The organism is Saccharicrinis sp. GN24d3 (assembly GCF_052400645.1).
Lineage (GTDB): Bacteria > Bacteroidota > Bacteroidia > Bacteroidales > Marinilabiliaceae > Saccharicrinis.
Genome location: NZ_JBQTGI010000009.1, coordinates 173015 through 268478 on the forward strand (window position 1 = coordinate 173015; position 95464 = coordinate 268478).

75 protein-coding genes and 1 pseudogene (1 of these 76 only partly in view) are annotated in these 95464 nt (G+C 40.2%); 43 read left to right on the forward strand and 33 right to left on the reverse strand.

What is annotated here, in order from left to right; genetic code table 11:
• The 5 genes in view from ACT29I_RS12440 to ACT29I_RS12460 are tightly spaced (at most 60 nt apart) and all read left to right on the forward strand, a layout consistent with a single transcriptional unit that may run on beyond the window.
• Positions 1–37: the 3' portion of a hypothetical protein gene (locus tag ACT29I_RS12440; protein ID WP_430932001.1), read on the forward strand. Its footprint begins 338 nt before the window's first position; only the last 37 of its 375 coding nucleotides appear in the window; its start codon lies beyond the left edge, outside the window; it ends in the stop codon at positions 35–37.
• A gap of 60 nt (positions 38–97) precedes the next feature.
• Entirely contained in the window at positions 98–514 is a 417-nt protein-coding gene (locus tag ACT29I_RS12445) for a DUF4345 family protein (protein ID WP_444793584.1), read from the forward strand.
• The gene (locus tag ACT29I_RS12450; protein ID WP_444793585.1) at positions 504–1937 is read left to right on the forward strand and encodes a patatin-like phospholipase family protein; all 1434 of its coding nucleotides are present in this window, start codon (positions 504–506) and stop codon (positions 1935–1937) included. Before ACT29I_RS12445 ends, ACT29I_RS12450 begins: the two co-directional genes overlap by 11 nt.
• Positions 1927–3663, forward strand: coding sequence for a metallophosphoesterase family protein (locus ACT29I_RS12455; RefSeq protein ID WP_444793586.1), 1737 nt, complete (start codon positions 1927–1929; stop codon positions 3661–3663). Before ACT29I_RS12450 ends, ACT29I_RS12455 begins: the two co-directional genes overlap by 11 nt.
• Positions 3660–6035, forward strand: a complete 2376-nt coding sequence (locus ACT29I_RS12460; protein ID WP_444793587.1) for a GMC family oxidoreductase N-terminal domain-containing protein — start codon at positions 3660–3662, stop codon at positions 6033–6035. The genes ACT29I_RS12455 and ACT29I_RS12460 overlap by 4 nt, the downstream gene beginning before the upstream one ends.
• 64 nt (positions 6036–6099) lie before the next feature.
• On the opposite strand, the gene ACT29I_RS12465 is transcribed toward ACT29I_RS12460, so the two are convergent.
• Together ACT29I_RS12465 and ACT29I_RS12470 are read right to left on the reverse strand one after the other, a co-directional pair.
• Positions 6100–6885, reverse strand: coding sequence for a GNAT family N-acetyltransferase (locus ACT29I_RS12465; RefSeq protein ID WP_444793588.1), 786 nt, complete (start codon positions 6883–6885; stop codon positions 6100–6102).
• 158 nt (positions 6886–7043) lie between these two features.
• The gene (locus tag ACT29I_RS12470; RefSeq protein ID WP_430932008.1) at positions 7044–7199 is read right to left on the reverse strand and encodes a hypothetical protein; all 156 of its coding nucleotides are present in this window, start codon (positions 7197–7199) and stop codon (positions 7044–7046) included.
• A 363-nt stretch (positions 7200–7562) separates the two neighbouring features.
• Between ACT29I_RS12470 and ACT29I_RS12475 the strand changes: the two genes are divergently transcribed.
• Positions 7563–8456 carry a hypothetical protein gene (locus ACT29I_RS12475; protein WP_430932009.1) on the forward strand — a complete coding sequence of 298 codons (894 nt, stop codon included), beginning with the start codon at positions 7563–7565 and terminating at the stop codon, positions 8454–8456.
• Between the two features lie 163 nt (positions 8457–8619).
• Here ACT29I_RS12475 and mgtE read toward each other — a convergent pair whose 3' ends face one another.
• A complete protein-coding gene (gene mgtE, locus ACT29I_RS12480) occupies positions 8620–9984 on the reverse strand; it encodes a magnesium transporter (RefSeq protein WP_430932010.1) in 1365 nt (454 codons plus the stop codon).
• Positions 9985–10009: 25 nt separating this feature from the next.
• The gene (gene rsmA, locus ACT29I_RS12485; RefSeq protein ID WP_430932011.1) at positions 10010–10795 is read right to left on the reverse strand and encodes a 16S rRNA (adenine(1518)-N(6)/adenine(1519)-N(6))-dimethyltransferase RsmA; all 786 of its coding nucleotides are present in this window, start codon (positions 10793–10795) and stop codon (positions 10010–10012) included.
• Between the two features lie 192 nt (positions 10796–10987).
• Between rsmA and ACT29I_RS12490 the strand changes: the two genes are divergently transcribed.
• The 4 genes from ACT29I_RS12490 to ACT29I_RS12505 all read left to right on the forward strand — a co-directional run bounded on the left by ACT29I_RS12490 (position 10988) and on the right by ACT29I_RS12505 (position 15394).
• Positions 10988–11974, forward strand: a complete 987-nt coding sequence (locus tag ACT29I_RS12490; RefSeq protein ID WP_430932012.1) for a lysylphosphatidylglycerol synthase transmembrane domain-containing protein — start codon at positions 10988–10990, stop codon at positions 11972–11974.
• Positions 11971–12930 carry a lysylphosphatidylglycerol synthase domain-containing protein gene (locus tag ACT29I_RS12495; protein ID WP_430932013.1) on the forward strand — a complete coding sequence of 320 codons (960 nt, stop codon included), beginning with the start codon at positions 11971–11973 and terminating at the stop codon, positions 12928–12930. The genes ACT29I_RS12490 and ACT29I_RS12495 overlap by 4 nt, the downstream gene beginning before the upstream one ends.
• Positions 12931–13108: 178 nt before the next feature.
• Positions 13109–14203: an SPOR domain-containing protein gene (locus ACT29I_RS12500; RefSeq protein ID WP_430932014.1), complete on the forward strand. Its 1095-nt coding sequence runs from the start codon at positions 13109–13111 to the stop codon at positions 14201–14203.
• A 153-nt stretch (positions 14204–14356) separates the two neighbouring features.
• Positions 14357–15394: a glycosyltransferase gene (locus ACT29I_RS12505; RefSeq protein WP_444793589.1), complete on the forward strand. Its 1038-nt coding sequence runs from the start codon at positions 14357–14359 to the stop codon at positions 15392–15394.
• 63 nt (positions 15395–15457) lie between these two features.
• Here ACT29I_RS12505 and ACT29I_RS12510 read toward each other — a convergent pair whose 3' ends face one another.
• The 6 genes from ACT29I_RS12510 to ACT29I_RS12535 all read right to left on the reverse strand — a co-directional run bounded on the left by ACT29I_RS12510 (position 15458) and on the right by ACT29I_RS12535 (position 22297).
• Positions 15458–16750: a DNA recombination protein RmuC gene (locus ACT29I_RS12510; RefSeq protein ID WP_444793590.1), complete on the reverse strand. Its 1293-nt coding sequence runs from the start codon at positions 16748–16750 to the stop codon at positions 15458–15460.
• A 406-nt stretch (positions 16751–17156) separates the two neighbouring features.
• Positions 17157–18233, reverse strand: coding sequence for a 3-oxoacyl-ACP synthase III family protein (locus ACT29I_RS12515; RefSeq protein ID WP_430932017.1), 1077 nt, complete (start codon positions 18231–18233; stop codon positions 17157–17159).
• A 98-nt stretch (positions 18234–18331) separates the two neighbouring features.
• Complete coding sequence (locus tag ACT29I_RS12520; RefSeq protein ID WP_430932018.1) at positions 18332–19084, reverse strand: UDP-2,3-diacylglucosamine diphosphatase; 753 nt, start codon at positions 19082–19084, stop codon at positions 18332–18334.
• 103 nt (positions 19085–19187) lie between these two features.
• The gene (locus ACT29I_RS12525) at positions 19188–20363 is read right to left on the reverse strand and encodes a redoxin domain-containing protein (RefSeq protein ID WP_430932020.1); all 1176 of its coding nucleotides are present in this window, start codon (positions 20361–20363) and stop codon (positions 19188–19190) included.
• 54 nt (positions 20364–20417) lie between these two features.
• Positions 20418–21575 (reverse strand): TlpA family protein disulfide reductase, encoded by a 1158-nt coding sequence (locus ACT29I_RS12530; RefSeq protein WP_444793591.1) that lies wholly within the window; start codon positions 21573–21575, stop codon positions 20418–20420.
• Positions 21575–22297: an RDD family protein gene (locus tag ACT29I_RS12535; protein ID WP_444793592.1), complete on the reverse strand. Its 723-nt coding sequence runs from the start codon at positions 22295–22297 to the stop codon at positions 21575–21577. The genes ACT29I_RS12530 and ACT29I_RS12535 overlap by 1 nt, the downstream gene beginning before the upstream one ends.
• Positions 22298–22407: 110 nt before the next feature.
• Between ACT29I_RS12535 and ACT29I_RS12540 the strand changes: the two genes are divergently transcribed.
• Genes ACT29I_RS12540 through ACT29I_RS12565 form a run of 6 tightly spaced genes read left to right on the forward strand, consistent with a single transcriptional unit; the run spans position 22408 to position 28590 of the window.
• Complete coding sequence (locus ACT29I_RS12540) at positions 22408–23403, forward strand: stage II sporulation protein M (RefSeq protein ID WP_430932023.1); 996 nt, start codon at positions 22408–22410, stop codon at positions 23401–23403.
• Positions 23404–23409: 6 nt separating this feature from the next.
• Entirely contained in the window at positions 23410–24282 is an 873-nt protein-coding gene (locus ACT29I_RS12545) for a hypothetical protein (RefSeq protein ID WP_430932024.1), read from the forward strand.
• Positions 24275–25009 carry a DUF4129 domain-containing protein gene (locus ACT29I_RS12550; RefSeq protein WP_430932025.1) on the forward strand — a complete coding sequence of 245 codons (735 nt, stop codon included), beginning with the start codon at positions 24275–24277 and terminating at the stop codon, positions 25007–25009. The genes ACT29I_RS12545 and ACT29I_RS12550 overlap by 8 nt, the downstream gene beginning before the upstream one ends.
• A 2-nt stretch (positions 25010–25011) precedes the next feature.
• Positions 25012–26217: a DUF4350 domain-containing protein gene (locus tag ACT29I_RS12555; RefSeq protein ID WP_430932026.1), complete on the forward strand. Its 1206-nt coding sequence runs from the start codon at positions 25012–25014 to the stop codon at positions 26215–26217.
• Between the two features lie 11 nt (positions 26218–26228).
• Positions 26229–27209, forward strand: a complete 981-nt coding sequence (locus ACT29I_RS12560; protein WP_430932027.1) for an AAA family ATPase — start codon at positions 26229–26231, stop codon at positions 27207–27209.
• 40 nt (positions 27210–27249) lie between these two features.
• Entirely contained in the window at positions 27250–28590 is a 1341-nt protein-coding gene (locus ACT29I_RS12565; protein WP_430932028.1) for a DUF58 domain-containing protein, read from the forward strand.
• Between the two features lie 305 nt (positions 28591–28895).
• Here ACT29I_RS12565 and ACT29I_RS12570 read toward each other — a convergent pair whose 3' ends face one another.
• From ACT29I_RS12570 to priA, 8 genes are all read right to left on the reverse strand, one after another.
• A complete protein-coding gene (locus tag ACT29I_RS12570) occupies positions 28896–30026 on the reverse strand; it encodes an AAA family ATPase (protein WP_430932029.1) in 1131 nt (376 codons plus the stop codon).
• Positions 30027–30237: 211 nt separating this feature from the next.
• The gene (locus ACT29I_RS12575; protein WP_430932030.1) at positions 30238–31809 is read right to left on the reverse strand and encodes a lytic transglycosylase domain-containing protein; all 1572 of its coding nucleotides are present in this window, start codon (positions 31807–31809) and stop codon (positions 30238–30240) included.
• Positions 31810–31846: 37 nt separating this feature from the next.
• On the reverse strand, positions 31847–32521 hold the full coding sequence (locus ACT29I_RS12580; RefSeq protein WP_430932031.1) for a DUF5683 domain-containing protein: 675 nt from the start codon (positions 32519–32521) through the stop codon (positions 31847–31849).
• Between the two features lie 39 nt (positions 32522–32560).
• Positions 32561–33442, reverse strand: coding sequence for a ParB/RepB/Spo0J family partition protein (locus ACT29I_RS12585; RefSeq protein WP_430932032.1), 882 nt, complete (start codon positions 33440–33442; stop codon positions 32561–32563).
• Between the two features lie 130 nt (positions 33443–33572).
• Entirely contained in the window at positions 33573–34373 is an 801-nt protein-coding gene (locus ACT29I_RS12590) for a ParA family protein (protein WP_430932033.1), read from the reverse strand.
• Positions 34374–34599: 226 nt separating this feature from the next.
• Positions 34600–35601 carry a bifunctional heptose 7-phosphate kinase/heptose 1-phosphate adenyltransferase gene (locus ACT29I_RS12595; RefSeq protein WP_444793593.1) on the reverse strand — a complete coding sequence of 334 codons (1002 nt, stop codon included), beginning with the start codon at positions 35599–35601 and terminating at the stop codon, positions 34600–34602.
• Positions 35602–35648: 47 nt separating this feature from the next.
• Positions 35649–36686 (reverse strand): NAD(P)/FAD-dependent oxidoreductase, encoded by a 1038-nt coding sequence (locus ACT29I_RS12600; RefSeq protein ID WP_444793594.1) that lies wholly within the window; start codon positions 36684–36686, stop codon positions 35649–35651.
• A gap of 159 nt (positions 36687–36845) precedes the next feature.
• Positions 36846–39314, reverse strand: a complete 2469-nt coding sequence (gene priA / locus ACT29I_RS12605; protein WP_444793595.1) for a replication restart helicase PriA — start codon at positions 39312–39314, stop codon at positions 36846–36848.
• Between the two features lie 390 nt (positions 39315–39704).
• Here priA and ACT29I_RS12610 point away from each other — a divergent pair, with 390 nt between their 5' ends.
• The 6 genes from ACT29I_RS12610 (at position 39705) to pfkA (ending at position 45021) form a co-directional block, all read left to right on the forward strand.
• Complete coding sequence (locus tag ACT29I_RS12610) at positions 39705–40598, forward strand: DMT family transporter (RefSeq protein ID WP_444793596.1); 894 nt, start codon at positions 39705–39707, stop codon at positions 40596–40598.
• A complete protein-coding gene (locus ACT29I_RS12615) occupies positions 40588–41076 on the forward strand; it encodes a YkgJ family cysteine cluster protein (RefSeq protein WP_444793597.1) in 489 nt (162 codons plus the stop codon). The genes ACT29I_RS12610 and ACT29I_RS12615 overlap by 11 nt, the downstream gene beginning before the upstream one ends.
• Before the next feature lie 61 nt (positions 41077–41137).
• Positions 41138–42163: a type IX secretion system protein PorQ gene (gene porQ, locus ACT29I_RS12620; protein ID WP_444793598.1), complete on the forward strand. Its 1026-nt coding sequence runs from the start codon at positions 41138–41140 to the stop codon at positions 42161–42163.
• A 188-nt stretch (positions 42164–42351) separates the two neighbouring features.
• Positions 42352–43059, forward strand: coding sequence for a (d)CMP kinase (cmk, locus tag ACT29I_RS12625; RefSeq protein ID WP_430932040.1), 708 nt, complete (start codon positions 42352–42354; stop codon positions 43057–43059).
• Between the two features lie 90 nt (positions 43060–43149).
• Positions 43150–44031, forward strand: coding sequence for a 4-hydroxy-3-methylbut-2-enyl diphosphate reductase (locus ACT29I_RS12630; RefSeq protein ID WP_444793599.1), 882 nt, complete (start codon positions 43150–43152; stop codon positions 44029–44031).
• Between the two features lie 6 nt (positions 44032–44037).
• A complete protein-coding gene (gene pfkA / locus ACT29I_RS12635) occupies positions 44038–45021 on the forward strand; it encodes a 6-phosphofructokinase (protein ID WP_430932042.1) in 984 nt (327 codons plus the stop codon).
• A gap of 141 nt (positions 45022–45162) precedes the next feature.
• On the opposite strand, the gene ACT29I_RS12640 is transcribed toward pfkA, so the two are convergent.
• A complete protein-coding gene (locus tag ACT29I_RS12640) occupies positions 45163–46416 on the reverse strand; it encodes an ABC transporter permease (RefSeq protein ID WP_430932043.1) in 1254 nt (417 codons plus the stop codon).
• A gap of 213 nt (positions 46417–46629) precedes the next feature.
• Here ACT29I_RS12640 and purH point away from each other — a divergent pair, with 213 nt between their 5' ends.
• The 9 genes from purH (at position 46630) to ACT29I_RS12685 (ending at position 57559) form a co-directional block, all read left to right on the forward strand.
• Positions 46630–48219 carry a bifunctional phosphoribosylaminoimidazolecarboxamide formyltransferase/IMP cyclohydrolase gene (gene purH, locus ACT29I_RS12645; protein WP_430932044.1) on the forward strand — a complete coding sequence of 530 codons (1590 nt, stop codon included), beginning with the start codon at positions 46630–46632 and terminating at the stop codon, positions 48217–48219.
• Positions 48220–48234: 15 nt separating this feature from the next.
• On the forward strand, positions 48235–49257 hold the full coding sequence (locus ACT29I_RS12650) for a rod shape-determining protein (RefSeq protein WP_430932045.1): 1023 nt from the start codon (positions 48235–48237) through the stop codon (positions 49255–49257).
• 199 nt (positions 49258–49456) lie between these two features.
• A complete protein-coding gene (gene mreC, locus ACT29I_RS12655) occupies positions 49457–50284 on the forward strand; it encodes a rod shape-determining protein MreC (RefSeq protein ID WP_430932046.1) in 828 nt (275 codons plus the stop codon).
• On the forward strand, positions 50281–50799 hold the full coding sequence (gene mreD, locus ACT29I_RS12660; protein WP_430932047.1) for a rod shape-determining protein MreD: 519 nt from the start codon (positions 50281–50283) through the stop codon (positions 50797–50799). Before mreC ends, mreD begins: the two co-directional genes overlap by 4 nt.
• Positions 50800–50811: 12 nt before the next feature.
• Entirely contained in the window at positions 50812–52656 is a 1845-nt protein-coding gene (mrdA, locus tag ACT29I_RS12665) for a penicillin-binding protein 2 (protein ID WP_430932048.1), read from the forward strand.
• The gene (gene rodA, locus ACT29I_RS12670; RefSeq protein ID WP_430932049.1) at positions 52643–54061 is read left to right on the forward strand and encodes a rod shape-determining protein RodA; all 1419 of its coding nucleotides are present in this window, start codon (positions 52643–52645) and stop codon (positions 54059–54061) included. Before mrdA ends, rodA begins: the two co-directional genes overlap by 14 nt.
• 388 nt (positions 54062–54449) lie before the next feature.
• A complete protein-coding gene (locus ACT29I_RS12675) occupies positions 54450–55757 on the forward strand; it encodes a KamA family radical SAM protein (RefSeq protein WP_444793600.1) in 1308 nt (435 codons plus the stop codon).
• A 107-nt stretch (positions 55758–55864) separates the two neighbouring features.
• Positions 55865–56545 (forward strand): phosphatase PAP2 family protein, encoded by a 681-nt coding sequence (locus ACT29I_RS12680; protein WP_444793601.1) that lies wholly within the window; start codon positions 55865–55867, stop codon positions 56543–56545.
• Positions 56546–56611: 66 nt separating this feature from the next.
• Positions 56612–57559, forward strand: a complete 948-nt coding sequence (locus ACT29I_RS12685; RefSeq protein WP_444793602.1) for a lysylphosphatidylglycerol synthase transmembrane domain-containing protein — start codon at positions 56612–56614, stop codon at positions 57557–57559.
• Positions 57560–57643: 84 nt separating this feature from the next.
• Here ACT29I_RS12685 and ACT29I_RS12690 read toward each other — a convergent pair whose 3' ends face one another.
• The 5 genes from ACT29I_RS12690 to metH all read right to left on the reverse strand — a co-directional run bounded on the left by ACT29I_RS12690 (position 57644) and on the right by metH (position 66094).
• The gene (locus ACT29I_RS12690; RefSeq protein WP_430935839.1) at positions 57644–59056 is read right to left on the reverse strand and encodes an LPP20 family lipoprotein; all 1413 of its coding nucleotides are present in this window, start codon (positions 59054–59056) and stop codon (positions 57644–57646) included.
• Between the two features lie 11 nt (positions 59057–59067).
• Positions 59068–59535 carry a regulatory protein RecX gene (locus ACT29I_RS12695; RefSeq protein ID WP_430935837.1) on the reverse strand — a complete coding sequence of 156 codons (468 nt, stop codon included), beginning with the start codon at positions 59533–59535 and terminating at the stop codon, positions 59068–59070.
• Positions 59535–60905 carry an NAD-dependent succinate-semialdehyde dehydrogenase gene (locus tag ACT29I_RS12700; RefSeq protein ID WP_444793603.1) on the reverse strand — a complete coding sequence of 457 codons (1371 nt, stop codon included), beginning with the start codon at positions 60903–60905 and terminating at the stop codon, positions 59535–59537. The genes ACT29I_RS12695 and ACT29I_RS12700 overlap by 1 nt, the downstream gene beginning before the upstream one ends.
• A gap of 392 nt (positions 60906–61297) precedes the next feature.
• The gene (gene metF / locus ACT29I_RS12705) at positions 61298–62251 is read right to left on the reverse strand and encodes a methylenetetrahydrofolate reductase [NAD(P)H] (RefSeq protein ID WP_430935833.1); all 954 of its coding nucleotides are present in this window, start codon (positions 62249–62251) and stop codon (positions 61298–61300) included.
• Between the two features lie 105 nt (positions 62252–62356).
• Positions 62357–66094 carry a methionine synthase gene (gene metH, locus ACT29I_RS12710; protein ID WP_444793604.1) on the reverse strand — a complete coding sequence of 1246 codons (3738 nt, stop codon included), beginning with the start codon at positions 66092–66094 and terminating at the stop codon, positions 62357–62359.
• A 502-nt stretch (positions 66095–66596) separates the two neighbouring features.
• On the opposite strand from metH, the gene ACT29I_RS12715 reads away from it, so the two are divergent.
• The 4 genes from ACT29I_RS12715 (at position 66597) to ACT29I_RS12730 (ending at position 74496) form a co-directional block, all read left to right on the forward strand.
• A complete protein-coding gene (locus ACT29I_RS12715) occupies positions 66597–68069 on the forward strand; it encodes a hypothetical protein (protein ID WP_430935829.1) in 1473 nt (490 codons plus the stop codon).
• 47 nt (positions 68070–68116) lie between these two features.
• A complete protein-coding gene (locus ACT29I_RS12720; RefSeq protein WP_444793605.1) occupies positions 68117–69625 on the forward strand; it encodes an MBOAT family O-acyltransferase in 1509 nt (502 codons plus the stop codon).
• Between the two features lie 309 nt (positions 69626–69934).
• Positions 69935–73729, forward strand: coding sequence for a sensor histidine kinase (locus tag ACT29I_RS12725; RefSeq protein WP_444793606.1), 3795 nt, complete (start codon positions 69935–69937; stop codon positions 73727–73729).
• 62 nt (positions 73730–73791) lie between these two features.
• A complete protein-coding gene (locus ACT29I_RS12730; RefSeq protein WP_430935823.1) occupies positions 73792–74496 on the forward strand; it encodes a zinc metallopeptidase in 705 nt (234 codons plus the stop codon).
• A 263-nt stretch (positions 74497–74759) separates the two neighbouring features.
• Here ACT29I_RS12730 and ACT29I_RS12735 read toward each other — a convergent pair whose 3' ends face one another.
• The 6 genes from ACT29I_RS12735 to ACT29I_RS12760 form a co-directional block, all read right to left on the reverse strand.
• Positions 74760–74960, reverse strand: coding sequence for a hypothetical protein (locus ACT29I_RS12735; protein ID WP_430935821.1), 201 nt, complete (start codon positions 74958–74960; stop codon positions 74760–74762).
• Between the two features lie 417 nt (positions 74961–75377).
• Positions 75378–75950 carry an FMN-binding protein gene (locus ACT29I_RS12740; RefSeq protein ID WP_430935819.1) on the reverse strand — a complete coding sequence of 191 codons (573 nt, stop codon included), beginning with the start codon at positions 75948–75950 and terminating at the stop codon, positions 75378–75380.
• Positions 75951–76033: 83 nt separating this feature from the next.
• Positions 76034–77227, reverse strand: a complete 1194-nt coding sequence (locus ACT29I_RS12745; RefSeq protein ID WP_444793607.1) for a hypothetical protein — start codon at positions 77225–77227, stop codon at positions 76034–76036.
• A gap of 336 nt (positions 77228–77563) precedes the next feature.
• On the reverse strand, positions 77564–78853 hold the full coding sequence (locus ACT29I_RS12750) for a nucleotide sugar dehydrogenase (protein ID WP_444793608.1): 1290 nt from the start codon (positions 78851–78853) through the stop codon (positions 77564–77566).
• A gap of 141 nt (positions 78854–78994) precedes the next feature.
• The gene (locus ACT29I_RS12755) at positions 78995–80662 is read right to left on the reverse strand and encodes a hypothetical protein (RefSeq protein ID WP_444793609.1); all 1668 of its coding nucleotides are present in this window, start codon (positions 80660–80662) and stop codon (positions 78995–78997) included.
• A 3-nt stretch (positions 80663–80665) separates the two neighbouring features.
• Complete coding sequence (locus tag ACT29I_RS12760) at positions 80666–81607, reverse strand: glycosyltransferase (RefSeq protein ID WP_430935811.1); 942 nt, start codon at positions 81605–81607, stop codon at positions 80666–80668.
• A 332-nt stretch (positions 81608–81939) separates the two neighbouring features.
• On the opposite strand from ACT29I_RS12760, the gene ACT29I_RS12765 reads away from it, so the two are divergent.
• On the forward strand, positions 81940–82947 hold the full coding sequence (locus tag ACT29I_RS12765) for a DUF4097 family beta strand repeat-containing protein (RefSeq protein WP_430935809.1): 1008 nt from the start codon (positions 81940–81942) through the stop codon (positions 82945–82947).
• Positions 82948–83102: 155 nt separating this feature from the next.
• On the opposite strand, the gene ACT29I_RS12770 is transcribed toward ACT29I_RS12765, so the two are convergent.
• The gene (locus tag ACT29I_RS12770; protein ID WP_430935807.1) at positions 83103–83921 is read right to left on the reverse strand and encodes a prohibitin family protein; all 819 of its coding nucleotides are present in this window, start codon (positions 83919–83921) and stop codon (positions 83103–83105) included.
• A gap of 145 nt (positions 83922–84066) precedes the next feature.
• On the opposite strand from ACT29I_RS12770, the gene ACT29I_RS12775 reads away from it, so the two are divergent.
• Positions 84067–84936, forward strand: a complete 870-nt coding sequence (locus tag ACT29I_RS12775; RefSeq protein WP_430935805.1) for a DMT family transporter — start codon at positions 84067–84069, stop codon at positions 84934–84936.
• A gap of 771 nt (positions 84937–85707) precedes the next feature.
• Here ACT29I_RS12775 and ACT29I_RS12780 read toward each other — a convergent pair.
• A complete protein-coding gene (locus ACT29I_RS12780; protein ID WP_444793610.1) occupies positions 85708–87144 on the reverse strand; it encodes an MATE family efflux transporter in 1437 nt (478 codons plus the stop codon).
• 692 nt (positions 87145–87836) lie between these two features.
• Here ACT29I_RS12780 and ACT29I_RS12785 point away from each other — a divergent pair.
• Positions 87837–88220 carry a hypothetical protein gene (locus ACT29I_RS12785; RefSeq protein WP_444793611.1) on the forward strand — a complete coding sequence of 128 codons (384 nt, stop codon included), beginning with the start codon at positions 87837–87839 and terminating at the stop codon, positions 88218–88220.
• 156 nt (positions 88221–88376) lie between these two features.
• On the opposite strand, the gene ACT29I_RS12790 is transcribed toward ACT29I_RS12785, so the two are convergent.
• The gene (locus tag ACT29I_RS12790; RefSeq protein ID WP_444793612.1) at positions 88377–89093 is read right to left on the reverse strand and encodes a DUF6261 family protein; all 717 of its coding nucleotides are present in this window, start codon (positions 89091–89093) and stop codon (positions 88377–88379) included.
• Between the two features lie 563 nt (positions 89094–89656).
• Here ACT29I_RS12790 and ACT29I_RS12795 point away from each other — a divergent pair.
• From ACT29I_RS12795 to ACT29I_RS12815, 5 genes and pseudogenes are all read left to right on the forward strand, one after another.
• Positions 89657–90721, forward strand: coding sequence for a toll/interleukin-1 receptor domain-containing protein (locus tag ACT29I_RS12795; protein ID WP_444793613.1), 1065 nt, complete (start codon positions 89657–89659; stop codon positions 90719–90721).
• 88 nt (positions 90722–90809) lie between these two features.
• Complete coding sequence (locus ACT29I_RS12800) at positions 90810–91820, forward strand: hypothetical protein (RefSeq protein ID WP_430935795.1); 1011 nt, start codon at positions 90810–90812, stop codon at positions 91818–91820.
• Positions 91821–91864: 44 nt separating this feature from the next.
• A complete protein-coding gene (locus ACT29I_RS12805) occupies positions 91865–92275 on the forward strand; it encodes a hypothetical protein (protein ID WP_444793614.1) in 411 nt (136 codons plus the stop codon).
• Positions 92276–92486: 211 nt separating this feature from the next.
• Positions 92487–95000 (forward strand): acyl-CoA dehydratase activase, encoded by a 2514-nt coding sequence (locus ACT29I_RS12810; RefSeq protein ID WP_444793615.1) that lies wholly within the window; start codon positions 92487–92489, stop codon positions 94998–95000.
• A gap of 111 nt (positions 95001–95111) precedes the next feature.
• A pseudogene (locus ACT29I_RS12815) lies at positions 95112–95464 on the forward strand (hypothetical protein); the annotation flags it as partial.

Genomic DNA, 95464 nt, shown 5'->3' on the forward strand with positions numbered 1-95464 from the left:
ACTCTTTTTATATTATTTAAAAGAGTTGGAGAATTAGCAACATGAAATTTGCAACCTCCCTTGAATAAGTGATTAAGGTTTGATAAATAACAGGTACATGAAAATATTGAGCTACTCCTTTTATTATCCCTACGTGGTACTCCTGCTTATTGCGGGATTTTGGGGTGCTTTTATCAATCCTTACTTTGACTTTAACCTTCTGTTTGATCTGGATCCCCAAACTCTTGCAGACTATGGATACATAAATTTATTCAGTCAATATCGTTTTTTACGGGCACTGGAGTTTGGGTTTGGTCTATTCTCCATACTCTATACAAGAATGATATTTACTAAGAAATCATTTAACATTCTGTTCCTTGTGATTATGGGCTCAGGAATTTTGGCAAGAGTAATGTCATGGATAGTAGAAGGGACGCCAAACGGTTTAATGCAGTTTTTTATGTTTCATGAGTTAACCGGTTGGATATTGATTTTTATTTATACGTTTAAAATAAGATATAAAAATGCTGATTAAAAGTAACGCGCAGGAAAACAAAAAGTCACTCATATTGGCTGGTGGAGGTATGCGTTTGGCTTATCAAGCCGGCGTTCTTATCGCGTTGGATGAGCAAGGAGTTTCGTTTAATCATGTGGATGGCACATCAGGGGGGATTTTTAATGCGGGCATGCTGGCGTCAGGACGCAACCCACACGAGATTGCAGAGCGATGGCGTAAGCTGAAGATGAAAAATTTTATGTCGATGCGACCGTTGAAGAATTATTTTAAACCCTTAAATATGATGGGTTATGCCGACGCGGATGGAATCAGAAATAAAATATTCCCTGCCCTGGGTATCAACATTGAAAAAATCAATGGTTTTAACCAAGGCGATATCACCTTTAATGTATGTAACTTCTCTGAAAAAACCATTGAGGCCATTCCAAATAATCAAGCTTGGGAGGATCATTTAGTGGCCGGTGTTTCGCTGCCCATAGTGATGCCGGGAATACAAATTAAAGAACAATGGTACTCTGATGCGGTGTGGATCAAAGATGCCAATTTAATGGAAGCAGTGAACCGGGGTGCAGACGAACTATGGCTGGTCTGGGCTATTGGCAATACGGAAACATACTTGCCCGGAGCACTTAACCAATATGTGCATATGATTGAAATGAGCGCCAATGGCGGTTTGTTGGAAGAGTACGCCAGAATAGATATGATCAATAAACAGATAGAACAAGGTCATTCTGAATCCGGGCAGAAAACGCCCGTAAAGCTTTTTGTTATTAAACCGGAATTCCCGCTACCGCTCGATCCGGATCTGTTTTTTAATAAAATTGATGCCCGTTCGCTGATCAACATGGGCTATGTGGATGCAAAAACCAGTTTGAAGTCTTTACCATCCGATGGACTGCCGATGGATAAGGACGCTACTAAAATGAAGAATCCGGGAGTTAGGTTGAATATGCGCAATCAATTTCATGGTACCATTTCAAACAATAAAGATGAAAGTAAAGTCAGCTTTTATACATACATGGTCCTGTCCGCTCAAAACGATGGAGACATCCTAAAAATATATTCAAGCGTAAGTTTTGAGGTTTTGGGCAAGGAGGTGCCTTGCTTTAATCATTTGGTAAAAAGCGTAAAAGTAGAAGGTGAAAAATTATTGGAACTTACGTGTTCCTTTGTCCACAAAAATGACAAATACATGTTGACCGCAAGCTGGAAACTGGGTTCGGTTGTTGATTGGCTACTAGGGTTGGAATTTAAGTATGTTGATGTTTCAATTGCAAAAGCAGATGAAAACGAAGATAGAATGGAAGGCAGGTTATATCAGGACATAAAGGAAAGAGCAGATTCCTGGTATAGCACAAATATCCGAAGGCAGGACGGAAAATCGGGAGGTATCGGATTAAAATATCGCATGGGATTAAAACTGATGAACTATGAAATTTGAAAGAAAACCAATGGTGGGGTGGTTTGATGTGGCCCAACTTATGAGTACCGGCGTAAAAGCCGTGGTGTCTGTAGTTTTTGGAAGCTATTCCGACAAAAGGGAGATGCAGGCCTTTGCCAGGCAGGACCAACCCTTTGATTTGTCTGATAAGGAAGAGCTTTGGATCGATTATATTTCCGATTTAGGCGACGGATTCAACCCTACTTATACCATGGCCCACCTGATGGCTCAAGATGAAATACAAGTAAATAATAAGAATTTACCTCGTGGCGATATTCTGGTGATGGGGGGTGACGAAGTTTATCCTACACCCGAAATCCATGAATATAAAAACAGGCTTCAAGGTCCGTACAATGCTGCATTCCCATGGATCGATGAGGAAAAACAGGCCAAAGAATTGAAGCCAAAACTTTTTGTCATCCCCGGCAACCACGATTGGTACGACGGGTTAACCAATTTTATGCGTTTGTTCTGTCAAGGGCGCGCACTGGGCAACTGGCTTACCCAACAAAAAAGAAGCTATTTTGCACTTCAACTACCGCACCGGTACTGGCTATTAGGTATCGATATTCAATTGATGGGCGATATTGACGAACCCCAACTGAGTTACTTTAAAGAGGTGGCCGGAAGGTGTTTTCAATCAGGAGATAAAATAATTCTGTGCACGGCACAACCAACCTGGGTCTATGGCTCTACATCCGGTAAATTTGATGATGAAGAGAGGTTGAACTTCTTTATCGAAAGCCTTCGGAAAGAAGGTGAAAAACAAAACGCCCATTTTCATATCGAAGTTATATTGACCGGGGATTTGCATCACTATTCAAGATATGAGAAAAAGGATGTAGACGGAAAAATATCCCAGTTGATTACAGCTGGTGGTGGCGGGGCGTTTATGCATCCTACCCATTTCTTAAAGGACAAGTTTAGTTTCCCCAATGAATCAAAAGCCGAACTGAAATGTACATTTCCCAGTTTTAAACAATCAAAGAATCTTTCATGGCGGAACCTGTTATTCCCTTTCTACAACTGGAGTTTTTGTCTGTTTTTAGCTGCTATTCATATTTTAACTTCGTGGATTATTCAGAGTAACAATGTTAGTTCAACAGGCACTACTTTTATGGAAACCGTAGCTGAGCTTGCATTTTCTATCAGTAATATCGACAATTATTTGAGTATTATATGGAAAACCGTACAGCATAGTCCTTCAGTATTTTTATTAAATGCGGTATTATTCCTTGGAATACTCTTTTTTACTGATGTTTCACTAGGTTTAAAAAAGTGGAACCTACTTCTAGGAGGTTTTTTTCATGCCACAGCGCAAATTACCAATCTTTATTGCTGGATTTGGGTGTTTTCAATATGGAACCTTAATATTCTTCATCTGGATATAAACCAAAGTTACCAGGCTTTATTGTTTGGAGTGGAAATGATGTTTTTAGGTGGATTAAGCGTGGGTATTATCTTTGGCATTTATCTTTCTTTCAGTATTCTTGTCTTAAAGAATCATGCCAATGAGGGATCATCCTCATACCGGCACGAAGGATTCAAAAATTTCCTGAGAATACATCTTGCCAAAGACAAACTCACCATTTATCCAATAGGCCTTAAGAATATTGTTACCAATTGGAAAAATGTAGGTACCGTAGAAAAACCAAAATTCGAGGGTGATGAAATCCAATACAATTTATTAGAAGACAAACCAATAGAAATAAACTTTAGGCCATGAACAGATTATCGAAACCCATCACAGAATTAAAATCGGAATACGAAGTAATAGTAATAGGTTCCGGTTATGGCGGCAGTATAGCTGCTTCAAGAATGTCGCGATTGAACAAAAAAGTATGTCTGCTGGAAAAAGGAAAAGAATTTCTTCCCGGAGAATTTCCGGATAAACTGTTGGAAGCAGGCAAAGAAATGCAGATAAACAAGGGTAAGACAGATATTGGCGACAATAATGGTTTGTACGAGTTTGTCATCGGTAAAGATATCAGCGTATTTAAAGGATGCGGACTTGGAGGTACCTCGCTGGTGAATGCCAACGTTTCTATCGAGGCGGAAGAGCGCGTGTTTGATGATTCCCTGTGGCCCATCGCCATACGAAACAATATGGATACATTGAAGGAAGGCATTGCCGTGGCTTGGGATATGTTAAAGCCTGTTCCTTATCCCGAAGGAAAAAACGGTTATCCTGTTTTGGCCAAAACCGAAGGGATGCGTAAATCGGCAGCAGCTATGCAAGAGAACTTCCGATTACTGGACATCAATGTAACCTTCGAAAACAAAGTAAACCATGTTGGAATAAAACAATGCAAATGCATCAATTGTGGCGATTGCGTTACGGGTTGTAATCATGGGGCAAAGAACACGACAGCCATGAATTACCTGCCGGATGCGGTAAATCATGGAGCACAAATTTTTACAGAAATCGGGGTTTCCCACATCGAACGGAACGAAAACAAATGGCTGGTTTATTGCAATCTGTATAACACAGGACGAGAGAAGTTTGATGCGCCTCCTTTGGTAATTTCAGCTGATAGCGTTTTTGTTTGTGCAGGATCTTTGGGTAGTACCGAAATATTATTTAGGTCAGCCGAAAAAGGGCTGGATGTTTCGGATATGCTGGGCAAGCGTTTTAGCGGTAATGGTGATGTGTTGGGATTCGGATATAATAACGATGTTAAAATTAATGGGATTGGCCTGGGTGAAAAAACGGGCAACAATAAACCTGAGTGTAACGAGGGCGGCGATAAAAAGATTTTCAAGGTTGGCCCATGCATTACCAGTGTCATAGATATACGAAACAAAGAAGAATTGGAAGAAGGCATGACCTTGGAAGAAGGTACCGTTCCTGCACCCATCAAATCCATTATGATTCCGGCACTTACCAGTTTGTCGCGACTTGTCGGGCGAGATACGGACAGGGGATTTACGGACTATATAAAGGAAAAATGGCGTGAGTTTCTTAGTTGGATTGGGGGTGCCTATAGAGGAGCCATTAACCATACGCAAGTTTATCTGGTAATGACGCATGATAGCGGGGATGGGGAAATGGAATTGAAAAACGACCATCTGAAAATCAATTGGAAGGGTGTTGGTAAAGATGAGATATTTAAAAAGGTAAGTAATAAATTAAAAGAAGCGACTAAGGCGCTGGGCGGAAATTATATTAAAAACCCAAGCTGGACCAAGCTGATGAATTACGACCTGGTTACCGTTCATCCGTTAGGGGGGTGCATCATGGGCGATGATGCTTCATCGGGCGTTGTAGATCACAAGGGACAGGTATTTAAGGGGAAATCGGGCAATACCCTGCATCCCGGTCTGTTTGTGATGGATGGGGCAATACTTCCCCGGCCGGTTGGCACTAATCCGTTATTGACGATTAGCGGCATGGCAGAACGAAATTGTAAGTTGATTGCACATGATATGAACAGGCAAATACCTTATGGGTTTGAGATGTTGGAAGTAAAAGCAAATATGCCAATAAAACAAGGCGTTCAATTTACGGAAACTATGAAAGGATACTTCTCTCTGGACGAAAAAGAGGATTATGAAGAGGCTTTCAAACTTGGAAAACAACAAGACTCGACCTTTGAATTTACACTCACAATTCGTTCGGAAGATGTGGAATCCTTTTTGTCGGATCCGGATCACCTGGCAGGAATGCTGGGCACCATGGAAGCACCCAAGCTATCCGCATATCCACTGATGGCCTATCGGGGCGAATTTAACCTGTTCGTAGCAGATCCATCAAGCTCCGAAAAAAAGAAAATGATATATAATGCTATACTAAAAAGTAAAGAAGGTAAAACCTATTATTTTTCTGGTTATAAAGAAATTGAGAATAACGATAGCGTTGATGTGTGGCTTGACACTACCACCTTATTTATCACTATTTATAATGGGAAGGATAATTCCGGAAAAGTCCTAGGTAAGGGAAAGTTGAAAATTGAAATGGCAGATTTTGTAAAACAATTAACCACCATGCGTCCGGTCAACGTAGAAAAAGGAAAATCCGGTATAGGTTCGGTTTCATCGTTCGGGAAATTCTTTGCCGCCAATATCTGGGACACTTTTGTTAAGGGTGGGTTGAAATAAAATAACGAAATAAATACGCAAAGAGGCGGGGCTGTTCAACTAAATGGACAGCTTTTCTTTTTATCTATTTCAGTTTCTTCACCTTCCTACTAATAATTTTCCTGATTTTTTCAGATGACAGTGGCGGCCCTTTGTAAATATTCCTGTCGTCGATAAATAATCCATCCGAAAGACCCCATTCCCGTACAGCTGCCCGGCTATTCATATCGATTTCGCGGAAGATTACCTGATCCCCAAATTCACCGGAGATTTGTTTTGCACGCTCTATCATGCCATTAATTCCGGAGCACCAGCCATTTGACAGTGCTGTAACTACTACCTTGCCCGGGATTGGTTTCGGTTTCTTTTTCGCTCTGATCCATTGGGGAGGAGATGCATTCTCGGTGAACGTTTTCCACAACAACACACTGATGCCTTTTCTGTCTGCCTTTTTGTACCCATGCTTTTTAAACCATCCTGCACGCATAAAAAATGGTAATATTAATCCCCAAACAACCAATCCCTTAGCTTTGAGGTTTTTTACATCTTCTTCCGCTGCACGTAATAACGCCTTGCCCACTCCACGCTTCCTTAAATCTCCACGCCCCCTTTTGTGCCCATGTACCCAGATGCAATAAACAAAATAGAGATTTTCTCCTTCAATCCAGGAATGTTCAATCGGGGCATAGTGAATCATACCGGCGATTATGCCTGCATCATTACGGGCCAGTTTCACCCTCAAACCTTTTTTCGCCATAGTATTGTACCAGCATTCTTTGCGACAAATACCATCTTTCATCTCATCCGACCACTCTTCTAAGCAAGTGAAATAGTCCCCTCTGGTTTTATCTGACAAATCAACGATATCCATAGCTTAACATTTACAATTTTAGAAAGACCAACATTTTTCATCAACTAAATTAGTTGCAGCCTTAAGGTATTATCCTTGTTTAATTGTACCCGGGTTCCAAACTTTTCACCTTCCCTGTATAAGGAGTTACTTAGCCATAATGCATCGGTTCTTGATACCTAACTTAATTTCAGGTGTTTAATCTGCATGGGCTTCATCTGCAAATGAACAATTTTGCCAGTGGGCGGATCTACACGTATAAAATACATTAATGTCAAATCACCTCTGAAATGCTCGTGCCCTCCAATACCTTCATAGTCATTGATGAAATTCACCTTTCATCTTTTTTTTAGTCATACTGTCGTTTAGCGCACATAATACATTGTTTTCGTATAAATACCACCATAGTATAAAGTTAGGCAATTATCCTGATATTCAACTCCTACAGGTTTAATTGTTATGCTAAGAGGATATCAATCTTGCTTGATAAATGCAGAGGTATGTAATTTTTGCTTTATTGAAGAAACATGTAACAATCAGTAGTGTAGTTGGATAGAGGATATTTTAAAAAAATATCAAAAAAAATTGCCACTCCGTTAAACCTTTTGTGAGTTTATCTATCCAAGAACACGAAGAACAAAAAAGAGCATGTTCAGGATTAAACAAGCAAGTTGATAAAAAAATTAAAACTGGAAATTATGAAAACAAAAAATTTAATTTTAAGCGGAATGCTAATGGCAGGATTGTTCATGTTTAATGCATGTGATAAGAATGATTCGGCTGTCATGGATTCTGACGATGTAGATACAGACGTGGTTGAACAATCTGTTTCTATCGAAGATTTGGAGGAAAGTATATTTGACGAAATTGATGTTTACCTGTCGCAAGAAAGTGAATTGGCCGCGGTAAGCGAACTTAAAAGTGCCCTGGAGGATGATGAGCCTCAAGGTTGTCCTACGGTTTATGTTGACCGCCCCGAGGATGCCAGATACCCTAAAGTAGTAACTTTTGACTTTGGGGAAGAGAATTGCGAAGACCGTTTCGGCAGAATGAAAAGAGGGAAAGTAATTGTTACCGTTACCAATCGCCACTGGGTAGAAGGTGCGACCAGAACAGTTGAGTTTGAAGACTTTTATGTGAATGATAATGGAATTAGTGGTTCTAAAGTGTACACTAACGAAGGAAAAAACGACGACGATAAATGGTATTTCTCTACCGTTATAAACATCACTATCGAAACTACCGAAGGAATTACCTGGACCAGGACTGTGGACAGAACAAGAACTATGATAGCCGGCGATGATACCAGAAACGTATGGGACGATGCATTTTTGATTACCGGAGGTTCTTCCGGTACAAGTTCGGAAGGTTATTCCGTTACCCGCGAAATTACTGTTCCGGTTTACCGCGAAAGAGTGTGTCGTTTTCCGCTTTCGGGTAACGTAGAGATTGTTAGGGTTAAAGATGATGTTTCTAAAACAGTTTGGTTAGATTACGGAAGCAGCGACACATGCGATAACAAAGCAACGGTAACCGACGAGGATGGAAATGTAAAAGAAATTTCATTAGGTGGTAGATTTAATAAAAAATAAAACCAGCTCAAACAATTAATGCAGCATGGTTTTATGCCGAAAGATTTCTGAAGCAGTAAAATGAGGCTAGCGAAATGTTGCGGTATGTTAGAAACAAATCGATATCAATTAGTACAGGTGTTGGTTATTAAAGAGGATGTTCTTTTGGTACATCCTCTTTTTTTTATAAAAATGTGCTATAACAAATAGCACCAATGGTAAAGTATATAAGCATTCCGATGATATCGTTCAATGTGGTTACGAAAGGGCCCGTAGCAACGGCAGGATCTATATTCATTTTTTTCATCAGTAAAGGAATAAATGTTCCAAAAAGTGATGCTGACACAATAACCGAAAACATGGCAATTGAAACCGTGTAGGTCAATGCTGTTTCTGCGCCCATTACAATGTTAAATAGCAGTATTAAACCTGAAAGAACGCCGGCGTTGATCAATGCAATCGAGATTTCTTTTAACAGTTTTATCCAGGTTGATTCCAGACTTATGTGACCTGACGCGATTGACTGCACAATAATTGCCGACGATTGCATTCCGGTATTTCCTCCCATAGCCGCAATGACTACCGTAAAAAAGGATAAGGCGGGGAAAGTTTGTATAAGACCTTCGTAGCGGCCAATGACCAATGATGAAAATATACCGCCAAGCAATCCAATAACAAGCCAGGGCATTCTTGCTCTGGTATGTACCCAAACACTATCGGACGTTTCCACGTCATCGGTAATACCGGAGGCAAGTTGGTAATCTTTCTCGGCTTCTTCCCTGATAAAATCCACCACATCATCAATGGTGATTCTTCCTACTAAACGTCCAATGCCATCAACCACCGGAAGAGCAACCAAATCGTATTTTTCCATGATGGAACTTACCTCTTCCCCCGATACATCGGTTTTGACCGAGATTAAATCATCGTTATAAATATCTTTTACCGTTTTGTTGACCGGACTGAGTAGCAGCCTCTTTAAGGATAGTGTTCCTTTCAAAATACCATCGTTATCCACCACGTACACATAATAAACCTCGTCAACCTCTTCGCCCTGGCGGCGCATGCTCCGCAAACAGGTTGTTATGTTCCACGATTCTTTTACCTTGATAAATTCCTTGGCCATTAAACCGCCGGCCGTATTTTCGTCATAGTTTAGTAAGTCAACAATGTCGCCTGCCGATTTAACGTCATCCATATGTGACAAAACCTCTTGCTGTCGGTCATCGTCCATCTCACCTAAAACGTCGGCGGCATCATCCGAATCCATTTTGTCGATAAAGCGCTTTGCAATGACTTCACTAGGCAAGGAGTCTAAGAAACGTTTACGTTCGTCCTCCTCTAGCTCGGTGATTACGTCTGCAGCAGTTTCGTCGTCCGCAAGCAAATACAAATATTTGGCCTCTTCAAGGTCAAGTTCCCTGTAAAGATCAGCAATATCAGCAGGGTGCAGTTCGCTTAGGTTTTCCAGGATTTTCTTTTCTTCCTTAATTTCTATTTTATCCCTTATTCCGTCTACGTATTCTCGGGTTAACTTGAACTTAGCCATGAGTTATATGGTGTTAATTGGAATTTTATTGCTGTTGTAGGTTGGCTTGAATAAACTTAGTGAGTTCTACAAATTCCTGAACTCCCAATTGTTCAGGGCGTTTGCTGAAGATTTCCATTTCCGGCACTTTCTCCCTATTGAATTGAATGGACTTTAGTGAATTGCTCAAGGTCTTTCTGCGCTGATTAAATCCGGTTTTTACAACCCTGAAAAACAACTTTTCGTCGCAATCCAATTTTTGGGTTTGGTTACGAACCAAACGTATGACGCCGGATTTTACCTTAGGCGGAGGATCAAACACATGTTCCGGTACGGTAAATAAATACTCAACCGTATAATAGGCCTGTAAAAAAACACTTAATATCCCATAAGTCCTGCTTCCCGGAGGGGCTGCTAGTCTTTCAGCAACTTCTTTCTGCAGCATCCCCACAACTTCAGGTATCTGCTCCTTGAAGTCTAACACCTTAAAAAATATTTGACTTGAAATATTGTAAGGAAAATTGCCGATTATACTCAATGGTTCCGAGGTAATTTCTTTCAGGTCCATTTTTAAGAAATCCCCCGCAATAATTTTGTCACGTAATTCCGGGTAATTTTTTTCAAGAAACGACACGGATTCCGAGTCCACCTCTACCACTTTTAGGTTAATTCCCTGTTGGGGGATGAGGTGTTTCGTTAATACACCCATTCCAGGCCCAATCTCCAATACATTGGTTCGGTGATTGATCAGGCTGTCGGCAATTTTTTTGGCGATGCTCTCGTCAGTCAAAAAATGCTGACCAAGGTGCTTTTTTGCTTTGACCTTTTTCATCTGTTTGTATTTATTATCAGCCAAGTATCTTTTATTTAATTTGTTAGTTTAAACCATAAACTAATGCTAAAAGGTTTTGGTCAAACAAATAATCTTTTATAAAATTGCACTCGTAAAATCTGCGGCAAAGGTAAAATTTTAAATCTATTTATCCTTAATATTACTGAAAGGGTCGGTTATAATTATAGCGCATTGAAGAAATTATTACTTAATACTCTTAAATTCCTTATTTATTTATCAATTGGGGGGTTTTTGATGTGGTTTGTTTATCGTAATTACGATATGCATGAAATTCGGGCAACGCTCAAAAAGGGAATTAATTATTGGTGGCTGTTGTTATCGATGGTGGTTGGATTGGCAAGCCATTTTAGCCGAACAATCAGGTGGCAAATGTTAATTGAGCCTGTTGAAAAGAAGACCCGGATCACCAACACCTTTTTCGCTGTAATGATTGGGTATTTTGCCAATCTGTTAATTCCGCGGATGGGCGAAATTTCAAGGTGTGGAGTCCTAAGTCGTTACGAAAAGGTTTCGGTATCGAGATTGATTGGCACGGTGGTGGTAGAGCGCCTTATGGACGTAATAATGCTATTCGTTTGCTTGTTACTGGTTTTGTCCTTACAGTTTAGCGTGGTTACCGAGTTTCTTTTTAAGAATACGGATTTTAGCAAGTTCTCGGACATTTTTACTTCCATATGGACCTTTGTAGGTATTCTGGCAATGGTTTTGGTTTTGCGGTTTTTTAAGAAATGGTTTTCGCAAACATCGCCATATTTTAAATTAAAAGCACTATGGGCCAAGTTTGCCGAAGGATTTTTGGCAGTCAGGGATATTAAAAATAAGTGGTTGTTTATAATACATACCATTTTTATTTGGGCCATGTATTTTTTAATGATCTATGTATGTTTTTTCGCCTTCGAATTTACATCGCATCTTACCCCATTGGCCGGACTAGCTGCTTTTGTACTGGGTAGTTTGGGTATGGTGGCACCTGTTCAGGGAGGAATGGGGCCGTGGCACTTTATGGTTATTGCCACGCTGCAAATGTATGGTATATCGGAGAATCAGGGTGCTGCATTTGCCCTTATTGTATGGAGTTCGATAAACGCCATGATTGTTGTCCTTGGTATTGTTTCTATGTTTATTCTTCCTCTTATCAACCGCAATGTTATTAAATGAGCAATCAGCTCGAAAAGGGAAAGTGGCTGGGAGCTATTATTGTTATAGCTAGTTTTATTTATGTATTCTATCGATTGCTTCAATATGGCGAGGATCTTTCTGTGCCGGAAATTACCGAGTCGGCCTATAATTCGTTGCCAATATTAGCCATAGCGCAATTGTTCTTGCTGTGTTTGAACATTTTCTTCGAAACTAAAAAATGGCAATGGTTACTAAGGTCATTGCTAACGCTTCAGTTCAGGCAATCCATAAATATGGTTTTGGCAGGATTTGCGTCCGGTATATTCACTCCGGCCAAAATTGGCGAACCTGTCGGTCGTATAATGCATTTGTCTAAAAAATGGTGGGCTAAGGCTACAGTACTAAATTATATTGGCGGTATTATTCAAAATATAATCATATTTGTTATAGGTGCTTTATGTTTTGCTTTTAGCTGGGAGCATTTTTCAATAAATCTTTCGCTAAGATCAGGAATGTACATTTTGTTTTTGGGTGTAATTGTATCCGTGATGTTTGTTGTAACATTAAAAAGACAATGGTTGAAACAAGCGTTAAAGCGATTCTTTTATCAAAAAAGAATAAAGCGACCCGTTGAGGAACTATTGTCAATGACCATAAGTAATCTTACTTTGATATTTGGATATAGCTTTTTGCGATATTTGATCTATAATTTCCAGTTGTTGCTATTGTTATGGTATTTGGGATATAGTATAACCTTGGAGTCACTGCTGATGATTCCTGTTTATTTTATGCTGATCACCGTAGCACCCTCATTTTTTATTGCAGATTTAGGAGTCAGGGGTTCTGTTGCTTTGTTTGTATTCTCGGATTTTGGATTGTCCGATGTTTATATTGTGTTGATAGTAACGACATTATGGCTTTTAAATCAAGCTGTTCCAGCCTTGGTTGGGTGTACGCTAATACTGTTCGGTAAAGAAGTAAAAGTCAAGTATTGAGATAGTTAGTGGAAGCATGGACGGATTCGGTTCTTGCAACTCATTTTATGGCTTTTCTTTGAAGACCTGTTTTACAGGGACTAAAGTTTTGCAGTAAATTATCTTTAATTCTTAAAAACTCATTATCTTTAGTTCGATTTTTCCTTGTATTAACCTTGAAAACCGATAAAAAACCATAATGGAAAAATATATTCTAGAATTAATTTCAGAAAATAATAGAGTTATCATCCCAAACTTTGGAGCATTCATTGTTTCAAAAGAGCATGGGGCAAGTATATTATTTAATAACTTTTTAAGTTTCAATGATGGCTTATTGGTGAATTACATAGCCGAAAAAAAAGGTATTGATGCGATCACTGCTACCGATCAGGTGTTTGAATACGTGGACATACTGAAAAAACAGCTGGATGAGACAGGTACGTACAATATTAATAAGCTAGGATCCTTTAAAAAGGACGACAACGGAATTTTGCGCTTTCAGCAGGCTGAGGACTTTGCCGATATGTTGAACAAGGAATCGGTACCTAAAGATGAAAAGGCGACAGAAAATACGGAAGCGGAAGTAAAAGAAGAGTCGGCTGAAGAACCGGAAAAAAAGGTTTTTGTATTGGATGTTGATAAACCGGAAAATAAAAGTAAGGAAGAATTTCTTGATAACAAGAAAGAGGGAGTTAAAGAAACATGGGATAAACCTAATCAGGAAAAAAAGGTAATAGTACCGCCTGCGGTTACAGCTCCGATAAGTGAGAAAACGGAAGAAAAAAAAGTACAACTAAAAAAGCCTGAACCGGTTAGTGAAAACAAAAAGGGAAACGGCAATAAAGGGCTGGTATTGTTTCTAATAGTTGCAGCAATTATAATAATTGGATTGGGTGCTTTTTTCTTGTTGATCAAGAAGCCAAAAACCGAAAAACCGAAAGTTGTAAAAAAGGAAATTGTAAAACCGGTACCTGTAAAGCCGGTTGTTAAGGATACGGTAACGGTTAAACCCCCGGTGAAGAAAGTTCCAGAGGTTGAAAAAACTATAACTTCTGGTGTACCGCCCATGAAGGGACAAATACACATTATCGTTGGAGGTTTTTCGGAAGTCACTAATGCCAAAAACATGGTGGATAAGCTTAAAGGACAAGGTTACACCAAGGCCCAAGTGATTACAAAAGGCAAAATGTTTTTGGTGAGTATTGATTCGAACATTTCTTATTCGAAAGTCGAAGCCAGGCAACAGGAGATCCTTGAGCAAAAGATTGAAAGCTGGCTATATACTATCAAGTAATTGAAATTCTCAATATATTTTCCCGGATCCATTTATTGGATTCGGGATTTTTTTACCCATATTTTAACTTCTGACGTACATATAATGTTGTATGCCCTTATCATTATGTTGTGTTTCATTTTTGGAGCTTATTGTTTCACTATTGCATGCTTTGTGAAAGGATGGAATAATATGAGTGCGTATAGTCCGGCACCGACTGCCAACATGGTACAGTTGTCCTGTATAATCGCCTTCCGAAATGAAAATAAAAACATTACAAAACTTATAAGTGGGTTACAGCAGCAAACCGACAAAGAGCACGAAATTATACTTGTTGATGATGGTAGTTCGGATGGCTCCTATGAGTTAGCCCGTAATTTAACTGCAGATTTAGATCGTTTTGTTATATTAAAAAATAAAGGGGTCGGAAAAAAAGCCGCGTTGGAAACCGGAGTTGGGGAGGCACAGTCCGACTATGTTGTTTTTACGGATGCCGACTGTATTCATCCGCCCAATTGGTTAAGAAGCATTTCTCGATTTTTGGGAGAGTATAAAGTGGATTTATTGGTGGGGGCGGTGGTGCTCATTCGTCCTGAAAGCAAATTCGAATTATTTCAAAGTATCGATTTTTTAAGCTTGGTAACTTCTGGTGCAGGTGCAATTGGATCCGAAAGGGCCATCATGTGTAATGGGGCCAATTTGGCAGTAAAAAAGAGCGTATGGCTAAATGCAATCCCGCAATTACAGAACGGATATGCTTCAGGCGATGATATTTTTCTGTTGCAGTTTTGTGTGGCTAATCAAAAAGAAATCAGGTTTCTAAAGAATAAAGATTCTATAGTGGAGACTTTTCCTCAAAAGAAAATGAAAGATTTCCTGAAGCAAAGGGTCCGTTGGGCTTCAAAGAGTAAAGGCTATACCGACTTTTTTACCCTTTTTGTGGCCTGGCTGGTTTTTTTAACCAATTTAATGTTGGCAGCAATACCCATCATATTTATTATAGATAGTTACATCGGATTATGGACAATAACGTGGGGCATCATTAAAATGATGTTTGATTATGTGCTTATTAATAAAGGTGCCAAATTTTTTAATGTGCCAATTAAGTTTAAAAACTACATTTGGATAGCATGTGTTTATCCACTTTATATTGTTATATCGGTATATAATGCTGCTTTTAGCCATCAAGAATGGAAGGGAAGAGCGATTTGAAATATAGGAAGGAGGTAAATTTTCGCCATCAATTCGCATAGCCAAACCAAAGCTTAAGCCCATTTAATCGTGTATAAATTTATCAGGGATGCTTTTGTTGTTTTTGGCCCCTAATTCCTTTATTTTTTCGGCCTTTGAAATCAGGTTGCCCCGGCCATTTTGCAGTTTCAGCATGGATGCGGAGTAATTGTTTTGCAGCTGATGGATATTTTGGCCTATCTTATCCAGGTCGGTTAAAAAGTTAACCAGCTTGTCATACAAAGCCCCGCTTTGCTCGGCGATTTCCTGGGCATTTTTCGTCTGATTTTCCTGTTTCCAGATGGACGAGATCGTTTTAAGGGTAGCCAATAATGTAGATGGGCTAACCGGAACTATTTTCCGGTCCCAGGCAAATGTGAACAAATCTTTGTCTGCTTCAATGGCTACCGCAAAAGAGGCCTCAACAGGAATAAACATCAAAACAAAATCAGGTGAGTTTATATGGGTTGCCGATGCGTAATTTTTCTCATGCAAACCTTTTATGTGCTCCCTAAGGCTTGTTTTGTGTCTTTTAATAGCATGTTCCTGTTCTTCCTTTGCACTGGCATTAACGTATTCGTCGTATGCTGTGAGTGACAGCTTGGAGTCAATAATGAGATGTTTGTTCTCGGGTAAGTCTATAATTACGTCGGGTCGTATGGATTGTCCTTCAGAATTTTTGCCAAGAACTTCCCTTCTGTATTCCCGCCCTTTGGTGAGTCCCGATTGCTCTAGAACGCGTTCCAAAATCATTTCGCCCCAATTTCCCATTTTTTTTACATCCCCCTTCAGGGCACGGGTTAGATTACCGGCTTCTTCACTTATTTTATGGTTCAGATCAAATAAGCGTTTCACCTCAGCCTGCAAGCTTAGTTTGTCCCTTACTTCCTTATCGTAGGTATCTTCAACTTTCTTCTCGAATTGGATTATCTTTTCTTTTAGCGGAGACAAAAGGTCAGAAAGTTTTTGATGGTTTTGCTCACTGATCTCTTTGCTCCTGTGGCTAAGCACGCGATTGGCTATGTTTTCAAACTCAAGTGTAAGTTTCTCCTGCAACTCTTGTAACTCTTTAGCTTTTTCGTTATTGGTTTTAATAAGATTCGAGTTCTCCGTATCGACTGCCGCAACATGTAATTTAGCCTGAACAAGTTCGTTTTGCACGCTTGTCAATTGTTCTTGTAATTCGGTATTGATTTTGGAGAACTGTTCGTTCTCAAGTTCCAGGCGTATGGATTGTATCTTGTTTTCGGATTTTTTTGAATGGAAAAATATGAAGCTGACAACAGAAACAAGGAATGAGCCAACGGTAAACCCTATTGTAATTTGAAGTAAATCCATAATTCAAAATTAAAAAAGGATATTCAACTATGAATACCCTTACGTTTTTTATTGCATTATACCTAAAAAAATAAACCTACTTTTTTTGTCAAAGGGGTATTATAGGCAAAAAGTCTTATCAATCATTTTGATGTATAACTAGTATTAGTTCCTTTGAAATTTTCCATAAAAAATGTCTCTAAGGTTTGAGCAACCATTGATGGGAAAAATGGTTCTTTGCTGGATGATTTACTAAATTGCGATATAACGAAACTTAGCCTATTTATTCAAACCGGTGATGCGTCAGTTTGATTTACATTACTAACCTAGGGCTCTGCCACGTTTTGCCCCAGGCTATTAAACCTCACCCCTCAAGGCTCGATTCCCATCTTCGACATATAAATAACGGATCACTGCTAATCAATCACTAAGGCATCTTATACATATATGCGTTGATGTTCATGCCGGCACCAACCGAGGTCATCATCACATAATCGCCACTTTCTAATTTTTGTCCGTTTAGCTTACCTTTAACAATAAGGTCGAACAAAGTTGGTACGGTGGCCACAGAGCTATTCCCCAATGTTTTAATGGTCATGGGCATAATATCGTAATCCACGTTACGTTCGCCATATAAACGATAAATGCGTTTGAGTATCGCTTCGTCCATTTTTGCGTTGGCCTGATGGATAAGAATCTTTTTAACATCGGTTAAAGTTAAATTGTTAGCATCCAAACATTCCTTTGCCAACAAGGGAACGTTGGTGAGTGCATAGTTATATAATCTTCGCCCGTGCATTTTAAGGTACATGTGGTCGTCTTCAAGATCGGGGTTGTATGAATTTCCCATTTGAAGCAAATCCAGATGCTCTTCGGTATCTGTTCTGGCAGAATGTTTGAGAATCCCCACGGGCTCCTCGCTTTCAACGGCCTCGAGAAGAGCAGCTCCCGCTCCGTCGGCAAAAATCATGGAGTCCCTGTCGTGGGGATCCATCATTCTGCTTAAAGTGTCGGCACCAATAACCAAGGCACTTTTTGCATCACCCGATTCAATAAAATATTTGGCCTGAATCATGGCTTGTGTCCAGCCCGGGCAGCCAAATGTAATGTCGTATGCAATAGTCCTTGGGTTTTTTATCTTCAGCTTTTGCTTAACTCTCGAAGCTAAGGTCGGCAGTGTATCAGGAAAGTGGCTGCCGTGTTTTATATCGCCCAGGTTATGGGCAACAATAATGTAGTCAAGTTTTTCGCCATCAAAACCGGCAGCCTCCAAAGCATTTTTCGCTGCGAAGGTCGCTATGTCTGATGTAACATGTTTTTGATCCGTGCATCTCCGCTCAACAATGTCAGTAATCTGTTCGAATTTTTGAACAATTTCCTCTCCCGGAGTTTCGATTTTTGTGCCATCACTATTTAAAAACAGTTGACTGGCAAAATCAATGTTTTTTACCACTACCGGGGGGATATAAGAGCCCGTGCCGGTAGCGACAGCATAAATTTTCATTATTTTCGATTTTTGCTATTGTATATCTGCAGCAATTTATTTACCCAAAAAACTGCCTGTATATATATCATGGCACTCGTACCATGATATATATACTACTATTGTAAAAACTTCAACTCAAACTTTGTGCCGTCCCAAACGCCATACGACCTGTGGTTTACCCAATCGCCAAGATATACGAACTGACTGTTATCCATAAAATCTTTGTGCAGAGCGATGTGTCTGTGTCCAAATACAAAGTAATCGAAGTGTTCTTTTTCTAAAACATCCCTGGCATGAAGCATCAAATATTCTTTGTCTTCGCCCAGAAATTGTGACTCATTGGAGTTTTCATTTTTCAATCTGCTCTGTTTGGACCATTTACGGGCAAATCCAACCGCAAAATTAGGGTGGATTCGAGCAAACATCCATTGTAAAAACTTATTGGTAAAAACCCATTTTAATCTATTGTATGCCTTATCGTAAGGACCAAGACCATCACCGTGGGCCAAATAGAATGTTTTGCCGTTAAGCTTGGTTTTAAAAGGGTCGCGATGGATTATCATTCCGGTTTCTTTGGGAAGATAATCGAAAACCCAGATATCGTGGTTACCCGTAAAAAAATGAACAGGTATACCTTTATCGGTAAACTCGCATATTTTACCCAAAAACCGGCTGAAACCTCTGGGAACGACATGTTGATACTCAAACCAAAAGTCAAAAATATCTCCAAGCAAATATAATTCTGCAGCGTCTTCTTTTATGGAGTCTAACCAATCAACAAACACCTTTTCGTGTTTTTTACCATCTTTTATGGATGGAGCACCCAAGTGAACATCCGATGCAAAATATATCTTTTCCCCTTTTTTCAACTGTATCTATTTCATAAACAAACGCACAAAGATATTAGATTTATTATATCAAAAAAGGGAAAATCTGTTCGAATTTCCCTTTAATATATTCTATTGAAGTTATTTAGTTAAGTAAGTCATCCAGTTTCTCATCCAAAATTCTCCCAAATAAGTCTTTACCAATAATTTCACCTTCTTTACTGATCAGGTAATTCGCCGGCAGTTGCCGAACGTTGTATAATCGAGCGGGATATGAGCTGGTGTATTTGAGGTCACTCACATTTATCCACGGAAGTTTGTCTTGTTCGACGGCAGCTTCCCAAAGCAATTTGCTTTTATCAAGAGATACTTGGTATACCTCAAAGCCTTTAGGCTTGTACTTATTGTATATTTTCAATAATCGTTTGTTCTCCATTCTGGATTTAGCGTCCCACGATGCCCAAAATGACAGCAATACCATTTTCCCGTTCAGGGATGAAAGCTTTATTTTTTTACCATTAAGGTTTTCTTCCTCAATATCGGGTACCGATGCTAAAGTTTTTCCTTCCGCCATTAGCTTCTCTGTAAACGCTTGTGTGCGTTGTTCTTTTTGAATGCTCAATACAAACTGTTTTAATTGCTGAACCCTTGGTGATTCCGGATACAAGAGATCAAGGCTGGTGGCAACAGTAGTAAATATATTCAAATCCTTTTTTTCATTAGGGTTCAAAATAAGGCTTCCATCGTCAAAGCGTTGGAATACAGCATAGTAACTAGCGAAGGAGCGAGAGTTCGTCATCACAAAGTCAAAGATAAAGTCCTTTTGCTTGTCTACTATTTCAATCATTTCATCTCTAATCTTTTTTCTATCATCTTCTTCTGTTTCGGGAAGGCTGTTGAATACAGTAACTAAACTGTCGATATCGTTTTTCGTATTCTCCAATTTACGATTAAGCGTTTTAACATACGACGATCCCATTGAATTCTTAACATTGTAGCTTTCCGCTAAATTTGAACTTTCCGCTGTCACTTCAATTTTTTCTGTTGAATCCGCTAACAGGGTTATTAAGTTGTTGTCCGCTAATTTTAACAAAAGGAATCTGGGGTATTCAAGGCGAGGAATCGAAAATTTAAAGTTTCCATTTGCCTTGAGTTTGATAGAATCCAAATCAACGGTTCCGTCTAAATTTAGTTGCTGAAAATAGAGTGTTTTTCCTTCGGCACCATTAATTTTACCGCTGACCTTTAATTGGTCTTTATTTGAACAGGCCGTCGCTAAGAGTATAAACCCTAAAAAAAGTATGATTCGAGATGTATTCATTTGTCAATTAGTGTTTTGAATTGTCCTTGAGTTTTTGGTCGCCCAAAGATATCATTATTTTTTGATATTGCTACGTATGGTCAGCTCGAGCTCATCTCCCCAAATGTCCCTGTTTATGATAGTTCCGGCACTGTCAACAACAAAGTTGCATGGGAGGGACCGTACACCGGTTTCAACTAAATCTAAAGAATGTACCGACATGGTATCAATCAAGTGCCAATAAGGGAGTCTGTGTTTTTTAATATGGGCCAGCCAATTTTTTTTGTTTTTGGTGTAGGCTACCATTACGGTTTTTAATCCTTGGGAGCCATAGCGATACATCATACTTTTGGTTTGTTTCAGTTTGGCATCGTCCATCAAGTCATGGCCCGACCAAAAGATGATGTGGGTAGGTTTTCCGTTCATATCCTTTAGTGTAACGATCTCATTCCAATTGGTTCGCGCTCTCAGTTCGGGAAACTTGTTTCCTTTATGATAATGTCCTTCTGCCCGGATTAAAGCGTAGGTTTGCATGATTTTTTTATCGTACTCTGCAAAAAGTTTTTTAAGTTGCTCATCGCTGGTTAATTGTTCTGCATTATCTACGAATAATTGTAAGTCGGACTCAAGGGAAAAAAGAGAATTGTTGCCTGCTTTTTGGTTTAACATTAAAAAGTCAATGATAGGAGAATTAGCCTCCTTTGCAATTCTCAAGCTTTTGTTTCTTAGGTCTTTAATAAGTATATCCTTTCTGCGGTAAAGGTTTTGATACAGGGAGTCGTTCAGTGCCTGTCCCTCCATATAACTAAATTCCTCCGAAAGTTTTTTAAGTTTAGAGTTAAATTCATGATTTATTTTCTCCAGTTCCCAGTAACTCATCAAAAGTTTTGAATTGTTGCTTTTACAAGATTCCAGCAGGTTGTTAGCATCAACTTGTAAATAAACATAGTCGGTTGGTTTGAGGAAAAAATTAATCTTGCCCCCATCCTGAAACTGTAAGTAAAAGAAACCTATTGTTTTAATACTTTGTTTGGAAACAGAAAATACGCCTTCCGAATCTACATCAGCAGTATCTAATGCTACATCAGCAGCTCCATCCTTAAACAGAAAAACTTTATTTCCGTTGTAATTGGATATGTGTCCTTCAATTAAAGGAATTTGCTTTACCTTTTTCTCAGAACAAGAGGTAATCACAAACAGTAAGCACGCGAGTATATATGTAAAGGTTTTCATTATCTGTGTAAATGGTTAAAATCTTTCAACAAGTCTTCTAAAAATGTTTTAGCCGATCCGTTAATATCCCGTATCTCTAACTTTTGTTTCAGTGCATTCTGCAATTTAAGTTGCATAGGATGGTATTCAACATCAGTACCGGTATCGTTTTTCGCCTCCACAAAATTCAATACTTCTTTGATAGTGGCAGCATCTTCATCGCTCAACCGACTCGATTGTGGATAAACGGTTGTGTAATCTTTGGGCACTTCGATGTATGTGGTTTCTTCAAATAGATTTTTGTGCGAAGTTTTAACCACGGAAGTGCCTGTGGCCAAATCGCCTAAACGTTGGGATTTATTACTTACCAAAATGGCAAGTACCGCCACAGCACCCGACAATAGCCATATGTCAATTATACGCATAATCCATCTTATAAGACAGGTGCCCAAGGTTAGTTCGGAGCCATCGAGTTTAGCCACCCTTATTTTGAGTACCATTTTACCAAATGTTTGGCCATTTAAAAACAACTCGGAAAGTAAACTGTAGAACATAATGGGTAATACAAAAATAATCTGCCACAATTGAAGGCCTCCGGTTTGCGAAAAAACAATCAACCATAGGATTGCCCATGAACTTAATACCAAAAGGTCAAAACCAAAAGCCAATATACGATCGCCTATGCCTGCCATCCTATATTCCAAATCAATATTTTGAGTAGTGGAAACACTTACGTACTCCATGAATACAGTTTAAATTGTTAAATAAACGGAAATCAAATGTAACAAATTTACTTCTATTACTTATATTTGAATCATTAATACGTCCTATTTTTAATTGAGCTTAACTTGTCGTGAAAGAAATAACCTTTATTAACCGCAATAAGTCGCGCTGGCAAAGTTTTGAGGAAAACATGAAGAAGGGCGATAAATTGAACCCGGACGAGCTTGCCGACCAGTTTATACAATTGACCGACGATTTGGCATATGCGAGAACGTTCTTTCCAAAGTCAGGAACGATTTCATATCTCAATTCATTAACGGTAAAAACACACCAGGAGATATACAAAAACAAGAAGGAGAAGTCGAGTCGTTTTAAAACTTTCTGGTTGACGGAACTTCCGTTGGAATTTTATCACAGTCGAAAGTACTTCCTTATATCCTTGGTTATTTTTTTAATAGCCGGAACGCTTGGTGCAGTTTCTGCCTTAAATGACGATGGTTTTGTTCGGCTGATTTTAGGGGATACCTATGTGAACACTACTCTCGACAATATTGAAAAAGGTGACCCAATGGGTATCTATGGGACCATGGGAGAGTTTGAAATGTTTTTAGCCATCACATCCAATAATATTTGGGTTTCGTTCGTGGTTTTTGTTTTTGGTATGCTTACCTCGCTTGGCGTTGGTTTTGTTCTGGTGCAAAACGGTATCATGGTAGGAGCGTTTCAGGCATTTTTTTATCAAAAGCAGCTGTTCTCTGTTTCTTCCTTAGCTATTTATATTCACGGAGCGTTGGAGCTTCCGGGAATTGTGATTGCAGGGGGAGCCGGAATTATTTTAGGGAATAGTTTTTTGTTTCCCGGAACCCTCCCCCGAATTACTGCCCTGGGTATCGGAGTGCGGAGAGGCGTGAAAATTATGATTGGGTTGGTGCCCATTTTTTTGGTAGCTGGATTTTTAGAGAGTTTTGTTACCAGGCATTATGATAACATGCCACTTAGCATTAATTTAATCATCATATTGGGTTCGTTGTCATTTATCATTTGGTATTTCTTCAGATACCCAAATTTGGTTTTTAAAAGATTTACAAAGGAAGCTCACCATTTAAAATCCAAACAAATTAAATAAGAATATATGTTTGACGAGAAAGTAGAATTAAGGAGAAAAAGAGATTTTAGCGACGTTTTAAATGCCACGTTTGCGTTTATTAGACAGGAATATAAAGTCCTGGGGTATGCATTGCTTTTGTATGCGGGTATCCCCGTGCTTATTCAAGCCATATTAAGTGGTATTTATGTAGATACTACATTAACTAATTTCCTGAATAATATTGGGAATCCATCTGCGTCAGAGGAGTTTGTGCGTACGATGCCCGGCAAAGCGATTATGTTTAATATGATTAATCTTATTGTACAAATATTCTTGACTGGATTGGCCTATTGTTATGTTGTTCTCTATGTAGAAAGGGGGGCGGGAAATGTTGAGGTTAAGGAAGTTTGGAATAAATTCACTTCGTTATTTGCCGCATATATCGGATTTAATATCATTTCGGTTTTGGTAGTTATTGTTGCCTTTATTGCATTGATTGTTCCAGGTATATATGTGATGGTGCCATTGTCCTTAATCTTAATCGTTAAAACAGCAGAAAACGAAGGGTTTGGAAATACTTTATCAAGATGTTTTTATTTGGTGAAAGATCACTGGTGGCAAACATTCGGATTATTAATCATTGCATCTATTATCATGTTTGTATTGAGTGCTGTTTTTGGTGTTCCCGCCGGTATAATTGCCGGAGCTCAAAGTGTTTTGGAGGAAAACATGACGGGCGTTTCCATACCTTTTATGATTACCACCGTTATATCCACCATCGGAACCGCGATTGTAACACCACTTCCCTCCATTGTTATCTCGTTTCAATATTACAGCCTGGTAGAACATAAGGATAACTTGTCATTATTGGGCAAGATTGACAAAATTAACGAAGAGCCGGAAGTCAAAGATGAATAGCAAATCGCGTTATACAATTCTATTTTTAATCCTACTTACTTTAATTGGGAAGGATGCCAATGCCCAGGATTCTGCCAAAGTGGAGGCTTGGGATAGGTCGCATGTGGATTACAGGCCTGCATCCATCGACAAAATGGAAGCGTATAAGCGAATGCCCCAATATGTTTATGACAGGTACGAGAAACCTGAAACCTGGTGGGAAAAATTCAAGCGATGGTTCTGGTCGAAGATTTTACGCAGTGGGTTAAATGGTAAGGCCTTTTTATATGTGCTGATGGGAATGGCTGTTTTAATATTGCTGTTTGTGATTTTAAAACTATTGGGCATTAAAATTTCTAGCTTGTTTATCTTTACCGGAGACAGTAAAGTTCAAAACCTCAGTTTTAAACAGGGGGATGATGATATTTACAACGAAAATCTGGAAAAAGTTTTAGATGTGGCCATAAAAAACAAGGCCTATCGCGAGGCGGTAAGGGTAATGTACCTTTTAAGTTTAAGACATTTGGATAGTTCGGATTTGATTGAATGGAAACCCTGGAAAACCAATAAGGAATATTATTACGAGTTAAAGTCGGGCGAACACAAAAAATTGTTTAAAAGATTGGTAATAAGCTACGAATATATCTGGTATGGCCAATTTAGTGTAGAGGCAGAAAAGTTTGGGTTCGTTCGCTCAGAGTTTGATGCGTTTGAACGACTCATTCAAAAAGGAAAAATTTCGGCTTAACCATGGGAAAAGGTATACATAACAAATATCTGGTTTTTGGAGTTACAGCTGCCTTTATGTTGTATTTAATGGTTCTGATAATTTCGCCCGGCCAGATAGATTGGAGCCTTAGTTTTTCAAAAGATGATAAAATTCCGTTTGGTAACAGTATCTTGTTTGATGAATTGGAGCAGCTGTTTGCCAAAGAGGATATTAAAACAGCTCATACGCCCATCTATAATTTTTTAAAGGACAGGCGCCTTGAGGGTGCGGGAATCATTTATATCAACGATTCGTTTGAACCGGACAAATTTGATTTGGGAAAAATGTTGAATGTTGTTGAATCCGGTAATAATATATTTATAGCTGCGGTAGAGTTTTCCGAACAAGTAAAAGATACCCTAGGATTTAAGATGGATGAGGATTTTTCGTTTAGATTAATGCAACAGGATTCCATTCAGTTAAACCTGGTAAACCCAAAACTTAAATCCCCATGGGGATACCATTACAAAAGAGCTTACCACAGAGCTTATTTTCAATCGTACGACACACTAAAAACAACTGTACTCGGATTGGGGGAAAAAGCTAAAACCAATTTTATTAAAATAAAATATGGAGCAGGAAACTTCTTTATCAATACCAACCCATTGGCATTTACCAATTATAATTTGTTGATTGGAGAGAACTACGAATACGTCTTTAAATGTTTGTCCTACCTTCCCGGAGCAGAGGTTATTTGGGACGAGTTTTACAAGCAGGATGCGCCAATCTCAGGATCGGAGTTTAGATACATACTCTCGCAAAAAGCGTTGCGATATGCCTGGTATATTATGTTTTTCGGGATTCTCATCTACATGGTTTTTGCGGCTAAACGTCAACAGCGGATGATACCCATCATTAACGCTCCTGAAAATACTACCCTTACCTTTATTGAAACCATAGGCCGGTTGTATTTCAGGAAAAGGGACCATCTCGATATCGCAAAAAAGAAGTATACCTATTTTCTGGAGTTTCTACGAACAAAATATTACATCGATACGGCTAATATAAATTCCGAATTGTACGATGCGATAGCCGAAAAATGTGAGGTGCCAATCAGAACCGTAAAACAGCTTTTTGATATTGCGGTAAAACTGCAGCAGGTTAAAAGTATTTCGGAAGAGGATTTAGAGCAGTTTAATAAGAAAATTGAATTTTTCTACGATAAATGTAGGACTACAAAAAAATAAAGACTCAAAATATGCAAGACCAAACACCATTTGAAAACAGACTTGATCTGGAGGAATTAAACCGTGCCGCATTTCAAATAAAAAACGAGATAGCAAAAGTTATCGTTGGGCAGGAAAAAATCATTGACTTGATGTTAACCGCCTTGTTGGCCAATGGTCATATTTTATTGGAAGGTGTTCCCGGCGTGGCAAAAACCATGCTTTCCAAATTAATGGCCAGATGCATATCTTCAGGGTTTAAACGAATCCAGTTTACGCCAGACCTGATGCCCTCGGATGTTTTGGGAACCACCATTTTTAATATGGGGAAATCGGAGTTTGAATTCAAACAAGGCCCCATCTTTTCAAATTTGATTTTGATAGATGAAATCAACCGTGCGCCCGCAAAAACACAGGCAGCCCTGTTCGAGGTAATGGAAGAACGTCAGGTAACCGTTGATGGAGAATGCAGAAAGATGGAAGCGCCGTTTATCGTGTTTGCAACGCAAAACCCGGTGGAGCACGAAGGTACTTACCGTTTGCCTGAGGCTCAGCTGGACCGTTTCTTGTTTAAGATTGAACTGGATTATCCATCATTAGCAGAGGAGGTACAAATATTAAGCAATGCACAAGAACGTGCAAATACAGCAGAACTGTCGCTGGTGAATGCGGTAATTTCGGCAGATCAGATGGTGGCTTTGCAGGAATTGGTAAGAAAAGTGTTGGTGGAACCTAACCTGATCCGGTATATTGCCCAGGTTGTTGAGAAGACCCGTAAATCAAATGCCCTGTTTTTAGGAGGAAGCCCGAGGGCTTCGCTTGCTATTTTGAATGCGGCCAAAGCATATGCGGCTATAGAAGCACGTGATTTTGTGACTCCTGAAGACATTAAGTTTGTAATTACACCTGTATTGACACATCGTGTTATCCTAACTCCCGAAAAGGAAATGGAAGGAGTAAAGACCAATGCCGTAATTCAACAAATTGTGGATTCTGTTGAAATACCCAGGTAAGCAAAGTCCAATCAGTTTTTAATATCTAATTAAGGTGGTAATGCGTAAATTCTGGAAGTCCCTTTTTATCACAAAACGATTCTTTGCCTCATTGGCACTTATTATGGTGCTAATGATTTTGGGACAGTATTACCAAATGATATTTGTGGTGGGGCAATTAGCATTCTTCCTTTTTGCTTTACTGCTCATTGTGGATAGTTTACTCATGTATGCAGGTAAAAGTTCAACCAGGATTAAAGCCTTTAGGGAACTGCCGGAAAGATTTTCAAATGGTGACGCAAATAAGGTAGAGCTTACTTTTAAAAGCAACTTTAATTTTAGGGTTTCTGTTACGCTTATCGATGAGTTGCCTTTTCAATTTCAGGAAAGGGATTTTAACGAGAAGTTTATATTGGTTTCCGGACAGGAGAAAAAGTTCAGTTACGCGCTTAGTCCGGTCAACAGGGGCGAATATCATTTTGGCGCATTAAATGTTTATGCCCGCTCGCCTATTTCTTTTATCTCCAGGAGATATATTTTTAACCAGGATGCCATGGTGAAGGTGTATCCCAGTTTCATTGAGATGCGCAAGTTTGAGTTAATGGCCATCTCAAACCGGCTCACGGAGCTTGGCGTTAAGAAAATCCGAAAGATTGGACACCAGATGGAGTTCGACCAGATTAGGGATTACATTACCGGTGACGATTACAGAACCATTAACTGGAAAGCCACCGCACGCAAAGGGCATTTAATGGTGAATCAGTACCAGGACGAAAAGTCGCAGCAGGTCTTTAGTTTGATAGATTTGGGGCGAACCATGAAAATGCCTTTCAACGGGATGACCTTGCTGGATTACGCGATCAATACATCACTGGTGATTTCCAACATTGCCATGCTCAAACACGATAAGGCTGGACTTTTTACTTTTAGTAACACCATTCACTCTATGGTTCCTGCGGCTCGTAACGGAAGACATATGCAGCATATCATGGAGGTGTTGTACAATCAGGATACCGATTTCAAAGAACAAAATCTGGAATTGTTATATGCGCAAATTAAGCGAAAGGTTTATCATCGTAGTTTAATGATGTTATACACCAACTTCGAAAGCCTGGGTTCTGCGCGCAGACAAATTCCTTTTTTGCAGAGTTTGGCTAAAAACCATTTGTTGGTAGTGGTATTCTTCGAAAATACCGAAGTGTCAAAAATAACGGAGCAAACGACGGAGAGCATTGAAGATATTTATGTGAAGACCATAGCCGAGAAATTTACTTTCGACAAGAAACTAATTGTCCGCGAACTCAAGCAATATGGTATTCATGCCATTCTTAGTGCCCCTGGAGATTTAACCGTTAATACGGTGAATAAGTATTTGGAGATTAAATCGAGGGGATTGTTGTAATGTCAACCGGCATCAACGGTCCCGATTTATATCTGGAAAGAAGATCTTACATTGTTATGTTTAACCCGGATGATGTATTAGAAGTGTGTAACAGGATTTCTAATGCATATTGCAGGTGTAGTATTGTTTAGATTTTGATCATTGAATTGGCGTTTAAATGAAATCTAATGACAATTTTGGGATGAAGTGCGAACAGCATTTTAATATCTAGCCATGGTCAAAGCCCGGGGATGTTCCAAACAGGGTGCGATGTCCTTTATCCATAGGAGAACAGAGGCCCTTTCCTTTTTAGAGGCCGGTATGGCTTATCGAAAATAGAACCTTCGTAACCAGTGCTTGTATATGGGGTCAAGGATGTTGATGTCTTTTCCCATTATATCAATAATCTCTTTTTGTACTAAGGCTTGTTTAATGCGTTTTACATTGCTGGAAGTACCAAGTTGATATTTCTCAAGTACTTTTTTACTCGTCAAAGAGGTTTGGTTATCAAGAAGGGCGTTTAAAAAACGAACCTGGGTCGTTGGCAGGAGATCGGTCATTCCATGAAATAACAGGCTTAGTTGGTTGATAAGGCTTTCCAATGCGTTTTCTACAATCTCCTCGGTGCATACGGTTTCGGTACGTAACCAGCATTGTTGTGCCAATTGTTGCACATAGTATGAATGCTGTTCTGCATATTCGTGAATAAGTCTGGCGATGGGAGTGCCTATCTTTTTCTGAGTGGATTTAAATCTCCGGATAATAAATTTTTCCCATTCCAAGCCTGAAATCTTTTCTAACAGGATAATATCTCCAAATTTATAGAATGGCATCCTGGAGGACGAAAAAAACTCGATAAGCATGGAACGCTTGCTTCCATATAAACAATATGTTACGTGTTGATGTCGTTGCCAATGAGCCCTGAGTTTTTTCTGAAAATCCAAAGATTTTTTAAACGAGCCAATGTTCTGGAATTCATCCATACAAACAACTAGTCGAATATTTTTGGCTATAGCCAATGATTCTGCCATATCCAGTATTTCGGATGGATTTTTTTGCACTTGCTCCCAATTAAATTCAATATCTATCTTCTGGTCTTGTGCAGGGGAGTACGAAATTTTTGGGATAAGATGTCTGAAAATACCTTTTGCATTATTAAAGAAATCTTCTGCTTTACTCGTACAAGCTTTAATAACCTCATTTGCTAAAAGAAAATAAAATTCTTTTTCGGTTTTAGTGTCGTACAAATCAAGGAATGCAATTTTTATGTGTTTGTCTTTAATTCTTCGGGCTGCCTCTTCAACCAAAGAGGATTTCCCCCACCTCCTGGGTGATATGATAATGGTATTAACTCCTCCTCTGAAATTAAACCCCAAGTGTTCTATTTCCTTTGTTCTGTTGGCAAAGGTATGCGCGTTAGTGAGTTTTCCGTATGTGAATGGTGTTGCCTTATCCATACTTTAAAATTATAATTTATTTATATCAAACAAAAATGTATCAAACAAAAATGTATCAAACAAAAATGTATCAAACAAAAATGTATCAAACAAAAATGTTTTATACAGAAATGATTAACCGAGAGCTGGCATTAGAAATTTGAACAGTGTCAACAAAAAAACGCCCATTTGAAGGACAAATGAGCGTTTGGGCATTTTGTATAATCTAAAATTAACTTTTAGGTCTTATTTTTAATTTTTGTCCGGGGTTAATTTTTGATGACGCGGTTAAGCCGTTTAGGCGCATAATATCGTTGTTTGAAATACCTGGATATCTTTTGGCAATTGACCATAGGTTATCTCCTCTTCGAACGGTATAATACTCGTAGTTGGCATCTATGGATTGAGATACCTTTTTAGTGGACGAAGGTTTATGCGATGAGGCAACAGTTTTTCCATTTGTAGCTTGCTTTGCCGCATAGCTCATGGTGTTAAACTTTTCGTAATAATCTACTTTGTTTTTGGGTACATATATGACTAATTTTTGCCCAACTTTAATTAAGTTTCTATGGATGTTGTTCCAGTAACGCAAGTCAGAGGTATAAACATCAAACCAATCCGCGATGAGTCCTACGGCATCGCCGGATTTAACCGTGTAATAAACTTTGGCTTTGTTTTTGGGGGCGGCAGGTGCATTGTAGTGGTTCGAAGGGCTTACTACCAGACGGTTTGATGCGAAATACTTTTCGCGTTGGTATCCGAAGATAGAATCTTCCATGGCAATAAATTTCTCCGTTGCATCGAATGGCAGTTTTAAACTATAGGCTTTCTTTTGGGCCGGAACCACATCCCTTCGATATTGCGGGTTTAATGCACGTAATGTTTCTACAGATAAACCCGTAACCGCTGATACTTGCTTAAAATGCAATAAATCTGAAACCATTATGGTATCTGTAGCTTGAACAATATCCGCAGGCTTGGGCTTAATCATGTGTTCGTTATGGTAAGTCATGGTGTAGGCTGCCGCAATAAATGCAGGAACATATCCTCTGGTTTCGCGTGGCAGGCGGTAATATATCTGCCAAAAATCGCGTTTACCACCCGAGCGATAAATGGCCTTGTTTACATTGCCAGGCCCACAGTTGTAAGCTGCAATTACCAAATACCAATCGCCATATATTTTATATAGATCCTGTAGGAATTTTACCGCAGCTTGTGTCGCTTTAACCGGATCCCTTCGATCATCCACATACGAATCTACTTTTAGTCCGTACATTTTACCTGTTCCGTACATAAACTGCCAAAGGCCCGAAGCGCCCGCTCTGGAGAAAGCTCTTGGGTTCAAAGCCGATTCAATAATCGGTAAGTATTTTAATTCCAATGGAAGATTGGCTGCGTCAAGAGCTTCTTCGAACAAAGGGAAATAATAATCGGAAAGACCCAGCATAATTTCAACCTGCTCTCGTTTTTTTTGCGTGTACAGTTGAATATATGCCTTTACTTTTGAGTTATAAGGAAACTCGAGTGGAGACTCAATTTGCTGTAGACGCTTGATGTAGACAGAATCGGGTAAGTCTTTAGGGTAACTTAAAGGTGTGTTATTTACTTTGGTTTCAGCAGTAATTTTAACGGTGTCCAGATTTTCGGTAAAAAAGCCTGCTTCCACGTTGTTGTCTAACTTTACTGAATCTTGTTGTAATGTGTCAGCAACCACAGTTAGTGAGTCCGTGATTTCAATTTCCTGCGCTTGCGTATAGTTAAATGCTGTAATTGCTACTGCACCAATCATCAAAAACCTTAACATTTTCCTATTTTTTATTGTTGTGTTGATAAATTAAATTTTAAAAGGTAAACCTTATTTGCATGCCTATGCTATTAAAACCGCCATACATAGGTGTGGCCGTTGGTTCAATATGCATGCTTAGATCGTTACTCACATCAAACGTTTTAAAGTGAGCGTCTACACTGGCATCTACTAAATTTAATACGTAAACCAAGGCCAGGCCTACATAACTTAAATCTCTGTATCTTTTATAATAATCTCTTTTATTTTCTAATGCCGATTCAAACCAGTCGGCATAAGAACTGTTTGTTTCGAGTAATGTTTCAAATTCTTCCAATGTTGTTCCGCGCGGGCGTACGTTTTCATTCAAATAACTTGTGTTACCCGGGTCTTGAATCAGGTAATCGCGATACGCCCTTCTGTATTTTTTATAGTTTGTGGTGTTAAAATCCAAACCATAAATTACACCACCAATTCCTGCATATAAAATAGGGATTTTCCAATACTTTCTGTTATACGCCTGTCCCAATCCTGGCAATATAGCGGAATAGAATGTTGCTTTATGCGGCGAATGGGGCTCTACTACAACCGGTTTGGTATCGATGGTATCTGCCGAAACAACGTTGAATTTATTGTTTTGGGCATTTGCTTCGTGGGAATAGCCAAGCATCATTACCATAAATATGGCAACGAGGAAAATAATCCTATCTTTCTTCACCGATAAAAAATTCAAATAAACATTTTTTGACAACAGGTGCTGCAACAGCAAAAACTATTCCTTTGTGTTCGCTTTGTCTAATATAGCAATGATCCTTTCCAAATCTTCGTCCGATTTAAAAGGGATCACAATCTTACCGTTTCCATTTTCGTTGCGGTTAAATTGTACTTTAGTATTAAACACAGAAGAAATTTGATTACTTAATTGTTTGTATTCTTGCGGCAGTGCCTCTTTTTCTTTAGCGGGATCTTTTTCAGGTTTAGGGGCATTGATCTCTCTGACAACCTCTTCCACTTTGCGCACGGAATAGTCATTGGCTATGATCTTTTCGTAAATTTTAATTTGGGTTTGCGCATCCTCAATACCAATGATAGCACGGGCATGTCCCATTCCCAGTTTTTTATCGCGCAAGCCTAATTGAATCTCACCCGGAAGTTTTAACAAGCGAAGATAGTTGGTAACCGTAGCACGTTTTTTACCAATTCGCTCCGACATGCTTTCTTGTGTAAGATTGCATTCGTCCATTAACCGTTGATAACTGATGGCAATTTCAATGGGATCAAGGTCTTCGCGCTGAATGTTTTCAACCAGAGCCATTTCAAGCATGGTTTCGTCGTCGGCAGTACGAATATAGGCGGGTACTTTTTCAAGTCCAACAATTTTAGAAGCTCTGAATCGGCGCTCACCTGCAATCAATTGATATTTATTACCACTCTTACGAACGGTAAGCGGTTGAATAACACCAATTTCTCTTATTGAGTTTGCCAGCTCCTCTAATTTTTCCTCATCAAAGCGAGAACGAGGCTGCCATGGATTGGCAACAATTTTACTCATTTCAATCTCGTCCATTCCCTCCAAAGGTTTTCCTCTGGTTACCTCATCGGCATTATCTATTAGAGCTCCCAGCCCTCTTCCTAAAGCATTCTTTTTTGCCATCCTACTACTATAATTGCCATCCGGTGCTTTCCGTATGACTTTTGATTTCTTTTGTTATTTGTAATGACGAAACCGTTCTTGTTGCATGTCGCAAGTAGAGAACGGCTTCCCTATATGTTTAGTATTTCGACTACTTGATAACTTTATCCTTGTTGTCGATTTTGGTCATGTTATTTTTTTGTAACAACTCCCGGGCAAGGTTTAGGTAATTGATCGCTCCCTTACTCGAAGCATCGTACTCTACCACTGCCTTACCATAACTAGGCGCCTCGCTCAGCTTAATGTTACGGGTAATCAACGTCTCGAACACCATGTCCTGGAAATGACGCTGAACCTCTTCCACCACCTGGTTCGATAATCTCAAACGCGAATCGTACATGGTTAACAAAAATCCTTCAATCTCTAAAGTGGTGTTTAGTCGGCTTTGGATAATCTTAATGGTATTCAGTAACTTCCCAAGGCCTTCAAGCGCAAAGTATTCGCACTGAACCGGTATTATAACTGAGTCGGCTGCCGTTAACGAGTTTACCGTAATTAAACCCAGTGAAGGAGAACAGTCAATAAAAATAAAATCATACTGATCTCTAATCTGGTACAACACATCTTTTAAAACATTTTCCCGGTTTGGTCGATTAAGCATTTCAATTTCGGCACCTACCAAATCGATGTGCGATGGTAAAATATCCAATCCTTCTATATCCGTTTTAAGCAAAGCGTTCTTCGGATCGATACCGTCTACGATACATTCGTAAATACTTGCTTCAATTTCTCTCAAGTCAAAACCATAACCAGAAGTAGCGTTTGCCTGCGGGTCGGCATCAACAACCAATATTTTATATTCCAAAACAGCGAGGCTTGCTGCCAGATTAATTGCTGTAGTTGTTTTGCCAACACCTCCTTTTTGATTTGCAAGAGCAATAATTTTTCCCATATTACGGAAATTAAAATGATAATTTAATTCTATAATTACTAGCTAGTGTCGTTGTATTTTACTGTAATTCAGTTTTCTAGCGTTTGAAATGAGCGGCTTAACCACACCATATTCTGTTGCTATAAAAGTCTGTCAAAGTTAAACTTTTAATTAAAAAATCATATACGAAAAACGTTTAAAAGTTTTGCTTCAGCTTTAAAGTTATAAACGGTTGTAAGATAAAGGTTTATAATTTGATTTTTCGAACACATTCTTGCAGAAGTAAGTCCTTGTTAATGGGGACTACCCCTGACTCTTCGCATACCAATCCTCCGGCCATATTGGCTATTCTTGCAATCAGACCGGGTTCCATTCCCTGTATAAGACACAGTGAACTAACACTAATGACCGTGTCGCCGGCTCCCGAAACATCTGAAATGCTTCTGACTTCAGCAGGTACAATGGCTGAATCACCTTCTTTATGATTAATGAAAACCCCACGCTCAGAAAGTGTAATCATTAGAATATCAATATCTTGTTCGTGCTGAAATTTTTTGCCTGCTTCAACCAATTCTTTACTTTCGCTTTTGTTAAGTTCCAGCTTACAGCCTTCGTTAAATTCCTTAAAGTTGGGTTTAAAAAAGGTAACCCCTTTGTAGTCGTTGAAATTTCTTTTTTTGGGATCAACCAACGTGGGAATGCCTTTTTCATTGGCCAGTTTAACTACTTTTTCAATCACGGATGAAGTGATCACTCCTTTGTCATAATCTTCAAAAATAATGGCATCAATCCGATGGGTTTCTAACACATGTATTAGTTTTGCCATCAGTTTTTCTTCGGAATCATGATTGATGGGCGTGCATATCTCTTCGTCAACCCTTAGTAGATGCTGATGCTGGCTGATTACCCTGGTTTTTACCGTAGTCTTTCTGTGATGGCAGGTGACAATACCTTCCTTGCTCATCTTTTGCGCCTTGAGCAGTTTGAAAAAATCATGACTGCGAATATCGTCTCCAATTACGGAGCATAAAATTGGATTGGCGCCTAATGCCTGAATGTTTAATGCAACATTGGCAGCTCCACCCAATCTGTTTTCTCTTCCAATTCCTGATAAAATAGGCACGGGTGCTTCCGGCGAAATGCGGTTCACATCTCCCCATAAATAGGAGTCGATCATTACATCGCCCAATATTAAGATGTTTTTATCGTTAAAAGACTGAAATAAATTTGAAAAATAGTCTTGTGGCATGCTTTTGATTTTGCACAAATATATAAAAAAAGGCCAAGTGCCTTTGATTATCTAAATCTATTCATCGTTACTTCCGGGTGCAGCACCTTTTTTTCTTCAAGATATTCAATCATTTGGTTTGAGAAATACGGTGCTAACATAACGCCTTTTGTTCCAAGTCCATTAAAATAATGTACGTTATTGTATTTCCGATGGGTGCCTAACACAGGTCTTCGATCGCTAACTGTAGGTCTAATGGCAGTTTTATGCCGGAGAATTTTAAATGGCTTATTTAGTATGGAGGACAACTTTTCGCTTAAATAGTTGCGATCTTCCTCAAATGCTGTAAAATTTAAACCACTCCAATTATAGGTGGAACCAGAAAGGAATTCCCCTTTAGATTTTTCCATTAAAAACACCATTTTATTGATGATATTTTCCAGTTGAATTTCGTCAATGGACAGGTTAATTACATCGCCTTTGGTAAGCTTATAGGTTACTTCGGGAAACAAAGGGTTGTCGATAGCAAATGCCCCTTCACAGAAAATAATGTTTTTAAATTGAGAGCCTTTCCAGATAATGCAGTCTTCTTGAATGTTGATGTCGTCGTAATAAAAATGATCATACACCAAATGATTATAATGTAACAATTCTTGATGGAAATTTTCTTGCAAAGCCTGTAAATCAATAAAACCAGAATCGGAAATGGTAGCTGAACCGTAAAACTGATGGATGCCATGGATACTTGTTCCCTTCTCAAGCTTTTGGATATACTTCTCTATTTCGGGATCTTCCAACTTGCTTGTCCATCGCCTATACTCATCCTCCGTTACCAGTTTTACAATTGGGGTAGGGTAAATCAGTTTGGTGTGAAGTCTTTCTTCCAGCTCCGAGAATGTGGAATACATCTCTGGAAGCAGGTCATCCACCATCCAACTCTTGGTGATTCTCCGGAAAACTAAGGGGTTGTACATGCCTGCTGCAACCGAAGTGGCTGAGATCTGGTTTTTATCTGCTACGGCTAAAAAAGATTTGTTTCGTTGCATTAGCTGATTTGCGATTAGCATTCCTGCCAATCCTTGTCCGACAATTAGATAATCCTTCAACGTGATATTTGTTTGGTGATGTAGGTTAATAACCTTAAAGAGCGAGAATTGTTGCAGTAGGTTGAGCAAGGGCATAGATCCTGGTAGGGATAATATTGGACATGAAAGCCGAAGGTCTTCCAGGTTTAAACCTCGGTGCCGTTGTCTCTCTGCTTTTATCTACATAGGATCAACATCCGCCTGTATCACCACGGCTTTAAATCCCGGGTGAGAAACCACTGTGTTAATGGCATCCCGCAACATTTCTTTCACTTTGATAAGAGATACTCCTCCTTCTATTTTTAGCATGATTTTGCGGATATGCCAGTTTTGAATTTTGCTGACAGTGGGTGCCTGAGGACCCACCACGCGCTCCTTGAAAAGACCGCGAAGGTATTGTCCGAGATAGTCCGAGGCTTGATTGACTGTATTTTGATTTTTATGTTTTACCGTAAGGTGGATTAAACGATAAAAAGGTGGGTATTTAAATAGTTCCCGCTCGGCTAATTCCGACTGGAAGTGATTTTTAAAATTGTTATTGATCACATTTAATATGACAGGATTATCCGGATTAGAGGTCTGTAAAATAACAGTTCCTTGTTTGTATTTACGGCCTGCGCGCCCGCCTACCTGTGCCATCATCTGGAAGCTGCGTTCGAAGGCCCTAAAGTCGGGGTAGTTCAGCATGCTGTCGGCATTTAGTATGCCCACCACGCTAACGTTGTCAAAGTCCAATCCTTTGGAAATCATTTGGGTACCAATTAGGATGTCTACTTCGCCCCGTTCGAAATTACCAATAATGGTTTCGTGTGATTTGCGGGTGCGTGACGTGTCCAAATCCATTCGTGCCACTTTGATTTCCGGGAAGATAATTTTTATATCTTCCTCAATTTTCTCGGTGCCAAAGCCTTTGGTCTGTAAGGCCGGGGAATTGCAGGCTTTGCATGTTTTAGGCAAATAACTTGAATGACCGCAATAATGGCACACCAGCTGATTGATGTGCTTGTGATAGGTCAAGCTTACATCGCAAAAGTCGCATTTAGGGACCCAGGAGCACTGTGTGCATTCCAGATAAGGAGAGAAGCCTCTTCGGTTTTGAAATAGAATGGCCTGTTCCCCGTTATTAATGGCTTTGGTGACATGCTCTATCAGGGTGGCCGAAAAATGAGCGTGCATCCTTTTCTTGCGCTTTTCCTCCCGCACATTGACGGTAATTATTTGAGGCATCTGAATTCCTTCAAACCTTTCAAATAGTTCAACCAGACCGTACTTGGCCAGCTGCGTGTTTCTGTAGGTTTCGATAGAAGGAGTGGCAGTTCCCATAAGTACCTTGGCTTTATGCATATGTGCCAGAACCATAGCTGCATCGCGCGCGTGATAGCGAGGAGAAGGGTCGAATTGCTTGTATGTGTTTTCATGCTCCTCATCCACTATGATCAAGCCAAGGTTGTCAAACGGGAGAAAAATGGACGAACGTACCCCGATCACCACTTTGTAATTCTCTTGGTGCAATATATCGTTCCATACCTCCACGCGTTCCGCATCGCTATATTTAGAATGGTATATGCCTATTGCGTTACCAAATACTTTTTTCAGGCGACCAGTGATCTGGGTGGTCAAGGCGATTTCAGGCAGCAGATACAGCACTTGCTTGCCTTTATCAATTTGTTCCTTGATAAGGTGGATATATATTTCAGTTTTTCCACTGGAAGTTACACCATGCAACAGCACCGCGTCTTTCTCTTTAAATTGTTGCTCTATTTGCTGTTTCGCATTTTGTTGTGCAGGATTAAGTTCATGTAAACCATCTGTTAAAAGTGTATCGGTTTGCAATCTTGAGATGGCCGTTTCCACTTCCAGCAGCACCCCTTTTTTTATCAACTCATTTAATACCGATAGTGAGGCCCCGCTTTTTTCTTTCAACAGGTTTTTTTCTATAGCCTTGCTGTAATTGTTTTTATTGGCTCCTCCAATCATGGTAAAGAATACCATCAGAACTTCCAATTGTTTTTTGGCCCGGCTTAATTCCGTGAAGACATTTTGTAATTTCTGATCGTGACAGTACTCGGGTGCCAGTTGCACCAGCTTCTTGGTTTTAGGTTTGTACCCGTCTTTAAGGCGTTCGCTTACAAATAAAGCTTCTTTATCGAGCAAAGACTTAATAATGGGCAGGGAGTTTTTCAGCTCGGTAATATTGTTCAAATCCTGAACGGTTGCCGTTTTTTTCTCCGATAGAAAGTCTAACACCATGGTTTCTTTGGGGGTGAGTTTTTCCTCGGGAACCCAATTGGTATTATAATGAACTTTGGTTTCGCTCTCCAGCTTTAAGCCGGAAGGTACGGCAGCTTTATATACCTCGCCCAAAGTGCACATATAGTATTCGGAAATCCATTTCCAAAAATGCAACTGTGTTTCGTTCACGATGGGCGTGCTATCCAAAACAGAAACGATTTCCTTGGTCTCGTATGCTTCTGGTTTTTGATCGTGCAGGCTATATATTATGCCCGAATAATATTTTTTTTTACCAAAAGGAACTACCACGCGCATACCAATTTCCACATCATTTATCCACCTTTGAGAAATCTCGTAGGTGAATAATCGGGGCAATGGAACGGGTAATATAATATCTGCGTAAAATGTGGTCTCCATACAAAAGATAATTCATGCAAATGTATAGAAATTTTATATGTTGGTTGTGTTTATGAGTGTTGGAAATATGTAAATGCTTTCGTTTCAATCGGAATCAAAAAGTCTGCGCCGGTTTTTAGGTGCATGTGCGGCACGGACATGGATTTCCCTTTTAAAACATTATTTCCACCTCACACCTCTGTGTTCTCGGAAAGAATCGGGAGCTTGTTCCGCGGCATTACAGAAGGCTCTGCAGAAGACCGTGCGTACTGTTCCTATTAGGGTATTTTATGCTGGGGGGAGGCTGCATAACAAAAAAACAAATGTTAAAAGAATATCCCGCGCGGTATTACGAGAGACTCTGATTTATCCGTACAAAATACCTACTTTTGCGGCTCGTTGTTAAAGGTTATGTCAAAAACAAATATATCTTCCATCATATACATCATCATGTCCATGATTTTTTGGGCATTTTCCTTTGTGTGGGTAAAAGTAGCTTATGAATCATTTGCGCCCATTTCTACCGTTCTGATGCGGTTAATCATCAGCTCTGGGTTATTGTTTTTGTTTTTAATTCTTACAAGAAGAATGACTGCTTTAAACAAGAAAGATTACAAACTCATTTTATGGCTTTCTTTTTTTGAGCCTTTCATGTATTTTATGGGCGAGAGCTTTGGCATGCAGTTGGTATCAAGTACACTGGCGGCAGTTATCATATCTACGATTCCATTGTTTGCTACTTTTTTTGCCTTTCTGTTTCTAAAGGAAAGAATAACGGTTTTGGCAGTGTTGGGAATGGCTGTTTCTTTTTTTGGCGTAGGGACCATGATATTTGAGAACGGGTTTGAACTCAATGCCTCGTTACTGGGAATCATGTTGATGTTTGTAGCGGTTTTATCAACAATCGGCTATTCCTTGACATTGAAAAAGCTGGCTCAAAAATATTCTCCGGTCAACATTATCGCTTATCAAAATTTTATTGGAATATTTATGTTTCTACCTTTTTATTTTTTTTGGGAACATAAAGGTTTGATGAGTGCCAAGCATACTACGGATTCCTGGTTGGCCATTATTCAACTAGCCATTTTTGCATCCTCACTGGCTTTTATATTTTTTACAAAGGCCATAAAGAACCTCGGTGTAGCCAAGTCGAATATGTTTATTAATCTTATCCCGGTGTTTACAGCCCTCTTTGCCTGGTGGTTAAGAGGTGATGTTATCGATACGCAGAAGGGGATGGGTATAGCGATTGTGGTAACCGGACTTTTTGTGTCGCAGATGAAAAGGAGGAAGAATGAAGCTTGATTTAGACAGATATAAAGAACTGGCCAACAATAAAGCCAAAGAAAATAAAGCCTTTGTTGCTCGTTTACGTAAAAAGAAGCCTAAAACCTTAGACGATTCTGTTTACAATGCCCATGTTAAAGCTTTTGAGAATATTGATTGCTTGGGGTGTGCCAATTGTTGCAAAAGCATCAGTCCCATAATAATCGACCGTGACATTGACCGTATAGCCAGGCATCTTAAAATGAAACGGCCAGATTTGATCGATCAATACTTTGAGATAGATGAAGACCAGGACTATGTTTTTAAAGAAACGCCGTGCCCATTTTTAATGCCCGATAATTATTGCATGATCTATGAAGTTCGTCCGCGGGCCTGCAGAGAATACCCCCACACCGACCGAAAACGTTTTTATCAGATATTAAACCTCACCTTTCGAAACTCTTTTGTGTGTCCGGCTGTTTACGAGGTGTTGGAAACGTTGAAGAAGGAGTATTAGAATAAACACTAAAACTTTATATTTGTCGTTTTAAGAGTTAGTCAAGGAATAAGTGAATAATATGCAAAAGTATTTATATGTAATTTTGTTGGTAGCAATAACACAAACAATCGGGGCACAGCGTGGCGGAGAAAGCACTTATGATTTCTTGAATCTGACCAATTCGGCCAGGGTGGCTGCTTTAGGAGGCTCCAATGTTTCCATCACAGATAACGACATAAATATGGCCTACCATAATCCTGCCTTGTTGCAAAAGGAGATGGACGAGGCCATGGTGTTGAACTATGTTCCTTACATGACCAATATAAATTATGGTTATGTGGGCTTTGCAAAGCATTTTGAAAATGTAGGTACATTTAGTTTCGGTATTCACAACATCAATTACGGCGATTTTCAGAGAACCAATGAAATTGGTGAGGACATGGGGATTGCTACTGCTGCGGAGTATTCTTTTAACTTCACCTATGCCCGTCAATTATCACCCACTCTATCCATGGGTTTAACGGCAAAGCCTATCTATTCAAAGCTGGATGTTTACAGCTCGTTCGGTATTGCAGCCGACTTTGGGGTACATTATCGAAAAGCCGAAAAGAACTTTTCGATGGGTATTGTACTGAAAAATGTTGGGTCCCAAATCTCATCTTACGATAATATTCAAGAAGACATGCCATCCGATTTACAAATTGGATTTACCAAGAAATTGGCACATGCACCGTTTCGTTTCTCCTTGACCATACAAAATCTGTTGGACTGGGATTTAACCTACACACCCTATGATGCTGAAAATGCCAGTAATTCGGGATTCTCCAACGAATCAGATGATTCGGGTTTTGGTGACAAAGCGCTTCGGCACATGGTTTTTGGAGTAGAGTTTATGCCGTCTAAAACCTTTCATGTAGACTTTGGCTATAATTATCGCCGAAGGCAAGAGTTAGGTTATGAGGAACGTATGTCAACCGCCGGATTGTCCTGGGGATTCGGATTCAGGGTTTACAAATTTTTATTCTCCTATGGTTCGGCACGTTACCATTTGGGAGGTGCATCCAATCATTTTTCAATATCCACCAACTTATCTAATTTTAAATAGGCTGTCAAGCCTTCTAGAATGGATTACGAACTATAATTTAACCACATAGCTATTGTGAGCGTGGATTTTTTAAGCTTTCCTATGGATTGGTTTAGGATGTAGCCTATTTTGTTTTTTAAACATCTTTAATTTGCCAAATTTGTGCAATCAGTAAACAAAAGTAGTATTTTTACCGGCTCAAATAAATTATGATGACTGATACGATCTCAAAATTGGTGATTGCCATTGATGGTTATTCCTCGTGTGGAAAGAGTACTGTAGCCAAAGATTTAGCGAAACTGTTAAATATTATTTTTATCGATTCTGGCGCCATGTACCGATGTGTGACGCTCTATGCACTGGAAAACAATATTATAAAAGACGGTGTCATTCATCAGGATTTTCTGAAGCAAGCTTTAGATAAAATCTCCATTTCTTTTAAATTCGATGCCCAAACCAAAACCAACGAAACATACCTAAACGGGAAGTTAGTTGAAAAAGAAATAAGAGGTCTGGAAGTGAGTAATCATGTTAGCATGATAAGTGCGCTAGGTTTTGTTCGCAGGAAAATGGTTCAACTGCAACAAAAGATGGGAGAAACAGACAGTATAGTAATGGATGGCAGGGATATTGGTACCGTAGTTTTTCCCAATGCCGACCTGAAGCTGTTTATGACAGCTTCGCCTGAGATTAGAGCCGGGCGCCGATTCAAGGAATACCAGGAGAAAAACGAAGCCATCACTTTTGAGGAGGTGCTGGAAAACGTGAAAAAACGGGACCATATCGATGAAACACGAGATGAAAGCCCACTTAAAAAGGCCCATGATGCCCTAGTGTTGGACAATGGAAAAATGACCAAAGAAGAGCAACTCGAATTTATCGTTAGTGAACTAAAAAATAGAATGTTGATTAAGTAAGTGTGTTTATAGTAAAAGGTATCTTGCAGATGTTAAATTTTTTTAAATCGCGTAGCTGCTTGTTAAAGAGTGAGATAAATTTCCATAAAAATGTCATCTTTACACATCGAAATTGATCCGGCCTCAGGTTTCTGCTTTGGGGTTGTGAAAGCTGTTGAAGCCGCGGAAGCAGAGCTTGAAAACAATGATATCCTCTATTGTTTGGGCGACATTGTTCATAACAATATGGAAATAGAAAGGTTGGAGAAGAGAGGATTAAAGTCGGTTTCTAACAGGGAGTTAGAAAATCTTGGGAAACAGAAATTTCTTATACGTGCCCATGGTGAACCACCCACCACCTATCAGAAGGCTAAAATAAACGGTCAACAGGTAATCGATGCAACTTGTCCTGTGGTTTTAAAACTTCAAAAGCGAATTAAAACCTCCTGGCATATGCTGAGAAAGATTAACGGACAGGTTATTATTTATGGGAAGAAAGGTCATGCCGAAGTAGTGGGATTGTTGGGGCAAACAGAAAATGAAGCTATCGTTATTGAATCGATGGATGAAATATCCAAGATTGATTTGAACAAGGCTACCCATTTATATGCACAAACCACCAAAAGTATTGATGAATTTAAAAGTATCGCCACCTATCTGAAAGAAAACATCAATACGCAGGTTGAGTTTAAATCCTTTGATACCATTTGCCGACAGGTATCCGGTAGATTACCCAAGTTGATGCTTTTTGCCCGAAAGCATGATGTTATGGTGTTTGTTGGAGGAAAAAAAAGCAGTAATGCCAAGATGCTTTACGCCAAGTGTCTGGAAACCAACAAACATTCATATTTTGTAAGTGATGTCGATGAATTGAAGAAAAAGTGGTTCGCTGAACCTGTTCAGTCTGTTGGCATCAGCGGAGCTACTTCCACGCCTCCCTGGCTGTTGGAAAAAGTGGCCCGAAATATTAAAATGATAACAAAAGACAAATAAATATTTATGGGACAAGTGACTAAAGTTGGAGTGCTGACCTCGGGAGGGGATGCTCCGGGAATGAACGCTGCCGTAAGGGCAGTGGTTAGGGCGGCTATCTATCACAAGCTTAAGGTGGTTGGTATCAAGCAAGGGTATCATGGCATGATTCAGGGCAGAATGGAGCCCATGACGTCCAAATCAGTAAGTAATATTATTCATCAGGGTGGCACCATTTTAAAATCGGCACGGAGCGAAGGGTTTAGAACGCCTGAGGGTAGAAAAAAAGCCTACGAAAACTTAAAAAAGAGAGGTGTTGATTGTTTGGTTGTAATTGGAGGTGACGGCACTTTTACCGGTGCCCGTATTTTCGGACAGGAATACAATATTCCTATTGTTGGCGTTCCGGGAACCATTGATAACGATCTTTACGGAACGGATTATACTATTGGTTACGATACGGCGCTAAATACCGTTACTGAAGCGGTAGATAAAATACGGGACACAGCCAGTGCCCACAGTCGCCTTTTCTTTATTGAGGTAATGGGACGCGATGCGGGTTTCTTAGCTTTGCGAAGTGGAATCGCTTCGGGAGCGGAAGCTATTCTGGTACCGGAAATAGATACGGATTTTAAACAGTTATATACTTTTCTGGAAAAAGGGTTTAACAAGGATAAAAGCAGTAGTATTGTTCTGGTAGCCGAAGGCGAGAAAATCAGCGGTGGAGCCATTCAGGTGGCCGAGAGGGTTCAGAAAGAATATCCGGATTACGATACGCGTGTAACTATTCTTGGGCATATCCAACGTGGAGGTTCTCCAACAGCGTTTGATAGAGTAACGGCGAGCCGTATGGGGGTTTCGGCCATTGAAGCGCTTATGGATGATCAAAAAAGTATCATGATTGGGTTGGTGAACAAAGAAATCACCCATATTCCGTTCAATCAGGCCTTAAAAAATAAAAAGAAATTAAATCCTGCATTAGTGGAGTTGACAGCGATTTTGTCGATCTGATTTATAGGGATGATAAGAACTTACCTGCCCCAGGCTGGGTTTAAACCCAGCCTGGGGCAAAAGGAGGTGATTGATATATAAAAAGCAGCTTATTACCTTTTGTCATACTGCGGTCTCCCTGCCTGGCTCTCACTTTGTGTTTTAATTATTAATAGCCACAACAGGATCTAACTTGCTGGCTCCGTTGGACGGAATATAACCGGAAACCACGCCCAGGAAAATAGAGATAAACAACCCCCTAAAAATATTCCAGAAAGTAAGCTGGATGCCCAAATTCATAGTGGAATTGGCTACTTGAATAACAATAAAAATAAGCAGCAAACCAATTGTGCCTCCCAGAAGACTAAGAAAGATACTTTCGAAAAGAAACTGCCATAAAATAAATCTTCGTTTGGCGCCCAAAGCTTTTTGGATACCAATAATCCGGGTGCGCTCCTTTACGGAAACAAACATGATATTGGCTATTCCAAAACCGCCAACCAAAACCGCAAAAAAGCCGATAAACCCACCCGCAATATTCAATATGCCAAACAGTCCGTCGAATTGCTTTTGGACAATACTTATTCTATTGAGCGCAAAAGTATTTCCCTGCTTGGGTTTTATTTTTCTTTCGGCCCGCAAAATCCCTTCTAATTCGTTCATTAAATCCTCGGCTGTAACCCCTTCTTTTGCTTTAACAATGATAAAAGGCTGAACGCTTTCGCTGCGAATATTAAAAATACTCTTGGCGTAATTGACAGGTATGATGATGTTGGTATCTAAACTGTTGCCGAAGATATCCTTGCCCTGGCGGAGTATTACGCCCACCACGGTTAGTTTTCGCCCTGCCATTTTAATACGCTTGCCAATCGGATCGACATCTCTAAAAAGTTCGTCGGCAATTTCGGCGCCAATAATAGCAATGTTGCTTCCGTTATTCGATTCAAATGGAGAAAAATAGCGTCCCTTGCTGATCTCAAAATTCCAGTTCTGGTCAAAATCGTGGGATACACCAAGAATCTGCACGTTGTCGAAAAAGTTATCCTCAAAAATTATTTTTTTCTGTGCCGAAATCGCAAAAGTAGAAGCCTCTGCCAATTGAGAATTTCGTACAATCACTTTTTGCTCGTTCAAAGTGGGCAAGGGGCGGTTTAAGTAGCGCCACCATGGATATTCGGTTTCTCCCTCAGGTGGAGTCCACGGCCATTTTTGCACATAAACAACATTGTCACCCAAGGATTGAATGCTATCACGGATGCGACTTTCGAGATAATCGATTAAAGTAAAAACGGAAATGATGGAGAATATGCCAATGGTGACTCCACTCAAAGTTAGTATGGTTCGGAGTTTGTTTGATCTGAGTGCATTAAGCGCAAAAAGAAGACTCTCCCTTAAAAATTTAAATACGATTATCATATCAGCTTTTCTTATCCACTATAAATCTATCAAGAAAATTAATTACAACCTTGATAAATGTGCTTATTTTCTTAATTTTGCCCGAAGTGAAGCATTTTTGCCTATTTATTTGTGTAACAAAACATATAAACATGACGTATCTATATTTTCTTACTCAAAAGAATGCTTTACTTCAACTTGAATTTTTCAATATCGCATAATTATTATTAAAAGATGAGTAGCTCAAAAAAAATTAAATCGGCGCTTATTTCGGTTTTCCATAAAGATGGATTAGACGAGATTGTTAAAACACTGGATAAGCTTGATGTTCAATTATACAGTACCGGGGGTACAAAAACATTTATCGAAGATTTAGGCGTTGAAGTAACTGCGGTTGAAGATATAACCGGATACCCTTCTATTTTAGGAGGCAGGGTTAAAACACTTCATCCAAAGGTGTTTGGAGGTATTCTGTCGCGCAGGGAAAATGATTCCGATAAGGAACAATTAATGGAGTTTGACATTCCTGAGCTTGACCTGGTTATCGTTGATCTTTATCCGTTTGAAGCTACTGTTGCCTCTGGAGCACCTGAGCAAGACATCATCGAAAAAATTGACATAGGTGGTATTTCCTTAATTCGTGCTGCTGCCAAAAACTTTAAGGATGTAGTTATCGTTCCTTCAAAAGAACAATATGCCGACTTGGCCAAAGTGCTAACCGAATATGACGGCGTAACCACCATTGATGAAAGAAAAGCCTTTGCCGGAGCTGCCTTTGCTGTTTCGTCACATTACGATTCTGCCATCTTTAATTATTTCAATCCTGATGCGGACAATATGGAGCGTATCAGCTTGAATGACGGAGAAGTTTTACGTTACGGAGAAAATCCTCACCAGCAAGCTACCGTTTACAAATACAACAATATTAAAGAGGGTGCTTCGCTGGCCAATGCGAAGGTGCTACAAGGAAAAGCGCTGTCATACAACAATATGTTGGATGCTGATGCTGCTTGGAAAGCTGCCAGTGATGCATACCATTCGGTAACCAATATGGACAATAAGCAAGCGGTAGCGGTGGTTAAGCACCTAAATCCTTGTGGTTTGGCAGTGACGAACGATATCGCAAAATCGCTCGAATTAGCTTGGGCAGGCGATCCTATTAGTGCTTTTGGTGGCATTATTTGCTTTACCGGAACCGTAACCGGCCCTATTGCCGAATGGTTCTCAAAAAGATTTGTAGAGATTATTATTGCACCGGAGTTTACCGAGGAAGCATTAGGTATTTTTGCTAAGAAAAAGAATCTGCGCTTATTGGAAACCCCTATAAAAAATGAGATTACCGGAGAAAAACTAATCCGTTCAGTTAGTGGAGGTATTCTTGTTCAGGATGAAGACGAAGGTGTAGATAAAGATTTTAAAAACGTAACTAAACGCGAGTTTGATTCCCATAAAATGGAATTGGCTAAGTTTGGTATTACAGCGTGTAAGCATTTAAAAAGTAATGCTATTGCTATTGTTACCGAGAACGAAGATGGCTCTTTTTGGTTAACAGGTGCAGGTATGGGACAGCCTAACCGTCTGGACAGCTTACGTCATTTAACAATGCCTCGTTTCAATTTGAAAGAAGGTGTTAAAATAGAGAATTCAGTGGTTATCTCAGATGCGTTCTTCCCTTTCCGTGACAGCATTGAAGCGGCGAACAAATACAATGTTAAATATATTGTCGAGCCAGGGGGAAGTATTCGCGATGAGGAAGTTATTGAAGCATGTAATGAATTTGGAATAGCCATGCTATTTACAGGTAAACGTCATTTTAAACATTAAAAACATCCAAACCCAATGGGATTCTTTTCATTCTTATCTCAGGATCTTGCCATGGATCTTGGTACGGCCAACACAATTATCATTCATAATGATAAAATTGTAGTGGACGAACCTTCAATTGTGGCACTTGATCGCAGAACCGACAAGTTAATAGCTATCGGTGAGAAGGCACGCCAGATGCATGGTAAAACACACGACAATATCTATACTATCAGACCGTTAAGAGACGGTGTTATCGCCGACTTTAATGCTGCCGAGCAGATGATTAGAGGTATGATTAAGTTAATTAATACGTCCTCAAGATTATTTACGCCATCGTTAACCATGGTTATATGCATACCTTCGGGAAGTACAGAAGTAGAGATCAGGGCAGTTCGAGATTCAGGCGAACATGCTGGTGGACGCGAGGTTTATATGATTTATGAACCAATGGCAGCGGCTTTGGGTATCGGACTGGATGTTGAGGCGCCACAAGGTAATATGGTGGTGGATATAGGTGGTGGCACCACGGAAATTGCAGTTATTTCGTTGGGTGGAATTGTAACCAATAAGTCGATACGTATAGCGGGTGATGATCTTACAGCCGATATCATGGAATATATGCGCCGTCAGCACAATATTAAAGTGGGTGAAAGAACGGCGGAGGAAATAAAGATTCATGTGGGTTCGGCACTACCGGAGTTGGAAGAGCCTCCAACTGACTATATTGTTCAAGGTCCCAATCAGATGACAGCGTTACCTATTGAGGTGCCTGTATCATACCAGGAAATTTCGCACTGTTTGGAAAAATCCATATCGAAGATAGAAACAGCTATTTTAAGTGCGTTGGAACAAACCCCTCCCGAACTTTATTCAGATATTGTGAACAACGGTATTTATTTAGCAGGAGGTGGTGCTTTGTTGAGAGGTTTGGACAAAAGATTGACCGATAAAATTAATATTCCTTTCCATATCGCCGAGAATCCGCTGCATGCAGTGGCAAGAGGCACTGGGATTGCATTGAAAAACAGGCATAAATTCTCATTCCTGATGAGATAAGTTATTCGATAGAAGCAAAAAACCCGGTTCTGAGTGAAATCTCCTAACCGGGTTTTCTTTTTTAACAGCGATTAATTGTATTTTAATATCGTAATCAATCAATCTTTTCACTGAAAAAACTAACTTTATCCGGCCTAAAGCCGTAGTACATAAACAAAAGCAAGAAATTGCCTTAAAAATCGGAAAACACAACAATTGAATGAGAAATTTTTTAAGGTTTATATTAAAACATCATTTTACATTTCTTTTTATACTATTTGAGTTAATAGCTTTTATTCTTATTGTTTCGTACAATCAGAATCAACGTGCCTTATATCTAAGCTCATCGTCAAGGATTGCCGGGAGCCTTTTCGAAAAGATGAATAGCGTGGAGCAGTATTTTGCGCTTAAAGAGATTAACAGGGAACTATCAAATGAAAACGCTTTTTTGCGGAGTCAGATGCCAAGCTCGTTTAAACAGTCAAAAGATTACTTTTCGATGCTTGAAGATAGTTCGTCGGTGCACCAATATAAATACAGGGCGAGCAAAATAGTGAATAATACAGTTCGTAAGCATTTCAATTATATTACACTAAATAAAGGTAAAAAAGATGGGATTAAGCCTGATATGGGTGTTTTGTGTAGTAGAGGAATAGTGGGGATAGTTATTAAATGCAGCGATAATTACAGTACCGCACTTTCAATTCTGAACCCCAGACTTAAAATATCCGCCAAACTTAAAGGTTCCGATTTTTTTGGCTCGGTAAGTTGGGATACGAAATCTATTTTGTATGCCATATTGGATGAAATTCCGGAACATGCCAATGTTAGTTTAGGGGATCAGGTTGTGACCAGTGGGTATTCATCTACTTTTCCCGAGGGGATATTAATAGGAACGGTGGATGAGGTACTGCATCCGGAGGGCGAAAGTTTTTTTAAAATAAAAGTAAAGCTGAGTACCGACTTCTCAAAACTGAGCTATGTAGAAGTGGTGGAGAATATTTTTCAGGAACAGCAACAACAATTGGAGGAGGAGACCGAGCAATGATAAGCCTAATACCAAGATATTTATTTAATTTTTTCTTCTTTGTACTGCTTCAGGTCTTAATCCTGAACAAAATGGAGTTTTCAGGTTACTTGAACCCTTATTTATATGTGATTTGTATTTTAACACTCCCCTTCGAAACACCGGGTTGGTTATTGTTGACGTTGGCCGCAGTACTGGGATTGACTGTCGATATGTTTTCAAACACCATGGGAATGCACATGGCCGCTTCATTAATTTTGGCCTTCGTGAGGCCGTTTGTTTTGGAACGCTTTGCGCCACGAGATAATTATGAACCGGGAACACTTCCGCTACCATCATATTATGGTTTTGGTTGGTTTTTTAAGTATGCCGCGATTTTAGTATTTATCCACCACCTATTTTATTTTGTGATTGAATCATTTTCTATTGAGAATTTTGTGGGGATAATGATTAAAACAGTTGGAAGCATCTTGTTTACCCTTGTAGCCATAGGGGTTACTTTGTTGTTCACGTACCAAAAGAAACAAAGAATTTAAAGGAGGTGAACAGTGGAAAACATTAGTAGAAGAACCATAGTTGTCGCCCTTATCTTTTTGTTCATTGGAATCACCTTTGTCATTAAGCTTTTTATTCTTCAGGTTTACGACCCATCTTACAAGTTTTCGGCTGAAAGCAATACCCGTCGCGAAATTATTAATTTTCCTGCCCGGGGATTGGTTTATGACAGAAACGGAAAGCTTATTGTTTCCAACCAGGCAGATTATGATTTAATGGTGGTGCCAAGAGAGCTTAAACCAATCGATTCGGTTGATTTTTGCAAGGCGTTGGAAATAGATATAGAGGATCTACGAAGGCTGTTTGCCGACATGAAGGGGAAGCTGAAAAACAAGAAAATATCAAGGATAAAACCATCCATATTTTATAAGCAGTTATCGGCTAAGCAATACGGATATCTTCAGGAAAAGCTTTATAAGTTTGATGGTTTCTTCGTGCAGCGCAGAACGTTGCGTAAATATGAATACCCACATGCAGCACATATTCTGGGTTACGTGGGTGAAGTGGGGCCACAGGATATCGAAAAGGATGGTTATTATATACGCGGCGATTATCATGGCATTAATGGTATAGAGTCGACATATGAAAAATTTCTTAGAGGTAAAAAAGGATATAAATATGTTTTAGTAGATGTTCACGGTCGCGAAAAAGGGGTGTTCAGAGATGGTGAGTATGATATCCCGGCTGAAGCAGGAAAAGACATTAAACTGACTATTGATATCGACTTGCAGAAATATGGCGAAGAAATGATGAAAAATAAAATCGGTGCCATAGTTGCCATTGAACCCCAAACGGGGGAGTTGCTTTCTATGGTTTCTGCACCTAATTACGATCCTGCCTTGTTGGTTGGTAAAAAACGGGCAAGTCATTTTTCTATGTTGAGCACCGATACGCTCAAGCCGCTTTTTAATAGATCGATTATGGGCTGGTACCCTCCAGGTTCTACTTTTAAAACGATAAATGCGCTCATTGGATTGCAAGAAGGTGTGATAACGCCCCATTCTGCATATGAGTGTTACATGGGATATAATGTAGGGCGATTTCATTTGGGCTGTCATGATCATAGAAGTCCGCTGGATTTAAAAAACTCAATAGCTCAATCATGCAATGCTTATTATTGCCATGTGTTTCGTAATATCCTGGACAATCCCAAAAATGCATCTGTTCAGGAAGGTTTCGAGGTTTGGAAAAACTATCTGGTTAAGTTTGGCTTTGGTTATACATTAGGGGCAGACTTTGCAAACGAAATACGCGGTTTTGTGCCCAACAGCAAATATTACGATAAATATTACAAAAAAAGTTGGTCGTCGTTAACCGTAGTTTCATTGGCTATTGGTCAGGGGGAGCTGTTGACAACTCCGCTGCAAATGGCCAATATGGCTTCAACGTTAGCCAACCGTGGAACTTTTTATACGCCACATATCATTAAGGAAATTGAAAAAGACACCATACCGTCCAGGTTTAAACAGGTGCGAGAGACAGGGATAGACACCGCTCACTTTAGTCCTGTTGTTGATGGAATGGAATTGGCGATATGGGGCGGTGCGGGAAGTACGGCGACGATTGCCCGGATACCGGGAATAAGCATATGTGGAAAAACCGGAACGGCCCAAAACCCCCATGGCGAAGATCATTCCGTTTTTATAGCATTTGCCCCAAAGGATGATCCGCAGATTGCTATAGCGGTTTATGTTGAAAATGGTGGTTTTGGAGCGCGGTGGGCAGCGCCTATAGCCAGTTTGATGGTAGAAAAATATTTGAATAAGGAAATCCATCCGTCCCGGAAATGGATCGAACAACGAATGTTAGAAGGAGATTTGATTCATGTTGAAAAATAGTTATGATAAAAAGGCGGATTGGGTGACCATCATTATCTATGTAACCCTTGTACTATTTGGTTGGTTTAATATTTATGCCGCCAATTATAATCCCGAGAACCCCGTATTTTTCGATACCGACATGGAATATGCCAAACAGGTTATCTGGATAGCCCTTTCCATGATTATTATTTGGGCCATATTTATGACGAATAGTACTTTTTATGTGGCGTTCTCTTATTTTCTTTATGGTTTATCTGTGGTGTTGCTATTTACGGTTATATTCATCGGGAAAGAGATTAATGGAGCCAAATCATGGTTTGAGATAGGTCCGGTTAGGTTTCAGCCCGCGGAGCTGGCTAAGATTGCTACGGCACTAACCCTGTCTAGGATTATGAGTCGGCATGAGTTTTCGTTTGGCAAGTTTAAAGAACTGATCAAGATTGTTGGCTTGTGGGCATTACCGGTAATGTGTATTTTGCTGCAGAACGATACGGGTTCGGCTTTGGTTTTCTTTATTTTTATTTTACCGTTCTATCGCGAAGGGTTGACGGGTAACATATTGATATTTGGAATTATAGCAGCCATAACTTCAGTCCTGACCTTGGTTTATCCCAATATCATCATATTATCATTGATTGTGCTGGGGATATACTTATTTCTGTTTTTGCAAATCGACAAAAAAATTGCTTTACGGAGCATGATATTTCTCGCAGGAGGATTTTTACTGATGTTAGCTGTGTTTTATGTGCTGGGGCTAACGTTGCGATGGGACTTATTTGCATTGTTTGCAATCGTTGTTTTAACGGTGTATCTTTTGGTACGAGGTTTTGCCAAGAAACTAAAACCAGTAATACCTGCTATAATTTTTATGTGGGGTGCCGTAGCGGCTACTTTTTCGGCAGATTACTTTGTAAATGATGTACTATCGGAATATCAGAGAAACCGTGTTTATGTTTTGCTTGGATTTAAAGATGACCCCTTGGGGGCTGGTTATAACGTGAATCAATCAAAAATTGCTATCGGTTCGGGAGGCCTTACAGGCAAGGGATACCTTCAGGGTACCCAAACCAAGTTTGACTTTGTGCCGGAACAGAGCACCGACTTTATTTTTTGTACCGTCGGCGAGGAATGGGGATATTTAGGTACTTTTTCGGTAGTTTTTCTGTTTTTGTTTTTGATATTGAGATTAATATTTCTTGCCGAAAAACAACATTCCGCATTTAGTAGGATCTACGGATACTGCGTTGCGTCAATATTCTTTTATCATTTTACGGTAAACATTGGAATGACCATTGGTCTGGCTCCGGTTATCGGGATACCACTCCCTTTCTTTAGCTATGGGGGATCGTCATTATGGGGCTTCACTACGTTGTTGTTCATCTTTCTGAAATTGGATACCAATAGAACCGAACTCATCAGGTAGCAGATTGCCGCCTTAAAGTTAGGGTTATGCCAAAATTAAAGCTTTTGATATGAACATAAAGATGTCTAATGTCATGTTTTTTAAACGGTGTCAGGTAGAATTTCTTACATATTTTCACTAATTTTGTGTCCGATTTATACTATATGCCCATAACATCCTTTCGTACTGTGGTTTACGTTTGGATTAATTAAAAGTTAAGCAATTGCCAATATGGTATTTTTTTCGTATTTTTAGTAGAATCTGTCTTTTTGGGTGTTGGGAGCACCCTCTTTTTACTATATGAGTATGCTTACTCTTTCCAATTGAAAGTGACAGATATACTATCGCTTTTTTTTGGGCGTTTTGATGTTGTGTTGAGAGATTAAAAACTTATAAAGACTGTGTAACAATGAGGTATCAAACTTACGCATTGCATAATTTTAGGAAGATTCCGCAAATTGAAAGATTGTCGGAAGAAGATTTGTTGAATATTGAGGTCGTTGGAAATGTTCTTCCGTTTAAAACGAACAACTATGTAGTTGATGAGTTAATAGACTGGGATAATTTTCGTGAAGACCCCATGTTTATCTTGAATTTTCCACAGAAAGATATGCTGTTCCGCGAAGATTTTAATCGTATGGCCGAACTAATTCTTTCTGGTGCCGACAAAGGTGTTATTAGAAGGGAAGCTAATATTATACGGGAAAAACTTAATCCTCATCCGGCAGGTCAGTTGGAATACAATGTTCCTGAATTAAATGGGGAAAAATTAAATGGAGTACAACATAAGTACAGAGAGACGATGTTGTTTTTTCCATCACAAGGACAAACTTGCCATGCCTATTGTACTTTCTGCTTTAGGTGGCCGCAGTTTACCAACATGGATAGTGAGCTTAAGTTTTCGATGAAAGAAGCCGATTCTATAGTTGGATACCTCAAAGAACATACGGAAATTACAGATCTGCTGATTACCGGAGGTGACCCAATGGTAATGAAAGCCAAAACATTTGACACCTATATATCCAAAATAATAGAGGCAAACATAGAGCATCTAAAAACCATCAGAATTGGTTCCAAATCGCTGAGTTTTTGGCCCTATCGTTTTTTAACGGACGCTGATGCGGATGAAATGCTGTCTATTTTTAAACGTATCACAAAGGCAGGCAAGTCGCTTTCGTTCATGGCGCACTTCAACCACCCACAGGAGCTTAGTACGGATGCGGTTAAACAAGCTATTCGAAGAATTAGAAGCACAGGGGCAATCATCAGAACACAATCGCCGGTTCTCAATCATATTAATGCAAGCAGCACCATTTGGGCTGATATGTGGCGCAAACAAGTTGAATTAGGAATGGTGCCGTATTACATGTTTATTGCGCGTGACACAGGTGCACAGGATTATTTTGGAATTCCTGTTGTGAGAGCGTGGAAGATTTTTCAGAAAGCCTATACCCAAGTGAGCGGGATAGCCCGTACAGTCAGAGGGCCAAGTATGTCCTGTACGCCCGGAAAAATAAGAGTGATTGGCGTAACTGAAATTAAGGGTGAGAAAATTATCGCGCTTGAGTTTATTCAAGGACGTAACAGCGATTGGGCAGCCCGCCCATTTTTTGCCAAGTACGATTGCCAAGCACAATGGATAGATGATTTGTATCCTGCCTTTGGAGGAGGTGACTTTTTCTATGAAGAAGAACTCGCCGAAATGCTTTTAAAATAACAATTTGTTTAGGTTTATTACATAATTAATTAGTTATCATGTTATCTTGGTGAATTATCTTTCTATGTTTGAGATAATGTGCATGTAAGATAAATTATCAGGTAAAAATGAAAAATCATATTCCTATATCCTCTAAAGTTTTTATTGTTTGTTGTCTCGTTTTTGCGCTGGTTGGAGGTGCATGCTTATTCCTATTTTCCAAAGGGGAACTACTGTTGCATTTAAATAGTTTAGCTTCGGAACCTTGGGATGGTTTCTTTCAACTTTATACGCATTTGGGACTTGGAGGATTACTAGGCATTCTCTCGGTTGTATTTCTGTTTATCCGATATTATTATTCCATTTTGTTTGCCTCGGCACTCGTCTGTGCCGGAATTTTTACGTTTTTATTAAAGCAGGTAATATTTAACGGAATGCCTCGTCCGGCTTCTTATCTGGGGACGGAAGCATTTTATCATATAATCGAAGGATTTAAATATCATCACTCCGGTTCGTTCCCTTCCGGGCATACCATGACGGCTTTTGCTGGGGCATTTGCTTTCAGCATTGTTTTAAAAAAAGGATACTGGGGGGTTATAACTTTTTTTATAGCTTTATTGGTAGGGGTTTCCAGGGTGTACCTGTGTCAACACTTTTTTATGGATATATTTGCGGGGGCACTTATCGGAACAGCTTATACCTATTTACTTCATTATTTTTTAGGTTACCGATTAAACTGGGCCTATAAACCTAAATTAAATAGTAATCTGCCTTCGTATTTTAAACAAAGAAAGTTAAAGCTAGGTTAATAAACTGTTATTGTTGCAAATATGCATTACTTTGTAACTTCAAATCATATCTAAAATTTTCGGATTTTGTCGTTCTTAAAAAAGCATTCCAAGGCAATAAAACTGATTGCCAAAATAGTGTTATCAATTACTGCATTGTATTATGTTTTTTCAAAAGTTGATATTGAACAGACGTTTGGGGCCATCAAAGGAATTAATGTCTGGTTTTTAATATTATCCATATTGGTGTATGGGCTATCTCAAATAGTTTCGGCATTTAGGCTCAATATATTTTACAAATACGTACCGGTTAAAATAGGTTCATTGGTAAATTTAAAACTATACTGGCTGGGTATGTTTTATAATTTGTTTCTACCTGGAGGCGTTGGCGGAGATGGATATAAAGTTTTCTTAATTAACAGATATTATAAAACTTCGGTAAAGCGATTGATAGGAACTGTTTTGGCCGATAGGCTTAGTGGTTTATCGGTGATTTTAGTATTCCTGTGCGCTTTGGTTTATTTTATAGATTATGATTTAGGTAAAGCTGCCGTGCCCGAGGGCGGAATACAGATGATCCATGATTTGTTAAGATGGATTAATCCGTTCCTCAATTATTTTATCGTTTTTATTCCTTTTATTGCGCTGGGGTATTTTATTTATTTGCGGCTTTTTAGTCGCCATTTAACCGGGGCTACCTGGAAAGTTTTTTTGCTGTCGATTGTTATTCAGGGATTACAAATGATTTCGGCCATTATTATTTTAAAGTCGATGGGTACCGAATTGACGGGGAGACAGGATGACTACTTGTTTTTGTTTTTGTTGTCCAGTATTATGTCTGCCATTCCAATTTCGTTAGGTGGATTGGGATTGAGGGAGGTTACATTTATGTTTGGCTCACAATATTTGGGATTGGATCAGGACCATGCGGTGGCATTGAGCATCTTGTTTTATACCATCTCTTTATTTGTTTCGGTATTTGGAGGTTACTACGCTTACCACCCTAAAGCAATATTTGCGGACAATCACGGATAGTCACCGCTCGTTAGCCATTAGTGCGTTTTTACCCACTTTATTGGTCAATGACGACTGACCCACGACCATTATCCAATGACAAATCTAAAGATTCACCTGTTCCATTTTAGGAAATATTTCATCTATAATTTTTTGCTTGGCTTTTTCCCTAACGTTTTTAAGTGCATATTCATAACTTCGGGGTTGCATCCCTCTTAGCCTATCAAAGCCGTCGGCGAAAATTTCCATTTGCGATTTATTATCGGTAACCGTCATATGAAAATCGGCAAACACAATAAATACGGAATACCCCTTACCCTGTCTCTCGCCGCCTTCAATGAACTTAGCATCAATAGAGACAGTGAAATCGGCATTTGTTTTATCCTCGGTAATGTTAAAATAGCTTTGTGCCAACTCGGAACGAATTGATTTGCCTAAAGCGCCATTTGCCGTTTTTTTATCAAATACAAGCTCGTTGATCACAACAAAAGCGGTGGACTTTTGAACCTCAATATTGAAAATGGTTTTAGGTAAATACCCATCATGAAAGAAAGCTTTTAAAAGTACTTTGTCTTCAAGGGTTTCTTCTTCAAGGAACAAATCCAAATTGAACTCAGCGGTAATTTCCTGGCTCTTTCTTTTGGAGATCAACCGGATAATGTCACACCTGGCCTTTCCGTCTCGGTCCGTTGTGCCGGTTTTGGTTAATTCGCCTTTCCCTTTTGTAAATGAGAAGACCAATGGTAAATTCGTAATAGGACGACTGTCTCCTAATTCGTCAGTATAACTGGCCTGAAGCGAAAGAGGGACCTTTATTTCCTTGCTAAACTGCACGACAAACGAAGACTGCGCCGCTTCTAAATTAATTTTCCGGAATGCTTCTTGTATCGCACTAAAAATATCGGATCCCAGATTTAGGTTTCCATTGATATCTCTGTAGGTTAAATCCTCGTTGGCATGCGGTTTAATGGCTTTGATAGCTTGTACATAAAACAGCAAGCCTTCATAAATATTGCCCTTCTCAACAGCTTTTTTACCATCGTAATAATAGGTGGCGCACATCTTTTTCGCATAATCCAGTTTTTGCTTCTTGCGCATGGCATATTTGTCCTTATTCAGGCGAACCATTACCCAATATTCCTTTTTGTTTTCCCATGTGAGTACCTCATAACCTTCCAGTGTTGCCTCTACCGATTCATGTGTGCTTGCTTCAAATTCCTCTTTTACTTGATAGTTGTTTTCGAATTGTCGAAGGATTGAATTGGAAGAAATGGTCACCTTAATTTCAGAACTTAATTCTTTCAATGCCTTGTTTCTGGCCTCGGTGCGATAGCTTGCTTCACCGCCTACTTTTGATCTCATGGCCCTTCCGTAATAGTAATTAGCATCAGTAGGACGCTGCTTAACCCAAGATGGTTTTCTTTTGGCTTCCACCGTGGAGAAGGAGAGAATTGCAGGAAGTGCCATTAGGCACAGCATAATCCTGCCAATAAGTATCTGGGAGTTAAAGGTGTTCATAGGTTAATGTTTTATTTGTTATCATTCATTATTTCTGAATCCAAAACTTGATAAATCAAATCAGGTTCAAAGCCCCGCGATGATGCGTATCGAATTAATGAAGCCTTTATCTTGAATTTGTCATCGTCTTTTATCCTTCTTCTCTTTTGTATCAATAATTGCGCCAAAGCATTTTTATATTCTTCATCATTAATTAGTTCCAGTGCCTTGTCCACTTGCTGTCCGGATAGTCGTTTAGACTTGAGCTGCCATTTAATTTTTATTTTTCCCCAGCGGTTAAACTGAAATTTATCTTTTACATAAAACTTGATGTACCTTTCCTCGTCGATAAACTTTTCTTTGGTCAGCTGGTCGATTACCATATTGGCAATGTCCGCACTTACTTTCCAGTCATTTAACTTTTTCTCGATATCAAAAATACACTTTTCCTGTCGGGCACATATGTTTGATGCTTTTACTAAGGCCTCTTCAAATGTCATTATTTTATATATATCGATTTAATATTGACGAATTCATACAAGCCATAAATGGAGAGTTCTCTGCCATATCCGCTTTCCTTTACTCCTCCAAAAGGCAGGCGAGGGTCCGATTTCACAAAGTCATTCACGAAACAACAACCTGCATCAAGTTCGTATTCTGCTATGTATTTTCCTCGGTCTAAATCAGAGGTGAAAACAGCGGCTCCCAGTCCAAAACTAGTGTCGTTGGCAATTTTAATGGCTTCCTGTTCTCCCTTTGCCTTCATTAAGGAAGCTACCGGGCCAAATAGTTCTTGGTTGTAAGCAGGCATCCCGGCTTGCACATTCGACAAAACCGTAGGCGGATAATAGAACCCTTCAATATCGTAATTAATCTCACCCCCGCAGAGAAGATTAGCTCCTAACGAAACCGATTTATTTACCTGGCTCATCAAATCCTCGCGGATGTTTCCTCTTGCCATGGGGCCTAGCTGGTTGAACTCGTTGAAAGGATCGCCCATCGTTGCCGATTTCATCTCCTTCACAAACTTATGTTCAAACTCTTCATATATTTTCTCGGTGGCAATAAAGCGTTTGGCTCCTATGCAGCTTTGTCCGGTATTTAGCAATCTCCCCTTGATGCACGCTTCTACGGCCAAGTCCAGATCTGCATCGTTTAAAATAATATATGGGTCGCTGCCTCCCAGCTCCAGGACACATTTTTTAAGATAAGTTCCGGATGTTTTTGCCACAGCCTGTCCGGCTTTGGTGCTTCCGGTTAACGTGACGGCAGCGATGCGTTTATTGGCAATCATCCGCTCTACTTTTCTGTTTGAAGTGAGCACCGAACGGAAGATGTCATCCGGAAAATCCGATTCCAGGAACAAGTCTTCGATGGCAATAGAGCACCCGGGAACATTGGAGGCGTGCTTTAAGACCATGGTGTTGCCGGCCAGGATGGATGGAATCGCGCACCTGAACACCTGCCATAACGGAAAATTCCATGGCATGATGGCCAGGATAACACCAATGGGCTGAAACGAAACATACGATTCCGTTGCTTCGGTAGAAACGGGCCTGGGTTTTAGGAACTCATCAATATTATCGCAATAATAATTGCATAACCAAATACATTTGTCAATCTCTGCGCGTGATTCCACGATGGGTTTTCCCATCTCAATTGTAATGGTAAAAGACAGCCCTTCTTTCTTGATTTCTAAGAGCCGGGCTAAGTTTTTTACGTGATCGATGCGTTTTTGTATAGAAGTCTTCCGCCAGGATTTAAACGCGTTTTTTACATCGCGGATAGTATTGTCGATCTCTTCCCATTGTGATTCCGGGTATTCGCGAACAATTTCACCGTTAGCGGGATTGATAGATTTAAGTAACATAGGTGCATAAGTTTTATGCGGTAAATATGATAACTATTACCGATATTCCGGATAAAGTTAATACTAAAAAATAACAAAATATTTAGCCTGGAAAGCTGAACGGATAAAAATTTATTTTTCAACCTATTGCGATAAACGTGTTATGTTAAGCCAAGATCTGTCATATGGAATTTGTCAAATTCAAAAGGACAATGTTGGTTTATAACTTTTGTGCAATTGTCAATATTTTCGCCACTTCGTAGAAGTTAATATGCAATAGAGAATGCATATTTAGGGCAATGTCGTTTAGTTAAGAATCCGGGTTGTACGGAGAATATATTCAAAGAAGAATTAATTGTATAAAAAAACCGACCCGGAATAAGAGTCGGTTTTTCGTATGATTATGTTATCTTTTAATATACCGCTTCGGCTACTTTTCTGGTGCTTTGTGTAGCCATCATGGTATAAAAGTGAATAATCGGCACACCTTTCTTTTTAAGGTCAAGTGATTGCTGAATGCACCACTCCACGCCTACTTGTTTTACCTGGTCGTTGTCTTTGCACTTTCGCAGTTCTTTGGCAAAATCTTCCGGTATTTCACAGCTGAATATTTTAGGTAAAACTGTTAGTTGGTTAGCGGTTGTAATAGGTTTGATACCTGGAATAATAGGAACCGTAATGCCAATAGCCCTGCACTTATCCACAAAATCGAAATATTTTTGGTTGTCGAAAAACATTTGGGTCATCACATATTCGGCACCTGCATCCACTTTGGCTTTTAAGTAGGCTAAGTCAGAGTCCATATTGGGCGCTTCTTCGTGCTTTTCGGGATAACCGGCTACCCCATAAGCAAACGGGGTATCAAAAGCATCGTTACTAGTGCCATCCAAATAAATACCTTTGTTTAAATCGTTCACCTGCTGCGCTAATTCAATGGCATATTGATTGCAATCTTCGCTTCTTTCAGGATACTTTTCCTTGTGGGTGTCGTCACCACGCAATACAAGGATGTCGTGAATACCCATGAAATTCAGGTCGATAAGCGCATATTCAGTCTCCGATTTGGTAAAACCGCGCGAGATGATATGCGGAATTACCTTGATGCCATATTTGTTTTGGATGGACGCAGCTACGGCTACCGTTCCGGGACGTTTGCGTACTATCTTTTTTTCGACATATCCATTGTCGTTAACGGCAAACTTATACTCCTCGCGGTGCGAGGTAATATTGATAAATTGTGGGTTGAATTCTTTTAGTGTATCGATGGTTTTAAATACCTTATCGATGTTGTTTCCTTTTAAAGGCGGCAAAAGTTCGAACGAGAACTTGGTTTCTTTATCTTTTAAAACTAACTCTGCAGCTGTCATTTATATTTGTCTTATTAATTTTATTTTCTCCACAAACGTTTTATCAATGCAACGGCAAATATATGCCTATGGCTGCTACCTGCAAACTGATAACTGTTGTTTTGCTTATTTATAACTCAGATTAATAGGAATCCATTTTTCCATTTCTTCCACGGAGATACCTTTCCGTCGGGCTAAATCCTCTACCTGATCTTTACCTACTTTTCCAATTCCGAAATACATGGCTTTAGGATGTCCAAAATACATACCGCTTACGGATGCATTCGGGTACATGCTAAAATGTTCCGTTAGGGTAATGCCTACGTTTTCTTCTACATTCATTAGATCGAACAGTAAGCGCTTCTCGCTATGATCGGGGCAGGCAGGATATCCCAATGCCGGTCGGATGCCGCGGTAACGTTCGCGAATAAAGTTCTCGGTATTGAACTCTTCGTCCGGGGCATAACCCCAAAACTCTTTGCGAACCCTGAAGTGGAGAAGTTCCGCAAAGGCTTCAGCCAGGCGGTCCGCCAATGCTTTTAGCAGGATAGCACTGAAATCGTCGTGGTCGTCCTCGTAGGCCTTTTCCCATTTTTCAATTCCAATACCTGAAGTTACCGCAAATCCTCCGATATAATCTTTTACCCCTGATGAAGCCGGAGCAATAAAATCGGAGAGAGAATGGAAGGCCTTTTTCCCCGGCTTGTCCTGCTGCTCGCGCATTTGATGAAACCTTGTTATTTCTTCGGTCCGGGTCTCGTCGGTATAAACAATTACATCATCGCCATCACTGTTTGCCGGGAACAACCCGAACACAGCTTTAGGTGTCAGCATCTTATCCTGCTCAATTTTGTTGAGCATGGCTTGGGCATCTCTCCAAAGCTTTAAAGCTTCCTCGGCTTTGGCCCGGGCATTTTCTGTTTTGTATTTATTCAGCCATTCATTTTCTTGACCAGCTGTTTCCACTGCTTCAATACCATCGTAATTTCCGGTCAGATTCCAAGCCTGATAAAAGAAAGTCCAATCAATATACTTGCGGATCTCAGCTACCGAATAATCATCGAACACTTTAATGCCTATCATGTTGGGCTTGCTGACTTCATTCTGGTTCCAATTGATCTTATATTTCTGTTCCCTGGCTTTTTCGATCGGAGCAATATTCGCTTGTTTTTTGTTGGCATTCCGCTCTCTTAGTCCGGCATATTCTTCACGGGTATGTTTCGAAAATTCTTCTTTTCGCGTTTTCGAAAGCAAGGCACTTACCACCTGTGCGCTTTTCGATGCGTCTTTTACATGAACCACAGGCTGGTTATACTCGGGTTCGATTTTTACTGCCGTATGTACTTTTGAGGTGGTTGCGCCACCTATTAAAAGAGGAATCTCAAAGTTTTGATTCTTCATTTCCCTGGCTACATTCACCATCTCTTCCAGAGAAGGGGTGATTAAACCACTTAACCCAATAATATCTGCATCCTGCGCAATCGCTTCCTTCAATATTTTTTCGGTCGGAACCATCACTCCCAAGTCAACCACCTCATAATTGTTGCAGCCCAAAATAACGCCCACAATATTCTTTCCGATATCATGGACATCACCTTTAACGGTAGCCATTAGTATTTTACCATTGCTGGAAGAGGCTCCGGTTAAAGTTTTTTCTTCTTCGATAATGGGTTGAAGAACAGCCACCGCCTTTTTCATTACTCGGGCGGTTTTAACTACCTGGGGCAGGAACATTTTACCGTCGCCAAACAGGTCGCCCACCACATTCATTCCATCCATCAATGGTTGCTCAATAATATCCAACGCAGTCGGGTATTTTTCTAAAGCTTCTTTTAAATCCTCATTGAGATAGTCCGCGATTCCTTTCACCAGGCAATGTGTCAGCCGCTCTTCCAGGTTCCCTTCGCGCCATGCTGCTTGTTGGGTTTCTCCGGCTTCTTGTTGGGTGTTTTTGACGGTTTCGGCATAATCAACCAATCGGTCGGTAGCATCCGGTCGTTTGTTGAAAACCACATCTTCCACATAAGCCAGCAATTCTTTGGGGATATCGTCATATACCTGAAGCATAGAAGGATTTACGATCCCCATGTCCAGACCTTCTTTGATGGCATAATATAAAAATACGGAATGTATGGCCTCACGTACCACGTTGTTTCCTCGGAACGAAAACGACAGGTTGCTGATCCCGCCACTGATATGGGCATGAGGCAAGTTTTCCTTAATCCATTTACATGTCTTGATAAAATCAACCGCATAATTGTTATGCTCTTCAATGCCGGTGGCGATGGCCAGTACATTGGGGTCGAAGATGATATCTTGTGGGGGGAAATTTACCTTTTCGGTCAGCAATTTGTAGGCTCTTCCGCATATCTCTTTCCGTCGCTCGAAGTTGTCGGCTTGTCCTTTTTCGTCGAAGGCCATTACCACTACTGCAGCACCGTATTTTTTGATGGTCGCCGCTTGATGCAAAAATGCTTCTTCTCCCTCTTTCAGACTGATGCTGTTCACTACGGATTTTCCTTGCAGACACTTTAGCCCTGCTTCTATGACTTCGAATTTGGATGAATCCACCATCACGGGAACCCTTGATACATCCGGATCCGACATGAGCATATTCAGGAAGGTGACCATCTCCTCCTTGGATTCTAACATGGCATCGTCCATGTTTACATCAATAATCTGTGCGCCGTTTTCTACCTGGTGACGGGCAATGTCGACTGCTTCTTCGTATTTCTTTTCTTTGATAAGGCGCAAGAATTTTCGGGAACCAGCCACATTGCATCGCTCACCAATATTTATAAAATTGGTTTCCTTGCGCATCTGCAATGATTCTAACCCACTTAGGTGTGTAATCCTGGGCGGGTCCACTTTCTTGTGTGCATTATATTTTTGCGCCGCTTGGGCCAATGCCGCAATATGTTCAGGGGTGGTTCCGCAACAGCCACCTAAAATATTCACTTTGCCTTCGTCAAGCCATTTGCTGATTAGCTCCGACATTTGTTCGGGCGTTTGATCATACTCACCAAACTGGTTAGGCAAACCGGCATTGGGATGGGTACTAATGTAAAAAGGTGCTTTTTGTGCTAACTCGGTTACATAAGGCTCTAGTTCTTCGGCACCCAACGAACAATTTAAGCCGATACTTAATATATCCATGTGCGAAACCGAATCGATAAAAGCTTGTAAGGTCTGTCCCGACAAAGTTCTGCCACTAGCATCGGTAATCGTACCCGAAACCATTACTGGCAACTTTTTGCCCAATTCAACAAACACCTCGTCAATGGCCAATAGTGCCGCCTTCGCGTTAAGCGTATCAAACACCGTTTCGATCATCAACAAATCGGAACCTCCTTTTATAAGTGCCTCAACCTGCTCTTTGTAGGCTGCCTTTACCTCATCAAAAGAGGCGGCTCTGTATCCAGGATTGTTCACATCCGGTGATAGTGACAACGCTTTGTTCAACGGGCCTATGGAACCACATACGAATCTTGGTTTCTCGGGCGTCTTTAACGTGTATTCATCAGCTACTTCACGTGCAATCTTGGCCGATTCGTAGTTGATATCCCAAACCGCTGCCTGCATATCATAATCGGCCTGCGAAATTGTTGTGGCGTTAAAAGTATTGGTTTCAATAATATCGGAACCGGCCTCCAAATACTTAGCGTGAATTTCTTTGATTATTTGCGGTTGGGTGATGGAAAGAATATCATTGTTCCCTTTGATAGACATATGGTAATTTTTGAAACGTTCCCCCCTATAATCCTCTTCCTCGAGTTTATAGGTCTGAATCAAACTTCCCATAGCACCATCTAAAATCAGGATGCGTTCCTGAATTGCCTTATATAACTGTTGTATTCTATCCATATCAATAATCTACTTGGAGACTTTAACCGCTGAGCGTTGCAAATGTTCGCGTTACAAAAATATGACTTCTGTCATTATCAAACGAAAAACGAGGTGCAAAAATAGCAAAATATACTGATTTGTAAGTTATATAAGCAAAGTTTAATGTACTGGAGGGTTTAAGGTGGCACAAAGTAAAGGGATAAGCTTTACGACCAACGTTGTACATTGTATTTTCGGATGTGAATGGGTCTAATAGGGCTTTCGAACATTTTAGTTTTACATCCAGAGGAAAGTTTCTATGGAAAACTGTATTCAATCAAGATATTTCCAGTAAAAGTCTATTCCAATGATTGATAAATTTCTTTCTGTATGCTAAAAAGAACCCAAATAATTAATGGCTCAAAATGCAATTAGTTATTGTGTATTGGGCTTTTTTGTGTATATTTTTCTTTTCAATAATTTCATTTTTTCAAGGAATATATTGTGTGTATGTTTGCGTAAAATGTAATGAAATGAAGGTATGATAAAACCTCCCAAAATATTTTTATACTACATTATCGTTCTGGTATTATTTGGGGCGTTGGGTTATTTCATTCCTAAAGAAGGAATAGAGCTGGGTGAATCCGGTTATAAAGTCCGTTGGATTTCTTTTGATAATTTGTTAAAGAAAAACATACCTACAGAATCAGTGACAGAGTCAGATCCAATAGAGATAGATTCACTTCAAGTTGTTGATTCCTTGGAGTTGGCCGGCGTTCGAAAAGAAAAAAAGGATTCTGTAAATTTAACTATTGTTTCCAAGCCTGATTCGTTGGCAGAAGATAGTATCATTCAAAAACTTAAACTACAATACCCTTCCGCGTTTAAGAGGATGTTGTATTCCTTTTATCAGGAAATTGAATCAGCGGATGAGCTAAACAGGGTAATTCGAATTATGCACATGGGCGATTCGCAAATTGAAGGCGATCGCATCTCAAAATATTTGCGGGAGAGTTTTCAACGGCAATTTAAAGGATCCGGTCCGGGTTTGATCCCGTTGTATGATCCGAAAAAACAATTTCCTACTGTCTGGATCAATAACAAGGGAGCTTGGAGCGAACATCTGGTGTATCAATATCCCCGGATCATCGAAGGTAATCAATACGGAATCATGGGCAAAGTGGCCAAGATTGATCCGGCAATCGCCGGATCACGCGTCGAGGTAAGTCAATCGTCCATGGCGCAGCCCAGGGCTACAAATTATTATAAGTCGCGATTGTTTTTGAAAAATATTGAAAAGCCTTTGGTTATTGATGCGTATTGGGGGAATGATTTAATTAGTTCTGACTCACTGCAAGTAGATGATGGGATTACAGAAATCAATTGGACCTTCAAGCGTGCCCCACGCAGATTCTCCCTCAGTTTTGAGTCTGAACAAAGCCCTTTGTTTTTGGGAATGAGCCTGGACAGTTTAAGTGGAGTGTCAGTGGATAATATTTCTATGCGGGGACAGTCTTCCCCCAGACTCGATAAAACGGATACTTTATTGTACAAATCCATGGCCGAATATATGAACATAGGTTTGGTGATATTGCAATACGGTACCAACATGGTTCCTACTGTGACAGAAAATTATGATTTTTACAGTTTGACTTTTTATCGTCAGTTAGAGATTTTGAAAAAAACCATGCCGGGTGTTCCGGTGTTGGTCGTAGGTGTAGGCGACGTGGGTAAGCTAATTGACGGTAAAGCACACTCGTATAAGCACATATTCAAAATTAAGGAAGCCCAAAAAGAAGCCGCCTTTAAGGCTGGATTTGCCTTTTTTGATCTCTTCGAGGCCATGGGTGGTGAAGGATCAATATTAAAATGGGTCAACGGCGACCCTAAATTGGCAATGTCCGATTACACCCACTTTAGTAAACCTGGCGGCAAAAAAGTTGCCGATTGGTTATATAAAGCCATTATGAGTGAGTATGAGGATTACAAAAAAAACTTACTTTCGACAAAGTGAAAAGGAAAACCATTACTTTTAGTTTCAAATTAACAAGCTAACTACGTTTGGAATATATTATAGGAATATTAAGATATAACCCCAATGCAGGTTTTGTTTTTACACATTATCTGTTTTGGGTTTTCTTTGGTGTGGTGCTGTTGGGTAATGCGCTTTTGTTCAAGCGCAGCGTTTTGCGCAATGCATTCCTATTTGTTGCCAGCATTTTTTTCTATTACAAAGCAGGGGGTTATTACTTTTTTCTGTTGTTTTTTTCGACCATTGTTGATTATTCCATTGGCCTGGGAATTGGGAAGGCTAAAAAGAAGAGCGTCCGGAAGCTTTTAGTGGTGCTCAGCTTACTGGTAAATCTGGGGGTATTAGGTTATTTCAAATACACTTATTTTTTTGCCGACTTTCTATACCAGGTATCAGGAATCCAGGTGAACGTGGTCAATTATTTTTCCATGTTTACCAATGCGATTTTTAATACTAGTCTGGATGCAACGTATATCCTTTTGCCCGTGGGCATTTCCTTCTTCACTTTTCAAACCATCAGTTATTCTATCGATGTTTATCGAAAGCGGATTAAGCCGGTTAAAAATATTCTGGACTTCGGGTTTTATGTTTCCTTTTTTCCACAATTGGTAGCAGGACCTATCGTAAGAGCGTGGGAGTTTATTCCGCAATTGCATAAAAAGTATGTGCTGTCCGAAAAAAGATTTTGGTCGGCTGTATGGTTGATCTTGGGCGGATTGTTCAAAAAAATGGTCATCTCTGATTATCTCTCGGTGAACCTGGTTGATAGAGTCTTTGATGCGCCTATGATGTATAGCGGCATTGAATTGCTGATGGGCGCATACGCCTATACCATGCAAATATATTGCGACTTTTCCGGATATACCGATATCGCTATTGGAGTGGCACTTATCCTGGGTTTTAAACTACCCGATAACTTTAATCTTCCTTATGTGGCCACCTCCGTTACGGATTTTTGGAGAAGGTGGCATATCTCCCTGTCATCCTGGCTGCGCGATTATTTGTACATCCCACTTGGGGGAAACAGGCGCGGGACTATTCGCAGAGGAATTAACCTGATGATTACCATGTTGCTGGGAGGGTTATGGCATGGCGCAGGCTGGATGTTTGTCATTTGGGGGGCTTTGCATGGATTGGCCTTATTGCTGGAGAAAATGCTGCTTGGAGCATTTAAAAGAATTCACCTAAAAATACCAAGGTTTATCGGGTTTTTGTTCACATTTCATTTTTTGGTGTTTACATGGATTGTGTTCCGTTCGCCCGACCTGGAAACCTTGCAATTGTTTTTTATACGATTAAAAACCGCCTTTTCTATTTATGACATCAAGCAATTGTTTTTGTCATACTCAAATGTGTTGTTTGTGATGTTTTTGGGCTATATGATTCATTGGTTGCCATCCGAATTGGAAAAATTAATAAAATACAACCTTATTAGGGCAAATGTTGTTATAAAGATGATAATAGTAGTTGCTTTTTGTGTAATTATTTACCAATTTAGCCTTATGGATATAAAACCATTTATATATTTCAGGTTTTAGTCCGGTTTCATTGTCTTTCTTTTAACCTGAACTATTCATAAACACACTCAAATATGAATACTGTTCCGGTTAGCCACAAATAGCTGAAGTAAATCTTTGGAAAAAAGTTTTACTGAAATTCAGTCCCTGTCGGAGACAGATTAATTCTTGAATTATTTGGGTTAAGCCTTTTGATGTATCCTCAATACAGATGTTGTTTTGGATGGTTATGGAAAACTGTTTTTTTTATTGGGATTAATTGAGCTGTGTCTTTATACTTTGGTTTTTTATGAGGTTATTGAGATGTGGCTTCTGAATGAGTTAACGCATATGAAGTTAAGATTTATACATATTATTTTTATTATTTCAATGTTACCGCCTGTCTTGAGCGGTCAACATCACTTTTTCCGTCAATATTCCCTGGAGGAAGGCTTGCCTCAATCTGAGGTGAATGATATTGCCGAGGATAAATTCGGCTATTTATGGCTGGGGACCAACGGAGGAGGTTTGTGTCGTTTTAACGGTATTGACTTTGAAGTGATGACAAAAAAGGACGGGTTGCTCGAGGACCTGGTCATGGGATTGTATTCCGACAATAATTACGATTTATGGATTGGCTCTCCCAAAGGTGTCACAAAATATAACGGAAAGGATTTCAAGTATTACATAAAGTCAGATACCGCCATTTTTCAGGATCGTATGCAGTTTCTTGAGATGATGGATGGTTCGTTGTGGTTGATGGCCAGGAGTGTATCCGGTAATAGAGTGATCTACCATTTTTCGGATCAAGGCGTGCGTGATTTTACCCGTGATAACGCCGAGGTTTTTAAAGACAAAAAAATATTTTTCATGTCGGGATCTGGCTCCAAAAAAATTATGGTGTCAACCAACGAAGGCGTTTATGAAATTGAGAATGGCGAGATTAAGCAATCGGATATCCATAAAAAGTATGGGTTGGAGGATCGAATACTGATTCCTCTGCTACAGGATAAATACAGAAACCAATGGGTGCTTTCCTTCGGGAAGGAAAACAGTAAACAGGATTTGTTACTGTTAGCCCTGGATGGAAAGATAAGAAACATGGAATGGCCTAAGGAGATTTCTTTGGATAGGGTGTTTCGGACCTATGAAGATCGGAACGGTGGGGTATGGATCGCTGTGGCTTCGGGAGGAATTGTTTGGTTTAATGACAACAGAATCAAGCTGTTCAATAAAACGAACGGTTTAAAGACGTCATTGGTTACTTCTTTTGGCGAAGACCGGGAAGGGAATATGTGGTTCGGCACCAGTGGTTCCGGTCTTTTTAAATATGGAGGCGAGAAATTTGTTTCTTTTAATCAGGAGAGCGGGCTGGGAGGAAATATTATAAGAAGTATTTTCCAGGACCGCAAGGGGAATGTTTATATGGGCGACGACAACAACACCATTTCGGTTTTCGATGGCGAAAAGGTAGAATTGTTGGAGGCCTCGGCGGAGGCAGATATGGCTCAAGCCCGAAAAATGGTTGAGCTTAAAAACGGCCATATACTTGTTGCAACACTGGGCGGTCTGTTCGAATATAACAAAAAGAGTTTTGTACCTGTAGAAAAGAAATATGGTTTAAAGCCTCGAACCCCGGTTGTTGATATGGTTCAGAATGGAGATACTATCTGGATGGCTATTTACGGAAAAGGCCTGGCCAAGCATGTTTCGGGAAGTAAAAACGAGTGGTTCACACCGCATAATTCAGGACTGACTTCCCCCTTCATTACTAACCTGTTCATCGATTCTAACCAGAATATTTGGATTTCTACTACCAAAGGAGTGTTCAAATACGACAATGAAAGTTTTACGCATTTTTCCGATTTGAACCAGCTCAACTCGTCGTGGGTGTTGCAATCGGCAGAGGATAAAGTGGGCAACATATGGTTTGCCACTTTTACCGGTGGCTTAAACAGGTACGATGGCGAAAAATTCACTTATTTTGATACTTCCACAGGGGTCAGGTCGGACAATATTTATTCTGTCATTGCCGATACGGAAGGAAATATTTGGGCAGGAACCCAAAATGGGGTGGATAAATTAACACTGGATCAAACAGGAGAATTGGTTTCCATCCAAAACTTTGATAAAGATGACGGTTTCATTGGTATCGAGAACAACGGTGGATGTAACCTGTTGGACAGGGAAGGCAGGTTGTGGTTTGGTACGATAAAAGGTGCCATGATGTATAACCCGGATGCCGAGCGGCCCAATTATTTGGAACCGCCCGTATACCTTCGTGAGGTGTTGCTCAATTTTCAGCAACCCAAGTGGGATTTGGATTCAATTAAGGCAGAATACGATTCTATAAGCCCTTGGTTTTCCTTACCGCAAAACTTAAGCTTACCGTACAACAGAAGTCACTTGTCCTTTGTCTTTGACGGATTGAGTTATACTGTGCCGGAGAAAATAAAGTACAAATGGAAGTTAGAGCCGATAGAGCAGGAGTGGTCGCCCGACAATGATTTTAACATGGCGTTTTACCCCGCCCTGAGCCCGGGAAGATATACATTTAAGGTATTGGCATGTAATAATGACGGGGTTTGGAATGAAGAAGGAGCATCCTATTCTTTTGAAATCAGGCCTGCGTGGTACCAATACAGCATTGTTCGGATTTTAGGAATTCTGTTTGTTGTAGGGTTGGTGCTTTGGTTCATTAGGATGAGGATTGCCAAGGAAAAGAGATTAAAGGATGAACTTGAGGCAAAACTGGTAAAAAACAAGCTGGAGATCCAAAAACAACAAGCAGAGATTAAAAGCCAAACGGAAACATTGGTGGATCAAAAAAAACAGTTGGAGCAGCAAGCCAAGTCGTTAAAAGATAGTAACAAGGATCTTGAGCGTTTAACCAGCATTGGTCAGTTGGTAACTTCTAAACTGTCTATGGACAGGATTTCGGAACTACTGTACCAATCGGTGTCGAAGGTGATGAGCACCGATGTTTTTTTGATTGGAATGTACAATGCGGGCGAAAAGTCGATAGATTTTACGCATAATTATTTGATGGGGGAGCGACAGCCATTTCTCAGGTATTTGATCGAGGACAAAGAACGCCTGGCGGTGTACTCCTTTACCCATGACAGGGACATTCTTATTCGTGATTTTTATAACGAATACAAGCAGTATGTATCTGAATTAAGACCTGTCCCGAATGGGGAAGAATCAGAGTCGGCGATATATATTCCACTAAAAACCTCGCATGAGGTGATAGGGGTTATTTCTGTTCAAAGTTTAAAGAAGAATGCCTATACCTCATATCATTTTAACTTTATAAAGAATATCGCCAATTATGCTTCAATCGCACTCGACAATGCCATTAAATATCAATCCTTAGTTCAGGAGCAGAAAGTATTACAGCATAAGCACGAAGATGTTTTGGGAGAAAAAGATGTTTTGGATAAGCAAAAGCAGCTTTTGGAAGAATTGAATGTGGAGAAAAGCCAATTGTTTTCCTTGTTTGTTAAGGGAATACAAGAACCTTTAAATCTATCTATTGGTGATATACAAAGTTTCCTGAAGAAATCCGATAATTGTACCGAGGAGCAAAGAAACTTCCTGAGTGGCATGCTAAAGATTTTAAGGAAGCAGAACGAAGTGGTTAACAAAGTGCTGGAAGTGAGAAATATTGAAAACGACAATTACACCTACCAACCGCAGCGATTTGAGCTGATGCCTGTTCTTCAGGGGATTGTCAATGGTTTAGATGGAGAGGCCCGCGATAAAAACATTCGGGTTAACATTAGTTCCAAAAAGTTTGATGTTTGGCTGGATATGAATTTATTAGTGAAAATAATCGAAAACCTGCTTTCCAATGCCATTCGGTTTTCACCGGAAAACACAGATGTTCAATTAATAGCCATGTCGGATGATAATAACGTGAAAATTGAGGTACACGACAATGGGCCCGGACTCCAGGAAGAGGAGAAGGAGAAAATATTTAAAAAGTACAGCAGATTGAGGAACATGAAAGATGATGTGCAGCCCACTTCCGGGTTGGGGTTGTATATCGTGAAAAAGTATGTGGATGTCATGAATGGCAGTATTCGCTGCGAAAGTGTCAGTGGATTTGGTACTTCTTTCATTGTAGAGTTTCCTTTGGCATAAAAATTCGGCAGTGGCAAAGTTTTTGAGATAAAAAAAATAGTAAATTTAAAAAAACAAGAGATATGTATGATCCAATCTTATTATTGATATTTGGCGCTTTTTTAGTCTTGAGCTGGATAGTGAGTTCAAGGTTGAAATCTAAATTTAGAAAGTATGCCAAAGTTCCCATGTCGTACGGAATGGCTGGGAAAGATGTTGCAGAGAAAATGTTGAGAGACAATGGTATCTACGATGTGAAAGTGGTGTCGGTGCCAGGTCAGCTGACCGATCATTACAACCCCGCTAACCGAACTGTGAATCTTAGCCCGGAGGTTTATTCCGGTCATGGAGTTTCCTCGGCGGCAGTGGCAGCGCACGAATGTGGTCATGCCGTACAACACGCCCAGGGATATGCCCCTCTTGAGTTGCGTTCGGCGCTGGTTCCTTTGCAAAATGTTAGCGGTAGGGTATTGAATTTTATTTTTATAGCAATGATTTTTGGCGCCTTTTTGCTTCCGGGACTTTTACCGTATAAACTGGCATTACAGATTATTATCGGTTGTTATACCATTTTTACCTTGTTCGCATTTATTACCTTACCTGTTGAGATAAACGCAACCCAAAGGGCCTTGGTGTGGTTAAACAGCAGCGGTGTGGCAACGGGTGCTGTTCACGACAAAGCTAAAGATGCATTAAAATGGGCGGCGTATACATATGTGGTGGCAGCATTGTCATCCTTGGTTACCTTGTTGTACTATGTGTTAAGGTATATCGGTTTGGATGATTAAGTAGTGGCTATCAGAAAACGCCAACAACTGCGTTACGCTTGTCAGGAAAATACGCTTCCCGATGATGGTTGTTATGGGGTGTTCAATAACTGAATGAGGCCTCTTTTTCGAAACGAAGAAGAGGTTTTTTTTATGCGTTAGATTAACAGCTCTATAAAGTCTTATCTGGGGTATGGGCATAAAAAAACTTCCCGTCAATTGTTACCTTGAGGGAAGTTCAGAAGTGTGGTTTAGGGCTGAGTAAAATACCCGGATTTGATGGATTAGAATGCGTTAACTTGGTTATGTGATGCATAAATCAGTTTACCTTGGTTAATCATTGAAGTTACATAATTCATCCCTTTGGTTTGAGATATTCTAAGTGTTTTGAATATTTCACCAATGTGAACAGGTTGTTTCTCACTAACAAAGGAAATAATTTTATCCTCTAAGTTAGTCTCGGTTCTCGCTTTTTCCTTAATCATAATGTATAAAAATTTAAATGGTTAATAATAATCTCTATTTTTTGTATACCTTGTTTTCATCATATCAATAATGAGTCCAAAAATTATTTTCACGGCAATTTTAAATATGTTTTTAAACACCTGTAGTGCGCAGGTATTGTACTTAAGTTACAACTATAAAGTTATAATAGAAAGATGCTAAGTCATTATAAGTTTGAGGAGTGTGCAGCTTTTTGTGACGAACGTACGGACGTTAAAAAAACGTTATGGTTGCGTTAAGAAATGGTTTTCTTTAGGAATAGATTATTTGCCCATAATTTTCACATGTTGTAGACATTAGGGGGCAATGTGTGGAATAATAAGAGAGTACGACTATGTTAAGTTACATTTCCGCTACCTATTGATCGCTAGCCATCATATGGAAAAAATCAATTGGAATTAATAGTTGGAAGTACTGACAGGGCTGCTGTTTATATAACTAATCAGCATTTTTGTTTTTTCGCTAATATCTTCCGTAATGGCATGGACCGAAATAGTGGCGCCGGAAATGGAGTCTATGTTTTTTCCAACTTCTAATTCTTTTTGATGGTTAAACCCCCTGAACTGTTTGAGCCACCCTTTTGCCATGACCTCATGTCCGTGAGTGGCTGCATAATTGAAAATTTTTACCAGCTCAATATTGGCATGCTCATCGTAAAATATAAAATAATCGAAGTATTCCGAAGGGCCGTAGGCATCCTGGTCAATAGAACATCCCCCTACTCTGCAACTGTTTACTCTACCAACATACACTATCTTGTTGTCGGTGCCCGGTACTTTAAAAAATTTACCTTGGTAAGGAAGTTCAGCGTGAACGCCAATTTCAATAAGATCATTAATATCACGATTCCACGTTTTTTCTATCTCCTTTTTCAAAGATTTGTGTGCATAATCAATTTTAGATTGACCCGCATTTGCAAAGAAAAAAAAGGACAAGAACAGTAGGGTTAATATCAAATGGAATCTCATCATGATTAATTGTTTTTAATTCGTATAGAAATTTGCCCTGCACATTTTTATTGGGCAGGACAAACTATTTTTCTTCACTTAGTTTTTTAAAACATCAAGCCAAAACCAGCATTAAAGGTTGCGTTTGCTTTGTCATCGGCATCGGTTTTTACAAATTGCAAATCGCTTTTAAAAGCCGCATTTGGAGCAACTTTCCAGGTAATTCCTGTTGTTATTACATTAGCTGCGTAGGCCTTATTTCTTGTGGCGCCTTGTTCAACCGAGTTGTGGGTGTCATATTTCTCAACTCGTACAAACGGAATAAGTTCAGATTTAATTTCACTTATCGTACTGAATACATTGTAACCGGCTTCGGCATAATACCCAAGCATTGACTTGCCAAGGTCCTTTCCGGTAAACTCGTTATATTCTTTTGTGTTCCCTAAGCTATTATAATATAATTGGCCTCTTAACTGTAAACCACTGTTCGAATATCTAACGTCAGCTCCGATCATAGAAATATTTACAACGGAAGAATCTGCCATGGCCATCATGTTTTTATCGTCTTTCTCGATTCCATCATAGAGGGTACTTTGCGATTTTCCGAAATAACCCGATAACCCGATGTTCAGCCCTCTAATGCCAAAATACTCCACCTTGGCAGCCAGGTTGGGCGAGCTGATATATGATTCAGCACCTTTTTGGCGACCTTTTCGGAGCCCATCCTGACCTCTAAATTTACCGCCGCCGTTATCCTCATCGTAACCGTTAAAGCCGTTCATTATGTAAGCCTGGTAACGGATATTGGCCGGAACAACTACACCTGTAAAGCCAGCTCCTATTTCCCTCCAGGTTGTGGGGGCAATCAACTTGTCCACATGTGGACGTTCAACACCGTTAAAAGTGTTGGGTTCGTGATATTCATTGATAATGCCCATTGGAGCCAATAATAATCCCGCACGTAAGTTTAGTGCGTTATTGATTTTATATTGCAAAAAAGCTTGTTCAACATACACTTCGCTAACATGTTCAAATTCAAGTTCGGTGATAAATTGGGTTCTTTCGTTAAACTGGTATCCAAATAACATCACTACACGATGAACGTCTAAAGTACCGTTGTTTTTTATATCCGAATCTAAAGCCTGATTATAGTGTACTTCGGCATAACCGCCAATGGTGAGCTTGCCATCAGTCTTCATCAATCTTTCCGCTGTATTTAAATACCTGTTGTTATCGGAATTTTGTGCGTTAAAAGTAAAAGAGCAAACAATGAATGCCATAAATAGATAAAGAGTTTTCATTCAATTACGTGTTTTGTTTATTAGTATTTATACCTGCGTAGGGCGGTGTTAAATTTTATGGAATCAAAGATAGGCCAGGGGGAAGCTTCCGGAAATCCCAAGAATTAGGTATACCTATGCTTAAATGTAGAACGGGTTTATGTAATGTTCGAAAAGTACATGAGGGTGAAATATGTAACGTTCAGGTATACAGTGATGTGTGTGCGTTAATGTGCAGGATTTGGACTATAAATTATATAACCATATTTAGGGGGGTGGATGTATACTTTCGGTGACTTTATGGTACAAAAAAAGCCCAGTCAACAACTAGGCTTTAAATGATTTGAATGGGTTCGTTTACAAACTCCAATATTCCAATTCGTTTATTTTTCCACGGAATACACCTTTGATGTCTACAAAGACAGCATTGTGATTGGTGATACTTTTAAAGTAAGCCTCGTCAAGGTCAAGATATTCTTTATGGTTGACAGCTAAAATAACCGCTTCGTATTTTTTAGTTATTTCCGGGATTAACGCATAGCCATATTCCTCAAGTAACTCGCGGGAATCGGCGTAAGGGTCCACCACGTCAACATGGGCACTGTACGAAACGAGCTCCTTATATACATCGGCTACTTTCGAATTACGGATGTCGCTTACATTTTCCTTAAAGGTAGCACCCATAATTAATATTTTGGCGCCGTTTACGTTATGTCCTTTTTTAATGAGTTTTTTAATGGTGGTCTCGGCTACGTAGCTACCCATCGAATCGTTGATAACCCTTCCGCCATCAATAATTTTGGAGTGGTATCCTAAGGCATTTGCTTTGTAAGTTAGGTAGTATGGGTCTACACCAATACAGTGTCCTCCCACCAAACCAGGGAAGAATTTCAGGAAATTCCATTTGGTGCCAGCCGCCTCCAATACTTCGTAGGTATTAATATCCATGCGGTCAAAAATTAACGAGAGTTCGTTCATCAAAGCAATATTTACATCGCGTTGTGTGTTTTCAATAATTTTTGCGGCCTCAGCTACTTTTATCGAACTGGCCTTATGGATTCCTGCTTTTATAATGGATGCGTACACTTCGGCTATGATATCCAGTGATTCGGCATCGCTACCGGAAACGATTTTCAGTATTTTGGTTAAGGTATGCTCTTTGTCGCCCGGATTGATCCTCTCCGGGGAATATCCCACTTTAAAGTCAGTGCCAAATTTCAGTCCCGATTCCTGTTCCAGGATGGGTACGCAATCTTCTTCGGTGCAACCCGGGTAAACGGTTGATTCGAAAACTACGATATCTCCTTTTTTTAACGCTTTTCCTACTGTTCTCGAAGCGCTCAGCAATGGGGTCAGGTTGGGTAGGTTATGTTCGTTTATGGGCGTAGGAACCGCAACAACATGAAACGTGGCTTCCTTTACATCTTCAATTTGGTTGGTAAACTCGATATCGCAACCATCAAAGTCTTCTTTGTTCAGTTCCTTGCTGGGGTCGATGCCTTGCCTCATCAGGTCGATTCGATCCTGTTTGATGTCGAAACCTACCACTTTCATATTCCTGGCAAACTCAAGGGCGATAGGTAAGCCTACATATCCCAGGCCGATAACGGATAGTTTAGTCTCTTTGGCTAATAATTTATCTAACATGCTGTAAGGTTTTGTGAAATTTCGTCTTAATTTCGTCTTAATAATTTAGTTGTGCTAACGGGTTTTGAATAATGTACGTTTTTCTTTGACTGAGCTTTGAAAAAATATGATGGACAAATTAAGATTCGTTGATGTCTATGGTTAGAATCCAAAGTTAAGTCCAAAAACAATCATCTTGTTGTCACCAACATAAGGTGGAGGAGTATACAGTTCTTGGTCTTCCCCTGAAATATGATAGTTTTCAACCTCTGCATAGGCATAGGCATCGTTTATTATTTGGTATAATACTCTAAGTTGAATAGCGCCCTTTTTGTATTTAACATCTTCCATAAATGAATACCCGGTTCGCCCGTCCCCCCACAGGTTTTCAATGGCTCCGCTTTCTTCCAGTATTTTTTGGTTGTCCTTGCCCTTCCTGTAATACGTGTACGACAGCTGGATATCCAGACCGCGAATGGGTTTGTACCGTGCCGATAAAAATATTTCATCGGCATTGTCTCTTAAATAATGTCCCAAAGTATACCTGTTGCTTTCGTAGGTTAACGACGGAATAAAATGGGTATAGGTAAAGGGGTTGGTTCTGGTGTATTCTGCGGTTAGGCTTAAATCCGGAAGTATGTCCGTCGCCCTGGCACCAAGTTTTAAACTGACGAAATTGGAATGTTCTTCTTGGTTGAACATGTCCGATACCGAAATTTCATCGACAAAAATACTGGCATACAAGTGCGTGTTCTTCAGGTTTCTGCTGCTGATGTCGAAAAACATTTGGGTGTTATGCCCGGCGCTGTTGCGCGAACCATTATAGCTGTGGTCTGCCGATTTGTAAAACAGGAAAGGAATAAGATAGGCGGCATTCACATCGCCATCGCTATATACAATGCTGTTACCGATAGAGAAGTACAGTTTTTTCCAAGGCTGGACCGTGATTAAGTTGGCCGCTATAAATTTGTTGGAGTATACGCGTCGGGTGTCGTTATATAAATTATACGAGGCAGCGCTGTCCACCACTTCTGATGCCAACCAGCCGTGCAGATAGTTGATCTCAAGCCATGTTGCAGGTTTCAGGTTGAATTTAATATGGGCAAAACTTGGCGTGTGCCCGGAAAAAATGTTGGAACCATTGTAATTGTTTCCCCAGGTGAAATGATCCTTTACGACTCCTATATTACCGGTTTTCCAGCTATAAACCAAGCCACCCCTGGCTTCGCTGTAGTCTTTTTTATCTGCCCCTAATTTGTATACGGCGCCCCTGTGTTGCGTTAAATATTCCGGCGATCCGAAGGTGTCGCTTTCGTAGTTGTCCCGCAAACTACCGTAAAACGCAAGGTTTTGGCCAACATAACCAAAAAAACGCGCACCATTCCACCGGTGTTGTTCAAAACCATTTGAGTTGGCATAACCACGGCCTCCGAAAATAGCGTTGACCGATAATTTGAAAGTTGTATCGCTATAATAAAAAACGTCGAATCGTTTATTGAAATCTTTGTTAGAATATAACTCTTTGTTGAAATCTTTCAGGTAAAATCCTACCTCTTCTTTTTGACGGGAAGTAAGTTTGTTGTTGTTTCCGGCTTCCGACAAAAAAAGAGCGATTTGCTTACGCGAATAAGGTTTTACGCAACTGTTAACGTTTATGGTGCCTTTGTTGGCCAGTTCGTCGATAAAATCATAGACTGCCTCATTGTCCAGGTGATACGGGTTGCTTTGTCCATTTAGAGCTTGAAAAAAAAACAAGGAAAGTACGGTATAAAACAATAAGGTTTTAGGACGAATTATCATGGTTTTAATATGACTTGAGATATCTCCCATTTTTTACACATGTTCTTTCAGAACTTCCTGATAAACATCTAACAGACGTTTCGAAATAAATTCCACATCCATGTGTTTCACCTTGTCCCTGCCGTTTGTTCTTTTGCCAAAGTGAAGCGCGGTGTCCAGTGCATTGGCGATTTCTTCCGGATCACTTTCCACAATAAAGCAACCATCCACTTCCCTGGTCATGTCGGCAACGTCTCCCACATCGGTTGAGACGATGGGCAGCGAGCATGCCATGGCTTCTTTAATCACATTGGGCGAACCTTCCCACCTCGACGTCAAAAGCAAAACATCTGCGGCGTAATAATACGAAGGAACCTTATCGATCTCCACATTGTTCACGATGGTTAATTCTACGTCATCGGTTTCGATGTGGGAAAAGGATTCTCTGGCCAACGAGAAGTTCTTTTCTTTTCTTTGGGGATCAGACACCCATAAAACATGTGCCGCCGAGCTGAAACCGGCTTGCCTGCGCGCTATTTCCCTGTCGATAGGTTTAAATCGTTTGAAATTGATTCCGTTAGGGATGATCTTGGCATTTTTAATTTTTAAAGTGTCAAGCATATTCTGAGATTTTACGATGGTACAATCCCAAAACAGATTGGCAAATAATCGGGTAATTCTGGATGCCGTTTTTTCGAGCCTGTAATCAGAACCCATCAATGAAACGATCAACGGCTTTATCCCGGCAAAGGAAGCGGTAAAACCCGAATAGCCAAATTGGGCATGGATTAAATCGTAATTACCTTTTTTTGCAAACTTCCTGAGTTTGCCTATGTGCGAAATATAATTCCACATGCCAACACCGGGTATATCATAATACTCCACGGTAGCACCGGTTTTTGCTATTGAGTTTCCCTGGGTGGTCACCAAATGAGTTCGGGCCGATATTCCCTGACTGCTATATACATATAGAATTTTTAGCTTGCTGAAATCCACTTCTTAACAATTAGATAATTGTAAAAATAACTAATTTACTTATAAAACAAGGGTTTATTGAAAGTTTGAGCTGATTCATACCTTATAAATTTTGATTTTAATGGTCGCATGGAACTTGCAAGTAAATTTTAACCATGCACCAGGGTTCAAATCTTTAATAATATCTTACAAGTTCTGTTTTTTTTTAATAAGGTATGCTTTATATCAATATTAGGGACTTTTCTGTGCTCAAGACTTAAACTACAAATTAAAGTAAAAGTTGAAACTTAAAAAAACACATCGCGTACCAATTTTAAATAAAACCAGCATTATTAATATTATATATGGTACTTATGAGAAAATTTGCAACGGGTATGCTTTGCACGATGCTTTGCATCTATAGCTTTGCGCAGGAAATAGCGACCCAAAAACAAAATGTATTCCGGGGGGTTCATAAAGTGGTGGTGAATGCCGATTTCTGTTCCCTAAAGTTAACTGGGCACCGTTCCGATGTAGTAAATTTTAACGGGGTAATTATATCTCAGGAGAATCTGGAAGCCTACGGTTTTGAAGTTAATCAGCAGGATGACACTTTAAATATTAGGGTTACAAAACCGGAACATTGGAAATCGCATTGGGGAGAAGTAATTTTAAAGTTGCCCGAAGGTATCGTGATTGAAGCCATAACACAGTCAGGGAAAGTTGAGGCGACAAGCGTAAAGGGTATTCGTTTACATGTTCTGTCTAAATCGGGTCATGTTTTTTTGAGCTCCGTAGAAGGAAGCGTTACTGTCACCTCACCGGCAGGAGATCTTAAAGCTGAGGGTTTTTCGGGGGTTTTAAAGGCAAAAACCAAAACCGGGACAGTGAACGTAAAAGGTTTTAATGGGAATTGTGCTATTGAATGCCATAAAGGGCCGATTCATATTGCGGATGCACAGGGTACACTATTTGTTGACGGTGGCACAGGTAACCTGGAGGTGGAAAATGTGAAAGGTGACATTACCTTGAAATCCACCAGTGGTGATACTAAACTGTCTATTGCCAAAGGAAATATATCGGTTAAAACATTCGATGGGGATATGAAACTGTTTAATACCAGCGGGGTTTACACCGTGCAATCTTCGACAGGGAATATAACGGGGACAAGAGTTGTTTTCACCGCACCTTCGTCTTTTGCCTCAACAGAGGGAAATATAAAAGTTCAAATGAATACGAAAGAAAATCTGGCTTTCGAACTAAAGTCGAGCCACGCCTACGTAAGAGCCATGGGGAAATCGAAAAAGAAATCGCTGAAGATAGGCAAGGGCGACATCCTGATTACTGGAACCAGCACCACCGGTAGTCAGGCCTACTACTAACCGTATCGCGGTAACGAATATTTGGTTGAGCCTGGTTCATCGTTTTGCTATGCTGTTTTTAGGCATGCTGCTGACGGTGCACACAGGGCAAGTGACTTTAAAAACAATGCTGAGACACGGAAAAGTTTTTTCTTATTCCGTGCCTCAGTGTTCTTTTAGTTGTTCCCTAGAATCATGGGTAAGCCATCTTCGCCGGAGCCAATGACTACTACTTTGGTGTTCGGCGACTCGGCCAATTTTAAGGTGGCGTCGATGCCTTTTTGCTTAAGAATGTTAGGCGTTAAACTCGCGCTGATAATGCGGTTGTAATTAGAAATTCCTTGTGCCTCAATTTCCCTACGTTCTGCTTCGCTTCGTTCTTTGTCCAGTTTAAACTGATAGGCCAAAGCTTCCTGCTCCTGCTGCAGCTTGTTTTCAATGGCGGCTTTAATCTGTGCAGGTAATTGAATGGAGCGAATAAGTAATGCCCTCATTTCAATGTGGTTTTTCTTAAGTACTTCCGATGTTTCCAGCTCAATTAGGTCTTCAACTTCTTTACGTTTTGTGGAAAACAGCTCTTCGGCGGTGTAGCGTCCGGTTATACTACGCACCACTGAACGTACCTCCGGAATAACGAGTACATTGATGTAATCCGTACCAAATTTTTGGTGCAACTGTCCGATTCTATCATAAATGGGGTTAAAACGAACGGTAATGTCCATGTTAATCGACATACTGTTTTTGTCTAAAACATCCATGGTTTCCTCGCGGGTCTGCTCTTTTACCTTGTAAACAATAACCTGGTTCCAAGGGGCAATAACTGTGAGTCCGGCCACTTTAATGTTGTCCACATCCAAACCTACGGTGTACGGCTTAAAAATAACGGCACGCTCGCCAGGTTGAATAATATGAAACATTCTGCTTCCAAAAATAACTAATAGAACTATGGCTCCTAAGAGCAAGCCTATGATAATAGGTGATACTTTACTATTCATATTTCTTGTTTTTAAGTTTTCGTATTGCGATTAAACAATTAATTATCAAATCTACGAAATAAAATTAAGCTCTATGCTGAAGTCATCAACTTACTGATGGGAATCGGTAATTTAACTATATTTGTTTCGCAAGTAAAACTCAATTATGCAACAGCTTAAAGGATATTTATTGATTTTGGCTTCGGTTATCTCTTTTGCTATCATGTCTATACTGGTAAAGATGATTCCGCAAGTAAATTCAACCATCACTACGTTTACACGATTTGCCGTAGGAGTGGGGATTTTGGGGATGCTTGCCATGACAAAAAAGATAAAGCTGAATTTTATAAACAGTCCTTTTTTATTGTTGCGAGGTTTTACCGGGGGCTTGGCGGTTTTTATGATGTATTATTCCATCGTTAACCTGGGTGTTGGTAAGGCAACCGTTTATGTGTATTCGTACCCGGTATTTGCGACTTTGTTAAGTGTGATTGTTTTTAAGGAAAAAGTGCGGTTGGTGCAGTGGCTGTTTGTTCTGATGGCCTTTGCCGGGATTTTTATGCTTTCGGTGAAGGAGGGCGTGGATATTACCCAAATTACGGTATTCGAGCTGATTGCAATGGGAGGCGCTTTGTTATCTGCCATATCTGTTATATTGGTGAAGAAATTGCATGACACGGACTCTTCTTATGCCATCTTTTTTGCGCAAAGTATTGTGGGTTTCTGGCTGTTTTTGTTTCCGGCCAATATCTCCAGCCATCATGGCGATTTATCTGTGGGTTATATCTTGATCGCGCTAGGGGTCATATCCGCCATTGGTCAGTTGGTCATGACCGAAGGGTATAAATATGTTCCGGTTTCCCGAGGCTCGTCCATGCATATGATGGTGCCGGTTTTGAATATAATTATTGGGTACTTTTTCTTTGAAGAGGTCTTGAGTATAAAGGAACTCACAGGTGCCGTTTTAGTGGTGTTGGCCTGTGTAGGCGTGATCGCGACTAAAGGGCTAAAGTTTAAATTCTTTAAGCCCTGGTAGGTTTTCTAATGCATATTGCGGGTTTAACAGGGAAAAGAATTTTACCGCAGAGGATAAATGTGGTATATCCAGGTTGCGCCTGTAAAGTTGAGTCCGGTAAGTTGGCTGTTGTATCGTCATACCGTTTGAGTCACCGCAGAGGTCGCGGAGATGTTTTGGCTGCGCTAAAACATGTTGTTGACTGACGTGAGTATTGTTCTGTACGACAAGAGATATGCGAGCCGTCAGGATATTCACCGATTTTGACGCAGTTAAGATCCTCTGTGCACCCAGTGCTTCTTTGTTGAAAGGTGCGGTGATGAATTGATCCACTGGATAACTGTCTATAAATCTTTTGTAGAGATGATAGTGAAAATAATTCTCTGTGTTACAACTTAAGCGCCTTGTCTTTAAAGTTCAGCAGATAAAAAAAGGGCATAAAAAAAGTTCCTACCTCGATAAACTGTTGCCTTTCCAACGAGACAACTTACCTTTATCCGGCAAAAACCTTTTGTTTTCCGATGTAAAAGTAGGTGTCCGGTATTAATTCAACTTCACCTTAAAGTTAAGGAATTGGTAAATAGTCATTTGGGGAGAAACGAAATCCCGTCACCTGAAGTTTAATTTCGACGGGAGCTTACTGGAGAATAACTAGGTTCCGCTTACGTGACGTTGTAACCCCCATCCCTGTCCCTGCGGTACAGTACTTCCCCCAAGCATCAGGGCTTGAGGGCAGAGCCTGTTTTGCTTGATGCCAGTAGCCACCTACTATCAGCCAACACCCACGGGCTATCAAACCTCCGTTTTCTTCCACCTTCCCTTTTTAAACAAAAAATAGGAGATAGATGTCATGATGGCTTCGGCAATGATGATGGCGAAAAAAGCACCTTTGTAACCCATTGAGGTATGCATGGCCAGGACGTAAGCCACAGGAATTTCAATCATCCAAAACGCTACCACATTTATGCGCGTTGGCGTTCTGGTGTCACCGGCCCCATTAAACGATTGCACCAAAACCATTCCCAAACCGTAAAATATAAAACCAAAGCTTACTATCCTGAGGCATTCGGCCCCAATTGTAACTACGGCCTCTTCTTGTGTAAATAGTTCGATAAAAAAGGTAGGGGCCCAAATAAATACGATGCTCAATATTCCCAAAAATATCATATTGGCACGGGCGGTAAACCAAACCGACCTTTCGGCCCTGTCCGGTCGGTGCGCGCCCAGGTTTTGTCCCACCAGGGTGGAGGCGGCATTGCTCAGTCCCCAGGATGGGAGCAAAACAAATATAATGATACGTATGGCTATGGTGTAACCAGCCACGGCCTCGCTGCCAAAGGATGAAACAATACGCACCAAACCGATCCAGCTGGAGGTGGCTATGAGCGACTGGAATATACCGCCCGAAGCAATGTTCAATACCTGGGCTATTTTTTGCCGGTCCAATCGCAGCTTATCCGGGATCAGCATTACCCTGGCCGAACCTTTAAACAGGATGTAAAACTGGTATAGCACGGCTACACCACGGCCTATATTGGTGGCCCAGGCGGCACCTTCGATGCCTAATTTTGGGAACGGCCCCAGCCCTAATATTAACATGGGATCAAGAATAATATTTAACCCATTGGCAATGACCAGCACCCGCAAGGAGATGGCGGCATCTCCAGCGCCCCTGAATATGGCATTGTTAATGAAAATAAGCATGATGACCACATTGCCGCCCAGCATAATGGTTGGGTAACCGCTGAATTGTTCAATCAACATATCGGACGCTCCCATCAACCCCAATATTTGCCTGGCGAATAACAAGCCTGGAATGGCTATCGCGGCAGATATTATGATTCCGGTGATAATGGATTGCCAGGCAATATGCGCTGCCTTTTCGGAACGCTTTTCTCCAATCCTTCGGGAAACAAGTGCGGTGGTGGCCATGCTTAAGCCAAAGGCGATAGAATAGACAATGGTAATAACCGATTCGGTGATGCCTACCGCCGCAACCGCATCGGCACCCAGCTTGGACACAAAGTAAATGTCGACAATGGCAAAGATGGATTCCATCACCATTTCGAGCACCATGGGTATGGCCAGCAAAAAGATGGCCTTGCTGAGTTTAATTTCTGTGTAGTCAAAGGAAGTCCCCATCAAGGCCTGCCACACGTTTTGGCCCAGCGAAACTATTTTTTTCGGTAAACTAAGTTTTTGTTGTTGCCTAATATTTTGTTCCTTCATTTCTATGTCGTTCTCATGTGAAACATCGGGATAGGCTGGCTTGTTTAGCCATAGCGAAAAGATAATGTGGAGTACAGTCAATCCCCGCCATGGTGTTTCTTAAATAATGACCTAGGATCTAATTTTTAAGTGTGCATAAATGGTCTGCAAAAACATGATGGCGATGCGATAGGCACTTTGTTTTTTGAAACAAATAAAATCTTAACCGGAGATTTTCACGCCGTTGCAGGGATGCTCGTTTTACCAGGAGGTAAAATAAACGACGGGCGATATGTGTTTGGGGGTCTTCATAAGGACAATAAGGTAAAGGAGAAATTTTATTAAACGTCATGGTTTGATCCACCAGGGTATTTAAACCTTATCCAAGCTTGAAACTTTGGAAAAGAAACATAAAAAACAAGTAAGCTACTCAGGGCTTTAATCCAACTGAACTTCAAGGTACACCAGAGCTATAGAGCCGACTTATTCGGCTTTTTGTTGGGGTTGCGTCCTTGATTCATAGAGCTTTTAGTCTTACCTTTAATGGTATGCCTTTGAATATCATAACGCATATATGAACATCTTATAGGTTTGATTTATCGAGTCGTTTCGAAAGTTGCAAAGTGAAATGACATCGAAAGGCAGGATCGTGAAGTAAAGTGGTTTCCGTTTGTGCGGGGAGACGCTAATTGTTAAATGTTAAATCGTTGGTCATGAAGAAGTTATTCGTATGTTTTCTGTTGTTAATTGGCTCATTTACACTTGTGGCCCAAACACCCACCCTCCAATCCCCGACTAAACAGGATTACTTGCGAAAGAGTAGAGGTCAAAAAGTTACCGCTTGGATACTGGTGGGTGCCGGAGCTTCCATGATTGCTTATGTTTCGCCAGGGCAGGTTTCTTTAGATGTTCTGCCGTTTTTTGCTATCGGAGGTCCTGCTTCCGTTTTGGGCAGTATTCCCTTGTTTGTGGCAGCTGGTCGAAACAAACGAAAAGCCTTAAGTATGTCAACCTCGTTAGGCTTGAATCATTATCATAACTTCCCGGCGAATAAAATAGTGACATCTCCAACCCTGACCATTAAGCTGCGTTTCTAATGCAGTATTTTTAGGATGTAATAATACCGATTCGTTAACGCAGATCTCATGTAAATACAACAGAAGATAAACCCAAGAAATATAAAAAAGCCCCGGGTGACCAATCCGGGGCTTTACTAACCTAACAAATTCAAAGTATGAAAAAAGCCCTTCAGCTTATTCAATTTCCTGTGTTGTTTTCTTCGTTCTTCTTCTTACGTTTTCGTTGTTGGCGGCAATTAGTTGGGCAACCGTACGGGTAAAGCTGCCATAGGTGTCTTCGTTGACTATGGCCATCGCTTTTAGGTAAATCACCAATTTGCCATTTATAAGTTTGAGAATCTTGTTTTTTATGGATGTGGCATTGGCATAGGTGCCTTCCTGTGCTTTTTTTTGCTCAAAAGCCAGGTGGCTGGTTTCAAAGTCGTTCTGCGCATTCCGCAAGGCCGCAATGCTTTCCGCAGCACCTGAAACAAGTGCAATAGGCTCTTGCAATTCAGGTTTCGCCAGTTCGGTAAGTAAGGAGTTAACTAAAGAACTCTCGGTGGCATAGCTTTCGTTCACTATTTGCAGTCCGTAATTGTCGATAACAGACATGATTTTTTGCGCCGCGTTGGTAATGTTTTCATCCGGGTGGTGGGTAAACCCAAGGATCAAATAATAAAAAGACCGTACTGAGTTATCCCGGTCTTCGTCCTTTTCTTCCAGTTCCGACTCGCTTTTAATACGGTTAATGGCTTGGTTAAGATTTGCCGAAAGAGGCTGGATACTGGTAATGATACCTGAAAGGTTGGAGTCGCCATTAAGAGAAGAACTTTGGTAGGCAGCAAGAATTTGGGAAGTAACAGTGTCGATCTCTGTAATACGTGTTTGCGTCATGATTCTGTCTATCATAGCAAAAATTTTAAAGGGTTAGAAATATAGATTTTTAAAATAATACATTCAATATAACGAGAAACATAATTAATGTCAAGTAAATTGAAATTTTCTTATAACATCAATTAAGCTATGAGTTTGGGCTAAAGCATTCCGTGGCCAAACCCCAATGGTATAGGCCGTGGTTGTTTAACCATGGCTTCCTTTTTTGCTTGGGGAGGCTTTGGTTGTTTAACCACGGCTTCCTTTTTTGCTTGGGGAGGCTTTGGTTATTTAACCACGGCTCCCTTTTTTGCTTGGGGAGGCTTTGGTTGTTTAACCATGCCTTCCTTTATTGATGGGTGAAGCTTTGGGTGTTTAACCACAGCGCCATTTTATATAAGGGGGACCGACGGTTAAAAATCCAAGCTTCATCTTCGGATCATCATCCATCCACACAGAATTTTTAGAATAGTAACATGTTGTGTACAGCACAATAACCATCTCTCCCACAGAACCAAATAATTGTATGGCTGTTTGATTATTAGGACAGCAATATACTTTTATTCGCAAAACATGTATTCTAATAAGATTTCAACATTATGCAGGACACTGTTACTAAACCGAAAATATATATATCATACGCCTGGAACGCCGAGAGCGAGACCGTCGCAGAAAATATTGAAAAAGAGTTTGAAGGAAGGGGCCTGCATGTTATCAGGGATAAGAAGGACCTGAAATATAAAGGGAGGATCAGCGAATTTATGAAAGATATTGGAAGCGGGCAATATGTAATCGTGGTCGTTAGCAACAAATATTTGCGGTCGGAGAACTGTATGTACGAGCTGATTCAAATTTTCAAAAACCAGCACCTGTACGAACGCATTTTCCCCATCGTTCTGGACGGGGTAAAGATTGCCAGGGCAACCGATAGGCTGGACCTGATGAAGCATTGGGAAAACGAGGTGGAAAACCTGGACCGTAAGACCAGGGAATTGAAAAGCCTGGGCAATATTCAGGGCGTAGCGGACGACCTTAACCTGTATGCCGAGATAAGGAATAACATAGGGCAGCTTACCCATATCCTCAAGGATATTAATATGCTTCATGCGGATCAGCACATTCGTTCCGATTTCAAACAGCTGTACGAAGCGGTAAATGCTAAAATAAAAGATGACTTTGGTACTATACACGGAGGAGGTAGGGTTAAAAAAATACTTGGACAAAGCATATATATTTTTGTGGGTGTATTGGCCCTGGTATTTGCGATACAATTTTTTAACAGGAGTAATGTGCCAAATCAAGGTGTAAAGGAAGAGCCGGTAAACATACCGGAGCCAAAACAGGAACAGCATGAACCGGTTCGGGGTTTATCGGACTCCACATCTATGCAAATGGACGAACCGGTTAAACACAAGAATAAACAGACTATACCGAACCCAACCTATGATGTTATTTTGGTGGTTCCTTCCTTTATGGCAAAACAGGATGTGTATGTCGACAACCGGCTTGCCGAAGTGGTGGATAGAAGTCTAATATCTATAACGGTGCGCGTGCAGGGAAAAACCGGCAGTCATCATTTCGAAATTAATAACGGCGCCCAACGCTGTGTTTTGGATCAGCAGATTACAAAAGACTCGCTGCGGTTAGCCATGCTGTGCGAATAGTACTTTACCTCCTTTGTTTTGCCAAAAGAAGGCACTGTGCAGGGTGTAAAAGGCCCATTCGAAATTTTAATACCAATTCTTGAAACGCATGAGAAACAAATGGCAAATATGGGTTAGCTTAATGCTATTTCCCCTAACAGGTATTCTGGAGCCGATGGCCAATGTTAATGCCCAGGGATATGAACCAACACATGTGTACGTGTGGGATTTTGGTGTGAGCCATGCGCACCTTGGCAAATACGCTACGGTGTACCGGAACGACTTTGAAACCGAATTGATCAAATTAAACAGGTTTACGGTACTCGAACGCAGGCGTTACGACAGGATCATGGCTCACCAGGATATGGAAAACAACATATCCGACATTCGCAAATTGTCACCTAATTCCCGGGATAGCCTGAAGGCCAACAAGGCTGACGCTGTTTTTTTTGGCGAATTAATATACCATGACGAGAGCGGGAAATATCAGGTTAAGGTAACGTTTCAACATTTAAACGGAAACATACTGAAACAGGGCGACATCCTTATTGACAAAGCTAAAATTGATGATATTGAACTGAGCAAGGTTTTTATGCGGAAGTTATTGGGAGATTTGTACGCCGGCGAAGTGCTGGCGGCCCGGAAAAAACAATACGACCATGTTTCGTCGCTGCTCAGATCCTATTTGGCCAGTATAAAAGATGTTAGCATCGCCTTTGGAAGTATTGCCGATTTTGCTTTCAAGGATGAGAAGTATTATAAGGAACTTGAACAGACCGTATATAATTACAACGATTTATGGAGAAACCTGGATAGCAACAGGGGTAAATACCTGACGGATTTTGAAAGTGTCTGGGGCCCACCTTACGCAAGGCGCTTTGAAAGCATCTATTCCGAAATAATGGACAATATACACGTAACGGAAATTTTGCCGCTGAATAAGGTGAGGGAGGATATCTGGAATTACCGGGAGCGTGCGTTGAAAAAAAAGGAGAAGGAAAGAATGAAGAAGAAGATTATGGAAAACGTGGATGATATGGTGGATGACCTGCAGGAAGAAACGATAGAAATAAAAACAAGGATAAATTTCTTTCTGGACGACCTTAAAAGGGAAATGTGATACCTGGTATGACTATTGGAAAAATATAAACTTGAAAAAACGTGATGATGAAAACTATTGATGTAATTAAAAAATCGACTTTAATACTCCTGGCAAGTGTAATCATGGCCTGTGGTTCAGAAACAGTCATTGCTACCGTTTTTATCCCGGCTTTTGCAGCTACCTGGCCGGTGGTGGGTGACGAGAATTATGAGATCGACCTGCAGCCTGATGAGGATAACAAAGGTGTGGCGTCGGGGGTTTTTAATGGTGCGGAATTCCACCAGACCGATCCCGACAGAAATGGCAATGACTTAAGCGGAAGTTTTGATGGACTTGACATTGAGTTTACCATTGTAAGGCCAAACGGTAGTGTTCGGTATACCGGAAAAATGATACCTGTCAGTGATACTGACCATACAATTGTGAGAATAGAATTGACCTCGTCGGAGGGAGATTTGATATTGGGATTTTGAGGTGGATGCAAACAAGGATCAGCTTTTCATTTTTTTCAGAAAAGTCATTTGCAATACCAATGATTTTAAAATTGAAATTATAGGCGCAAAAGCACTTATTAAGGTTTAAAAGCCGTACCTTTTAGATAAATTACTAAAGTTTTAGCGTTCATTGGAAATATAGATTGTCATTCTCATTATATGACCACTGATAATTTGGAGGGAGGAAATTGTGAAGAACACGTATTACCTTGGGATTGATGTCGGTTCGGTTGCGGTTAGCACTGCCATAATTGATGAGCAAGACAGGATTATAAGTACGCGTTATACCTTTCACAAGGGGCAAATCGTTTCAAGCCTGGAATCATTACTGAAAAATATTAAAATAGAGGAAATCAAGGGGATCGGGTATACATCCTCAACCCCAAATGTAATCCGGGACGGAACATTGGTCGACACGAGAGGCGCATATATCAATGCGGCAAAACATTTCCACCCTACACTCCGCTCGCTGTTAATCATAGGGGCGGAGAAATTCGGACTTATTACCTTTGATAAAGAAAATGAATACCACCACTACAAATCAAATTCTTCATGCGCGGCCGGCACCGGGAATTTTCTGGATCAACAGGCCGAACGTCTCCATTTGAAAAACATACAGGAATTCAGTAAGATGGCTTATGAAAACACGGGTAGCATACCGAAAATTGCATCCCGATGTGCCGTATTTGCTAAAACCGACCTTATCCATGCCCAGCAAGAAGGCTACTCGTTAAGTGAAATATGTGACGGATTATCCTATGGCCTGGCAAAAAATATGGCAAACACTGTTTTTCAGAAAAATACTTTTTCTTCTGTGGTTGCTTCGGGAGGTGTGGCATTAAATAAGGCGGTAATCAGGCATTTGGGGCAAATAACCAATCTCAAAATTTCAGTGGATAAATATGCACACGTGTATGGTGCATTAGGGGCGGCCATGGAATGCAGAAAGGATAAAAAAAAGCACATTTCCTATAATTCCGTTGAGGATATTATCCTGCCCCCCATACAAGCGAAAAAATATTTTTATCCTCCGCTGCAATTGAAGCAGTCTGATTATCCGGATTTTAAATCACACGAAACATATACATTCAAGTCGGTTAGCTATCCCGGCTTTCAGGTTGTTGAGGTGGATGTTTATGTAAAAACGAGGAACAGTAGCTTAGGTAGTATTTATATGGGTATAGATATTGGTTCAACCAGTAGCAAGGCAGTAATCATTGATCGTAAAAAAGAGGTTATTGCAGGATTTTACACCCGTACTTCCGGTCAGCCGTTAAAAGCTGTGCAGGTTATTCTGGAATCAATTTGTAATTTTAAGGAAAGGAAGAAACTTCATTTTCATGTAGCAGGTACCGGTACTACCGGATCCGGAAGGAAATTTATCGGAAGAATCATCGGCGCCGATATTATACTCAATGAAATAACGGCGCATGCCAGGGCTGCCGTTGAATTGGATTCCGAAATAGATACCATTATCGAGATTGGCGGACAGGACTCAAAGTTTACCATTCTGCATGATGGCATGATCACTTTTTCGGCCATGAATAATGTATGTGCCGCCGGTACCGGCAGCTTTATTGAGGAACAAGCCAAAAAACTCGGATGTCCTTTGAATGACTATTCCGGCCGGGCTGAAAAAGTGCGTTCCCCGCTGGCTAGCGACAGGTGCACCGTATTTATGGAACGCGATATCAACCATTATTTAATGGATGGCTATAAGCCGGATGAAATCCTGGCTGCTGTTTTGCATTCAACCCGCGAGAATTATCTGGCTAAAGTAGTGGGGAAAAGTCATATTGGGGACAAAATTTTTTTTCAGGGAGCAACCGCAAAAAACAAAGCACTGGTTGCTGCTTTTGAACAAAAGCTTAACAAGCCTATCATGGTTTCAAAGTATTGTCATTTAACCGGCGCTTTAGGTGTAGCGCTCGAAATATGCGATGCAAATATCGGAACCACAAAATTCAGGGGACTTGACCTGTATAAGAAATCAATCCCAACCCGATCGGAGGTCTGTGATTTATGCACGAATCATTGTAAACTTAAAGTTGCTGAAATAGATGGTCAGGTGGAAGCATATGGTTTTTTATGTGGCAGAGATTATAATGTAAAAAAATATGTGAGCAATAAATCATCTCATTTTCAGTTAATGCGTAAACGAAAGGAGCTGTTCAGATTCAAGGCCACGTCAAACAAGGATTCGCCGATCATAGGAATTCCTGCCGGCTTGCACCTGCACGATGAAGTTCTGTTCTGGCAATTTTTTTTCGACCTGTTATCCGTTAAAACGGTCACAAGTGTAAACTACCATACGCCGGTTAAAGATGGGAAAAATTTTTGCGGTGCCGAGTTTTGTGCCCCAATGACGGCAATGTATGGGCATGTAGATTACCTTGAGAAAAGAGCCGATTATATCTTCCTTCCTGTTTATTTAAAAGATACCAGGGGTTCTAACATGAACGGGCAGTACTGTTATTACACACAGTTTGTATCCTCCGTTATTACGGCACAATCTACATTTAATTCCCGTAAAAAGATACTTACCCCATTATTGAAAAGCTCACATAGTGAACTTTATACCCGGCTGGAACTTTACCGCATGTTAAAATCGATAGGATTAAATGATATAGGATTCATTCATATTAGCCAGGCCTATGAAAAAGCAAAAAAGCATATTCAAGCACTAAATAGTCTCTGCAAGTAAACCCGATATGTATTCACGCTCAACTGGTTAGTGTTGAAAACTAGTTAGAATCTTTATGGGTTTCGGCTTGCTAAAATCAATTAAAATACAGATATTCAACCTGTTGACGATTTGAGATTCGTCTGGTTCACCACAAATTTTCAATCAGGTTCAGATATGCGAAAAAGATTCGAACAGCAAATTACCCTTGGCAGGTTGTTGATACAGGACACAAAAATACCCACTGCAAAACGCGGCGGTGCGTTGCCGGGCTTGTGCGCGGCGTTAAAAGAAATATTCATTAACCCCAAGTGGAACACCCAGGTGTTCGAGATCCTGGAAAAAAAGATATTCTCGGAAAACAACAACATGGGAAGGCCGGGAATGGACCTGTGGCAGATATTCGTGCTTTCGCAGGTTAGGCTGTGCCAGAACATTAGTTATGACGACCTCCATCACATCGCCAATTACGACTCGCTGATCAG

Coding starts and splice junctions, on each gene's coding strand:
- priA (WP_444793595.1), bottom strand. CDS start 39,314: ATGGAGACCACATTTTACGCAGATATTATATTACCCGTTCCATTGCCC.
- ACT29I_RS12740 (WP_430935819.1), bottom strand. CDS start 75,950: ATGATGAGATTCCATTTGATATTAACCCTACTGTTCTTGTCCTTTTTT.
- mreD (WP_430932047.1), top strand. CDS start 50,281: ATGATAAGCCTAATACCAAGATATTTATTTAATTTTTTCTTCTTTGTA.
- ACT29I_RS12500 (WP_430932014.1), top strand. CDS start 13,109: ATGGAAAAATATATTCTAGAATTAATTTCAGAAAATAATAGAGTTATC.
- ACT29I_RS12530 (WP_444793591.1), bottom strand. CDS start 21,575: ATGAAAACCTTTACATATATACTCGCGTGCTTACTGTTTGTGATTACC.
- ACT29I_RS12545 (WP_430932024.1), top strand. CDS start 23,410: ATGTTTGACGAGAAAGTAGAATTAAGGAGAAAAAGAGATTTTAGCGAC.
- ACT29I_RS12615 (WP_444793597.1), top strand. CDS start 40,588: ATGAAGCTTGATTTAGACAGATATAAAGAACTGGCCAACAATAAAGCC.
- ACT29I_RS12755 (WP_444793609.1), bottom strand. CDS start 80,662: ATGGGAGATATCTCAAGTCATATTAAAACCATGATAATTCGTCCTAAA.
- ACT29I_RS12790 (WP_444793612.1), bottom strand. CDS start 89,093: ATGATAGACAGAATCATGACGCAAACACGTATTACAGAGATCGACACT.
- ACT29I_RS12550 (WP_430932025.1), top strand. CDS start 24,275: ATGAATAGCAAATCGCGTTATACAATTCTATTTTTAATCCTACTTACT.
- ACT29I_RS12515 (WP_430932017.1), bottom strand. CDS start 18,233: ATGAAAATTTATGCTGTCGCTACCGGCACGGGCTCTTATATCCCCCCG.
- ACT29I_RS12715 (WP_430935829.1), top strand. CDS start 66,597: ATGATAAAACCTCCCAAAATATTTTTATACTACATTATCGTTCTGGTA.
- ACT29I_RS12690 (WP_430935839.1), bottom strand. CDS start 59,056: ATGAACACCTTTAACTCCCAGATACTTATTGGCAGGATTATGCTGTGC.
- ACT29I_RS12475 (WP_430932009.1), top strand. CDS start 7,563: ATGAAAACAAAAAATTTAATTTTAAGCGGAATGCTAATGGCAGGATTG.
- ACT29I_RS12770 (WP_430935807.1), bottom strand. CDS start 83,921: ATGAATAGTAAAGTATCACCTATTATCATAGGCTTGCTCTTAGGAGCC.
- metF (WP_430935833.1), bottom strand. CDS start 62,251: ATGACAGCTGCAGAGTTAGTTTTAAAAGATAAAGAAACCAAGTTCTCG.
- ACT29I_RS12525 (WP_430932020.1), bottom strand. CDS start 20,363: ATGAATACATCTCGAATCATACTTTTTTTAGGGTTTATACTCTTAGCG.
- ACT29I_RS12725 (WP_444793606.1), top strand. CDS start 69,935: ATGAAGTTAAGATTTATACATATTATTTTTATTATTTCAATGTTACCG.
- rsmA (WP_430932011.1), bottom strand. CDS start 10,795: ATGAAAAAGGTCAAAGCAAAAAAGCACCTTGGTCAGCATTTTTTGACT.
- mgtE (WP_430932010.1), bottom strand. CDS start 9,984: ATGGCTAAGTTCAAGTTAACCCGAGAATACGTAGACGGAATAAGGGAT.
- ACT29I_RS12650 (WP_430932045.1), top strand. CDS start 48,235: ATGGGATTCTTTTCATTCTTATCTCAGGATCTTGCCATGGATCTTGGT.
- ACT29I_RS12510 (WP_444793590.1), bottom strand. CDS start 16,750: ATGGATTTACTTCAAATTACAATAGGGTTTACCGTTGGCTCATTCCTT.
- metH (WP_444793604.1), bottom strand. CDS start 66,094: ATGGATAGAATACAACAGTTATATAAGGCAATTCAGGAACGCATCCTG.
- ACT29I_RS12445 (WP_444793584.1), top strand. CDS start 98: ATGAAAATATTGAGCTACTCCTTTTATTATCCCTACGTGGTACTCCTG.
- ACT29I_RS12795 (WP_444793613.1), top strand. CDS start 89,657: ATGCAGGACACTGTTACTAAACCGAAAATATATATATCATACGCCTGG.
- ACT29I_RS12745 (WP_444793607.1), bottom strand. CDS start 77,227: ATGAAAACTCTTTATCTATTTATGGCATTCATTGTTTGCTCTTTTACT.
- rodA (WP_430932049.1), top strand. CDS start 52,643: ATGTTGAAAAATAGTTATGATAAAAAGGCGGATTGGGTGACCATCATT.
- ACT29I_RS12640 (WP_430932043.1), bottom strand. CDS start 46,416: ATGATAATCGTATTTAAATTTTTAAGGGAGAGTCTTCTTTTTGCGCTT.
- ACT29I_RS12630 (WP_444793599.1), top strand. CDS start 43,150: ATGTCATCTTTACACATCGAAATTGATCCGGCCTCAGGTTTCTGCTTT.
- ACT29I_RS12800 (WP_430935795.1), top strand. CDS start 90,810: ATGAGAAACAAATGGCAAATATGGGTTAGCTTAATGCTATTTCCCCTA.
- ACT29I_RS12535 (WP_444793592.1), bottom strand. CDS start 22,297: ATGGAGTACGTAAGTGTTTCCACTACTCAAAATATTGATTTGGAATAT.
- cmk (WP_430932040.1), top strand. CDS start 42,352: ATGATGACTGATACGATCTCAAAATTGGTGATTGCCATTGATGGTTAT.
- ACT29I_RS12750 (WP_444793608.1), bottom strand. CDS start 78,853: ATGTTAGATAAATTATTAGCCAAAGAGACTAAACTATCCGTTATCGGC.
- mreC (WP_430932046.1), top strand. CDS start 49,457: ATGAGAAATTTTTTAAGGTTTATATTAAAACATCATTTTACATTTCTT.
- ACT29I_RS12590 (WP_430932033.1), bottom strand. CDS start 34,373: ATGGGAAAAATTATTGCTCTTGCAAATCAAAAAGGAGGTGTTGGCAAA.
- ACT29I_RS12595 (WP_444793593.1), bottom strand. CDS start 35,601: ATGCCACAAGACTATTTTTCAAATTTATTTCAGTCTTTTAACGATAAA.
- ACT29I_RS12765 (WP_430935809.1), top strand. CDS start 81,940: ATGAGAAAATTTGCAACGGGTATGCTTTGCACGATGCTTTGCATCTAT.
- ACT29I_RS12805 (WP_444793614.1), top strand. CDS start 91,865: ATGATGAAAACTATTGATGTAATTAAAAAATCGACTTTAATACTCCTG.
- ACT29I_RS12785 (WP_444793611.1), top strand. CDS start 87,837: ATGAAGAAGTTATTCGTATGTTTTCTGTTGTTAATTGGCTCATTTACA.
- ACT29I_RS12735 (WP_430935821.1), bottom strand. CDS start 74,960: ATGATTAAGGAAAAAGCGAGAACCGAGACTAACTTAGAGGATAAAATT.
- purH (WP_430932044.1), top strand. CDS start 46,630: ATGAGTAGCTCAAAAAAAATTAAATCGGCGCTTATTTCGGTTTTCCAT.
- ACT29I_RS12575 (WP_430932030.1), bottom strand. CDS start 31,809: ATGTTAAGGTTTTTGATGATTGGTGCAGTAGCAATTACAGCATTTAAC.
- ACT29I_RS12775 (WP_430935805.1), top strand. CDS start 84,067: ATGCAACAGCTTAAAGGATATTTATTGATTTTGGCTTCGGTTATCTCT.
- ACT29I_RS12675 (WP_444793600.1), top strand. CDS start 54,450: ATGAGGTATCAAACTTACGCATTGCATAATTTTAGGAAGATTCCGCAA.
- ACT29I_RS12585 (WP_430932032.1), bottom strand. CDS start 33,442: ATGGCAAAAAAGAATGCTTTAGGAAGAGGGCTGGGAGCTCTAATAGAT.
- ACT29I_RS12730 (WP_430935823.1), top strand. CDS start 73,792: ATGTATGATCCAATCTTATTATTGATATTTGGCGCTTTTTTAGTCTTG.
- pfkA (WP_430932042.1), top strand. CDS start 44,038: ATGGGACAAGTGACTAAAGTTGGAGTGCTGACCTCGGGAGGGGATGCT.
- ACT29I_RS12560 (WP_430932027.1), top strand. CDS start 26,229: ATGCAAGACCAAACACCATTTGAAAACAGACTTGATCTGGAGGAATTA.
- ACT29I_RS12455 (WP_444793586.1), top strand. CDS start 1,927: ATGAAATTTGAAAGAAAACCAATGGTGGGGTGGTTTGATGTGGCCCAA.
- ACT29I_RS12465 (WP_444793588.1), bottom strand. CDS start 6,885: ATGGATATCGTTGATTTGTCAGATAAAACCAGAGGGGACTATTTCACT.
- ACT29I_RS12700 (WP_444793603.1), bottom strand. CDS start 60,905: ATGTTACTTAAATCTATCAATCCCGCTAACGGTGAAATTGTTCGCGAA.
- porQ (WP_444793598.1), top strand. CDS start 41,138: ATGCAAAAGTATTTATATGTAATTTTGTTGGTAGCAATAACACAAACA.
- ACT29I_RS12610 (WP_444793596.1), top strand. CDS start 39,705: ATGTCAAAAACAAATATATCTTCCATCATATACATCATCATGTCCATG.
- ACT29I_RS12565 (WP_430932028.1), top strand. CDS start 27,250: ATGCGTAAATTCTGGAAGTCCCTTTTTATCACAAAACGATTCTTTGCC.
- ACT29I_RS12460 (WP_444793587.1), top strand. CDS start 3,660: ATGAACAGATTATCGAAACCCATCACAGAATTAAAATCGGAATACGAA.
- ACT29I_RS12450 (WP_444793585.1), top strand. CDS start 504: ATGCTGATTAAAAGTAACGCGCAGGAAAACAAAAAGTCACTCATATTG.
- ACT29I_RS12570 (WP_430932029.1), bottom strand. CDS start 30,026: ATGGATAAGGCAACACCATTCACATACGGAAAACTCACTAACGCGCAT.
- ACT29I_RS12695 (WP_430935837.1), bottom strand. CDS start 59,535: ATGACATTTGAAGAGGCCTTAGTAAAAGCATCAAACATATGTGCCCGA.
- ACT29I_RS12780 (WP_444793610.1), bottom strand. CDS start 87,144: ATGAAGGAACAAAATATTAGGCAACAACAAAAACTTAGTTTACCGAAA.
- ACT29I_RS12680 (WP_444793601.1), top strand. CDS start 55,865: ATGAAAAATCATATTCCTATATCCTCTAAAGTTTTTATTGTTTGTTGT.
- ACT29I_RS12555 (WP_430932026.1), top strand. CDS start 25,012: ATGGGAAAAGGTATACATAACAAATATCTGGTTTTTGGAGTTACAGCT.
- ACT29I_RS12495 (WP_430932013.1), top strand. CDS start 11,971: ATGAGCAATCAGCTCGAAAAGGGAAAGTGGCTGGGAGCTATTATTGTT.